Annotated in this window: 106 protein-coding genes, 1 tRNA gene and 1 riboswitch (2 of these 108 cut by a window edge); of the genes, 45 read left to right on the top strand and 62 right to left on the bottom strand. The window is 48.6% G+C overall.

Features of this window, described 5'->3' with window-relative positions; all coding sequences use genetic code 11:
• The 31 genes from fliM to JYB87_RS13445 all read right to left on the bottom strand — a co-directional run.
• A protein-coding gene (gene fliM / locus JYB87_RS13295) for a flagellar motor switch protein FliM (RefSeq protein WP_207353957.1) crosses the window boundary here: on the bottom strand, positions 1-308 show its 5' end (the start). Its footprint begins 721 nt before the window's first position; the window shows 308 of its 1,029 coding nt (coding positions 1-308); the start codon lies at positions 306-308; the stop codon falls past the left edge of the window.
• Positions 309-343: 35 nt separating this feature from the next.
• Positions 344-859: a flagellar basal body-associated protein FliL gene (gene fliL / locus JYB87_RS13300; protein WP_207353958.1), complete on the bottom strand. Its 516-nt coding sequence runs from the start codon at positions 857-859 to the stop codon at positions 344-346.
• A gap of 52 nt (positions 860-911) precedes the next feature.
• Entirely contained in the window at positions 912-2,780 is a 1,869-nt protein-coding gene (locus tag JYB87_RS13305; protein WP_207353959.1) for a flagellar hook-length control protein FliK, read from the bottom strand.
• A 120-nt stretch (positions 2,781-2,900) separates the two neighbouring features.
• Positions 2,901-3,365: a flagellar export protein FliJ gene (gene fliJ, locus JYB87_RS13310; protein ID WP_207353960.1), complete on the bottom strand. Its 465-nt coding sequence runs from the start codon at positions 3,363-3,365 to the stop codon at positions 2,901-2,903.
• A gap of 10 nt (positions 3,366-3,375) precedes the next feature.
• Positions 3,376-4,719, bottom strand: a complete 1,344-nt coding sequence (gene fliI / locus JYB87_RS13315) for a flagellar protein export ATPase FliI (protein WP_207353961.1) — start codon at positions 4,717-4,719, stop codon at positions 3,376-3,378.
• On the bottom strand, positions 4,685-5,572 hold the full coding sequence (fliH, locus tag JYB87_RS13320; RefSeq protein ID WP_207353962.1) for a flagellar assembly protein FliH: 888 nt from the start codon (positions 5,570-5,572) through the stop codon (positions 4,685-4,687). The genes fliI and fliH overlap by 35 nt, the downstream gene beginning before the upstream one ends.
• Before the next feature lie 12 nt (positions 5,573-5,584).
• Complete coding sequence (gene fliG / locus JYB87_RS13325) at positions 5,585-6,622, bottom strand: flagellar motor switch protein FliG (protein WP_207353963.1); 1,038 nt, start codon at positions 6,620-6,622, stop codon at positions 5,585-5,587.
• The gene (gene fliF, locus JYB87_RS13330) at positions 6,612-8,246 is read right to left on the bottom strand and encodes a flagellar basal-body MS-ring/collar protein FliF (RefSeq protein ID WP_228730013.1); all 1,635 of its coding nucleotides are present in this window, start codon (positions 8,244-8,246) and stop codon (positions 6,612-6,614) included. The genes fliG and fliF overlap by 11 nt, the downstream gene beginning before the upstream one ends.
• A gap of 109 nt (positions 8,247-8,355) precedes the next feature.
• The gene (fliE, locus tag JYB87_RS13335) at positions 8,356-8,694 is read right to left on the bottom strand and encodes a flagellar hook-basal body complex protein FliE (protein ID WP_207353965.1); all 339 of its coding nucleotides are present in this window, start codon (positions 8,692-8,694) and stop codon (positions 8,356-8,358) included.
• Between the two features lie 152 nt (positions 8,695-8,846).
• Positions 8,847-10,187: a sigma-54-dependent transcriptional regulator gene (locus tag JYB87_RS13340; protein ID WP_207353966.1), complete on the bottom strand. Its 1,341-nt coding sequence runs from the start codon at positions 10,185-10,187 to the stop codon at positions 8,847-8,849.
• Positions 10,184-11,263, bottom strand: coding sequence for a sensor histidine kinase (locus tag JYB87_RS13345; RefSeq protein WP_207353967.1), 1,080 nt, complete (start codon positions 11,261-11,263; stop codon positions 10,184-10,186). The genes JYB87_RS13340 and JYB87_RS13345 overlap by 4 nt, the downstream gene beginning before the upstream one ends.
• A gap of 89 nt (positions 11,264-11,352) precedes the next feature.
• Complete coding sequence (locus JYB87_RS13350) at positions 11,353-12,783, bottom strand: sigma-54 dependent transcriptional regulator (RefSeq protein ID WP_324032239.1); 1,431 nt, start codon at positions 12,781-12,783, stop codon at positions 11,353-11,355.
• Positions 12,784-13,066: 283 nt separating this feature from the next.
• Positions 13,067-13,471: a flagellar export chaperone FliS gene (fliS, locus tag JYB87_RS13355; protein ID WP_207353968.1), complete on the bottom strand. Its 405-nt coding sequence runs from the start codon at positions 13,469-13,471 to the stop codon at positions 13,067-13,069.
• Positions 13,472-13,477: 6 nt separating this feature from the next.
• Positions 13,478-13,819 carry a hypothetical protein gene (locus JYB87_RS13360; protein WP_207353969.1) on the bottom strand — a complete coding sequence of 114 codons (342 nt, stop codon included), beginning with the start codon at positions 13,817-13,819 and terminating at the stop codon, positions 13,478-13,480.
• 49 nt (positions 13,820-13,868) lie between these two features.
• Positions 13,869-15,239 carry a flagellar filament capping protein FliD gene (fliD, locus tag JYB87_RS13365; RefSeq protein ID WP_207353970.1) on the bottom strand — a complete coding sequence of 457 codons (1,371 nt, stop codon included), beginning with the start codon at positions 15,237-15,239 and terminating at the stop codon, positions 13,869-13,871.
• Positions 15,240-15,329: 90 nt separating this feature from the next.
• Positions 15,330-15,761, bottom strand: coding sequence for a flagellar protein FlaG (locus tag JYB87_RS13370; RefSeq protein ID WP_228729870.1), 432 nt, complete (start codon positions 15,759-15,761; stop codon positions 15,330-15,332).
• A gap of 139 nt (positions 15,762-15,900) precedes the next feature.
• A complete protein-coding gene (locus JYB87_RS13375) occupies positions 15,901-17,349 on the bottom strand; it encodes a flagellin (protein WP_207353971.1) in 1,449 nt (482 codons plus the stop codon).
• 222 nt (positions 17,350-17,571) lie between these two features.
• A complete protein-coding gene (locus tag JYB87_RS13380; protein WP_207353972.1) occupies positions 17,572-19,017 on the bottom strand; it encodes a flagellin in 1,446 nt (481 codons plus the stop codon).
• Between the two features lie 163 nt (positions 19,018-19,180).
• Positions 19,181-20,392 (bottom strand): flagellar hook-associated protein FlgL, encoded by a 1,212-nt coding sequence (flgL, locus tag JYB87_RS13385; protein WP_207353973.1) that lies wholly within the window; start codon positions 20,390-20,392, stop codon positions 19,181-19,183.
• A 12-nt stretch (positions 20,393-20,404) separates the two neighbouring features.
• Positions 20,405-22,330, bottom strand: a complete 1,926-nt coding sequence (gene flgK / locus JYB87_RS13390) for a flagellar hook-associated protein FlgK (protein WP_207353974.1) — start codon at positions 22,328-22,330, stop codon at positions 20,405-20,407.
• Positions 22,320-23,465, bottom strand: coding sequence for a flagellar assembly peptidoglycan hydrolase FlgJ (gene flgJ / locus JYB87_RS13395; protein WP_207353975.1), 1,146 nt, complete (start codon positions 23,463-23,465; stop codon positions 22,320-22,322). Before flgJ ends, flgK begins: the two co-directional genes overlap by 11 nt.
• An 18-nt stretch (positions 23,466-23,483) precedes the next feature.
• Positions 23,484-24,572, bottom strand: a complete 1,089-nt coding sequence (locus tag JYB87_RS13400; protein WP_207353976.1) for a flagellar basal body P-ring protein FlgI — start codon at positions 24,570-24,572, stop codon at positions 23,484-23,486.
• Between the two features lie 11 nt (positions 24,573-24,583).
• A complete protein-coding gene (gene flgH / locus JYB87_RS13405) occupies positions 24,584-25,261 on the bottom strand; it encodes a flagellar basal body L-ring protein FlgH (RefSeq protein WP_207353977.1) in 678 nt (225 codons plus the stop codon).
• 12 nt (positions 25,262-25,273) lie between these two features.
• Positions 25,274-26,062, bottom strand: a complete 789-nt coding sequence (gene flgG / locus JYB87_RS13410) for a flagellar basal-body rod protein FlgG (protein WP_207353978.1) — start codon at positions 26,060-26,062, stop codon at positions 25,274-25,276.
• Between the two features lie 11 nt (positions 26,063-26,073).
• A complete protein-coding gene (gene flgF, locus JYB87_RS13415) occupies positions 26,074-26,820 on the bottom strand; it encodes a flagellar basal-body rod protein FlgF (RefSeq protein WP_207353979.1) in 747 nt (248 codons plus the stop codon).
• A 170-nt stretch (positions 26,821-26,990) separates the two neighbouring features.
• Positions 26,991-28,364, bottom strand: a complete 1,374-nt coding sequence (gene flgE / locus JYB87_RS13420) for a flagellar hook protein FlgE (protein ID WP_207353980.1) — start codon at positions 28,362-28,364, stop codon at positions 26,991-26,993.
• Between the two features lie 51 nt (positions 28,365-28,415).
• Entirely contained in the window at positions 28,416-29,093 is a 678-nt protein-coding gene (locus JYB87_RS13425) for a flagellar hook assembly protein FlgD (RefSeq protein WP_207356707.1), read from the bottom strand.
• Between the two features lie 19 nt (positions 29,094-29,112).
• A complete protein-coding gene (gene flgC / locus JYB87_RS13430; protein ID WP_207353981.1) occupies positions 29,113-29,535 on the bottom strand; it encodes a flagellar basal body rod protein FlgC in 423 nt (140 codons plus the stop codon).
• A gap of 2 nt (positions 29,536-29,537) precedes the next feature.
• Positions 29,538-29,936: a flagellar basal body rod protein FlgB gene (gene flgB / locus JYB87_RS13435; protein WP_207353982.1), complete on the bottom strand. Its 399-nt coding sequence runs from the start codon at positions 29,934-29,936 to the stop codon at positions 29,538-29,540.
• 190 nt (positions 29,937-30,126) lie between these two features.
• A complete protein-coding gene (locus tag JYB87_RS13440) occupies positions 30,127-30,960 on the bottom strand; it encodes a CheR family methyltransferase (RefSeq protein WP_207353983.1) in 834 nt (277 codons plus the stop codon).
• Positions 30,961-31,096: 136 nt separating this feature from the next.
• Positions 31,097-32,017, bottom strand: coding sequence for a chemotaxis protein CheV (locus JYB87_RS13445; protein WP_207356708.1), 921 nt, complete (start codon positions 32,015-32,017; stop codon positions 31,097-31,099).
• Positions 32,018-32,207: 190 nt separating this feature from the next.
• On the opposite strand from JYB87_RS13445, the gene flgA reads away from it, so the two are divergent.
• From flgA to JYB87_RS13460, 3 genes are all read left to right on the top strand, one after another.
• A complete protein-coding gene (flgA, locus tag JYB87_RS13450; protein WP_207353984.1) occupies positions 32,208-32,915 on the top strand; it encodes a flagellar basal body P-ring formation chaperone FlgA in 708 nt (235 codons plus the stop codon).
• A gap of 76 nt (positions 32,916-32,991) precedes the next feature.
• Positions 32,992-33,309: a flagellar biosynthesis anti-sigma factor FlgM gene (gene flgM / locus JYB87_RS13455; protein WP_207353985.1), complete on the top strand. Its 318-nt coding sequence runs from the start codon at positions 32,992-32,994 to the stop codon at positions 33,307-33,309.
• On the top strand, positions 33,309-33,737 hold the full coding sequence (locus tag JYB87_RS13460) for a flagella synthesis protein FlgN (RefSeq protein ID WP_228729871.1): 429 nt from the start codon (positions 33,309-33,311) through the stop codon (positions 33,735-33,737). Before flgM ends, JYB87_RS13460 begins: the two co-directional genes overlap by 1 nt.
• A gap of 124 nt (positions 33,738-33,861) precedes the next feature.
• Here JYB87_RS13460 and JYB87_RS13465 read toward each other — a convergent pair whose 3' ends face one another.
• Positions 33,862-34,314 (bottom strand): LPP20 family lipoprotein, encoded by a 453-nt coding sequence (locus JYB87_RS13465; RefSeq protein ID WP_207353986.1) that lies wholly within the window; start codon positions 34,312-34,314, stop codon positions 33,862-33,864.
• Complete coding sequence (locus JYB87_RS13470) at positions 34,311-34,922, bottom strand: FlgO family outer membrane protein (RefSeq protein WP_207353987.1); 612 nt, start codon at positions 34,920-34,922, stop codon at positions 34,311-34,313. Before JYB87_RS13470 ends, JYB87_RS13465 begins: the two co-directional genes overlap by 4 nt.
• Before the next feature lie 305 nt (positions 34,923-35,227).
• On the opposite strand from JYB87_RS13470, the gene JYB87_RS13475 reads away from it, so the two are divergent.
• The 6 genes from JYB87_RS13475 (at position 35,228) to JYB87_RS13500 (ending at position 41,350) form a co-directional block, all read left to right on the top strand.
• The gene (locus JYB87_RS13475; protein WP_207353988.1) at positions 35,228-36,373 is read left to right on the top strand and encodes a flagella assembly protein FlgT; all 1,146 of its coding nucleotides are present in this window, start codon (positions 35,228-35,230) and stop codon (positions 36,371-36,373) included.
• Between the two features lie 54 nt (positions 36,374-36,427).
• Positions 36,428-36,503, top strand: a tRNA-Arg gene (locus tag JYB87_RS13480).
• A 344-nt stretch (positions 36,504-36,847) separates the two neighbouring features.
• Positions 36,848-37,717, top strand: coding sequence for an aldo/keto reductase (locus JYB87_RS13485; RefSeq protein WP_207353989.1), 870 nt, complete (start codon positions 36,848-36,850; stop codon positions 37,715-37,717).
• Positions 37,718-37,991: 274 nt separating this feature from the next.
• Entirely contained in the window at positions 37,992-38,471 is a 480-nt protein-coding gene (locus JYB87_RS13490) for a DUF2947 domain-containing protein (protein WP_207353990.1), read from the top strand.
• A 19-nt stretch (positions 38,472-38,490) separates the two neighbouring features.
• Positions 38,491-39,057 (top strand): chalcone isomerase family protein, encoded by a 567-nt coding sequence (locus tag JYB87_RS13495; protein WP_207353991.1) that lies wholly within the window; start codon positions 38,491-38,493, stop codon positions 39,055-39,057.
• 283 nt (positions 39,058-39,340) lie between these two features.
• Positions 39,341-41,350: a methyl-accepting chemotaxis protein gene (locus JYB87_RS13500; protein ID WP_207353992.1), complete on the top strand. Its 2,010-nt coding sequence runs from the start codon at positions 39,341-39,343 to the stop codon at positions 41,348-41,350.
• Between the two features lie 99 nt (positions 41,351-41,449).
• Here the strand turns inward: JYB87_RS13500 and JYB87_RS13505 are convergent, their stop codons facing one another.
• The 3 genes from JYB87_RS13505 to JYB87_RS13515 form a co-directional block, all read right to left on the bottom strand.
• A complete protein-coding gene (locus tag JYB87_RS13505; protein WP_207353993.1) occupies positions 41,450-41,854 on the bottom strand; it encodes a YbaY family lipoprotein in 405 nt (134 codons plus the stop codon).
• A gap of 2 nt (positions 41,855-41,856) precedes the next feature.
• Positions 41,857-42,735 carry an acyl-CoA thioesterase II gene (gene tesB / locus JYB87_RS13510; RefSeq protein WP_207353994.1) on the bottom strand — a complete coding sequence of 293 codons (879 nt, stop codon included), beginning with the start codon at positions 42,733-42,735 and terminating at the stop codon, positions 41,857-41,859.
• Between the two features lie 75 nt (positions 42,736-42,810).
• Complete coding sequence (locus JYB87_RS13515) at positions 42,811-43,695, bottom strand: SDR family oxidoreductase (protein WP_207353995.1); 885 nt, start codon at positions 43,693-43,695, stop codon at positions 42,811-42,813.
• Between the two features lie 221 nt (positions 43,696-43,916).
• Between JYB87_RS13515 and JYB87_RS13520 the strand changes: the two genes are divergently transcribed.
• Positions 43,917-44,792, top strand: a complete 876-nt coding sequence (locus tag JYB87_RS13520; protein WP_207353996.1) for a 1,4-dihydroxy-2-naphthoate polyprenyltransferase — start codon at positions 43,917-43,919, stop codon at positions 44,790-44,792.
• A gap of 73 nt (positions 44,793-44,865) precedes the next feature.
• Here JYB87_RS13520 and gndA read toward each other — a convergent pair whose 3' ends face one another.
• Together gndA and JYB87_RS13530 are read right to left on the bottom strand one after the other, a co-directional pair.
• A complete protein-coding gene (gene gndA / locus JYB87_RS13525; protein WP_207353997.1) occupies positions 44,866-46,395 on the bottom strand; it encodes an NADP-dependent phosphogluconate dehydrogenase in 1,530 nt (509 codons plus the stop codon).
• A 198-nt stretch (positions 46,396-46,593) separates the two neighbouring features.
• Positions 46,594-48,510, bottom strand: a complete 1,917-nt coding sequence (locus tag JYB87_RS13530; RefSeq protein WP_207353998.1) for a propionyl-CoA synthetase — start codon at positions 48,508-48,510, stop codon at positions 46,594-46,596.
• Positions 48,511-48,777: 267 nt separating this feature from the next.
• Between JYB87_RS13530 and JYB87_RS13535 the strand changes: the two genes are divergently transcribed.
• The 10 genes from JYB87_RS13535 (at position 48,778) to JYB87_RS13580 (ending at position 58,357) form a co-directional block, all read left to right on the top strand.
• Positions 48,778-49,179 carry a MerR family transcriptional regulator gene (locus JYB87_RS13535; protein WP_207353999.1) on the top strand — a complete coding sequence of 134 codons (402 nt, stop codon included), beginning with the start codon at positions 48,778-48,780 and terminating at the stop codon, positions 49,177-49,179.
• 64 nt (positions 49,180-49,243) lie between these two features.
• Positions 49,244-50,413 carry an isovaleryl-CoA dehydrogenase gene (locus tag JYB87_RS13540; protein ID WP_207354000.1) on the top strand — a complete coding sequence of 390 codons (1,170 nt, stop codon included), beginning with the start codon at positions 49,244-49,246 and terminating at the stop codon, positions 50,411-50,413.
• A 27-nt stretch (positions 50,414-50,440) separates the two neighbouring features.
• A complete protein-coding gene (locus tag JYB87_RS13545) occupies positions 50,441-52,042 on the top strand; it encodes a carboxyl transferase domain-containing protein (protein ID WP_207354001.1) in 1,602 nt (533 codons plus the stop codon).
• 8 nt (positions 52,043-52,050) lie between these two features.
• A complete protein-coding gene (locus tag JYB87_RS13550) occupies positions 52,051-52,869 on the top strand; it encodes an enoyl-CoA hydratase-related protein (RefSeq protein ID WP_207354002.1) in 819 nt (272 codons plus the stop codon).
• Positions 52,862-54,916 (top strand): acetyl/propionyl/methylcrotonyl-CoA carboxylase subunit alpha, encoded by a 2,055-nt coding sequence (locus JYB87_RS13555; protein WP_207354003.1) that lies wholly within the window; start codon positions 52,862-52,864, stop codon positions 54,914-54,916. Before JYB87_RS13550 ends, JYB87_RS13555 begins: the two co-directional genes overlap by 8 nt.
• Positions 54,916-55,806: a hydroxymethylglutaryl-CoA lyase gene (locus JYB87_RS13560; protein ID WP_207354004.1), complete on the top strand. Its 891-nt coding sequence runs from the start codon at positions 54,916-54,918 to the stop codon at positions 55,804-55,806. The genes JYB87_RS13555 and JYB87_RS13560 overlap by 1 nt, the downstream gene beginning before the upstream one ends.
• A 15-nt stretch (positions 55,807-55,821) precedes the next feature.
• The gene (locus JYB87_RS13565; RefSeq protein ID WP_207354005.1) at positions 55,822-56,538 is read left to right on the top strand and encodes a CoA transferase subunit A; all 717 of its coding nucleotides are present in this window, start codon (positions 55,822-55,824) and stop codon (positions 56,536-56,538) included.
• Positions 56,539-56,563: 25 nt separating this feature from the next.
• Positions 56,564-57,223, top strand: a complete 660-nt coding sequence (locus tag JYB87_RS13570) for a CoA transferase subunit B (RefSeq protein ID WP_207354006.1) — start codon at positions 56,564-56,566, stop codon at positions 57,221-57,223.
• A 233-nt stretch (positions 57,224-57,456) separates the two neighbouring features.
• Positions 57,457-57,669, top strand: a complete 213-nt coding sequence (locus JYB87_RS13575; protein ID WP_207354007.1) for a hypothetical protein — start codon at positions 57,457-57,459, stop codon at positions 57,667-57,669.
• Between the two features lie 136 nt (positions 57,670-57,805).
• A complete protein-coding gene (locus JYB87_RS13580) occupies positions 57,806-58,357 on the top strand; it encodes a GNAT family N-acetyltransferase (RefSeq protein ID WP_207354008.1) in 552 nt (183 codons plus the stop codon).
• A gap of 37 nt (positions 58,358-58,394) precedes the next feature.
• On the opposite strand, the gene JYB87_RS13585 is transcribed toward JYB87_RS13580, so the two are convergent.
• Positions 58,395-59,108: a DUF554 domain-containing protein gene (locus tag JYB87_RS13585; RefSeq protein ID WP_207354009.1), complete on the bottom strand. Its 714-nt coding sequence runs from the start codon at positions 59,106-59,108 to the stop codon at positions 58,395-58,397.
• Positions 59,109-59,507: 399 nt separating this feature from the next.
• On the opposite strand from JYB87_RS13585, the gene JYB87_RS13590 reads away from it, so the two are divergent.
• Positions 59,508-60,239 carry a hypothetical protein gene (locus tag JYB87_RS13590; RefSeq protein ID WP_207354010.1) on the top strand — a complete coding sequence of 244 codons (732 nt, stop codon included), beginning with the start codon at positions 59,508-59,510 and terminating at the stop codon, positions 60,237-60,239.
• Positions 60,240-60,393: 154 nt separating this feature from the next.
• Positions 60,394-60,780, top strand: coding sequence for a hypothetical protein (locus tag JYB87_RS13595; protein WP_207354011.1), 387 nt, complete (start codon positions 60,394-60,396; stop codon positions 60,778-60,780).
• Between the two features lie 89 nt (positions 60,781-60,869).
• Here JYB87_RS13595 and yaaA read toward each other — a convergent pair whose 3' ends face one another.
• Positions 60,870-61,646 (bottom strand): peroxide stress protein YaaA, encoded by a 777-nt coding sequence (gene yaaA, locus JYB87_RS13600; protein ID WP_207354012.1) that lies wholly within the window; start codon positions 61,644-61,646, stop codon positions 60,870-60,872.
• 105 nt (positions 61,647-61,751) lie between these two features.
• Positions 61,752-63,197 carry an alanine/glycine:cation symporter family protein gene (locus JYB87_RS13605; RefSeq protein ID WP_207354013.1) on the bottom strand — a complete coding sequence of 482 codons (1,446 nt, stop codon included), beginning with the start codon at positions 63,195-63,197 and terminating at the stop codon, positions 61,752-61,754.
• A gap of 383 nt (positions 63,198-63,580) precedes the next feature.
• Here JYB87_RS13605 and JYB87_RS13610 point away from each other — a divergent pair, with 383 nt between their 5' ends.
• From JYB87_RS13610 to JYB87_RS13630, 5 genes are all read left to right on the top strand, one after another.
• Positions 63,581-65,947, top strand: a complete 2,367-nt coding sequence (locus JYB87_RS13610; protein ID WP_207354014.1) for a phosphoketolase family protein — start codon at positions 63,581-63,583, stop codon at positions 65,945-65,947.
• Positions 65,948-66,200: 253 nt separating this feature from the next.
• On the top strand, positions 66,201-67,322 hold the full coding sequence (locus JYB87_RS13615) for an OmpA family protein (RefSeq protein ID WP_207354015.1): 1,122 nt from the start codon (positions 66,201-66,203) through the stop codon (positions 67,320-67,322).
• A gap of 251 nt (positions 67,323-67,573) precedes the next feature.
• Positions 67,574-68,527, top strand: a complete 954-nt coding sequence (tal, locus tag JYB87_RS13620) for a transaldolase (RefSeq protein ID WP_207354016.1) — start codon at positions 67,574-67,576, stop codon at positions 68,525-68,527.
• Positions 68,528-68,544: 17 nt separating this feature from the next.
• Positions 68,545-70,182 (top strand): glucose-6-phosphate isomerase, encoded by a 1,638-nt coding sequence (gene pgi, locus JYB87_RS13625; RefSeq protein WP_207354017.1) that lies wholly within the window; start codon positions 68,545-68,547, stop codon positions 70,180-70,182.
• A gap of 187 nt (positions 70,183-70,369) precedes the next feature.
• Positions 70,370-70,555: a DUF3545 family protein gene (locus tag JYB87_RS13630; RefSeq protein WP_207354018.1), complete on the top strand. Its 186-nt coding sequence runs from the start codon at positions 70,370-70,372 to the stop codon at positions 70,553-70,555.
• 67 nt (positions 70,556-70,622) lie between these two features.
• On the opposite strand, the gene ispH is transcribed toward JYB87_RS13630, so the two are convergent.
• Genes ispH through murJ form a run of 6 tightly spaced genes read right to left on the bottom strand, consistent with a single transcriptional unit; the run spans position 70,623 to position 77,928 of the window.
• Entirely contained in the window at positions 70,623-71,582 is a 960-nt protein-coding gene (ispH, locus tag JYB87_RS13635) for a 4-hydroxy-3-methylbut-2-enyl diphosphate reductase (protein WP_207354019.1), read from the bottom strand.
• Between the two features lies 1 nt (position 71,583).
• On the bottom strand, positions 71,584-72,009 hold the full coding sequence (gene fkpB, locus JYB87_RS13640) for an FKBP-type peptidyl-prolyl cis-trans isomerase (protein WP_207354020.1): 426 nt from the start codon (positions 72,007-72,009) through the stop codon (positions 71,584-71,586).
• Positions 72,002-72,508 carry a signal peptidase II gene (lspA, locus tag JYB87_RS13645; protein WP_207354021.1) on the bottom strand — a complete coding sequence of 169 codons (507 nt, stop codon included), beginning with the start codon at positions 72,506-72,508 and terminating at the stop codon, positions 72,002-72,004. Before lspA ends, fkpB begins: the two co-directional genes overlap by 8 nt.
• Before the next feature lie 10 nt (positions 72,509-72,518).
• Positions 72,519-75,338, bottom strand: coding sequence for an isoleucine--tRNA ligase (ileS, locus tag JYB87_RS13650; protein WP_207354022.1), 2,820 nt, complete (start codon positions 75,336-75,338; stop codon positions 72,519-72,521).
• 30 nt (positions 75,339-75,368) lie between these two features.
• On the bottom strand, positions 75,369-76,304 hold the full coding sequence (gene ribF, locus JYB87_RS13655) for a bifunctional riboflavin kinase/FAD synthetase (protein ID WP_207354023.1): 936 nt from the start codon (positions 76,302-76,304) through the stop codon (positions 75,369-75,371).
• Positions 76,305-76,362: 58 nt separating this feature from the next.
• Entirely contained in the window at positions 76,363-77,928 is a 1,566-nt protein-coding gene (gene murJ, locus JYB87_RS13660) for a murein biosynthesis integral membrane protein MurJ (protein WP_207354024.1), read from the bottom strand.
• 254 nt (positions 77,929-78,182) lie between these two features.
• On the opposite strand from murJ, the gene rpsT reads away from it, so the two are divergent.
• On the top strand, positions 78,183-78,449 hold the full coding sequence (rpsT, locus tag JYB87_RS13665) for a 30S ribosomal protein S20 (protein ID WP_207354025.1): 267 nt from the start codon (positions 78,183-78,185) through the stop codon (positions 78,447-78,449).
• Positions 78,450-78,520: 71 nt separating this feature from the next.
• Here the strand turns inward: rpsT and JYB87_RS13670 are convergent, their stop codons facing one another.
• On the bottom strand, positions 78,521-78,817 hold the full coding sequence (locus JYB87_RS13670) for an ArsR/SmtB family transcription factor (protein WP_207354026.1): 297 nt from the start codon (positions 78,815-78,817) through the stop codon (positions 78,521-78,523).
• A gap of 133 nt (positions 78,818-78,950) precedes the next feature.
• Between JYB87_RS13670 and JYB87_RS13675 the strand changes: the two genes are divergently transcribed.
• Together JYB87_RS13675 and JYB87_RS13680 are read left to right on the top strand one after the other, a co-directional pair.
• Positions 78,951-80,345, top strand: a complete 1,395-nt coding sequence (locus tag JYB87_RS13675) for a M20/M25/M40 family metallo-hydrolase (RefSeq protein WP_207354027.1) — start codon at positions 78,951-78,953, stop codon at positions 80,343-80,345.
• A gap of 191 nt (positions 80,346-80,536) precedes the next feature.
• Entirely contained in the window at positions 80,537-81,724 is a 1,188-nt protein-coding gene (locus JYB87_RS13680) for an FUSC family protein (RefSeq protein ID WP_207356710.1), read from the top strand.
• 89 nt (positions 81,725-81,813) lie between these two features.
• Here the strand turns inward: JYB87_RS13680 and JYB87_RS13685 are convergent, their stop codons facing one another.
• A complete protein-coding gene (locus JYB87_RS13685) occupies positions 81,814-82,389 on the bottom strand; it encodes a thymidine kinase (protein WP_207354028.1) in 576 nt (191 codons plus the stop codon).
• Positions 82,390-82,624: 235 nt separating this feature from the next.
• On the opposite strand from JYB87_RS13685, the gene JYB87_RS13690 reads away from it, so the two are divergent.
• The gene (locus tag JYB87_RS13690) at positions 82,625-84,790 is read left to right on the top strand and encodes a M3 family metallopeptidase (protein ID WP_207354029.1); all 2,166 of its coding nucleotides are present in this window, start codon (positions 82,625-82,627) and stop codon (positions 84,788-84,790) included.
• A gap of 131 nt (positions 84,791-84,921) precedes the next feature.
• Here JYB87_RS13690 and JYB87_RS13695 read toward each other — a convergent pair whose 3' ends face one another.
• The 3 genes from JYB87_RS13695 to JYB87_RS13705 all read right to left on the bottom strand — a co-directional run bounded on the left by JYB87_RS13695 (position 84,922) and on the right by JYB87_RS13705 (position 88,503).
• Positions 84,922-86,481 carry a Na+/H+ antiporter NhaC family protein gene (locus JYB87_RS13695; protein ID WP_207354030.1) on the bottom strand — a complete coding sequence of 520 codons (1,560 nt, stop codon included), beginning with the start codon at positions 86,479-86,481 and terminating at the stop codon, positions 84,922-84,924.
• A 75-nt stretch (positions 86,482-86,556) separates the two neighbouring features.
• Positions 86,557-86,748, bottom strand: a riboswitch (Lysine riboswitch).
• 77 nt (positions 86,749-86,825) lie between these two features.
• On the bottom strand, positions 86,826-87,749 hold the full coding sequence (locus JYB87_RS13700; RefSeq protein WP_207354031.1) for an electron transfer flavoprotein subunit alpha/FixB family protein: 924 nt from the start codon (positions 87,747-87,749) through the stop codon (positions 86,826-86,828).
• Between the two features lies 1 nt (position 87,750).
• On the bottom strand, positions 87,751-88,503 hold the full coding sequence (locus tag JYB87_RS13705; protein ID WP_207354032.1) for an electron transfer flavoprotein subunit beta/FixA family protein: 753 nt from the start codon (positions 88,501-88,503) through the stop codon (positions 87,751-87,753).
• 299 nt (positions 88,504-88,802) lie between these two features.
• On the opposite strand from JYB87_RS13705, the gene JYB87_RS13710 reads away from it, so the two are divergent.
• The 7 genes from JYB87_RS13710 (at position 88,803) to JYB87_RS13740 (ending at position 97,428) form a co-directional block, all read left to right on the top strand.
• Entirely contained in the window at positions 88,803-89,192 is a 390-nt protein-coding gene (locus JYB87_RS13710) for an H-NS histone family protein (RefSeq protein WP_207354033.1), read from the top strand.
• 168 nt (positions 89,193-89,360) lie between these two features.
• On the top strand, positions 89,361-92,411 hold the full coding sequence (locus JYB87_RS13715) for an amidohydrolase family protein (RefSeq protein WP_207354034.1): 3,051 nt from the start codon (positions 89,361-89,363) through the stop codon (positions 92,409-92,411).
• Positions 92,411-93,688 carry an amidohydrolase family protein gene (locus JYB87_RS13720; protein WP_207354035.1) on the top strand — a complete coding sequence of 426 codons (1,278 nt, stop codon included), beginning with the start codon at positions 92,411-92,413 and terminating at the stop codon, positions 93,686-93,688. The genes JYB87_RS13715 and JYB87_RS13720 overlap by 1 nt, the downstream gene beginning before the upstream one ends.
• 77 nt (positions 93,689-93,765) lie before the next feature.
• On the top strand, positions 93,766-94,140 hold the full coding sequence (rcsF, locus tag JYB87_RS13725; RefSeq protein WP_207354036.1) for an Rcs stress response system protein RcsF: 375 nt from the start codon (positions 93,766-93,768) through the stop codon (positions 94,138-94,140).
• Between the two features lie 17 nt (positions 94,141-94,157).
• Positions 94,158-94,961, top strand: a complete 804-nt coding sequence (gene tsaA, locus JYB87_RS13730; protein ID WP_207354037.1) for a tRNA (N6-threonylcarbamoyladenosine(37)-N6)-methyltransferase TrmO — start codon at positions 94,158-94,160, stop codon at positions 94,959-94,961.
• Entirely contained in the window at positions 94,930-95,595 is a 666-nt protein-coding gene (locus tag JYB87_RS13735) for an acyltransferase (RefSeq protein WP_228729873.1), read from the top strand. Before tsaA ends, JYB87_RS13735 begins: the two co-directional genes overlap by 32 nt.
• A gap of 120 nt (positions 95,596-95,715) precedes the next feature.
• Positions 95,716-97,428 (top strand): proline--tRNA ligase, encoded by a 1,713-nt coding sequence (locus tag JYB87_RS13740; RefSeq protein ID WP_207354038.1) that lies wholly within the window; start codon positions 95,716-95,718, stop codon positions 97,426-97,428.
• A gap of 139 nt (positions 97,429-97,567) precedes the next feature.
• Here the strand turns inward: JYB87_RS13740 and grpE are convergent, their stop codons facing one another.
• Positions 97,568-98,203 carry a nucleotide exchange factor GrpE gene (gene grpE, locus JYB87_RS13745; RefSeq protein WP_207354039.1) on the bottom strand — a complete coding sequence of 212 codons (636 nt, stop codon included), beginning with the start codon at positions 98,201-98,203 and terminating at the stop codon, positions 97,568-97,570.
• 92 nt (positions 98,204-98,295) lie between these two features.
• On the opposite strand from grpE, the gene nadK reads away from it, so the two are divergent.
• The 6 genes from nadK (at position 98,296) to JYB87_RS13775 (ending at position 107,276) form a co-directional block, all read left to right on the top strand.
• On the top strand, positions 98,296-99,174 hold the full coding sequence (gene nadK, locus JYB87_RS13750; RefSeq protein WP_207354040.1) for an NAD(+) kinase: 879 nt from the start codon (positions 98,296-98,298) through the stop codon (positions 99,172-99,174).
• Between the two features lie 578 nt (positions 99,175-99,752).
• Positions 99,753-101,396: an L-lactate permease gene (locus tag JYB87_RS13755; protein ID WP_207354041.1), complete on the top strand. Its 1,644-nt coding sequence runs from the start codon at positions 99,753-99,755 to the stop codon at positions 101,394-101,396.
• 83 nt (positions 101,397-101,479) lie between these two features.
• Entirely contained in the window at positions 101,480-104,284 is a 2,805-nt protein-coding gene (locus JYB87_RS13760; protein WP_207354042.1) for an FAD-binding and (Fe-S)-binding domain-containing protein, read from the top strand.
• Between the two features lie 290 nt (positions 104,285-104,574).
• Positions 104,575-105,318 carry a (Fe-S)-binding protein gene (locus tag JYB87_RS13765; protein WP_207354043.1) on the top strand — a complete coding sequence of 248 codons (744 nt, stop codon included), beginning with the start codon at positions 104,575-104,577 and terminating at the stop codon, positions 105,316-105,318.
• Between the two features lie 10 nt (positions 105,319-105,328).
• The gene (locus JYB87_RS13770) at positions 105,329-106,705 is read left to right on the top strand and encodes a lactate utilization protein B (RefSeq protein WP_207354044.1); all 1,377 of its coding nucleotides are present in this window, start codon (positions 105,329-105,331) and stop codon (positions 106,703-106,705) included.
• 1 nt (position 106,706) lies between these two features.
• The gene (locus JYB87_RS13775; protein WP_207354045.1) at positions 106,707-107,276 is read left to right on the top strand and encodes a LutC/YkgG family protein; all 570 of its coding nucleotides are present in this window, start codon (positions 106,707-106,709) and stop codon (positions 107,274-107,276) included.
• Positions 107,277-107,348: 72 nt separating this feature from the next.
• On the opposite strand, the gene JYB87_RS13780 is transcribed toward JYB87_RS13775, so the two are convergent.
• The 9 genes from JYB87_RS13780 to glyA all read right to left on the bottom strand — a co-directional run bounded on the left by JYB87_RS13780 (position 107,349) and on the right by glyA (position 114,690).
• Positions 107,349-107,846, bottom strand: a complete 498-nt coding sequence (locus JYB87_RS13780) for a phosphatidylglycerophosphatase A family protein (RefSeq protein WP_207354046.1) — start codon at positions 107,844-107,846, stop codon at positions 107,349-107,351.
• Complete coding sequence (gene thiL, locus JYB87_RS13785) at positions 107,847-108,803, bottom strand: thiamine-phosphate kinase (protein WP_207354047.1); 957 nt, start codon at positions 108,801-108,803, stop codon at positions 107,847-107,849.
• Positions 108,804-108,877: 74 nt separating this feature from the next.
• Positions 108,878-109,279 carry a transcription antitermination factor NusB gene (gene nusB, locus JYB87_RS13790; protein ID WP_207354048.1) on the bottom strand — a complete coding sequence of 134 codons (402 nt, stop codon included), beginning with the start codon at positions 109,277-109,279 and terminating at the stop codon, positions 108,878-108,880.
• 12 nt (positions 109,280-109,291) lie between these two features.
• Positions 109,292-109,768 (bottom strand): 6,7-dimethyl-8-ribityllumazine synthase, encoded by a 477-nt coding sequence (gene ribH / locus JYB87_RS13795; RefSeq protein ID WP_207354049.1) that lies wholly within the window; start codon positions 109,766-109,768, stop codon positions 109,292-109,294.
• Between the two features lie 118 nt (positions 109,769-109,886).
• Complete coding sequence (gene ribBA, locus JYB87_RS13800) at positions 109,887-110,993, bottom strand: bifunctional 3,4-dihydroxy-2-butanone-4-phosphate synthase/GTP cyclohydrolase II (protein WP_207354050.1); 1,107 nt, start codon at positions 110,991-110,993, stop codon at positions 109,887-109,889.
• A 94-nt stretch (positions 110,994-111,087) separates the two neighbouring features.
• On the bottom strand, positions 111,088-111,744 hold the full coding sequence (locus JYB87_RS13805) for a riboflavin synthase (RefSeq protein WP_207354051.1): 657 nt from the start codon (positions 111,742-111,744) through the stop codon (positions 111,088-111,090).
• Between the two features lie 3 nt (positions 111,745-111,747).
• Positions 111,748-112,872 carry a bifunctional diaminohydroxyphosphoribosylaminopyrimidine deaminase/5-amino-6-(5-phosphoribosylamino)uracil reductase RibD gene (gene ribD / locus JYB87_RS13810; RefSeq protein ID WP_207354052.1) on the bottom strand — a complete coding sequence of 375 codons (1,125 nt, stop codon included), beginning with the start codon at positions 112,870-112,872 and terminating at the stop codon, positions 111,748-111,750.
• Between the two features lies 1 nt (position 112,873).
• Complete coding sequence (gene nrdR / locus JYB87_RS13815) at positions 112,874-113,326, bottom strand: transcriptional regulator NrdR (protein ID WP_207354053.1); 453 nt, start codon at positions 113,324-113,326, stop codon at positions 112,874-112,876.
• Positions 113,327-113,436: 110 nt separating this feature from the next.
• Positions 113,437-114,690, bottom strand: coding sequence for a serine hydroxymethyltransferase (glyA, locus tag JYB87_RS13820; protein ID WP_207354054.1), 1,254 nt, complete (start codon positions 114,688-114,690; stop codon positions 113,437-113,439).
• A 220-nt stretch (positions 114,691-114,910) separates the two neighbouring features.
• Between glyA and JYB87_RS13825 the strand changes: the two genes are divergently transcribed.
• Positions 114,911-115,343: the 5' end (the start) of an alpha/beta hydrolase gene (locus tag JYB87_RS13825; protein ID WP_207354055.1), read on the top strand. Its footprint extends 527 nt past the window's final position; 433 of the gene's 960 nt are visible here — the first part of the coding sequence; the start codon lies at positions 114,911-114,913; its stop codon lies off the right edge, out of view.

A 115,343-nucleotide genomic window follows, 5' to 3' on the forward strand; every position in this document is an offset into this window, starting at 1 on the left:
CGCACCATGTTCAAACTGGTGGGTACAAACAGGGTATGGACATATTCACCAAATTTCAGCATCTGTACGCCGTTAACTGACACTTCAGCGGTACGACGCATCATATTAAACATGCTAATCCGTAAGTGACGCGCAAAACGTTCGTTAACGATTTCCAGCGTCGGCATGCGCCCACGGACGATACGATCTTGAGAAGAAAAATCGTAAGATATCGCTGTCTGTCCACCAGCATCAATCTCTTCTTCTTCAACGTCATCTACGCCATGAAGTAGCGCATCAATTTCGTCTTGGCTTAATATATCGCTCACAATTTCGCCCTAGCGTTTCGCGTCATTCAGCAGCATTACTGCATGACGAATCCAGTAAACAACACTTTCTCTACCACTTTACGACCGGTGATAGGTTGCAGCGTATTTTGTACGTTTAATAATGCCACTTGTCTTAATTCATCTTTGCCCGCAAGCGTACTGAGTTTCTCTTCACTGGCACCACTAAAGGTGGTCAGCAGTGCATCTTCAACCAGTGGAATATGCTTTTGCAGCGTGATTTCGTTTTCTTCACCACGCACCATTAGCTGCACTTTGATCTCTACTAAACGCGAGCGACCAGCACCGGCAACGTTAAACAGGAATGGGCGGGGCATCGGCACATAAGCAGCATTGCCCATCGCAGGCGCAGCAGGATCTGTAGCAGCGGGCGCAGCAGTCTCTGCCGCAGCAGGCGCTTCTTCGCTACTACCGAGTAAGAAAAATGCAGCAGCACCACCACCGGCTAAAATCACCACCACGGCGATGATAATAAACAGCATCTTTTTACTCTTTCCGCCTTTTTCTGCCAGTTCTAGCTGTTGCTCTGCCATTTGTATACCCTTGCCTGACGCATTAAACCTGAGGTGCTAATAGGTTACCTTCTCATGCGTAATAATCTATACCAGAAGCGTAACTCTCTGAAATATTTAGCGCCTGATTTGCTACTTCGGTGGAACTTTCATCAGAATCTGCGCCAAATTCCCCAACGGCAGCAGAACTCCCCCCTCCTGCCATGCCACTTTGGGATTGTTGTCCAGAGCCGCCATAGGATACTTGGCTGTCAGCCAAGTTCATTCCTTGCTGTTGCAACATATCTCTTAACCGAGGCATTGCCTGATCGATTAAATCCTTCGCCTGCGTTTGTGTTACATGGAATTGCACTTGCGTATGGTCACCGCGCACTTGCACTTTTACAGTCATAGAACCCAACTCGGGAGGATCTAAACGGATCTCTGCGTGTTGAATTCCATCTTTGACCATAGTCAATAATTGCTGACGCATTACCGGCGCAAACCGTTGCACCAGCTCTTGCTGATTAACTTGCGCCTCGTTTGCCTGTCTTAATGATAGATGAACTGAAGCAGGCGACTGTGTTTGCTGTTGTTGCAGGTTATGCATTTGCGTCGCTTGCAGATCTTTCACGGCAGCCATCGAATCAACCTCGATTTGTGCAGTGAATTTCATTTGCGGCGACATCGTTGCGGCATGGGTGTTAGTCGCATCTGCATTGGTTACAAGCTGCATCACCTTGTCAACAAAGCTAGAATCAACATCCCCTTGAGCAGCACTGACAGCAGTTGCCGGCCCTTGCGGAGCATCATTTGTGGCATTGCTAGTTGTCGCCAGTCGTTGCGACAACATCTGTAGCAATGCCTGTTGGCCCTTATTAATGGTGTCAGCCATCGAATTAGTCACAACCGCAGGTTCTACATTTACTGCAGATGATGGCTGCGCCGCATGTTCACTAACGTTTTGTTCTGCGGCCTGCGCCAAAAAACTCAACACAGCAATGGCTAACTGTTCGATTTTGTGTTCGTCTTGATCTTTAACGACATTATTACTTGCGAGGTTTGACTCTGCTGGGGTTGCGATTAGATCATCCGCCACAAGCGCACTGGCAGTAGCTGCTGTTTCCAGGCTAGAAGCTGAGCCATCTTCAGCTGATATGTCCTCATCAGTAGACTCTGACTTATCAGCAGTCGATGAAGCATCAGTAACCGTAATCGGCTGTTCCAGATTGACTAATAATTGCTCAAGGCTAATGTCTGCGGCGTCATCGTTTACATTAGCACCGACCTTATCAACGGCTTCGTTAGCCAAAGGTTTAGCTTGAGGGTGCATCAATGCGGCGACAAGTGCATTAAGTTGCGCCAATAACGTTGCATCATCCTTTGCTGAACTCTCGGCAGACTCATTATTGGCGACAACTCTATCGGCATCTTGCGCAGAATCACCCTTTTCTGCGGCGTCACCACCGCTCAACTGAGCCAATAATTTGGCTATCATTGCTTGCAGTTGGTCTTGTTCTGCTGGGGATAATCCGGCCAACTGCTGGACTAACTCGGTCGCGGCAACTTCAGTCTCAGGGTCAATATTAGTAAAAGTATCAATATTGGTAACAGTGTCATTATCAGCAGTGGCGACTTGCTGTTGCGCCGCAGACGGCAACATTTTTCCTAGGGCAATCTGTTGCAGCGTCGTAGTTACCGCATCGCTGTCGTCCGCATCTGCCACAGCATTAGCCGCTTGCGATTTGGTCGATGCCTTAGGTTGATAAGGGGCGAGAAATTCTTTGGACTTGCGAGGGGATTCTATGCTGCCTTGAGCTTGTTGATAAATTTCATTAAAGCTTGGATTTTCTTGAAGATTATCAAAATCAATGCTTTTACCCGTGGACAACAGGCCATCCGCGGCCCCCAGCTTCGGTGCATTATTACTGCTCGATGAAATTTGGCTCGCTAACTGCTGCATGTGATCCTCCAAGGCTTCCCAACGCGTTTTGACTCTGCGCTAGGCAGCTGATATTTGGCGTTCACACGCATTAAAGCAAGTTCCGAGCCAACCAACGTGAAGCTCAGTCGTAACGCGCAATTAATACTCGTTGAGATCATTGGTATTGCGCTTACGGCAATAAAACTGCTGCGAAGCAAACTCGTCGGTCATCTTCTGCTCCTGTTTAAGCTGTTTAGCTTCGGCAGCAGCGGCTTTCTTAGCTAACAACAATTCCACCGCTTTACGTTTTTGTTGCTTTTCCAACCAATATTTTTGTCGATGTAATTTTTGCTGTTCCGCATCGTGAACCACGGCATTTTGCTGTTTAATTGCGCTATCAATTTGCTGAATAAAACGATGAAACTGCTGGTAAGCCTCAGCACGGATCTGCTGTCCTTGTTTGTCCGACAACTGTTTCATGTAATCGAGGCGATAGCCATTGAGCGCCTGCAACTGTGCATTGCGGCGTTGATGTTCCAACTGCGCAGCTTTCAGTTTCAATGCGGCTTGTTCTTCCGCTTCTTGCGCCAATTTGAGCACAGTCAGTAATGGATCTTTTGCCATAGGCTACTCGCTAAACTCGACATTGGGCCGCCAGCTGTCCCAACATTAGGGTACTGTCGGCAAAGCTAACCGCTTCATGCATTCGCTGACGCAGGAACGCGTTCATTGCGGGTTGCAACCGAATAGCATTATCAATACGTGGATCGCTGCCCTGAGAATAGGCACCGATAGAGATAAGATCGCGATTTTGCTGGTACACCGAATACGTTTGCTTCACTCGCCGCATCGCTTCTAAATGCTCGGTTGAAATCACCATCGGCGCAACACGGCTGATCGAGGCTTCAATATCAATCGCCGGATAATGGCCAGAATCCGCCAAACTACGTGATAACACGATGTGACCATCAAGAATCGCACGCGAGGCATCGGCAATCGGGTCTTGTTGATCGTCGCCTTCAGTAAGTACCGTATAAAACGCCGTAATGGAGCCTTGGCCGTCACCGCCGTTACCGGCGCGTTCAACCAATCGCGGCAATCTGGCAAACACTGATGGTGGGTAACCCTTAGTTGCCGGTGGTTCACCAATGGCGAGGGCAATCTCCCGCTGCGCTTGAGCATAACGGGTCAAGCTATCCATCAGCAGCAACACGTCCAACCCTTGATCGCGAAAATACTCCGCGATACGGGTTGATGTTTCGCAGGCGCGCAAGCGCATTAAGGGCGAGGTATCGGCTGGTGCTGCAATCACTACCGAGCGTTTTCGACCTTCAACGCCGAGGATCTCTTCAATAAATTCTTTTACTTCGCGGCCACGTTCACCCACTAAGCCCACCACAATCACATCGGCGGAGGTACCGCGAGTCATCATTCCGAGCAGCACACTTTTACCCACGCCGGAACCGGCAAACAAGCCCATACGCTGGCCTTTGCCGATGGTGAGCATGGAGTTAATTGCACGCACGCCTACATCCAGCGGTTCTGAGATCGCACGGCGAGCCAATGGATTTATCGGTTGTGCATGAGTAGAAGTTCGTTGATCTGCTGTGACAGGACCGAGGCCATCCAGCGGCAACCCGCTACCATCGAGCACCCGACCTAATAGCTGCATACCGACTTTCAAACCTGCTTGTTGGCCTTTGGGGGTAACGCGAGCACCGGGCACCACGCCCCGCAGTTCTTCGACAGGCATCAGATAAAGCAATTGGTCATCAAAGCCAACCACTTCGGCATCCAAGACGCCTTCACTGGTTTCAATTTCGCATAGACTACCAACAGGCGCTCGGCACCCGCTGGCTTCGAGGGTCAAGCCGACAACACGCACTAACTGGCCACTGGACACTGGCCGATAAGGCGGGATTTTTTGCTGTAACGAATTGAGGCTATTCAGCAGTTGGGTCTGACGCGGATTGGTCATCACTCACCTCAGCATCAGTGTCTACTTGGCTATGTTGTTCAATGTGTTGCGCAATCGCAGTTTTTAGTTGTCGCTCAGTTTGTTGCAACTGTTGTTGTTGCTGTTCTAAGGGCAATAATGCTGCGGCTAAGCGCGGTTCAAGCTGCATATCCACTTGCGAGCGACGACATTCAATAATGCAGCCACCAGCGGTTAACGCAGGGTCTTTCTGCAGTTGCCAATTGTTTTTCTGCAGTTGCTCTGCCCCATAAAGCTGCTCAACCATCTGCAAATCGTCGGGATTTAAGCGGATATCCACTCGTTGTTCACGCATAGGTAAGGCTTCAACGCCAATACGTAATGCCGCAAGCAACTGTTCTGGGTGAGTGGTTAGTTCGTGATGTACCGTGGTTTTAACCAAGGTTTGCACTAACGCGAGCAAACTCTGTTCAACTTGGTTGTCCACCAATGCTAATGGCGCTTCAAACTGGGATAAAAAACTATCGAAGCGTTCAATTAATGCATGGGCTTGAGCTAACCCTTCAGCGAACCCTTGAGCTTGCCCTTGTTCAAAGCCTTCGGCGTGACCTTGTTCGAAGCCTTGTAAGCGCCCTTCTTCACGTCCTTTCTCCAACCCTTCACTATGGCCTTGAGCAAAACCCTCTTGTTCCGCTTCTTGACGGATTTGCTCAATTTCAGCCATGGTCGGCGGCGTAATAGGTTTGGTTGGCGCGGCTGGTTTTGCGCTAGGTGATTTACGGCCAAACACATCAGTGTCAGGTAAAACTAATGAAGCGCCAACGTCAGGGAGTTCCCAGCGGTCGACGTTTTCTGCCTCATCAGCCAAATTGTGCATCTGTTTATGTTCGACCATATCAGCTTATTCCTAGAGGAACTCGTCGCCACCGCCGCCACCGAGCATAATTTCACCGGCATCAGCAAGACGACGAGCAATCGACAGAATTTCTTTCTGCGCCACTTCCACTTCGCTGACACGAATTGGGCCCATCGCTTCCAAATCATCACGCAGCAATTCAGCAGCACGTTTCGACATGTTACCTAGAATTTTATCTTTCAAGGCATCGTCAGTGCCTTTCAGCGCCTTCATCAGCACATCTTGTTGTACTTCACGCAGCAAGGCTTGAATACCGCGGTCATCGACATCGATCAGGTTGTCGAATACAAACATCAAATCTTGGATTTGTTGCGCCATCTCTTCGTCGGATTCGCGCATGGTTTCCATCAACTGACTTTCGATACCGGTATCGAGGTAGTTCATGATGTTGGCTGCCGCCTTCAAACCACCCATCTTGGCGGCTTGTGCCCCACCTTGACCGGCAAATTGTTTCTCCATGATGTCGTTCAACTCTTGCAACGCCGCGGGCTGCACTTCTTCCAAGTTGGCGATACGCATCATCAAATCAACCCGGGTATTTTCAGGGAATTGCGAGAAAATTTCCGCTGCTTGATCCGGCTCTAAGTAAGACAACACAATTGTTTGAATTTGCGGGTGTTCGTTTTGAATAATGCTGGCCACTTGGCGGGCATCCATCCATTTCAATGAATCCAAACCTTTGGCACCCGAGCCCATGACAATCTGCTCAATCAGATTGCCCGCTTTGTCTTCACCCAAAGCCGCCGTCAGCGCTTTCTTAATAAATTCATGACTGTTAAAGCCAATTGATGAGTATTTTTGGATCTCATCCAGAAACTGCTTATGCACGCCCTGTACTTTTTCTTGGCCAAAATCAGCCATGCTGGCCATGGTCATACCCACTTTCTGCACTTGCTTAGGCTCAAGATGCTTTAAAATTGACGCTGCATCCGACTCGCTAAGACTGAGCAATAAAATAGCGGTTTTTTCTACGCCAGTTAGCGAGCTAACATCAAAATTTGATGTTTTTTCATTAGTATCATTTGGCATCGTCTTGTAACCAGTTTTTCACTACTTGAACAGAAAGCTCAGGTTCATTGGCCACCAGAGCACGAATCGCTTTAATCATGTCATCATCTTTATGCAGATCAGGGATCAAAATTGAGCCATCTTCTGCATAAGAGTATTCCGCATCTTGTTTGCCTAGCATACCCAAAGTATCTGCCGCAAACTGATCTTCAATGTCTGCCAATTCATGGCCGAATCCTGGCTCATCTGGCATATGTTTATCATCTGACAGAATCAGCTTCTTCATGATGGGGCGTACGATAAACAGGAACAGCACTAGGATCAAGATAGCACCAATACCCAATTTCACCGCGCGCCAGAACCAAGGTTGTTCCCACATTGGCACTTCAGGGGCTTCATCAACCAAGTGATCCATAAATGGCACTGTGACCACTTCAATCACATCGCCACGCTGATCACTAAAACCAATGGCACCTTCTAACAGACGACGAATATTGGTCATCTCTTCAGCAGTACGAGGTACCCGAGATACTTGGCCATCGTCTGCCGCAGCACCGGCTTTAAAATCTACCGCCACCGACACGCTAACACGACGGATAACACCCACTTGCTGGCGGGTATGACTAATGGTGGTATCCAACTCAAAGTTGCGGGTCGCTTCATTGTGGCTGCTTTGAGCACTCGGCTTATTATTGCCGTTACCAGTCGCTGTTTCAGGAATATTAGATTCCATAGGCGGTTGATTGGTTAACGCACCTGGAATGCCACCATTGGTGCCATTGACGGATTTGTTTTCTACGGTCATTTCGCTGCGCAGTGCAGGCAGATCTGGGTTGTATCGTTTGGCGGTTTGCTCAACCGCCGTGAAATCCATGTTCACATCCACTTGTGAGGTGAAATTTTCAGGCCCCAGAATAGGGATCAGAATCGACTCAATTTTGCTGCGATATTCATTTTCTTTTTGCTGCACGATTTCCAATTCGCGGCGTGCACGTGCAGAAATGGCATTTTGGCTACCCGAATTCAATAAACGGCCACTGGCATCAGTCACTGTGACTTTGGTTGGGTCCATGCCGTGTACGGCAGACGCCACGATATCAACAATCGCATCCACTTCGCCTTGGCCTAAACCGCCACGGCGGGTGTTGACCACCACGGTGGCGCTTGGTTGTGCTTGAGTGCGAGCAAACACGTTCTCTTTCGGTAGCGCTAAAATCACTTTGGCGCGGCTCACACTGCTTAGCTCTTCAATCGCTTTGGCTAAGTTAACCTCTTGGCTGTGTTTCAGCCGCGCTTGTTCTAAGCGTTGGCTAACACCAAAACCTGAATCTTTATTGAGGAAATCATCTTTATCGGCATTACCGCTGTCGATCCCTTCACGGCTCAACATCATTTTCACTTGTTGATACTGATCTTCGGGCACTTTGACCACATCAACATCAAGCTTGTACGGAATGCGGTTTTTATCCAGCGCATCCAGCACCTGTACCATCCGCTCAGTGTCCATCTTCCCGATTGGACGATATTCTGGCTCTTGCGCCCAAATCACGATAAACACAGCAACCGCTAACAGGATTGCCAGCGTGAGGATCATGGTGATCTGCTTTAGCGTGTCAGCACTGCCAAAGGAGGACATCATCCCCATTTTGTGTTCTTGCTGAGCCCCTGCGTCTACAACTGATCCGGCGCCATTTGGGTCTACGACTAAGTCTGTGGCCACGATAATTACCTGCTAACTAAATTGACGATACAGCCTATACAGGCATGCTCATGACTTCTTTATAAGCTTCAACCAGCTTATTGCGCACTTGTACGGTTGCTTCAAAGGCGACGCTGGACTTTTCACGCGCAATCACAGTGTCAGACAAGGTGACAGTGGTGTCGCCCATATCCAAGCGGCGAGATAGGTCGCCTGCAGTAGTCTGTAAGCCACTAACATGGCCAACCGCTTGGGCGAGTAAGTCAGCAAACTCAGCGCCAGATGAATTCGCAACGTTACGAAGAGGAGACGGCGAAATGGACCCAGAGGCGGGTGCGATTTCACCTTGAAGTGATTGCATTTCCTGCAGTAATGAATTGCCACCGATTTGCATACTTAACTCCTTCGTCAGAGATTTGACGAGTGCTGTTCAATTATGACCAGTTAATGCAAATAAGTTGCCAACAAAGATATCTATCTAAAAATAAACAGAAAAAACGGTGAAAGCGATTAAGCTGTCACCGTTGTGGCGGGATAAATCAAAGGTTAAGCGGGAATATCAATCCCCATGTCACGCATGCGCGCCATTTTATAACGCAAGGTACGCGCACTGATGCCCAGCTTCTCGGCCACAAGCTTGCGTGAGCCTTGGCATTGGGTCAGAGTTTCCAAAATAATCTGGTGTTCCTGCGCCTTTAATTCGTCACCGAGCGCATCGCTACTTGGTTCGGCGTAACGACTATCCAGCGGCTGAGTCACATCATACAGGTCAATGATGATGTCACCAGCTTCAATAATGCTATTGCGCTGTAGAATCATCGCTCGCTGAATCACGTTGTCGAGTTCACGCACGTTACCCGGCCAGCGATGACCAAGCAACTTACGAATCGCACCATCATCCAGCTGCGGCACCGGTGTCACATGGCTGGCTTTGGCATGTTTGCTGATTAGATGTTTCGCCAATGGAATAATATCCGCAGGCCGTTGGCTCAGTGCAGGCCATACTAACGGGAATACGTTGATGCGGTAGTAAAGGTCTTCACGGAACTCCCCTTTCGCAATCGACTCTTTTAAATCGCGGTTAGAGGTTGCCAGTACCCGCACGTCGAGCTTGATGGTTTTACGGCCACCTAAACGCTCCACCTCGCGCTCTTGCAATACTCGCAGCAGTTTGGCTTGTAAACCCAAATCCATCTCGGAGATTTCATCGAGCAGCAAGGTGCCACCTTGAGCTTGTTCAAACTTACCTGGGCAAGCCTGATAGGCGCCAGTAAAAGCGCCCTTTTCATAACCGAACAGGGTCGCTTCTAGCATGTTCTCTGGAATCGCAGCACAGTTGATGGCCACAAAGGGTTCATCAACCCGGGCACTTTTCTGATGAATATAACGCGCTAACACCTCTTTACCTGAACCACTCGGGCCAAGGATCATCACCGAGGCATCCGATTGCGCCACGCGTTTAGCTAACTCCAGCAGTGCGATACTTTTTTCATCGGCCACGACGGGATCACCACTGGCTTTCTTTGGTGTCAAATAGCGGCTCACTTGGTTCAGTAACACCTCTGGCGCAAAAGGTTTGGCCAGATAATCGACCGCACCCAATTTAATCGCACTGACAGCATTGTCGATGGTGGCGTAAGCCGTCATCAACAACACCGGAATTTGCGGGTAATACTGCTTGAGATGGTCGAGCAAGCCCATACCGCCAATGCCATCCATCTGCACATCACTGATCACCATATCGAAGCTGCATTTCTTCAACGCTACGATCGCTTCTTCACCACTGGCGACATCAACGCATTGATAGTCCGCCAGCATCAGAGTATCAATCAGTGCTTCTCGCAAGCCGTGGTCATCTTCAACCAACAGCAGTTTGATATCGTTCATGAGCAGACTCCTACAGGGGCGACGTTTGAGCGGCTGATCAAAGGTAAACTCAAGCTAATCGCACAACCGTTACGCGGTACACAATGGATCGACAACTCACCACCATGACTTTTGACCACCGAATGCACTACCGCTAATCCCAACCCTGTGCCGTGCGCTTTGGTGGTAAAGAATGGCTCCAGCACTTTGGCCTGCAGTTCTGCGTCCATCCCTTTACCGTTATCGGTAACGGTTATGATCACTTGTTGTTGCTCACAACGGCTAGTAACGCAAATTTCATTCGCACCAGCTTCGAGGCTGTTTAACACCAGATTATTAATCGCCGAGCTTAAGCCATGAATATTGGCCAAAATCGCCGCATCGACGCTATCACCGAGGGTTAAGGTCGCTTTTTGCTTGCTACAAATAGGCTCGCAGTTAGCAAACACTAACTGAAGCAGATCACTCACCGCGACCTCTTCACCTTGCTGATCTTGTTTGCCCTTGGCGATCAGCAGCATGTCGTTCACTTGACGTTCTAGCTCGCCCAAACGGTCAATCAACTTATCTTGAAACTTACCGCGCGCGTCGGCTTTGAGGCGCGGATTCCCCAAGTTTGAGGCATACAGCAGTGCGGCGGATAATGGGGTGCGGATTTGGTGCGCCAGATTTGCCACCATCCGCCCGAGCGCACTCAAGCGTTGCAGATGGGCTAAGTTTTGTTGCAGCAAACGGGTTTCAGTCAGATCAGTAATCACAATCAACTGACCATTGCCTTGCCCCAGCGGGGTGATTTGCAATTTAACTCGACGACCATTACGCAACGACACTTCATGGCCGTCGTCTTTTTGTGGCGCAAAGGAGCGATTGATAATGGTGAGCCAGCGCTGACCGACTAACGGCAGCCCTAACAGCGATTCGGCGACAGGATTGGCCTCAGACACTAAGCCATCTTCATTAAGGATCACGATCCCAGAAGGCATGGCCTGCAGAATATGCTCCATACGGTTGGACATATTCGCTGCTTCACTCATCTGGACCCACTGATGTCCACGATGGGAGATAGTTTCAAGTTTGGCCAGTGATTGAGTTGCCATGAGCACTCCGTCAAAAAAATACGTTTGACGGAGTGAATGCAGATATTATGCCATAAAATTTATTATTATTTTCAGAAGGATAAGGCAGATTATTCTTTACTCATGCCATACTTGCGCATTTTTTCCACCAGCGTAGTACGACGAATACCGAGCATTTCAGCGGCTCTGGCCACCACGTTATCTTGTTGATCCAAAGCTTGACGGATCATGTCGATCTCCAGCTCTGCCAACAAATCTTTCAGGTTAACCCCTTCTGGTGGCAACTCGCTTGGGAAGCGGGTTTCCGGGATCTCAACCGGTTCGTCATCACTGAAGATTGAAGCCAATGCATCACGCTCCAACACCTCTTCACTGACTTCAACCGAATACTCCGGCACATCGATATGACGATATTTATGCGGCAAATCGTTTACATCCACCAAACCACCCGGATAGAGAATTGTCAGACGCTCAACCAGATTGGATAACTCGCGCACGTTGCCAGACCATACATGTTCTTTCAACGAATCAATCGCGCGTTGAGTAAAGCGCACACGGCCACGGCCTTCATTAAATACCCGGCTGACCAACTCTTGCAGCAACAGCGGAATATCTTCTTTGCGCTCGCACAACGGCGGCATTTCAATCGGGAATACATTTAAGCGATAGAACAGATCTTCACGAAATTCACCCTGCTCAATCATATTCTCCAGGTTGCGGTGCGTTGCAGCAACTACCCGCACATCAGCGTGAATCGGCTTATTGCCACCGACCCGCTCAAACACACGCTCCTGCAACACACGCAGTAACTTAACCTGCATCTGCAGTGGCATATCGCCAATTTCATCGAGAAACAGCGTACCACCTTCAGCCAATTCAAAACGGCCTTTACGCGCACTGATCGCACCGGTAAAGGAGCCCTTTTCATGACCAAACAGTTCACTTTCAAGCAGTTCTGGCGGAATCGCACCACAGTTTACCGGAATAAACGGCCCATCACGGCGCTCAGACATATAGTGGATATTACGCGCTACCACCTCTTTACCCGTCCCTGATGGCCCAAGCACCAACACAGTCGCATCAGAAGACGCTACTTGGCTGATCAGGTGACGCACATGCGCAACGCCATCGCTGCGCCCCACCAAACTGCGGAACAGCTTAGTTTGGTTAGCACTGGTAGGCACTTGCGGACGTTTAACTTGACCAAAAACTTGGCAATAGTGCAGCAACTCGGTGACTTGGTTGTAGTTAAGTGGCGTTTCAATCACACCTAACAGATTAGAAGAGGTCAGCTCAACTGCGCCTAAGGTCAGCATTGGCTGCCACGGTAAACGCGTCACCAGCAATTGCACTTCAAAATCAGCTAATGAGTCGGCCAGCAGGATTAACGCACGGCAGCGCTTTTCAGGGGTAAGTTTTTCGGCAACATCAGCAGCAACAATTTCGACCTGCTCGCCAATAAATTCCAATACATTACAAAGACGATTGGCACTCTCTGAAGGGGTTCCGACAAGTAAAATCCGTTGTTCTATCTGCATCATTCAGTAGGCCGCTAAGCTTTGGTAAATTATTGATTCTGAGAATATCTATTTTGAAATCCGATTGACACCGTAACAACCATGTTACATTTTCGGCTTCAAACTCGTATTGCTGAATATTGTCTTAAAGGCTCAATTTAAGCAAGTCTACCATCGCTTTTATGCGCCTATCTATCCGATTTTAGACCAAATTTTGGTTAATCGCTCACTGCAGTGTCAATATTATGACATACAACGAAAAACAGGCACTTAAGCGTGCCTGTTTTATTCACTCTGCTCAACAACCTTAATGGTTTTCTGAGGTGACGTTATGCATTTCAGGGGGGATTGCATCCCAGGCTTCTTTAATCTCGCGTAGCAAACCTGATACATCATCCAACGCCGCAGGGTCGTTGTTGATGTTAGCCTCGGTCAAACGTTGCACCATAAAATCGTAAAGGTTCGCTAAATTTGCCGCGATATCGCCGCCGGCATCCATCACCAACGTGCCCTTTAACCCTTGAATAATGCCAATGGCTTTACCGATCAATAAGCCCTTAGTGGCGATATCGCGCTGCTCCATCGCACTTTTTGATTGAGCGATACGATCCAATGCACCGCTAAATAACATCTGCGTAATTTTGTGCGGAGAAGCATCGGCGATCTGGCTCTCAAGGGAAACTTTGCGATAAGACTGGATTGAGCCTCTCATAACTACCTACCTTTCTGCGTCCAAGGTTTTATACAAATTCAATTTTTGCGTGTTACTTTTTCTGGTTGCTAACTCATCGGCATAACGCTGTTTAAAGGTGGTAACACCTTGTTCTAGCTCATGGGTTAACTGTTGCTGCGCCTGCAGTTGCGCTAAATCAGCTGCGCTGGTTGTTGATAACCACTGCTGTAACATCTGTTGACGCTTGCTCACCAGTCCCTGCAAAACCTTAGCCAAACTTTCAGATTCTTCTAAATCTTTTTCAAACACAGTATCTAATTGCGATAATGCTTCTTCAAGCAACTGATTTACCAGCTGTAACTCTTGGTATTGTGTTGATTCCGTCACCCGACCGTCCTGTTACTTGCTTAGTTACTGTTCGTGTTCAATAGCGTGTTTAGTCGTTATTTCGCACTAGACCTGGCAGTGAATCAATGCGCGCTTGAATGGTGCTGCTTTGAGTGTTCAACTGCCCGACTAACAAATCCATTGCATTGTACTGCGCGGTTAAGCGAGATTCATAGGCTGCCATTTTGCGATCGAGGCGCTCACGCTCGTCAGCGATTCGGTCAAGCTTGCGCTCATAGGATTCATTACGAGAATCCAATATTCCGCCAGTTTGGGTATAGGATTCACCGATAGCGGATAAACGCGCTGCAAAGCCCGTGTCTTCGGCGGTAAAAAACTGGGTTAAGCCAACAGCGTTATTCTTTAACGCATCATCCAGTTTGTCGCTGTCAACCTCTAATGTTCCTTCCCGAGTGGTGCTGATGCCAAAATTGGTCAGTGCCATGGTGCCGTCACCGGTGTCAAACATGGATGAAATGGCGGTACGGAACTGCGACTGAATACTGCGTATGGTGGAGTCACCTTGCAGCACAGAGCCTGTCTCGGTATCTGCATTAAAGCTAGAGAGGTTTTTAACCGTGGTCATCATCTCATTATAGGCCTCAACAAACGCATCAATCGCTTCTTTCGGCTTACTGGTATTGGCAGATACAGTCAAGGTAGTAGTTTCATTGGGATCGGCGTCAGTTAAGTCAAGCGTAACACCGGTAATTGCGTTATCTAATGTATTAGAGTTAGAGGTAACCAATAAACCATCAATGTAAACTGTGGCCTGTTTTGCAGGCTGAATCTCGGTCATATTGTTGAACAGCGTATCCAACTTCGAACCTACTAAATCAGCCGTGGCAGCGACAGTAATATTATTCGCGGTGCCAGTTTCATTAGAGGTCAACACCAATTGTGCCCCTGCATCACCGTTGATAATGGTCGCAGTAACACCTACGTTGTCCTCAGCCTCATTGATTTTGCTGACAATATCTTGCAATGAATCATCACCATCAATGTCGACTGAAAAGCTGTCACCATCCACTGTGAAACCTAAGGAACCACTGCCTAATGCTTCGGTCACATCGGTTACTATACCCGTTGCCAGCTTTTGGCTCTCCGCCAGTTGGTCTACTTGAATTTTATAGCTACCCGCTGCGGCAGCTTCAGATGCAGTTGCTGTGAAATAATCAAAGTTTGATCGTTTAGTTGAATAACCACCAAAGGTTTCAGCTTTACCAAGGTTAGTCAATGAATCGACAAACGATGAAATGGCACTTTTTAATGAGCCAATAGCTGATATTTTTGAGGTTGCTTCCGCTTGATCAGCATTGAGCGCCGCGGTTTTAGGTGATTTTTCAGCATTCACCAGCGCAGACACAATACTGCCGATGTCTAACCCTGAGCCTAAGCCTGTAGCTGATACGCCAGCCATAAATGCCTCCTAAAACCTTAATACGTTCACAACAATTTATTGATATCAGCAAATTACATCGTAGAATTGCATTCAGATGAAGGCGTAAGTTTAAGCTTCCGTCTTCATCAACAACCCTGCGACTTCTGACATCTTTTCCGCCAGTTTCAAGGCTTCTTCTGACGGGATTTGGCGAATAACATCACCTGAATCCACGTCCACCACGCTAACCACCGGCTGACCATCTTGTTCGGCTACTTTAAACTCTAGCCCTTTTTTCATCATGGACATGGTTTCGGTCAAATCCAAGGCAACTTGGCTCAACTCTGCCTGCGCATCCTGCGAGTTAGCGGATTCGGCATTATTGACAGCCTGAGTTATCTCAGGGTTTGCTGCAATATTCGCACCAGCGTTAATAGGCTGAACGGATTTAGCGGCAACGCCGTTCGGTGCCACATCAGCGGCTACCGGTTTATTGGCTGCGGCCGCAGATGACACCATTGGCTGCATCGCAGTATCTGCATGTAATGATACGCCACTCATTTGCTTGCTTCCTCTAGTTTGCATCAGGTCAAACTGCTGTGACCCAGTTTACCTACGACAGACGCTTTTGCGTTAAAGCAATAAGGGGAGGAACACATTGTGCCCTCCCCTGACAACTCACTTAAGTTTTACTAATCGCTTACAGCAGTGACAGGGCAACCTGTGGCAACTGGTTCGCTTGCGCCAGCATCGCAGACGAGGTTTGCGACAGAATCTGCTGCTTAGTCATAGTGGCAGTTTCTTTGGCAAAGTCGACATCTTGTACACGGCTACGTGCATCAGATACGTTGGTTGCAATGTTGCTCAAGTTATTGATGGTAAAGCTCATACGGTTTTGCACCGCACCGAGGTCAGCACGTTGACCGTCGATACTCGCAATCGCGCCATCGATGATAGCCAGTGCATTCTGAGAGCCAGCCGCAGTGCTCACATCGATGGTATTAACACCTGCAAACACACCTGATGTTTCTGTAGAAAGTTCTGCTGTAATACCACCACTGATAGAGAAGCTTTCTGGAGATGTCAACGATATTGCACCAACTGCTACAACTTCTGTTGCTGTAGTAGTCAAGCTAGTAGTAGCACTTTTTGTACCATCTGCTGCAACATTTTTAAGAGCGATTGCCCCTGCAGTATTGGTACCGGTGACAGCAAACCCTATATCTGCACCGTTATCACTAGTGATAGTCAGTACACCATCTTCCAATTTAGCGCTAACACCGGTTTCACCTGATACATTGTTAATAGCCTTTGCTAAATCTTCGTTATTGGCGATACCAGTAAGATCTAGAGAAGAAGTGCTGCTGCCGTCATCAACTTTCATTGTCAGAGCGCCACCAACATAAGCAGCAGTCAAATCCGCTTCTACCGAAGTCCGAGCAGTCGCTGTTACTCCTGAACCAGACTTATTGATTTTTGCAGCAACCTCGGTTGCAGTGTCATGTAGTGCAGTCACTACTGTTGTAGTGTTGGTACCTTTAGTGATAGTTGTACTACCACCAACTGATGTATTGGCACCAGCAGCACCTGTGACCAATGGCCCACCAAATTTTGTACCTGGAGCATCAGATTTGTAGGTACCAATATCTGCAGCACCCACAGCTTTGAGAGACACGTTAATGGTCTCGTTGGCATTTGACCCCACTTGGAAGGCCTGAGTACCATACGAGCCATCAAGCAGTTTTTGACCACCGAATGCTGTGGTATCAGAAATACGAGTCAACTCGCTTTGCAGGGCGGTGATTTCTTTTTGCATCGCAGCACGGTCTTCTGATGAGTTAGAACCGTTAGCAGATTGCAATGACAAGTCACGCATACGTTGCAGAATATCAGTTGATTGCTGCATCGCGCCTTCAGCGGTTTGTGCAATTGAGATACCGTCGTTGGCGTTACGTTGCGCTACGTCCAAACCGTTAATCTGGCTGGTCAAACGGTTAGAGATTTGCAGACCAGCGGCATCATCTTTGGCACTGTTAATACGCAGGCCTGATGACAAACGATTCATAGAAGTTTGCAACGCGCTGTTAGCGTTGTTCAAGTTCTTTTGTGAGCTCAGCGAGGTCACGTTGGTATTAACGGTAATGGCCATGATGTTGGTTCCTCATTTTACCTGGTTGACAGCTGCCTGAGCGATTCAGCCAGGCGGGCTTAACTTGTTACAGTTACTGTAACGGCACCCAAGGAACAAACTTTAGCCGCTTTTTTTAAAATTTTTACGTTTGAAAAATTTAAATAAAATCATGCAGATAAAAACGCCAGCTATCGCTGGCATTTTTAACATCAACCCAAAAAACAATATTAACTATTGTTATTAACCACCAAGTAACGACAACGCCACTTGCGGAATCTGGTTAGCTTGCGCCAACATCGCAGATGAGGTTTGCGACAGAATCTGCTGTTTGGTCATGGTGGCCGTCTCTTTGGCAAAGTCGACATCTTGAATACGGCTACGGGCATCAGCCACGTTAGTCGAGATGTTATTTAAGTTATTGATGGTAAAACTCATACGGTTTTGAATCGCACCTAAATCAGAGCGAGAGCCATCAATCATCGAAATAGCGCCATCAATAATGGCGATTGCGTTTTGAGAACCCGCTGCAGTGCTGATATCAATAGTATTTGCACCAGCAAACACACCTGTTGTTTCACTGGTCAGTTCTGAAGCGTTTGAAGATAGAGTGAAACTTTGTGCTGAAGTAAATGCGACAGTGCCAACCGCTGTTTGTGATGAAGCACCACTAACTGTTGCGGTAGTGGCGTTAGCTAGACCGTCAGCACCAATGTTAGTCAAGACTAAAGAGGCACCTGCGTTAGCACCTGTAGAAGTAAAGTTAATATCTGCACCACTCGCACTGACAATTGACAATACACCATTATCAAGAGTGGCAGTGACACCGGTTTCACCCGATGCATTGTTAATCGCCTTAGCCAGATCTTCTTCGGTTGAATAGCCAGTCAAAGAAACTTGCGCAGAAACGCTGCCATCATCAACATTCATGGTTAAGCCATTGGCAAAACTCCCTGTTAGAGCCGCCTGAACCTCAGTCCTCGCCGTCGCTGTTACAGCCGAGCCCGACCTATTGATCTTGTCTGCCAATTCTGCGGCAGTATCGTTGTCGGCGGTTGTTACATTGGTAGTTTTAGTACCTGCAGTGATACCCAAGCTGATCGACGTATGCCCGTTGCTGCCTGCGGCAGTGGTCACAAAGGACCCATATCGAGTCCCTGTATCATCACTTTTATAAGCGCCAATATCAGAAGCAGCTACAGATATTAACGAAACAGAGATAGTTTCGTTTGCATTAGAACCGACCTGAAACGCTTGCGTACCGTAGCTTCCGTCAATCAGCTTTTGTCCACCAAAAGAAGTGGTATCGGAAATCCGCGTTAACTCTTGTTGTAATGCTGATAGTTCCTTTTGCATCGCATCACGGTCAGCCTGTGAGTTGGAACCGTTAGCAGATTGCAAAGACAAATCACGCATACGTTGCAAAATATTGGTTGATTCCTGCATTGCACCTTCGGCGGTTTGCGCAATCGAAATACCGTCGTTAGCGTTACGTTGCGCCACATCCAAACCATTAATCTGACTGGTCAAACGGTTAGAGATTTGCAGACCTGCGGCGTCATCTTTGGCGCTATTGATACGCAATCCAGATGACAGACGCTCCATTGAGGTTTGCAGCGCACTATTGGCGCCGTTTAGGTTTTTTTGTGACTTCAGTGAGGTCACATTGGTATTAACAGTAATAGCCATGTTAAATTCCTCTTCTCAGTTTTTACGCCAAGACTTGGAGCTTGGCTAAACATGTTAATAAACGATTGATTTACTCAATAATTGGGTTAAATCAGTTGCCTCGCTGTCGAAACCTCATGCTTGAGTGCATGACTTCAACAGCCTTATTTCACGCTTCAGCCTGCTAGATATAGTCAAACAGGTTGAATGAACTCAGTCTGCCGAACAGCTGCGATGAGGCGTTGAGCGCCACCTGCTGTTTTTCAAACTCAGAAATGGCTTCAGCGAAGTCCAAATCTTCTAGTGTGGATAACGCAGAACTGTTGGCGAGCTTTAAGTTCTGATGGTTATCGGTAATGCGGTCTAAACTATTGAGCGCATTACCTGCCACACTGCGCGCATCGCGCATTTGTTCGACACTGCTATCGAAGTTATTCAACAATTGTGCCAACTCGGATTGCCCTGCCGGTGTTTGCAGATCATTGCCGCTGGTAAACAGGTTAATTGCCTGCTGAATGGTGTCAAAAATATTGGTGTTGGCTTGTTCGGTGATTGTCAGGCTATCGCCATTTGCGGGTTCACCATCAAATGACATACTTATCCCATTGAATATAATAGAATTTGTAGGATCAAATGCTGCAGGTGCGGCTAATGGTGCGCCACCTTGAGAGACTTGATAATTTAACCCACCAGCACCGTCATCAGTGAAGCTAATGGTGTAATCCCCGACTGGCGCGGCGGCATATGCAGCGCTATCGCTAATTTCAGCCGCGCTAACCACAAAATCACCAGTTTGGTTTGCCGAATAATTGACGCTAAAGTCGCCCATGGCATTAGGTGCCGCCATAAATGCGGTGTCACCCGGCAAATTAGTGGCAATGGCTACGCCGGCGGCAACCAAGGCTTGCCGAGTATCATCATTGCCGGAATAGACTATGTTGCCGCTGTTATCGAAAGCAAACGGTTGTTGTTCGGTTAAGGTGCCAGAAAACAGATAATGACCATCACCATCGCGATAGTTGGCCAATGCCAACAGGGCATCGAGGCCATGTTGCATCTCATCGGCAAGACTTTGCCGCTCACTTTCACTGTAACTGCCGTTTAATGCAGCTAACATGTTGTCGCGAATCGACATCGTCAGAGTGTCGGCATCACCCAATTGGCTTTCAGCTAACGCGAGATGATTAGTGGCATAGTCAATGTTCTTCAAATACTGGTCGATCAGGGTGTTTTGCTGACTCAGGTTATCGATACCGATTGACGCAACAGGATCATCACCGGCGGTATTAACCCGCTTGCCGCTGGAGATTTGATCCATCAATGCATTTGAGCTGCTTTGATGCTTATTAATGCTGCTGATGCTTTGATTGTAGAGTTGTGCTGTGGAGATCCTCATGAGTTATGCCTCCTAACGCACAGCGTTAAATAACGTGTCAAAAATAGTGTTGGCGGTGGTCATCACCCGCGCCGACGCCTGATAAGCCTGCTGGAAGCGCAATAGATTGGCGGCTTCTTCATCCAAGTTGACCCCAGATTCGGTTTGTACTCGGTTGTAGGCTTGGTCATAGATGCTTTGCGCAGAACTCACCCGCACTTCGGCTGCTTTGGTATCGCTGCCAACACTGAGTTTGGTCTGCTCATAGACATCTGTCAGCGTGGCTTTGCCGCCATTCATAATTTGGCTGTCGCTGAGTTTTGCCATGGCAATGGCATTGGCGTTATCACCCGAAGCACCACTGAAATCAAACGTATAGGTGGCAGATTCACCTGTCGCGGGCAAACTATCGATTTGAAATACAAAACCATTGCTGTTGATTTGCATTGGTGTCCCCGCAGCAACGCCTGAACCAATAATTGAGCCAGTATCATTGCTGAAGCTATAGTTACCTGCAGAATCGATGGTGTAGCTCAATTCGCTGCCGTTTGAAGGCAGCGCTGCATTGCTGCGGTCAATACTGATCAACCGAATTTGGGCATCAGCAGAATTGGCGGCATCAGCACTATAAGCACCCGCGGCAGCGATGCCAGCGGGATCAGTCATTTCGACCTTAATCTGTTGTGCGGCGTTACCCGTTGGACGGATCTCAAAACGGTCACCGCTTACCATTGAACCAACCAGAATATTGATCACAAAGCCATTGCCGCCTTCAAGCGCACTGCCATTCAGCGTCAAGGTTGAAACTTCTGCGGTTTGCAGGTTGGTTAACTGATAGTCAGTGCCATCGAATTTCAATTCATAGCTATTACCGGTTAACTCGCTGACATCAGTGAGTGATACCCCGAGACTAGCCGGTGTTGGATTGGTGGCATCATTGCTTTTGAACGCGGCTACCCGCGAAGAGGCAAAGGTAGCATCATTGATATCGGTAAAGATGTTTTGCCCGACATTACCGTTTAAATCTAACCCCTGTGCTTGCTGAGTATTAAATGCATCAGCAACACCGAGCGCCAACAAACCTAACTGCTGATTGGCGGGCTGCAGAATATTTTCACGGTAATCAAACAAGGCGCCGAGCTGACCACCAATTTTGCTCGCATCCACTTTTAGGGTGGTGTTGCCCAAGGTGTAAGTTAAATCTGGCTCGGTTGGATATGATACACCTGGCTGAGTACCGAGCGTCATCGCCACTTGGCCGGAAACCAACATGAAGCTGCTGCCAAACATCACGCTGCGGCCGCCACCTTCAATCGGCACAACATTGACCTCGGCATACTTGCTGAGCTCTTGAATTAACGTGTCTTGTTTATCCAGTAATTGTGGATCTGTGCCCTGATTCTTTTGTAATTCAAGATTGATTTGGGCGATTTCTTTACTGATCTCATTAATACGAGTGGCAATAGAGCTAATTTCGTCATTGGTTTGACTCATTTCACTGCTCAAATAGCCATCAATCTGATTAAAGCTAACAGCCAATTGATTTGCGCTCGTCAGCAGGTTTTGCCGAATTCCGCTGTCACTCGGTTGATCCGCAAGACTATTTAAGCTGGCATAGAAATCGTTCAGCGATGAGGGAACGGCAATACCCACTTTGGAAAACAGCTCGTCTAATTGGCTGAGTTTGGTATGCGTGGTTTCAGCGCCGCTCAATGCCGTTTGAGAACTGCGCATTTCTCTGGCAGCAAAATCGTTATAAATGCGTTTTACTTCATTAACATAACTACCGGTACCAAAATAGTTACCGCCGAGTAGATAAGAATTATCAGTGACTTGGGTGGCGACTTGGCGATTGTATCCCTCAGTATTGACGTTACTGATGTTGTTACTGGTGACCCCAAGTTGCGCTTGTGCTGAATAAACGCCAGTACGAGCAATATTCAATAAATCAATTGCCATAGCTTATTGCTCCTGTCGTTGACGCACCCACTGACTGCGCTTCACTGCCCAACCATTGGCCGACATCTTGTTTAATACTTTGCAGCACGCGCATAACTTTTTGTGCATATTGCGGATCGGTTGCGTAGCCGGCATCGGCTAAGCCTTTGATGAACGCAGCCGGATTTGCGGCACTGTCACGCGCCGTTTGATAACGTTCGTTGCCGTTAATCAGTTGCACATAGTCATCAAAGCTGGCTTTGATTGAGTCATACACACGGAAATCTTCTTTCTTGGTCACGGCGTGGCCTTGTTCATATTCCAGCGTATCCACAACTGTGGTGTTACCCGCCCAACGGTTACCCGCTTTGATGTTGAATAAGTTATTACTCGACTGACCATTACCCGCTTTGGTCATCTTTTGTCCCCAACCGGTTTCCAATGCTGATTGGGCTAACAGCACTTCAGGTGTGGTGCCCAGTTTTTCTGCAGCATCTTTGGCATAGGGGTACAAGGTTTTAACAAACTGCGCAGGGCTCGCTAAATCTTCCACTGCCGCTTGTGTCGGCAATTTTTGGCCACGTAATACCGCCGCTAACTGCGCTTGCTGCGGCAAAGCGGTTGGCTGTTTTTGTTCAATTGCCGCAATATCCTTGGCTGATAATTGCTGTAATGCCATTAGCTCAGGGTTAATTGCTGATGAAGTAGCTGCGGTATTCGCTACAGCATTTTCCGACGAATTAAGGTTAGTATCATTGGCTGCAGCAGTTGCCTGTGGTGACGTGTTGAAATCTTTCGCCAACGCTCCGTGCTGGCCATGTAAGGCTGACGCTGGCGTCATGTTGCTACCTTCAGGCGATAACTGCTGTACCATCAAATCAGCCAAGCCCAACATGCCTTTGCTGGAGAGATTCACTGACATCTGCTGATCGTGCATGCCTTCATAAAACTTGGTGTACTGGCTGTTCAGCGGGCTGTCAGACTCAAATGCGGCATTGGCTTCACGCATGCTTTTCATCAACATTTGCACGAAGATACCCTCAAACTGCTGCGCCACTTCTTTGAGCGCAGCTTTTTGATCTGTCAGGGCTTTTGAACGCAGGTTATCAAGACCTGCTAAGTCCATAAATTGAGTGGTATCTGCCAGCCGATTCATTCGCTAAACCGCCAAAAATCAAATCACGATAAGCTCACCATGCAAAGCTCCGGCCACTTTTAATGCTTCTAAAATTGCCAGAACATCTGATGGTGCTGCACCGACCATGTTTACTGCTCTTACTAACTCATCGAGCGTTGTGCCAGGGTCAAACATAAACATGCGGCGATTGGCTTGTTCAACATTGAGCGTACTGTTGGGCACCACAACGGTGTTGCCGTTCGCAAGAGCATTGGGTTGACTCGCTTGTGGCGATTCCGAGATGGTGACGGTCAAACCACCGTGGGTAATCGCCGCAGGCAACAGGCGTACATCTTTGCCGACGACAATGGTACCTGTGCGCGAGTTCACGATAACTTTGGCGCTTTCCTCGGCAGGAGTGACTTCAATATTTTCCAGCATGGAAAGATAGGTTACCCGCTGTGAGGCATCACGCGGGGCACTGACTTGAATGGAGGTCGCATCCAGCGCGCGCGCCATACCTGGGCCGAGTAAATTATTGATGGCATCCGCGGTACGTTTTGCGGTGGTAAAATCGGAACTGTGCAGGTTAAATGTCAAATAATCGCCAGTGGCAAACGCACTGGGCACTTCACGTTCAACAATGGCGCCATTAGGAATGCGACCAACGGTCGGGGTATTTTGGATCACTTTCGAGCCGTCTAAGCCGTCAGCACTGAAACCGCTGACCACTAAACTGCCTTGGGCGATAGCGTAGACATTGCCATCCACCCCTTTCAAAAAGGTTTGCAACAAACTACCACCACGCAAACTTTTAGCTTCGCCAAGACTAGAGACGGTCACGTCAATGGTCTGCCCAGGCTTGATAAAGGCTGGCATATCCGCATTAACCGCCACCACCGCGGAGTTTTTGATTTTGGGTCGAACCCCCGCCGGCAAATTGATGCCGAAGTTTTTCAGCATAGTCATAAAGGTTTGTTCGGTATAACGGGTCTTTTCCCCGGTGCCCGGCAAACCAACCACTAAGCCATAGCCAATCAACTGGTTATTACGCACGCCTTGAATATCGGCAATGTCTTTTATCCGCTCGGCATGGGCGAAAGGAATGACGCACAAGGAGAGCAACAACAGTTTAAGTAACTTCATATCATCGCTCCTTAGAATGGCCACCAATCAGACATAAAGAACTTGCTCAGCCAGCCCACTTTTTGTGAGTCAGCAAAGGTACCGGTTCCGCTGTATTGGATGCGCGCGTTAGCAACACGAGGTGACTGCACTGTGTTGTCGGTGTCGATATCTTGCGGACGAATAATGCCGGTGACCCGAATAAATTCATCGCCGTTGTTGATGGTGATCCATTTCTCGCCACGCACCACCAAGTTGCCATTACTCAGCACTTGCATGACGTTGGCTGAAATCTGGCCGAAGATACTGTTGCTTTGATCGGAACCCGCCGCGCGTGAGGTATCCATCGAATCGGAATAGCCCACGTCCAAAGTGTTACCGTTGATAGTGACCGGTGCGCCAGCCGCTGTCAGCGGATTGACATTAAGGTTTGAGCCTTTGGCAATTTGGTTGTTGGCACTCTTAGATGCGGTGGTGGTTTCTCGCAGCATAATGGTAACGATATCGCCAACACGATGGGCTTTAAGGTCAGAAAACAGGGAGTTAGCCTTTCCTTCACTGTAAATAGACCCCGTAGGCGGCTGATTGATACTGGTATCATCGGGATAGACAGGCGCGTAGAAAGGATCATCAGGGATCGGCTTGCCACCGCTAGTCGAGGCGCAACCAGCCAGTAGCGCCAATGTGCTCAGAACAAATAGCGTTCTCATCTCATCACCTCATTAGAGATTCTGATTCACGTAAGCCAGCATCTGATCCACAGCTGAGATCACTTTCGAGTTCATCTCATACACCCGCTGACTTTCAATCAGATTCACCAGTTCCTCGGTGACGTTTACGTTGGAGGTTTCCAGTGCGCCTTGGCGAATAGTGCCCATACCATCCACTGAGGCGGTACCTTGCACGGGGGCGCCACTAGCGCCAGTTTCCAAATACAGGTTTTGACCAATAGGATTCAAACCTGCTGGGTTAATAAAATCTGACACGGTGAGCTGACCAACGACTTCGCTTTGGGCATTGCCTGGGGTTTGTACCGACACTTCACCTTCAGCAGACACCGTAATGCTAATCGCGTTATCCGGGATCGTAATCGCTGGTTGCAGCACAAAGCCTTCTCCTGACGTTACGATCTGCCCGGTATCATCCATGGTGAATTGGCCGTTACGGGTATAAGCGGTGGTGCCATCTGGCATTTGGATTTCAAAAAACCCAGAGCCTTCAATCATCAAATCCAGCGAATTATCGGTGGTCAGCATGTTGCCTTGAGAGAAGTTTTTCTGGGTGGAGACTACCTTGGTACCCGCCCCCAACTCTAAACCGTTGGGCAATCGGGTGTTAGCCGCACTCACGCCACCGGCTTGGTTAACAGTTTGATAAAGCAAGTCTTCAAATACTGCGCGGCCTTTTTTAAAACCAACAGTACTCGCGTTCGCCACGTTGTTAGAAATGACGGCAATATCGGTTTGCTGGGCATCAAGGCCAGTTTTACTGATCCATAAAGCGGGTTGCATATCGGTTACTCCTAACTAATGCGCAGCAGCGAGGCTGACGCTTTATCGTTTTCTTCAGCTGACTTCATCATTTTTACTTGCAGTTCAAATTGACGTTGCAAGTTGATAAGTGCCGTCATCTCTTCGATTGGGTTGACGTTACTGCCTTCAATGGCACCATTGACGATGCTGACATCCCCATTTGCATCAGCAGTTGTACCGTCCATTAAGCGATACAAACCATCGTCGCCACGCATCATGTTTTCATTGCCGGGATTGACCAATTTGATCCGTGCCACCTCAAAGTTCACTTCGGGTGTCGCACCCAGTGGCTGTACTGAGATCATGCCGTCAGAACCAATATCCAGTTTACGAATCGGCAACGGCAGAATAATGGGCGCGCCGTTCTCACCCAGTACGGGGTCACCGTGACTATTCTTCACCATGCCAAATGAATCGAACGTCAAACTACCGGCACGGCTATATGCTTCGCCGCCATCGGCGTCTTCAACGGCAATCCAGCCATCACCTTTGATGGCAATATCCATATCTCGACCCGTGGTTTGAATTGGGCCATTTTTAAAACTTGATGCGGGTTTTTCAGACAAAGCAAAAACACGTGTTGGCAAACCTTCACCAAAGGCTTGCATAGCACGCGCTTGGTTAAGATCAGCCTTAAAACCATCGGTGCTGGCGTTGGCCAAATTGTTGGCACGAACAGATAAGGCATTCATGTTCTGCTTAGCGCCCGTCATTGAGATATAAAGAAATTTGTCCACGGCTTGCTCCGTCAAAAATTGAGCTTAACCGGATAAAAGCAAGCTTCGTGCCATAAAAAGGCGCTGAAATTAGACTCGTACGGACAACGCGTTAGCAGAAATGCAGAAGATAAAAACAATGAAGCGGCAAGAGATTGCCGCTTCGAATGACTTAGCCGCTAGAGGAGCGATTAGCGGATCTGCAGAATAGTCTGCTGCAGGGTGTTGTTAACTTCTAAGGTGCGCGAGTTGGCTTGGAAGTTACGCTGTGCAGAAATCAAATCCACCAACTCAGTCGTCAGATCGACGTTTGACTGCTCGAGTGATGATGAACGAATCGTACCGAACACGCCGCTGTTTGCTTCACCCGCTATTGCTTCACCGGAATCAAGACTTGCCTTCCAAGAAGTATTCCCAACCTGTGTCAAACCTTGTTCATTGGCAAAGCGCACTAAGGCAACTTGCCCTAAAGGCACTGTTGATCCATTGCTGTAATTAGCAGATACAAGCCCGTCAGCACCAACTTCGACGTTGGTTAGTCGGCCCACGGTAATACCATCTTGATCTAATTCTGTCGTATTAAACGCTTCGGAATACTGGGTTGGACGATTGAACCCAATGGTCAACGTCTGCGAACCATCAGCCGCTGCAGACAAGACATTTGCCCCCGAAATCCCAAGCGCCTCAGTAGTCATGGTCGCTGGATCAGTACCAACAAAGTTACCAGAAGCATCAAAGCTGAGCACTGCACCGTTCCAAGGAGTCACACCATCTGGCTGTGTAGCTAACGCTGACGCAGTTGAATCCGCAGCGCCATCACCATCGGTGTCTGTTGAATATGAACCTGCAGAACCCAAGTTCACCGCTTGACCATCAAGTGAATAGAACGCCACCCAATTACTTTGCCCAGTGTATGCGCCGTTTTGTGGACGCACAAAATAGGTTGTCAACGTATGAGACTCACCAAGCGAGTCAAAAATGGTAACCGCGGTCGAATTATTAAACGTGGTTGAATCAGTAGGATCAAATGCGGCAGGGTTCATCGTTTCTGCATTGGAATTCAAGTTCATACTAATACGTACGTTTTCAGTTGCTTGAGGGCTACCTGCAGTATCAGGAATCTGAATTGGGGTTGTGGTACTCAAACTCACAGAAGAGGCATTGCCATCGCCATCGACGGGGAATGTCTGCAAGAAGTTACCATCAGAATCTACTAAGAAACCGTCTTCATCACGTTTAAATGCACCGGCACGGGTGAAAGAATAATCACTCGAACCAATACCAGAGGCAGTTACAAAAAAGCCATTACCGTTAATCGACATATCCAACGCATTGTTGGTCGATAGTAAATTACCTTGGTGAAATTGCTGTGCTACTTGAGTCGTGGTGACACCGCCACCCACGGTAGTTTTGCTGCTTGAAAACAACGACGTGGCATAAACATCGGCAAATTCTGCACGAGACTCTTTAAAGCCTGTGGTATTCACGTTGGCGATGTTATTGGCCGTTGTATTGAGATCCTTCTGCGCCGCATTGATCCCACTAAGAGCAATGTTAAAAGACATAAACCACCTCTTAATCTATTGAATATCGCCCGGAAAACTCCGGCGCAAAAATTAACCTTCAGAAACCGCCAATACATCAGACAGCAATACGCCGCCGATACCGCGAACGTTAAGCACGGCTCCGCTAGTTGCGTTCAGCGACACGCTGCTCACATGGCCGTACGTACTTACCGCCAGTTCTTGTGCAGTACCATCCACTGTGCCGTTTGCGGTAAAGGTGTAGGTTCCCGGAGCCATTGGATTGCCCGCACTATCAGTGCCATCCCAAGCAACATCGATATTGCCGCCTGCACTGCCATCCACATTGAATGTTTTGACCACCTGCCCCGATGTATCTTTGACCGATACACGAATAATGTTGATAGGTTCAGTGGTGCTAATAACCGCTTTCAAGCTTGGATCCTCTGCCGACATGTAGGCTGTACCAGAGGGAACCAACACTTTTTGGCCAACCAATCCTGATGCCTGTAATGCTTGGCTTGAGGTCATCACGGTATTGAGATTGACGATTTGATCGTTCAAGCGGCCAATACCATCTACCGTAGAAAACGATGCCATCTGCGCAATCATCTGGTCGTTATCCACCGGATCAGAAGGATCCTGCATCGATAACTGGGTACTGAGTAACGAGAAGAAGTCCGCTTGAGTCAGACTTTGGTTATTGGTATTCACCTGCGACGTAGCAGCGCTGGCGCTTGACGTATCTAGCAGAGAATTAAGTGAGTTAATTGCCACGGTTCAATTCTCCTTATTGGCCTAAACGCAATGTTTGTTGCAGCATCGACTTGGTCGCATCAGCCACTTGCACGTTCATTTGATAAGATTGCGACGCTGAAATCATGTCGGCCATCTCTTCAACGACGTTGACGTTAGGCTTATAAATAAAACCATCGGCATCGGCCAATGGATGATCTGGTGCGTATTCTTTCTGCAACGGCTTATCACTTTCGACAATCCCCTGCACTTTCACCGAATATGATTCTTGTTGCTGTTGACCTTGGGTCGCCTTGGCTAACTCCGCCTGAAACACCGGATGGCGCGCTTTGTAGGTTTGGTCAAGACTACTGGAAACGGAATCAGCGTTGGCGATGTTACTGGCCGTGGTATTGAGGCGAACAGTCTGTGCCGACATCCCCGAACCCGCGATATTAAAGATGTTATACAGTCCCATGATTAATCTCCTCTAATCGCTTTTTTCATGCCGGAGAAACGCGCACCGAGAAACTGTAGCGACATCTGGTATTCAAGAGAGTTTTGCATAAACGCTTGCTGTTCCTTCTGCATATCAACCGTGTTGCCATCCCCAGTATCGGGTTGATCAGGCACACGAAATTTGACGTTTTGCTGCGTTAGCGTTTGTAAATCAAAATGCTTTTCAGAGGTGGCCGCCATCTTCAAGCCTTTTTGTTGGCTCATGGCGCCCTGCAATGCCGTAGAAAAATCCACATCACGCGCTTTGTAATGAGGTGTATCGGCATTGGCAATGTTGCTGGAGAGCACTTCAGCACGCTCAGCACGGATCCCCAACGTATATTGGTGAATGCCAAGTGCATTATCGAAACTGATCGCCATAAAATTTTCCTCCAACACTGAGTAGCAGAATCAAAGCAATTTATATGCCACAAAACAGCCTTGGTGATGCTAAGGACGGTCAGATTCATTGCCAGTTAAGTGACGCTGATAGAAAAGTTAGGCAATAAAAATGCCAGCCGTTTCGCAACAGGCTGGCATTCGTCATCAATAGCGCTGATAACGCGTGTGCTTAGGTTTTCTTCTGATAATAAATCCCTGGATTACAGCGGATCATGTCAAATTCATCGGTTAACCCAGCAATAGACTCAGAGGCGCCCAAAAACAAGATGCCTTTGGGATTCAAAGCGGCAGCAAATTGCCGCAAGATTTTGGCTTTGGCTTCCGGGGCAAAATAGATAAGCACATTACGGCAAAAGATGATGTCAAACTTGCCAAGTAACGAGTAACTTTCCAATAAGTTATGCGCGCGGAAATTAACTAAACGCCGCACATTATCCTTTAAGCGCATGTTGCCATTTGGCAAAGCATCAAAAAACTGACGCTTATGCTCCTCAGATAAACCCCGCGCCAATGCCAGCCCATCATATTCGGCATTTTTACATCGCTCCAGCATTGAGGGCGATAGGTCAGTCGCTTGGATTGATACTCCACCGGGTAATCCGCCCGGTTTACGTTGCTGATATTGCAGCGCTGTCATGGCTAATGAGTAAGGCTCTTGCCCTGAAGAACAAGCAGCTGACCAGATTTTTAGTGGACGGCCTAATTTGGCATATTGTGGCAACAGTTGGTTAGCCATCAAATCGAACGGGTATTTGTCACGAAACCACAGGGTTTCGTTGGTGGTCATGGCATCAATCACTTCCGCACGTAATTGACGCTCGGTAGGACGCATCGACTGCTTAACGACTTCAGACAACGAAGGTAAGCCATATTTGCCCATCAAAGGCGCTAATCGGCTTCTGACGAGATACTGCTTATTTTCACCGAGCACAATACCGCTATGCTGCTCTAAAAACAGTCTGAATTGATTATACTCGGTTTCTGCGAGCGACTTATCTTGCACCTTGGCTTCCCGTCATTAATGAACACCGCCGTTATAGAAGTGTACGCTGTCCTGCTATTGTATCGGGCTGCGTTATACCGCAGCTGAACCAGCATGACAAGCGCCACTACTATTTTAATTCAGCACCAGCGAAAACTTATAAACTGAGATGCTTGTTAACAGCTGCCGCCAATTCATCAGGGTTAAACTTTGCGATAAAGTCATTGGCGCCCACTTTCTGCACCATCGCGTGGTTAAATACGCCACTGAGTGAGGTATGCAACACCACTTTAATATGCTTAAGTTTAGGGTCATCACGAATTTCGGCTGTTAAAGTGTAACCGTCCATTTCTGGCATTTCGATATCTGAGATGATCAATGGAATTTCAGTTGAAACATTGTCCATCTCAGTGGCAATCGCCTTGAGCTTTTCCAACGCTTCGCGACCATCTTTTGCCGTATCGATCTGCAGGTTCAGCGCTTCCAGAGCACGAAGGATCTGCTTTCTAGCAACTGCGGAATCGTCAACCACCATGATGTGATACTGCTGTTCTCTATCGATGGTAAGCGCCTCATCAACTTCTTTACTGATAGCAGTCTTCACTGGTGAAATTTCATCAAGAATTTTCTCAACGTCAATAATTTCAACCAATTCACCATCTATCTCGGTGACTGCAGTCAAGTAAGAGGTGCGACCGGCCCCTTGCGGTGGTGGCATAATTGCCGACCAGTTCATATTAATGATGCGTTCGACCGATTTGACCAAAAAACCCTGCACACTACGGTTATACTCGGAAATGATAATAAAACTATTGGTCACATCTTCGATTGGACGTCCGCCAGTCGCCGCGCTCAAATCGATCACAGAAATCGTGGTGCCACGAATATGCGCTACCCCTCTGATAAAGGGATTCAATTTAGGCAATGAAGTCAAAGGTGGGCACTGTAGGACTTCTTTCACTTTAAACACGTTAATACCAAAACGCTGTCTGCCGTTTAATTTAAATAGCAGCAGTTCCAGCCTGTTTTGCCCTACAAGTTGAGTTCTTTTATTGACCGATTCAAGAATGCCTGACATAAGTCTGCCTTGTATTAATTTTACAATTCCCACCTAACTGAATCACCAGTAAGGCATGCATATTGCTTTTACACCGATAATCCGAGCTTCAGTCAAAGTTCTGACGCGGCGGCATCGAATGCGCTATCAGCGGTTGTGGAACTACCTGAAGTATAAGTGTAAACCTGTTTTTCTATCTAGCCTGTTCATTATGAAAGTAAATTTAGCACATATTTTTTTCGCTGCAGTGATAAACGCCGTAATATCAACAGGCGTGCAGGCTGACATACCAAGTATATCGGCTATACAAAAGTTAGCTAAAGAAACAGTGTCAAAAAACTTAGCTGCACCTGCGACAGCTAAAATTGAAATCACGCCTCAGGCAATCGACCCAAGATTGCCGCTACCAAACTGTATTTCGCCGGTGACGGTAGAGCTTGCCGTCGATCGTCCGATTAGCCGTAATAACACGCTAAAAGTCAGTTGCGACATCGAAAACCAAACATACCCGTGGCAAGTATTCATGTCAGTGCGAGTCGATATCAGTTTTCCCGTGATCGTGCCCAATGAAACCTTGGCGCAAGGCACTGTGTTAACAAGAAGTAACCTCAGCTTGCGCTATATCGATCAATACAGCTTAAACGGTCAACAATTTGATAGCCTAGAACCACTCATCGGTGCAAAACTCAAACGACGTATCACCAAGGACTACCCTATTTTTTCAGCCAACGTATGCTTTGTTTGTAAAGGTGATCAGGTCTCTATTTTGGCAGCTACCGAAAATTTTCAGATAAAGACGGTTGGCGTCGCTATGGAAGATGGCAATGCCGGCGAGCAGATTAGCGTAAAAAATGCGAGGTCAAACAAGCTGATAGAGGCTATAGTGGCAAAAGTTGGCGAAGTTCGCATAAAAATGTAAAAATTGCTCAAGCAATAAACTGATCTGCCGATAAAGAGTCTGAGAACTTAGATTCAACGCTGGAGCCCAAACGGCTATGGACATTAAACAACTGCAAAATCAACCGCGAGTGACTACGGTCAACTCACCTAAAACCGGTTCAGCGACCACAGCTGAAAGCACGCAATCGGCTATAGTGGCGAATAGCAAAGACTCAGTTGTTGTCTCAAGTCAGGCACAGCAGCTTCAAAGTCTACAGGGTAAGATTTCGTCTCTGCCAGACGTTGACGTTAAAAAAGTAGCGGAAATAAAAGCAGCTATTGCTGAAGGCCGTTACAAAGTTGACCCTGAAAAGCTGGCAGGCAATATTGCGCAATTTGAAGCCGATATGAACGATATCAATCTGGAGGCTTAATGCAGCTGACAGACTTGGAACAGCTTCTGAATAAGCAGACGCTCAACTTAGAGCGGCTGCTTTTTTTGATCGACCAAGAACGACAAGCACTAATTAATAGAGATGCTGACAAACTGCTCTCATTAGCCAGCGACAAATCTAGCCTTCTCGATAGCGTTAAATCACTCGATGGCGAACTTGCCAAGCATCCAGACAAAAGCGATTTCAGCAAAGAGCCTATCGCGAGCAAAGTTAATGATGCCAAAGCGTTAATGGCTGAGTGCCAAGTGAAAAATCAAGAAAATGGCAAACTGATTGAACTGTGCAGCGCCAGCATCAATCGCTTAGCCCAAGCACTGCAGATGAGCCGTAATGCCAACAGCCTGACCTACGATGGCAAAGGTAAAACCTCCACCATCGCCACCCTAGGTAACGATTTGAAAGCCTAAACTTCTCAATTGAAATCAGCTAGATTTATAAAAATGCCACGACAAACAATCGTGGCATTTTTGTGTTTGCAGGCATTTCAAGACCGAGCCGTCGCGAATCCTCTGTCACTGGAATCCTCAGACACTAAAAGTAAGTCACCGAACGAATCTCTTGTGGCCGGTTCTGCTGTTGGTATAACTGCCAAACTGTCGCAAAATCCAATTCAAGTTCTGTCACATAATGCTCGCCCGCCGGATAACTGGCTATCACCTTTGCACCACGAATAACGCCTGAAACAGACGCTTTTACCGTATCAGATTTCATCGCCCAATCGCCGACGCTACTCGAACCTTGTAAATGCTGTCCGTAAACTTGTTCAGCAAGCTCACGGTAAGCGGCAATCTTGGACGCCTGCATTGCCATCAGAACCCGCTCTGCCTGAGTTTTACCCGGCTGAGATGCTAACGGCGCATAACCGGTGGCGGTCAATGTAGGAAATTGCTCTGGCGCTACGGTTTCATACTGAACATATTTTTCCCGCATGCTGCTACATCCTGCCAGTAACACTATGGCTGCCACTAGGATCACTCTCATCATTGTTTAGCTCCCACATAGTGTGCAGTTTCAGCGCCTTGGCTTGGATGACGATACAGCAAGCCGTCTTTGGAGACGCTCGACTTGGCTTCCACGATATACCCCGGTAATTGCTGTGCTGATACAAAGGTATTAGCTGACGATGAAACATGGTTATCTGTGGTATCAATAATGCGCGCATTAATCGCCACACCAGACTTTGTCAGTTCCATCGTTGATACCAACACATGGGTGGCTGCCACATTAGCGGCAATTTTTTGCCAATCACGCGTCAGCAGATAAGTACCGTCTGCCGCCGCCTTAACAGTATCGCTCATATTGATATCAATCACTTTAAAGCCTTGCTGCTGAAATGCAGTCATCAGATCTTGTTGCAACTGCACCGCCAACGGATTCGTTTTCTCTAAGCTACTGGCGTCCACAGGTGTCGAAATCAGTAACGTCTGCGCCCCCGTAAAATCGTCGCTGTAACGGGCGAGATCGAACGTCAATTGCTCGGCAACCTGAAATAAAGGCGTTTCTTGCACAGGAGCCTCAACATAGCTCACAGCAGGTTGTGTCGATGAACACCCTGCCAGCAATGCGATTAGAGGAATTAGTTTTTTAAACATGGCTCTCTCAGCTCCTTAAAGACCAACAGCAACGCGCATTCATTTTTAATTTATCGATGAAAGATTCAGTTCGTGTTGCCACACAACAAATTTATGCGGTGAAATATCTTCACTTATATCGGCAAAATCTTGGCAAACTTAACGAGCGATTGCATCGACATAGAACGTCGATTGTTCGACATCCTGAGAATTTGTTAGCAACTGTCATGCCGATTCATGGCATAAAACTTGAATCTTGCAAAATAACCTAGATGGGCGCCTGAAAATTGGCTCCTAATCAGATCTCTTTACAGGATTTACTCAGCATGGTTCGCATAATTTCATTGTTGCTATTGATGCTAATATTGCCATCTGCCGAAGCAGCATGGGTAACCATTACCGGAGAAGCCAACATCGTCAAAGGCGATGTAAACGCCGCGCGCCAGCAAGCCATCAAACAGGCGCTAAATATGGCCGTCATCACCAATGGTGGCAGCATTAGCGCCCAACAAACCGTCACCAATGGTGTACTCAACCAAACTGCAGAGCTAACTAACAACGCGGCTTACACCAGTCTTGAAATTGTCAAAGAACAACACAAAGGCAATCGCATTGAAGTCACTATTCGAGTTGATCTGCTCACAACGCTTAACGAAAGCTGTTTGAGTAATGCTCTAAAAGCCCCACTTTATTTACCACGCGCCATCGTGTTTGACAGGCAACAACTACGCTATGGCAAGATGGAGCAATTTCCACAAGCGCTGTCGCAAAAGCTCGCCGCCATTCTCAATCAAAATTCTACCAAGGTTTACCCCAAACTGGATCTGAGCAACAGCGTTCCAAGCCATAACTTCAGCAATGAACATCGTGGCGACAGTGCCAGTTGGTTAAATCAACAAACAAACACTCTCTATATTTTATTAGCCGAAGTGGAAGACATGGCGCTGTCTGAATCACCATCCGGCGTCAGCGCTATGTGGAGCAAGCAGCAACGTGATTTTCGCTTAAAAATATCACTGGTCCACAGCATTAGCGGTGAAATGATTTGGCAAAAAGAGTATCAATTCACTACCGACTGGGACTATGACGCCAATGCCAGCGTAAAACCGATTAGCGATGCCTTTTGGCAATCAAACTATGGTGGTGCCATAGGTAACGTGTTAAATCAAGTCAGTCTCGATCTCGATGACACCCTCGGTTGCCGCCCCGCGATGGCCCAAGTTATCGCGAAACAAGGTCAACGTGTCATTTTTAACCTAGGTAGAAAGAGCGGCGTAAGAACCGGCGATAAGTTTACTATCGTCTTGCAGCACAACTTCCCTGATCGGGTTGGTCAAACCCGCACCATCGCCAAAGCAACCGCGGTACAAGTGACCATCGACCAGATCACCGATGACACATCTACTGCGTTGTTGGCGGCCATAGACGATGGAACCAACATCCAAATTAACGACATTGCGCTTAAGAATTAAGCAGTTAGACGAATAGACTTTTATTGAATTTGAAAAACAGTATAATCGGTGCGTCTCCCTATAGCTCAACAGGATAGAGCAGTTGCCTCCTAAGCGACCGATCGGGGTTCGAGTCCCTGTGGGGAGACCAACAACTTGAGTTGTGAGAACGTCAAAGCTCAGCTGAACGGTTTTTCCCTTAATCGTATTTTCACTTTTCCCCTTAAAGTTCTAATCTACATCAGCGCGCCTAAAAGAAGCACTCAGCCTTTCATTTGTGAATATTTTTCATTAATACATTAAAATAAAATTAATTATTGTTTGATCCCAATTGAGTTAATCTAGTTAGCAACAGGCGTGGAAAGCTGCAGCCATAACGACTCACACTGCTCTCGCCTTTCAATTTCACCATCCTCACGTTCCTGCTGTTCGTGGTTTATGCTGATGGTATCTACAGAATTCCAGTTTCAATCCAATATACGGAGGTATTCCGCCATGGAATACGCAGTACTAAGTAACAACCTCAAAATGCCGATGGAAGGCTTTGGTGTCTTCCAAGTGACTGATAAAGAAGAATGTAAACAGTCAGTATTGACCGCGATTCGTACCGGTTATCGTCTGATCGATACCGCAGCGGTATATGGCAATGAAGATGCTGTGGGTGAAGCCGTTCGCGAAGCGATTGCTGAAGGTTTGTGTACTCGTGAAGAACTGTTCATCACCTCCAAATTGTGGGTACAAGACATGGCCAACTACGACATGGCTGCCGCTGCAATCGATGCTTCACTGAAAAAATCAGGCCTAGAATACTTTGACCTGTACTTGCTACACCAAGCCATGAAAGATTACTTTAGTGCATGGCGTGCACTGGAAGATGCTTATGAAGCAGGGAAGTTGAAAGCGATTGGGGTATCTAACTTTTACGCCCACGTGCTGACTAACTTCTGCGAAACTGTCCGCATCAAACCAATGGTTAACCAAGTTGAGTTGCATCCATACTTTGCGCAACCTACTGCACTTGAAACCATGAAACATTACAACGTGCAGCCTGAGGCATGGGCACCATTAGGTGGCGGTCGTTATCAACCATTTGAGAGTGAGATGCTGCAAGACATCGCTGCCGCGCATAACAAATCAATTGCGCAAGTGATTCTGCGTTGGAACGTACAACGTGGCGTTACAGTTATCCCTAAATCCACCAAGCAAGCGCGTATCGAAGAAAACTTTGATATTTGGGATTTCACCCTGAGCGATGCTGAAATGGCGCAAATCAACACGCTAGATCTTGGTTATGTTGGTCCTGCTATCAAGCACTTTGATCCTCAGTTCGTTCGTGGCTGCAACAACGTTAAAATCCACGAATAATCCTGATTGTTGGGCGTTACAGCATCTGTCTGTTAACGCCTTTGCTCAAACCTCTTTGGCTAAATCGTAATGCTCGAATGAGGTTTGCGCTTTATTCCTACCTTTTTAGCAAAACTTCACCCAAGCCGTCATAGATTGTTGACCATCACAGCTTATGCCAAGCATCAAGCGCACTCTTTAGCGGTTTAATTTTCACGCCTGCGGCGTAAAAGTTGGTGGTAGTGCGTTGACTCTATATAATTGCCCCAAAATAGCTTATTTTGGGAGTGTCAGCTTGTCGCTTAGTTACCAGCCATTAGACCAGTATCGCCGCCGTTGGATGTTCAACCATCACGAATTACCTGTACCAGTACAGGATCAACCTCTCATTAAACCTTTGTCGCAAAAGTCGGCAATGGAGGTTTGGAATCGTTGGGTGAGCAACAAAAACGTCGCGCCGGACGAATTTGCTAAAGGCGATTGGGCGACACGCAGCAGTACTTGGCATCAAACTGATGACTGGCAGGCCGCGTGGGACAGCGAAGAAAATGAACTTCCCCGCATAGTGGCTGAGTTTATCGAGTGGTCTGAAGATACCCCGGTGTTTTTCTGCTATGAAAAATATGATGTTATTGAAACAACGTGGGGCTGTTTCAAACGTCATTGGAAGTGTTTTTTATTTAACGATAACGAACCTTTACTCATCAGTGGCCAGCAGCGTCAAGCTGTTTGGTTTCATCAAACTGGCCAATGCGATATTGGCTTACGCGGTTAATCACTCACGGAATATAACTATGAAAAAACTCGTTGTTTTTGCCGTTTTTTGCTTATCGATGTTCAGTTTTACCAGCAGTGCGCGCGAGCTGGCAGATACTCAGGTCGTCGAAAATCTAACTCTCGAAGGTCTGCCCAATTTAGTGCTGAACGGTGCGGGCGTCCGCAGCAAATTTTTTATGGATTTGTACGTTGGCGGCCTTTATCTACCGGGCAAAACAAAATCGCTCACCGAAGTTTTTGAAGCCGATTACGCTGCAATTAATCTGACGATTATCTCCGGCATGATCACCTCTGAAAAAATGGAAAGTGCCATTCGTGAAGGATTCGAAGATGCCACTCACGGCAATGAGGCGCCCATCCATGATGAAATTGAACAGTTTATTGGCTTATTTAAAGCTGAAATCAAAGTGGGCGATCAGTTTCTTCTGGTGTTTGCCAAAGATAAAGGCGTGACCGCTTATAAAAATGGTGAGCCTCAAGCAACAGTGGGGAATGAACAATTTAGAACCGCACTGCTCAACATCTGGCTAGGTGATAAACCTGCGCAAAAAAGCCTCAAAAAAGCGATGCTGTCAGCAGAATAACCGTGATTTGGCGATTTGGCGATTTGGCGATTTGGCGATTTGGCGATTTAATATTCTATTAGGTCGCCATAATTCATCCATTTGCAGCATTCCACTCTATAAATCTGTACTTAATTAGCCAAATTTTGTGCAAGCTCAATGATTTACTCTCACTTATCCTTATTCTCAGCCGATACAGTCTATACTTTTCCAACATACCACCTAAGTAATCATATTTCCTTGGGTATTAGCATTAGTTGTCTAGGTGGTTGTTCATTCATGTATCAATAATAAGAGAAAATATATGAACTACCGTAATTGGCCTATCGCCAAACAGATAGGAACGCTCTCGTTTATATTAACCATCATAGTATTCGGAGTTATTGGCACCATATCTTATGTTTCAGCCTCTCATGCGCTTAGGGACAAAGCGCTGTCAGCGGTTGAGGCGCAAATGCACTCGGTAGAGGATCTACTAGAGCTGCAGTACGACACGCTACTAACACTTGCTCGCCGCAACTCTGAAGTATTTCGTGGCATGTATCCTGGCCAATTTTACAAGCCTGCCAACAAGACTGTGCAGGTGTTGGGCAAAGATACCCCAGCGCTGATGCAGGACAATGAGCAGATTAACTCATCTATCAGCAAAGTAGACCGCTATGCAAAGTTAACAGGGGGCAATGCAACGGTATTTGTGCGTGATGGTGATGATTTCCTGCGGATCTCAACCTCACTAAAAAAGGCCGATGGTAGCCGCGCTGTGGGGACTTATCTAGGGCAAAAACACCCTGGTTATGCAACGTTAATGCGTGGTGAAACTTATGAAGGCTATGCCAAATTATTTGGTAAAGACTACATGACGGTTTACCGCCCAATGAAAGACCCGCAAGGCAATGTGGTGGCCATTCTCTACATCGGCTTCGATATTACTGACTCGTTAGCCCAGCTACAGAATTCGGTAAAACAGCTCAGGATTGAAGAGTCCGGTTACTACATGGTGGTACGCAAAGCAGACAATGTGCTAATTGCCCATCCAACACTGACGATTGGCGAACCACTCCAAGCTGGCCAGCTCAATGGTTTACCACTGGACAACTTGCTTGAAAACTATCGTGAAATTAATGAATTTACTACCGATAGTGGCGAACGGATGGCAACCCTGAGTGGTTTAATTCCTGGCTGGAACTGGGTCATTATCGGCCAAGTCAAAGACTCCGAACTCAATGAAGAAAGTTGGTCTCTGTTGGTGATTAGCTTGCTCATTTCAGTCGTAGGTATTGTGGCGATTACAGCCTTGCTGTCGATTGTTTTGGTGAAAACCGTTAAACCACTACGTCACCTGCAGATGCATATGGAAGGCCTCGGCAAAGGCGATCTTAGTATTGAATTGCCGCATGTGAACCAACAAAGCGACAACGAAGTCGACCGTATTAGCTACAGCGCCAGCATGATGACGCAGAATTTGCGTAAGCTGATCCGCTCACTGTTGGACTCAGTTCAGACCATCGAATCCCAGGCCAGCCAATCACAGGAGATCGCGCGCCTTAATGGTGAAGAAGCGAATGCCTTGATGGCACAAACTGACCAAATTGCCACCGCAATTGAAGAGATGTCGACTTCTATTCGTGATGTAGCAACCCACGCCAACGAAAGTGCCACTCAGAGTCATCAGGTAGATTTAGCATCACAAGAAGGCCATATGGCATTGATGCAAGTGGTAAAAGATCTTGAAACGCTGTCAAAACAACTCACCAAGAGCCATGAAGCCGTTGAAGGCGTCGCCAAGGAAAGTGAGTCTATTAACAAAATCACCGAAGTCATTAATGGCATTGCTGAGCAAACGAACCTGTTGGCGCTTAACGCTGCAATCGAAGCCGCGCGCGCCGGTGAACAGGGGCGCGGTTTTGCTGTGGTTGCAGATGAAGTGCGTACGCTGGCAAGTCGAACACAGGCGTCAATTTCGGAAATCAGTCAAACAATTTTGCAGCTGCAGTCCAAGGTGAAAGATACCGCCACCCGAATGGATGAAAGCTATCAGTTAGGGATGAAATCGACCGAACAAGGCATTTCAGCCAATGCCCAGCTGACCGCCATCACCGAACGAATTGCCGACCTTGCAGTATCTGTCAGCAGTATCGCAAGTGCGACCGAGCAACAAAGTTCTGTGGCGGAAGATGTGACCCGTAATCTTCACGAGATCAGTGAATTAGCCCGAGAAGGGGAAGAGCGAGCCAGCAGTACAGTGACATCGGCTGATGAGTTAGCCTCGCTGGCATCAACCCTTAAACGCCAAATTAGTGTGTTCAAGGTATAAGCTGATTTAGCGCAGTCAAGCACGACGAAAAAGGGCTATTACGGTTAAATCCTAATAGCCCTTTTAGTTTATGCGGCGTGATTAAACGACGAAAACCGCTTACTTCAAACTCTCAATTGGTACTGCCTTCATCATCACTTCAACGGTGTTCTTACCATTATTCACTACAGGGTATTTATCGTAAGTCTGAAAAATCACCTTGTGTTGATACTCAATCAGCGCCACAACGCCATAGTTAATTTTTGGGCTAATGGTGTCAGCGGGCAAAATGAATTTGAAGGGGACTGGCGCACGCGCCACGTTAAAGGTTTTCTGCGCAATAATCGCGCCCGGCGTATCGAGGTCGATCACGGCAATAGTAATTGAACAGCCCGGCGGCAATGCCAATTTTTCACGATAACCAGCCGCACCGTTAATCACTACAGGCGCGGAGGGTTCCACAGTGACGCAACCCGCGATGGTACTGAACAACAAGGCGGCAAAAACACCTTTAACCCAATTCATATTCAATCCTTTTTGCCATGAGGGTCAGTTAAACGCATCAAGCCTTCTTGCGTTGCGGAGGCAATTAATCGGCCTTGCAGGTCAAAGAACTGACCGCGCACATAGCCTCGGCCACCACAAGCGTTTGGACTTTCAATCGCGTACAAAATCCATTCATTGAGGTTAACTGGGCGATGGAACCAGATGGAATGGTCAATGGTTGCCATGCGCATACCCGGCGTTAAAAATGACACGCCATGAGGCTGAGCGGCAGTAACTAAGAAATTGAAGTCGGATGCATAGGCGAGCATATAGTCATGCATATCGTGATCGAGCGGCAATTTACCGTTGGCACGCATCCATACATAGCGATGCGGTTCCGTGTCGTTAGGCGCAACCGGCGTTAATGGGTTAACCAAGCGCATCTCGATCGGTGCATCTGCCATAAATTTCTCAAGCATCTTTGGCGGCACTTTATCACGCAAAGTCATCGCCAGCTCTTGCTGATTTAGCAGCCCTTCTGGGCCACGAACATCCGGCATAGTGGATTGATGCTCAAAACCTTTTTCTTCGGTTTGAAAGGAGCAGGTCATGTAGAAAATCGGCCGGCCTTTTTGTACGGCTTTGACGCGTCGAGCGCTAAAACTGCCACCATCGCGCACATTTTCAACGTCGTAAATAATCGGTAATTTTTCATCACCGGCACGCAGAAAATAGGAATGCAATGAGTGCACTTTACGTTCGGCTGGCACAGTTTGACGCGCGGCACTTAATGCTTGACCCATCACTTGACCGCCAAACACATGGCCAAAACCTAAGTCCTGACTCTGCCCACGATACCAACCCGTTTCAATCCGTTCTAATGCCAATAATGACATTAACTCATCTAACACATGACTCATGAATCACCCTGTACTGAAATCCTTCTGGCACAAAGATTACCGCAGACAGATGATTAAATACCAGCCCCACGCTCGTTACTCGAGCAAGACACCGTGTTCTTTTGAAGCGGATCTAGCCCACCTAACAATCTGATCTTCGCCACTTTTACTTTCGTGTACCACGCTTGTTTCTTGAATTCGCGGCCAAGCTCGCAACACCGCTTCCGCAGTGCAATCGGCGGCAGGGAAATAGAAAGGTTTTGATTGAGTGATCACTGCGCGACTCACACTGCCAGCAGCGGCCAGAAGATGCTGCCCGGTCGGAGCTTCATCGCTTAACAAATAGGTCGCCACCGCGATAGGTGCTTCCATAGAGAACATTGGCGCGACATCAGAGGCAAGATGTTGACTGGTCATTGGCGTTAACGCATGGGCACACAAGGTATTTACGTGAATATTGTAGCCTTCGCCTTCTTGGCTCATACAACTGGCTAATCCCACCAGCCCCATTTTGGCCGTGGCATAAGCACACTCAAACTGGTCGCCAAATAAGCCGCTGGCGCCGGTTAACAACACAACGCGGCCATAGTTTTGTGCTTTCATCAGCGGCCAAAATGCACGACTCAGTAAAAATGCACCATCGAGATCAACATCAATCTGCCGCCGCCAATCGTGAGTGGCGACTTTTTCTAACTCGTTGGGCAGATGAATCCCAGCCGATAACACCAAACCATCCACCCGGCTATGCTTTGCCAGAATGTCTTTCGTCACTTGGTCAACTTGTGCCTCATCTGAGACATCGCATTGCCAGCAACTCACCAAACCGCCCATGGCTTCAATGGCGGTTTTGATGTTGTGCGTCGAATGGTGATCTACAAGAATCAACCTAGTGCCGCGCTGAGCCAATGCAATCGCAAACGCTCTTCCTAGCCCTGAGGCTGCGCCGGTGATTAATATTGTTCGTTTATTAAAGCGTATCATAACCGCTCCTATCGGTTAGTTATCGCCTCAATCTGTAGGTAAAACCTCAGACCATCCGTGAACACCTCATCAGTATGGAAGTATTTTGGGAGCTTCACCCAGCCGCAAATGTGCGCTAATTCAAACTCTTTTACATGCATTAATCCTGTTGTACTAACTTTCGCAACAGAAATTGTTATCCTATAACGATATGTATGTTGTGATGAGTTGGCTTATTTAGAATGAATCCTTGGATCCTCGCCATTAGACCTCGTACCCTTCCCGCCGCCGCAGGACCGTTACTCGTAGGTAATTTTTTAGCGCTACCGCTGGAGAAGTTCAGCATTTGGGTGGCCATTGCCTCTATGGCATGCGCCTTGTTACTGCAAATTGCGGTGAATTTGGCCAATGATTATTTTGACCACAAAAACGGGATTGATACCGAAGAGCGCGTTGGCCCCGTGCGAGTCACCCAAAGTGGCTTACTGCCGGCACACGCTGTACGCAATGCGATGACCCTCTGCTTACTGCTATCGCTGGCGGTCGGTTCTTATCTGATTTGGCACGGTGGTTGGCCAATCGCCATTCTTGCTGCAGCCTCGATGTTAGGCGCTTTAGGTTACAGCGGCGGCCCTTACCCATTAGCCTCTCACGGCTTAGGTGAACTGGCAGCCTTTGTCTTCTTCGGCTTAGTTGCGGTTGTTGGCAGTTACTATCTGCAAGCTGGGGAAACCACCGCTGCGTCTTGGTTACTCGGCAGCGCCGTTGGGCTACTCAATGCCGCCATTATGTTGGTGAATAACACCCGCGATATCTTCACTGATACCAAAGCCGGGAAGAAAACCTTAGCGGTGCGAATTGGCGAAGCCCAAGCAAAAGTGATGTATCAGGCGTTGGTCTATCTGCCGTTTGGCTTAATTATCGCAGGTTTCTTGTTAGGGCAACTGCCAGGGTTACCTGTCTTGTTGACTGGCCTATCCTTGATTATGGCACGCAAGTTATCATCTGATTTTTATCAGTATTCTGGCGCATCATTGAACCCATTGTTGGGTAAAACCGCCAAATTAACCATGATGTTTAGCGCGCTGTTCAGCTTTGGCTTAGTGTTTGGCGTGTAACGCAAACCGCAAATTTCACCCATTAAAAAGGCTTCCAATTGGAAGCCTTTTTGCTGCAATCACTACGGATGCCTTAGTTGATTTTCACCAACTTACGTGGCGATTCACTCCACGTGATGTGGTAGAACTCGCCTTTAGGTGCATCAACCCGTTCAAAGGTGTGTGAACCAAAGAAATCACGTTGACCTTGCAGCAGGTTGGCAGGTAACACTTCACAACGCAGCGAATCAAAATACGCCAACGCTGAGCTGATGCAAGGAACCGGAATACCCTTGATCACCGCTTGGGCAACCACTTGGCGCCATTGACCTTGCAGTTCGTTCAACTTAGAAGCAAAACCCTCGGCCAACAACAAGTTGCTCAGGTTATCGTTCGCTTCAAACGCATCACTGATGGTACTGAGGAAGCCAGCACGAATGATACAACCTGCGCGCCAGATGCGGGCAATGGCCGCGTAATCCAACTCCCAGTGTTGCTCTTTGGCTTGCATAGCAATCATTTGGAAGCCTTGCGCGTAAGCGGTCACTTTCGCACAGTACAAGGCCGCTTCTAAGGCATCGATGGTTTGCTGTTGTTCTTCCGCTGATACCGGCGCAATCGCAGGGCCTTTCAATGAAGAGGCCAATTGCAAACGCAGATCTTTTTGAGTGCTCATTGAACGCGCATACACAGCTTCAGCAATCGTTGACGCTGGGCAACCCAGTTGCAAACTGCTCACCGCAGTCCACAGGCCAGTACCTTTTTGACCGGCTTTATCGAGAATAATCTCAACCAGTGGTTTTTCGGTTTGAGGGTCAACTTGGCGCAACACTTCAGCACTGATCTCAATCAGATAGCTGTTCAGCACGCCTTTATTCCAGCGTTCAAACACTTCGGCAATCTGCACTGTGCTCATGCCCAGACCGGTTTGCATAAAGTGGAAGGTTTCGCAGATCAGCTGCATATCGGCGTATTCAATACCGTTGTGCACCATTTTTACGTAGTGACCTGAGCCTGCTGGGCCGATGTAAGCGGTACAAGGTTCACCTTGTTCAATTACATCACCTGGCTGATGGCGCTCTAATGGCTTACCAGTTTCGTTGTCAACTTTGGCAGCAATGGCAGTAAAGATTGGTGCGATACGATCCCACGCGGCTTTATCGCCACTCGGCATCAATGAAGGTCCAAAACGTGCGCCGACTTCACCACCGGATACTGCTGAGCTAAAGAAGGTCAACTTGCCTTGGTAATGTTTTTCGCGCGCGACGGTGTCCGTCCACAAGCTGTTACCGGTATCGATCACGATATCTTCAGCAATCGCGCCGGCTTCAATCAAAGCATCACAAATGCTGTCGACCGCTCGACCCGCTGGCACTGATAACAAGAAGACGCGCGGCGCTTTAACGCTGGCAAGGATTTCCGCCAAAGATTCAACGCCGAATAGACGTTGCTCACGGCCGGCAACTTCAGTTGCAGCTTGATGTTCGGCTGCTTCAACTTTGGCCTTATCAAGGTCAAACGCAGCAACAGAAAAACCATTATCAACGATATTAAGCGCGAGATTTTTACCCATAACGCCCAGACCGATCACACCGATATCTGCTGCTTCAAACTTGGATTTCATAGTGTTTTCCACCAACTACTGCGACCACATGTACAAAAAATGTGCTACACATCCGATAATTACAAGCATTTTACTTAATCAGTCATTGCCGATGCAAACAGATAGTTGCGATGTTTGTTAAAGAGAAAAACGATTGGGATCTTTAACGCTAATAAAAAGACCCGCAAAAGCGGGTCTTTCTCACCAATAAATATGCAATTAGGCGTGCTGTTTCAGCAACGCATCGGCATATCCCATTCGCGTTAATGCGCTACGAACAAGGTCAAGCGTTTGTGGATCTTCAATGGTGGCTGGCGGCGTAAACTCTTTGTTGTCAGCAATTTTACGCATGGTGCCACGCAGAATCTTCCCAGAACGGGTTTTTGGCAGTTTCTGCACTGCACTCACCAGTTTAAACGCAGCCACAGGACCAATTTCCTGCCTGACCAAAGCAACTAACTCTTTGTGGAGTTGGTCTTCACCGATGTCGACCCCATTTTTAAGTACCACCAAGCCAAGTGGCACCTGCCCTTTCAAGGTGTCATCCACGCCAATCACCGCGGCTTCAGCAACTGCCGGATGCTGGCACAACACCTCTTCAAAGCGGCCGGTAGACAAGCGGTGGCCAGCGACGTTAATAATGTCGTCAATACGGCTCATAATGTAGAGGTATCCCTCTTCATCCATATAGCCCGCATCACCGGTGAGGTAATAGCCGGGATACATGCTGAGATAACTGTCGACGTAACGTTTATCGTTTTGCCAAAGGGTTGTCAGCGTGCCTGGCGGTAACGGCAATTTAATCGAGACGTTGCCAGACTTCCCCGCTGGCACTTGCTCACCAAATTCATCAAGTACTTCAACTTGATAACCCGGTACTGCACGTGCAGGCGAACCCGGCTTAATGGTGATCTGCTCAACCCCCATCAAGTTCGCTGCAACCGGCCAACCGGTTTCGGTTTGCCACCAATGGTCGATGACCGGTTTGCCTAACTTCGCTGATGACCAGTTTAAGGTGTCAGGGTCGCAACGCTCACCCGCCAAGAACAGCGCGCTCAAGCAGCTGAGATCGGCCTTTTTGACATACTCGCCATTTGGGTCTTCGCGTTTGATGGCACGAATCGCCGTAGGCGCTGTAAAAAAGACTTTAACTTGATAGCGCTCAATGGTTTTCCAAAACACGCCCGGATCGGGCGTACCGACTGGCTTACCCTCGTATAACACTGTGGTGGCACCTACTAACAGCGGTGCATACACAATATAAGAGTGACCAACCACCCAACCTACGTCAGATGCAGCCCAGAAGGTATCACCCGCTTCAATGTCATAGATATGTTTCATTGACCAAGCGAGAGCGACCGCATGACCGCCATTATCACGTACCACCCCTTTTGGCTGCCCTGTGGTGCCCGAGGTGTACAAAATATACAGCGGGTCAGTCGCCTCTACCGCCACGCAGTCAACGGCTTGAGCTTTGCAAACGGATTGTTGCCAGTCTTGATCGCGAGGTGCGGTTAACTCAGCCTGATATTGGCTGCGTTGCAAAATAAGACAGTTGGCTGGTTTATGTTCAGATTGATCCAATGCTTTATCGAGCAACGGCTTATATGGCACAACACCTGACGGCTCAACCCCACATGACGCGCTTAACACCAATTTGGGTTTCGCGTCATTGATACGGGTTGCCAGTTCGTTGGCGGCAAAACCACCGAACACCACCGAGTGAATCGCACCTAAACGCGCACAAGCCAGCATGGCGTAAACGGTTTCAGGGATCATCGGCATGTAGATCACCACGCGATCGCCTTTGGTCACCCCTATCGACTGCATGTAGCCCGCTAAGCGACTGACTTGCGCCAATAACTCGTTATAGGTCACCGCGTATTCAGTATCCGTCACCGGACTGAAATAACGGATAGCGTATTGCTCACCTCGGCCGTTGTTGACGTGGCGGTCAACAGCATTGAAGCATGTGTTAAGTTGTCCTTGACTGAACCAGCGATAAAACGGCTTATTACTCTCGTCTAGTACAGTTTCCCAGGGCTGGTACCAGTCAATTAACTTGGCACTCTCGCCCCAAAATGCGTTTTTGTCTTCGAGCGACATTTTATACAGGGCTAAACCTGGATCTGTCATTCAACTGTCCTCCCACGGACTGCCTTTCGGCAAAAACACCCCTTCCTTCCCCACGCTCATTATGAGTTGCTTTTTTAAGCACTCCCTATTAGACGTTAGCCTAAAACCCTGAAATAATCGGGGGAATCGCTAAATCACATCTCATCTACCGCTGTTGGCGCAATTTTTAAAAACTTGTCTAAAATTAGACAAGGTCTTCTTTACCTTTACGTAAACTTCGGATATCGTGACAGCGTTGTTGTAAATTTTTGCAGGAAGCCGTAGCACATGAGTATTAAGCCGAGTCCATCTACTTCTTTTTCAATCAGTGACTTATCAAAAGAATTTGATATCACCACAAGAAGTATTCGTTTTTACGAGGATCAAGGACTGCTTAAGCCAAAACGCCGTGGCCAAACCCGCATTTACAGCATGAAGGATCGCGTCCGTCTGAAGTTGATTTTACGAGGAAAAAGACTGGGGTTTTCTCTATCAGAGACACGCACGTTGTTTGAGTTGTACGATGCCGAAAAAGGCAGCACTTCACAATTGAACACTATGCTGAAGCTGATAGAGGATAAGAAAACCGCCTTGCAACAGCAGATGGACGACATCAAAATTGTGTTGATGGAATTATCTTCCGCAGAAAACCAATGTCGTCAGGCACTTGCAGATATTTCTGATAAGTAATATCACAAGTTAAGCGTGCCATCTCTGCGCTGATGTAAGGCAATATCAGTGATGGAGAATGCCCATGGCGACACGTTACACGCCGCTAGATTTTGGTTTTGCCGCAGAGCTCGATATGTTACGCGATGCGGTGTCCGAGTTCAGTCAAGACGTTATCGCACCAATCGCTGCTGAGATTGATCAGCAAAATCGCTTCCCCGCAGAACTCTGGCCTAGGTTAGGCGAATTGGGTTTGCTCGGCATTACCGTCAGCGAAGAATACGGCGGCGCAGGCATGGGCTATCTTGCACATGTGATTGCAATGGAAGAAATCTCCAGAGCATCAGCCTCTGTCGGGTTATCTTACGGCGCCCACTCCAACCTGTGTGTTAACCAAATCTTTCGCAACGGTAATCACCGCCAGAAACAGCACTACCTGCCTAAATTAATCAGTGGCGAACATATTGGTGCCTTAGCCATGAGTGAGCCCAATGCTGGCTCAGACGTGGTGTCAATGACGCTAAACGCCACGGATGATGGTGATGTGTTTTGTCTAAACGGCAGCAAGATGTGGATTACCAATGGCCCCGATGCTGACGTGTTCATCGTATATGCCAAAACGGCGCCGGAGCTTGGTGCCCACGGGATCAGCGCTTTTATTGTTGAACGAAGTTTTGCCGGATTCGCCACCGCGCAAAAGCTCGATAAGCTGGGCATGCGCGGTTCCAGTACTTGTGAGTTAGTGTTCAACAACTGCTGCGTGCCTAAAGCCAACTTGCTCGGGGAACTGAACCAAGGCGTCAAAGTGCTAATGAGCGGGCTCGATTACGAGCGGCTGGTACTTGCTGGCGGCCCGCTTGGGATCATCTCCGCCTGTCTCGATCTTGCCCATCCCTACACCGCCGAACGCAAGCAGTTTGGTAAAGCCATCGGCGAATTTCAGCTAGTACAAGCCAAACTGGCAGATATGTATACCGCAATGAACACGGCTAAGGCTTACGTTTACAGCGTGGCGCGGGCGTGTGATAACGGCAAAGTCAGCCGCAAAGATACCGCGGGCGCCATTCTCTACAGCGCAGAAGTCGCCACCAAAGCAGCGCTCGATACCATCCAACTGCTTGGCGGCAATGGCTACATCAATGACTACCCAGCAGGCAGGCTGTTACGAGATGCAAAACTGTATGAGATTGGTGCTGGGACTTCAGAAATACGCCGCATGCTGATTGGCCGCGAGCTGTTTCAAGAAAGTCAGTAACCACGCAGCAGAGGGAGCACGAAACCAATGAGTGTGATTGCAAATCAAGTCAATCCCAATCTTGAGGAGTTCCAGCAACGCGCTGCCGCAATGCAGCAGTTAGTCAACACGCTGCAACGGCAGGCTGCGATCATTGTCGAAGGCGGTGGCGCTGAGGCATTGGCACGCCATTGCAGCAAAGGCAAATTGGCACCACGCGAACGGGTAGCAAAACTACTCGATGCAGGTTCCCCGTTTTTAGAAATCGGCCAATTTGCCGCGCATCAGGTCTATGACGAAGCCGTGCCAGCGGCTGGAGTCATCGCCGGAATTGGCCGCGTCAGTGGTGTGGACTGCATGATTATCGCCAACGACCCCACTGTGAAAGGCGGCAGTTATTACCCGCTGACAGTAAAAAAGCATCTGCGTGCACAAGCCATTGCCGAACGCTGCCAGCTGCCCTGCATCTATCTGGTCGATTCTGGTGGTGCTTACCTTCCTCTGCAAGCAGATGTGTTCCCCGACCGCGATCATTTTGGCCGCATTTTCTTTAATCAAGCACGCATGTCCGCCAAAGGCATCGCCCAAATCGCGGTGGTTATGGGACTGTGCACGGCGGGTGGCGCATACGTACCTGCGATGGCCGATGAGTCGATCATTGTCGCCAATCAGGGGACAATTTTTCTTGCCGGACCACCACTTGTGAAGGCCGCAACCGGAGAAGAAGTCTCGGCTGAAGAACTCGGCGGCGGTGATGTACACACCCGTTTATCGGGTGTAGCCGACCATCTTGCGCAAGATGATGCCCATGCGTTGCAGTTAGCACGAAATGCCGTGAGCCGACTTAATCACGCTGCCGTTGAACGACCTCGAGCAGCCTTGCCACCTCGCTATAGCGCCGATGAACTCTATGGCATTGTCGGTACCGATCTTAAAAAGCCAGTTGATGTATTACAGGTCATCGCCCGTTTGCTGGACGACTCAGATTTTGATGAATTCAAAGCCAATTTTGGCACCAGCTTGGTGTGCGGTTTTGGCAAATTGCATGGCCATGCTGTCGGCATTATCGCCAATAACGGCATTCTGTTTTCAGAGTCAGCCCAAAAAGGCACCCACTTTATTGAGCTTTGTTGCCAACGCAATATTCCATTGATTTTCCTTCAAAACATTACCGGCTTTATGGTCGGAAAAAAATATGAGCAACAAGGCATTGCGAAACACGGTGCCAAAATGGTGATGGCGGTGGCCTGCGCCAACGTGCCGAAATTTACCGTGATCATCGGCGGCAGTTATGGCGCAGGAAACTACGGTATGTGTGGTCGCGCCTATGACCCAACCATGATGTGGAGTTGGCCGAACGCCCGTATCTCGGTGATGGGCGGCGAGCAAGCCGCCAATGTGTTGGCGACAGTGAAGCGCGATGGTTTACAGCGCAAAGGTGTTGCTTGGTCAGCTGCTGATGAAAGCACATTTAAACAGCCCATCATCGATAAATATGAGCAAGAAGGCGATCCGTATTACGCCAGTGCGCGACTTTGGGACGATGGCATTATCGACCCAGCACAAACCCGCGATGTACTGGGGTTAGCATTAACGGCTGTGGCTAATGCCCCAATTGAACCGACCCAGTTTGGCGTATTCAGAATTTAGGAGGGAACATGCAAGCCTTACTGATGGAAACCGACACCCGCGGGATCTGCCGTCTAACCCTCAATCGCTCGCAAAGTGCTAATGCGCTTGATGAACAGCTGATTAGCGATCTTATCGATGCGCTGGAGCACTTAGCCACCTTACGTGATTGCCGCGTCTTGTTGCTGCAAGGTGCAGGCAAACACTTTAGTGCCGGTGCAGATCTCGGTTGGATGCAGCGCCAAGCTCAAATGGACTACGACGCTAATGTGGAAGATGCGGCACGACTGGCCAAACTGATGCAGGTGCTGGATGAATTTCCCAAGCCGACCATCGCATTGGTACAAGGTGCAGCTTATGGCGGCGCGCTGGGACTGATTTGTTGCTGCGACATAGTCTTAGCCGCTGAGTCTGCGCGTTTTTGTTTAAGTGAAGTCAAACTTGGACTCATCCCCGCTGTCATATCCCCTTATGTCAATCGCAGCATCGGCATGCGCCAACTCCGACGTTATGCGCTGAGCGCTGAAGTCATCGATGCTTTTACCGCCTTGCAGCTCGGTTTAGTGCATCAATTAGCCTCCGAACTCGACCACAGCGCCGCTAAGCTCATCGATGCCATTTTACAAGGCAGCCCAGAAGCACAGCGACAATGTAAATCGTTACTCGCCAAAGTGAATGACAAAAGTTTTGATGACTCGCTACGCATCCTTACCGCCCGCGCCATTGCCGATGCCCGCAGCAGCAGCGAAGCTCATGAGGGCATGAGTGCCTTTTTTGAAAAACGCGCTGCCAGTTGGCAAGTGTCAGCCAACACTCACGCACCACTCTCGGGAGGCAAGCATGACTGAGCGTCGCATCAACAGCCTGTTGATTGCTAATCGGGGCGAAATTGCCTGCCGAATTATTCAAACCTGCCACAAACTGGGAATTCGTGCCGTCGCAATTTTTTCAGAAGTGGATAGCCACGCCCGCCATGTCACGCTGGCCGATAGTGCTTTTCTGGTGGAAGGCGCCACGCCTGTGGCCGCCTATCTCAATGTCGAGCGGATTATCGAAATCGCTCAGCAATGCGGTGCTGATGCGATTCATCCTGGCTATGGATTTCTGTCAGAAAATGCAGCCTTCGCCAATGCATGCAACGCGGTAGGCATTATCTTTGTTGGCCCACCGGCCAGTGCCATTGCAGCCATGGGCAGTAAAAGTGCCGCCAAAACTATTATGCAGCAAGCGGGTGTGCCGCTGATACCCGGCTATCACGGAAGTGAGCAAACACCAACCGCGTTGATGGCGCAGGCCAGCACTATCGGCTTTCCACTGTTGATCAAAGCGGCATTTGGCGGTGGCGGCAAAGGGATGCGTATTGTTGAGCAAGAAGCGCAATTTATGGCGCAACTGGAAGCGGCCAAACGTGAAGCCAAAGCCGCCTTTGGCGATGACAGTATGCTGCTGGAAAAATATATTCAGCAACCGCGGCATATTGAAGTGCAGGTTTTTGCCGACCAGCATGGCCAGTGCATTTACCTTGGCGATCGCGACTGTTCATTACAGCGACGTCACCAAAAAGTGATTGAAGAAGCGCCCGCCCCCAACCTAACCGATGCCACCCGCCAAGCGATGGGGCAAGCGGCAGTCGCAGCCGCGCAAGCGATTGATTATGTCGGCGCAGGTACCATTGAGTTTCTGCTCGATGCGCAACAACAATTTTATTTTATGGAGATGAACACCCGATTGCAGGTGGAGCATCCCGTCACCGAGATGGTGACCGGCGTTGATTTGGTAGCGTGGCAACTGCAGATTGCCATGGGGCAACCGTTACCGCTAACACAAACTGAAGTGACTATTACCGGTCATGCATTTGAAGCGCGGATCTACGCCGAAGATCCACTGCATCAGTTTTTACCTGCATCAGGCAAGCTGTATGAGCTGCAACCACCTCAGCCATCAGCAACCATCCGCATCGATTCTGGCGTGCAAGCGGGCGATATAATCACCCCGTATTACGATCCTATGATTGCCAAATTGATCGTCCACCAGCCCGATCGTCAACAAGCGCTTAGCAGCTTAGTGCTGGCATTGCAGCAATATGTCATCGCGGGTGTTAAACACAATATCGATTTTTTGCGGCGGCTGGCGGCACATAGCGAGTTTGCGGGTACTCACTTTAGCACCCATTTCATTGAGCAACATCAAGCCGAACTGCTTGCCCCTGCGGTAGATGACAAGATTGTCGCACTGGCGGCTATTGGCTGTCTGCTACGCAATCAACAGCAACAAACATTGCCGCAAACACTGGCGGGGTTCAGGTTAAACGCTGCAGCCACATGGCAACAATATTTAGCGGCAGAAGAGTGGGAACCAGCTGGCGATCAAACAGCGCCAAGCTGGATAACGCTTCAGCAAGCTACTGCTGACGCTTACCAGCTTGAGCTCGGCAATAAACGCTTTCTGGTTAGTGGTGAATTCAACGCAGCAACGGGTCAACTGTATGCGATGCTCAACGGCGAGGTATTAAGTTGTCATCTGTTTTGGCAGCAAACACGGCTCTATCTTTGCCATCAAGGCCAAACCGTTGAATTCCAAACCGCCGCACCAACGATTCAACAAGACAACAGCGCACAACACAGTTTTTGCGCGCCGATGAATGGCACCATTGTGACTCAGCTAGTCGCCCCCGGTGAAGCCGTAAAAGCAGGCCAAGGGCTGCTGGTGATGGAAGCGATGAAGATGGAATATCAGCTCAACGCACCAACCGCAGGCTCGGTTAGCGCCTTTTGTTTTACAGCTGGCGCGTTAGTTAGCGAGGGCGATTTACTGCTGCATTTTTCGGCTGAAGATGCTGATGCTGATACTTATTCTGATACTGACGCCGACACGAATATTACGGAGGCTGACTAATGTACCCCTCCAGCATCAGTATCTATGAAGTTGGCCCACGTGATGGCTTACAAAATGAAGCCTTACTGCCAACAGCGGCTAAGGTACAACTGATCAACGGCCTCGCTAATTGTGGCTTAAACCGCATTGAGGTCGGCAGTTTTGTGTCTCACAAATGGGTGCCGCAGATGGCCGATTCCGCCGCCGTTTGCCAACAGATTGAGCAGCGAGCCGACGTTCGTTATTCAGCACTAGTGCCCAACATCAAAGGGCTGGAACAAGCTCTCGCCGCCCACATCAGAGAAATTGCGCTGTTCACTGCTGCGTCCGAAAGTTTCTGCCAACGTAATATCAACTGCTCGATCAATGAATCATTACAACGGTTTGAACCTGTGTTTACTGCAGCCAAAGCGGCCAAGCTGCGCGTTAGAGCCTATGTGTCTTGCGTGTTAGGTTGCCCTTACGAAGGCACCATAAATACCGCCCAAGTCGCGGCCGTTACTCATGCCTTGATTGAGATGGGCGCATATGAGGTTTCCCTTGGCGACACCATTGGCGTTGGCACGCCACGGGCAGCACGCAGCATGGTTGATGCGGTGAGTCAACGCGTTAGCCCATCTCAACTCGCGCTGCATTTTCACGATACCTACGGCCAAGCGTTGGCCAATATTGTGGCCTGTCTCGACAGTGGTATTCACACCATCGACGCCTCTGTGGCAGGGCTGGGCGGCTGCCCTTACGCCAAAGGCGCGTCAGGCAACCTAGCCACCGAAGATCTGGTGTACATGCTTGAAGGCATGGGGATTGAAACCGGCGTAGATCTGCCACAGTTAGCGAAGTTCGGTCAGCAAATCTGTCAGCAGTTGGGCAAAGTTACCAGCAGCAAAGTCGGCCAAGCGCTGCAATCTTGATTCTGAGGAGACGATATGGGCGGGTTAAACAAAGTCGTTAATAGCTATCAAGAGGCGCTCCTGGGGCTCACCGACGGGATGACCATTATGGTCGGCGGTTTTGGTCTGTGTGGTATTCCAGAAGGCTTAATCGCGGAAATGGTGCGGATGAAAGTGAGCGGCTTAACGGCTATTTCCAACAACGCTGGCGTCGATGATTTCGGGCTGGGGCTGTTACTGCAGCACAAACAGATCCGCACCATGATCGCTTCCTATGTCGGTGAAAACGCCTTGTTTGAGCAGCAGATGCTGAGCGGTGAACTTGAGGTAATTCTGACACCGCAAGGCTCACTGGCGGAAAAAATTCGTGCTGGCGGCGCTGGAATTCCGGCGTTTTACACCGCGACTGGCTACGGCACCCCCATCGCTGATGGTAAAGAAACTCGCGAATTTAATGGTCGCCATTATGTGTTAGAGCCAGCGCTGCATGCGGACTTCGCCCTGATTAAAGCGTGGAAAGCCGATACCATGGGCAATCTTATCTACCGCAATACCACGGCCAATTTTAATCCGGTGATGGCCACCGCAGGCAGAATCACCGTGGCGGAAGTGGAGCAAATCGTCGCCCCGGGTGAGCTCGATCCAAATCAGATCCATACGCCGGGAATTTATGTCGACCGGGTAATTGTGGGTCAGTTTGAAAAGCGCATCGAAAAACGCACCGTTAAGCAGGTCAACGCTAACCCAAATTGAACTGAAAAAGAGTGAGGAGTTTGTCATGGCATTAACTCGCGAACAGATGGCGATGCGTGTGGCGCAAGAGCTACGCGACGGCGACTATGTGAATCTCGGTATCGGCATTCCAACCTTGGTGGCCAACTATATTCCTGCGGGAATGGAAGTGATGCTGCAATCGGAAAATGGCCTGCTCGGCATGGGCGAGTTTCCCACTGAAGCCGAATTGGATCCCGATCTCATCAACGCCGGTAAACAAACAGTGACTGCGGTGGACGGTGCCGCGTTTTTTTCCAGCGCTGAAAGCTTTGCGATGATCCGCGGCGGCCATGTAGATCTCACAGTCTTGGGCGCATTTGAAGTGGACGTTGAAGGTTCAATTGCCTCTTGGATGATCCCCGGCAAATTGGTCAAAGGCATGGGCGGCGCGATGGATCTCGTTGCCGGTGCGCATAATATCATCGTCACCATGATGCATGCCGATAAAGCGGGTAACTCCAAATTACTGCCAAAATGCCAACTACCGCTGACCGGATTTCGTTGTATTCAGCGGGTGCTGACTGATTTGGCCTTGCTGGAAATCAAAGACGGCGCGTTTCACCTGCTAGAGCGAGCACCCGGGGTGAGCGTTGAAGAAATCCAACAGAAAACAGCAGGTAAATTGTACTGCCCCCAAGTGGTTCCTGAGATAAAAACACATTAGCAATATAAATCAATATATTATCAATTTATTAGCGCTCAATGTTTTATTAAACACATCACAAATTAAGATGTTTTTGCTTGGTCATCCGCGGCAATTCACCTAAGGTGTGCGCTTCTTTTTTCAGACCGCTGAATATTTAGGCGATGGCAGTGGTCCATCAACAACCCATAAAAACAATTTTCAGTATGGATAGTTACTTTATCTCGCTGCTTTGTCTCCTTGCTGGAGGCTATTTGCTGAGCAGAAATATCGGCCATTTAACCGATACCCAGCAACTGCATTGTTACTTACAACGTAGCCCGAAAGCTCGCCTGTGGGTCAATGTGTTTGGTTTTGATCGCACCTTCATTATCGCTAAAAAACTGCTGTTGCCACTGGGCTGCGTACTCAGTTTTAGTTTGGCCGTGGTTGGCGGTTGGAACCTCGTCAATCTGACACTGATTTAATTGCATCTTGTCGTGCTTCATCTCCGTTGAAAACAGCGGCTAACTTGGCTACAGAATCCACTTTGCCAATTATCCGCAATCGCGTATAACCATCCTGCAAGCACCGTAAAACAATGGCACAACTCAGGATAAGAAAATGGCATTAGCAACAGGTTTGATGATTGGTCCGCTAACACTAAAGCCGTTAGCAATGGCAGATAGCGCAGCTTTTTGGCAGCATATCGAGCAAAATCGCGCTATCTACCAAGATACCATTCCGTTCGTTAGCGGCACCCATACGCTGGGACAATTAGAGCAATTGCTTACGGCAAATCTCGCCAAGCAAGCGCAAAATGAAGCGCAGTTTTATGGCTTATGGCATGGAACGGAAATGGCGGGCTATCTGCTGGTACGTGAAATCAATCCGCAAGCGCGCTGGGCAGAAATCGGCTATATGCTCGGGCAACAATGGCATGGCCAAGGAATTATCACCAAAGCTTGCCAACTATTGATAGACGATCTGTTTGACGTTTCTGCAATGGATAAAATTGCCCTGTGCTGCAACGATAATAACCACGCCAGTATTGCTGTCGCCAAACGACTCGGGTTCACCCTCGAAGGCACACTCAGACAATACTTTGTGGTCAATCAGGTGCGGCGCAATATGTGCTGCTTTGGTTTGCTACGAGAAGAGTGGCAACAAAGCTAAGCCCATTGCCACACGTAAGTGTTGCCTTTATAACCGCTTAGCCAAAGAAATGGCGCCAGAGATAGGTCAGCGGTAACACTAAAAATAGCGCGGGAAGAAAGTTAACCACGGCAAAATTCATAATCTGCGCGATACGTAACCCCACCGCCACCATGATGATGCCACCAACGGCTGAGAAATCACCAAAGGCCGCGGCATCCATATACGGCATAATGGGCTTGGCCAGGTAAAATAGCGCCACTTGCACCACCAACTGGGCGATTACGGTAAAACTAATCCCCGCGCCAAGGCCAATCGCAAAGATACACGCGGTAAGAAAATCCATGATGGCTTTGACCAGCAGTAGCTGATAGTCACCGTTCATGCCTTCAGTCATCGAACCGATAACACCTAAGCCACTGGCACCAAATACCACCAGCAATGAAGCGAATTGTTTAGAGAACTCCTCTTGAGTGAGCCCTCGGGGCAGCGGGATAAAACGGTCAAGTTTGCTTTGCAGCAGGGTGGCACCTCTGGAGATCGAACGTTCTAAATAAAACAGCTCACCGATTGCGGTGCCGAATATCAGAGACAAGATCACCACCGGCAGGTGCTGGCCTTTGACGATCATATTCACCCCAATCAAAATAGACGCCAAGGCAAAGGTGGGCGGTAATCCGGTCTGCAACCGCTTGGGAATATATTTGGCAAGCGCCGCACCAATAATTGAACCAGCAATAATCCCTACACTATTCAGTATCGGACCTATCATGGGAAAACTCTCCTTCATCGACTAACGCTGCCTCCATGCCAATGCAGTGCGTTAGAGCGGTGCAAAACCAGCAACAATTTGATTCTAAAAGCGATGAAATATTGGGTGTAAGCAAGCGAAATGCTTGAGAAAGGCAACTCATCTGTAACTGCCTATCAGACTAACACTATCAACTGCAGGATGTTCAACACGATTTTTCGATTAGTATCATCGATTGCAGTGAACTACTGATTTTGACCGGATTTAACAAAAAAGCTTTGATCACGAACAGCTAAATTATGTGTTGCAGTTCTATAAAACGATGAACAACACTGGTAGAACCACTGCCATAGCGCTACTTTCTAGCTGTTTGTTTACCTCTCCTTTTCATGAACGATACCATAGGCGGTGGGAGGCATTATGACCAAGCTAACGCTGTCATTCGCACTACTCTTTTTAGCAGGCTGCAGCTGTACGGAACATTTTTTGCCGCAAGCAAATATCTCCCTCAGTAGCGATGCCACCACACTTAGCTATTCAGGTGAAACCTCGGTACGCAACGCCAAACATGCGTTAGCGCTCGCGCGACAATACCCCGAAATCAAGCGACTGGTTATCGATAGCGATGGCGGCGATGCCGTCGGCGGCATGTTGTTGGGCGATTGGGTCTATCGCCAGCATCTCGAAGTCGAAGTTAAGCAACGCTGCTTGGGAGCCTGTGCCAATTATATTGTGACAGCCGCAGCCAAAACCCGTGTAGGCGCCAACGCCCAATTAGGCTGGTACGGCGGCGCTTGGCAACCGGATACTGACCGCCATTGGTATAACTTTCTCATCCCCGGTTATGATGACAATCACCACCTAACACTGGCGGAGTGGCGTGTGGCTGAGCATCAATTTTTCAGCCGCATCGGCGTGCGAGAAGAGATCACCATCCTCGGAGAGATCAGTAAATTTAAACAGCAACGGCTGCAGCATGGGGTGTGGAGTTACTGCGCGCAAGACTTGCATAAGTTGGGTATACGCAACATTCAGTTTGCCGAAAGCACTACCGCTAACGCTGTTGAAGTGTTGCAATTTGCGCCCGGCGAGCTGGAATCGTTTCTGGCAAATAGTCCGTTGAAAGAGCAGCAAACGTTTGCTGGCTTATAGTCTTTTTTGCTTAATTTGCTGAGAGTTATGCATCGCTCACCTTTTTGGAACGCCGTACCATAAAGCGCTAGACGAATGATGAAAAAACTGCCAAAAATGACAGTTACCATAATTCGAAAGTGCTTCATGTACCCGCCCACAGAAAGGAATTTGTATGTCAGCTCAAATTGCGATTGCCGTGATGTTTCTGCTCAGTTGTTGTATCGATGCCAAAGCTTGGCAACGACTCACCAGCCGTCAAGCCAGTCAGCACCCAGGAGAAGCCAATCTTGAGGTGATGATGACAGTCAAAAACAGCCAATATGCGATGCAAACTGAAGGTGCGCTGCATCTCGACAGTGAAGCAGATGCCAGCCACGCTGATAATCTGCGTATTAGTTTAACTGCAAGCGCACTGGCACAATTAACAGAGCGCGGCATTGTGAACCCTGCACGTTACTTTATGGGTAAGCAATTAGAAATCCACGGTGCAGTTATGCAGATTAATGGCCGAGCAGTGCTGCCAATTACGCAAGCAGATCAAATTGTTGAACTGCGATAAACTGCTGAACTGCGGTAAACAGAAAGGTCAGGCATTGCCTGACCTTTTTATGTATCAATGAAACTGCTCGCGAGCGATGACCAAAAGCGTTAAAGCTGCTCTTCTCGTAAAAAGACCGGCGCTTTATCGGTCGACTGCTCAGGCGAATAATAATAACCCGCCACATCAAACCCCTTTAGCTGCGCTGCGTCGGTGATATCGTTTTCTAAAATCCACCTTGCCATCATGCCGCGGGCTTTTTTGGCGTAAAAACTGATGATTTTATATTGACCGTTTTTGCAATCTTTAAACACTGGCGACATCAAATTAGCTTGCAGCTGTTTGGTTTTGACCGCTTTGAAATATTCGTTTGAGGCCAAATTCACAATCAACGGCGGCTCATCCATTGGCAGGGCATTATTCACGGCTTCGGTAATTTCATCGCCCCAAAACTCGTATAAATTCTTGCCCTTAGGCGTTTCTAACGCAGTGCCCATCTCAAGCCGGTAAGGCTGCATTAAATCGAGTGGTTTAAGTAAGCCATACAACCCTGACAACATCCGCAACCGCTTTTGCGCCCGTAAAATCACCTCGCTAGGCAGCGATTCCGCATCGAGTCCGGTATAGACATCGCCCTTGAAGGCGAACAGTGCTTGCTTGGCATTTGCCAGTGTGAACGGTTGCTGCCATGAAGCAAAGCGCGCAGCATTCAACCCAGCAATCTTATCGCTGACGCTCATCAAGGACGCAATCTGTGCTGGCGACAAATCACGGCACACTTCAATCAATGCTTGGCTATGGTCTAAAAACATCGGCAGGCTGTATTCAGCCACTGGTGCGGGGGATTCAAAATCCAATGTTTTTGCAGGCGAAATAAGAATTAACATGAGCAAACCTTTAACCATTAACTTGCAGTTATGATACGGCATCAACAGTAAAAAACCACGCTGGCTAGGCGTGGTTTTTTCGATAAAGCTAACCGAAAAGCTGAATCAACTGCGTGGCTCCGCAACCTCTGCAGTCGCAGGATTCCACACTTCGTTATCAATCTGTTGGTTCAACTCGGGGAAACGGCTTTTATCAAACGTTGGCGTGACGCCTGCTGAAAGTTGATCACGATAGTCAGCTATCACTTTAAAGGCGACGCCTGACAACAACACCAGGGCGATGATATTCACTAACGCCATAAAGCCCATCGAGAGATCCGCTAAGTCCCACACCAATGAGATTTTGGCAAGCGAGCCAAACATCACCATTGCCAATACCACCAATCGGAACAGCAAAATCACTTTTTTGCGGTTGCCTAGCAGGAACACGACGTTGGTTTCTGCGTAAGAATAGTTGGCAATAATCGAGGTAAAACAAAACAGTAAAATAGCACCAGCAACAAACCAGCCACCCCAGCCACCAACGTGAAACTCTAACGCCGAAATGGTCATGGCAATGCCATCACTGCTGCTGCCCCAATCATCAGACAACAGAATAATGGCGGCAGTCGCGGTACAGATCACCAAGGTATCAACAAACACACCGGCCATCTGTACAAAACCTTGTGACGCAGGATGCGGTGGATTGGGCGCAGCACTTGCGGCGACGTTGGCAGCACTGCCCATGCCGGCTTCATTAGAAAACAAGCCGCGCGCAATCCCCGACTGCATCGCTTGGGCAATGGTATAAGCCACACCACCCGCAGCCGCTTCTTGCCATCCGAAGGCACTTTTGATCACCAAGCTAAACACCTGAGGTAACCGCTCTAGGTTCATCAGCACGATAACGAGCGCCATGCCGATATAGACAATCGCCATCACCGGCACAACATATTCAGAGACTTTCGCTACTTTGCGCAAGCCGCCGCTAATCACCAGCGCACTGAATACCACCAGCAAAATACCTACCACATTAGGCGAAATATCAAAGACTTTGTTTACCGCACCAGCAATGGTGTTGGCTTGCACAGCGTTGAATACCAGTCCAAATGAGATGATCAAAAAAATCGAGAACAACACACCCATCCAGCGTTGCCCGAGTCCTTTTTCCATGTAATAGGCGGGACCGCCACGATATTGCCCTTCGCTATCTTTAACTTTATAGACTTGCGCCAATGTAGATTCGACCATGGCGGTGGCCATGCCGAGCATTGCAATCAACCACATCCAGAACACTGCACCCGGTCCTGCAGCGCCAATCGCGACAGCAACACCAGCCATATTGCCGGCGCCGACACGCGCCGCCAAACTGGTACAAAACACTTGAAACGATGACAAGCCCGCATCATCCGCCTGACGACTGCTAATCATCACTTTGGCCGAATGTTTTAAGTGGGTAAATTGAATAAAAAGCAGACTAATCGTGAAGTAAATGCCGACACCCACAAGGGCGTAGACCAATAATTTTCCCCATAACAGGGAGTTAAGAAAAGTGACAACCGTTTCAATCATAAAAGACCTTATCTAACCCCGCTAACTCACTTTTAGCGACATTAGCTCCTACTTCATTTGTTAAAATCTGCAGCGATATTTTTGAAAGTATCTTACCATTTCGAGCGCCACAGACTGTTTTTGCGATTAGCGGTTATTTTTTTGCAGTTTTTAACAAGTGACCAAGATCACAATATAGTTATTTATACTACAAATGGAATTTTACCAAACACAGAAACATCATTTTGTTTTATAAGTATATTTTTTAATTTTATTACCAAAATCGGCCCTTTTCACACCAAAATAACTTTCAGAAACCTGATTTCGACCACATTTTTGTAATTTAACTACAAATATAGTTATGTCATACAAATTAACTGGTATTTGCTCAAGTGAGGCATCTTATGACCCAACAGCAAGAAATCGCTGCGCTGAAAAAGTATGTACGGGCCACAAACTTTTTGGCGACTTCACAAATCTACCTGAAAAACAATGTGCTTTTCAAACGTCCACTGCAGCATGGCGATATCAAGCCGCGTTTGCTGGGTCACTGGGGTACTTGTCCAGGTATTAACTTCGTTTATGCCAACGTTAACCGCCTGATTACCAAACATAACCGTCCGTTCCTGTATTTGGTAGGTCCTGGCCACGGTTTCCCGGCAGTTCAAGCGAACTTGTTTGTGGAAGGTTCTCTGAGTCACTACTACCCAGAAACCATTCCATATAACGAAGATGGTATTTCTGATATCTGCCGCAAGTTCTCAGCAGCTTACGGTTACCCATCACACGCTAACCCAGAAGCGCCAGGACAAATCCTCGAAGGTGGTGAATTAGGTTATTCACTGTCTGTTGCATGGGGTGCAGTACTGGATAACCCAGATCTGATCGCTACTGTACTGGTGGGTGACGGTGAATCTGAAACAGGTCCTCTGGCTGCCTCTTGGTATGCTAACCGTTTGGTTTCTCCACAGAACAACGGTGCGATTCTGCCAATCGTGCATATCAACGGTTATAAAATCTCTGGCCCAACTCGTATGGGTCGTATGGACCGTGAAGAGCTGGAAGCTGAGTTTACTGGTCTGGGTTACTACCCAATCTATGTGGATAGCACTTACCCTGAAGACGTTTACGTTCAGATGGCCAATGCAATGGATAAAGCCTATGCAATGATCACTGACATTCAACGCCTTGCTCGCAGCGGTGAAGACGTATGTAAGCCTCGTTGGCCGGTTATTCTGATGAAAACCGCCAAAGGTTGGACTGGCGTACCAGAATTTGATGGCAAGAAACTGGAAGGTAACTGCGATTCTCACCAAGTTATCGTCAACAAGTGTGCCACTGACGAACGTCACCTGACTGCACTAAACGATTGGTTAGACAGCTACAAGTTCCACGAACTGTATGTAATGAATGACAAGGGCGAGCTGATCTTCGACGAAGAGATTCAAACCCTGATCCCACCAGCAGAGCTGACTTGTGGTCAACAACGTATGAGCTACGGTGGTGAAGTTGTTAAAGCAGTTAAGAACCCAGATCTGAACGAATTAGCCTACGGTCCAAGCGTAAAACGCGGTACTCGCGGCTACTCAATGAACAAGATGGGTGAATGGATGCGTGAAGCGTTCAAACTGAACCAAGCAGAACGCAACATCCGAATCTTCAGCCCTGACGAAACTTACTCTAACCAGCTGCAAGCTGTGTTCGAAGCCACTGACCGCGCATGGCAATGGCCTATCGAAAGCTGGGATGAAGACATGAGCCGTGACGGTCGCGTACTGGAACTGCTGTCTGAAAACCTGCTGTTCGGTATGATGCATGGCTACACTGTGACGGGTCGTCACGGTATGTTCCCAACTTATGAGTCATTCTCACAAGTTATCGCGTCAATGGCTGACCAATACTGTAAATATGTGCACGCCAGCCAAGGCATCCACTTCCGTAAGCCAGTGCCAGCCTGCAACGTGGTATTGTCTTCACTGTTGGAACGCCAAGATCACAACGGTTACTCACACCAAAACCCATCATTCTTGGGTGCGATGCTCGAGAAACACGCTGAAATCGTATCGGCTTACCTGCCTGCAGACGCCAACTCTACGTTGGTATACACCGAGAAAGCCTTTGCTGGCCGCGACAAGCTGAACATTTTGGTGGCTGGTAAGAAAGAACTGCCACAATGGTTGAGCCTAGAAGAAGCCCGCAAACAAGCTGAAGACGGCGTGATGATTTGGGACTTCGCCTCTGACGAAAATCCAGATGTAGTTCTGGCAGGTTGTGGTGACTACGCCACCCAAGAAGCCATGGCAGCATTAGTACTGGTTCGTGAGCAACTGCCACGTGTGAAAGTCCGCTTCGTCAGTGTTACTGAGCTGAACGCTAACGGCTTAGGTAGCTTAGAATTTGCCGCTAAACCTTGGTTGCTGGACGATATCTTCACCCCAGATAAAGGTGTGGTATTCAACTATCACGGCTATCCAAACACTATCAAGAAACTGGTGTTTGACTATAAAGGTGCGAGCCGTTTCCGCATCAAGGGTTACGAAGAGGAAGGTTCAACCACAACGCCATTTGATATGGGCGTACGTAACGGTACTTCTCGTTACCACTTGGTTATCGACATGGCCTACAAACTGTTCCAACAAGGTGTGATTGATGAAACCACTCACTCACGCATTACCACCGATATGTTGCAACGTTTGGTAGACCACAAAAATTACATCAAAGCTAACGGTGTAGACCCAGAATATATCGAAAACTGGGAATGGAAACGCTAAGCGATTCTAGCTAGTCGAAATCTCTGCCAATGGGGCGCTATTTACAATAGCGCCCCATTTTATTTGCATAACCGACGATCTTTAACCATACCTAGTTAACAATAAGAAAGATAAATGTGATTCAAGTAGAATTCAGCTTGCACGTGCTAATAATATAGCGCGCTAGCAACTGAACCTAGGATATCCCATGGGGGCGATAACTAGATAACTCGCTGTCAGTCGAGCACCCTCTTTTCAAGGATTTGGAGAATTGATGATGAAACTTAAACTTTCTTACCTGCTGCTGATGGCAGCACTTCCTGCCGCAGCCTATGCCGATGACCAAGCACTTTCTCCTTGGTACGTAGGGATTGGTGCAGGTCAAACTAACTATGGTCCTAACTGCGAAGCCAGCAAAATGGCCACTTGTGGTAAAGACGATCCATTTGCTTGGGAATTCTTCTCAGGCTACTCATTTAACGAATATCTTGCCGTTGAAATTGGTTACCGTAATTTAGGTCATGCTGACTGGGTAGATTACGCTAACAACCACAACGATATCAGCGTCAAAGGCGGCACCTTGGGTGTTGTCGGTACTTGGCCACTGAAATACAACTGGAGCCTGAACGCTGAGTTGGGTGGCTATGTATTCAATAACAGCAACCGCGTAAATCACGGTGCGGCTGAGTACAATCACCAAAGCGTTGCGCCATACTATGGTGTAGGTGTCGGTTACGATGTGAATGAAAACGTTCGCATTTCAGCAAAATATCGTCGCTATGAAGATATCGACGAAACCCGTTTTGCCAACCTTGATATGGATGCTAACTACTGGGGCTTAACTGTGAGCTATCGTTTTGGCGATGCACCTAAAGCAGCACCAGTAAATGAAACCGTGGCAGTGGTACCCGTTGTTGTCGCTCCGGTTGACTCTGATAACGACGGCGTTGTCGATAGCCAAGACCAATGCGCAAATACCCCAGCAACGCATAAAGTCGATGCAAACGGTTGCAGCATCTATGTTGATAAGCTGGAAAAACTGACCATTGCGGCGCAGTTTGATAACAACTCATCAGTCGTGAAAGCAGATTCTTACGGCGAAATTGAGAAAGCCGCCAACTTCCTCAATAAATACCCACAAGCGGATATCGAGATTGCTGGCCATGCATCACTGCCAGGTAAAGCCTCATACAACCTGTGGTTATCACAAAAACGTGCCGATGCCGTTGCTAAAATTCTGGTTGATAAATATGGCATTGCTGCCAGCCGCGTCACCGCTAAAGGTTATGGCGAAAACCAACCTATCATGCAAGGCGATAGCGCCGAAGCCAACGCAGCTAACCGCCGCATTGAAGGCAACATGAGCTTCAAAGAAAAACAACCTTTGTTGAAATAAGCGAGAACTTGCCAAAAGCCGCAGTCATCTGCGGCTTTTTTATTTTTTGTCACACGCGATTAGTATTCATTGTGCAAAATCAGTACACTGATTTTCAGCATATCAACAGATAAAAATGCAGATTTCTGGTCGAAATACGCCACAATTGAAACTTTTTTTCATCGACGAATTGAAAAAGTAATACAAATTGGCGTCTAATAGCCAGTCTGAAAAACTGCATTAATGACAGCCTACTTGAAAGGAAGTTATCCATGGCCAACACCCTAGCGCAATTAAAATCTGTAACTACTATCGTTGCCGATACCGGTGATATCGAAGCGATCAAACGCTATCAACCAGAAGACGCAACCACCAACCCGTCATTGATTTTAAAGGCGGCGCAGATCCCTGAATACGCGGGTTTGATTGATGACGCTGTGGCTTGGGCAAAGTCACAAAGTAAAGACAGTGCACAACAACTGGAAGATGCAGGCGACAAACTGGCGGTAAACATCGGTTTGGAAATTCTGAAAATCGTTCCTGGCCGCATCTCTACTGAAGTAGATGCACGTTTGTCATTCGACAAAGAAGCCTCAATTGCTAAAGCGAAAAAGCTGATCAAACTGTATGCGGATGCCGGCATTGATAAATCACGCATTCTGATCAAACTGGCATCAACTTGGGAAGGTATCTGCGCCGCGAAAGAGCTGGAAGCAGAAGGTATCAACTGTAACCTGACCCTGCTGTTTAGTTTCGCCCAAGCACGCGCCTGTGCTGAAGCTGGCGTTTACCTGATTTCACCGTTTGTGGGCCGTATTTTGGACTGGTACAAAAAGAGCACTGGCCAAGATTACACTGCAAGTGAAGATCCAGGTGTCGTGTCAGTCACCAGCATCTACAACTACTACAAAAAACACGGTTATCACACTGTAGTAATGGGCGCGAGCTTCCGTAACACTGGCGAAATCATCGAATTGGCAGGCTGTGACCGTTTAACAATTGGCCCTAACCTGCTGGAAGAACTGGCAAACGCCGATACCGTAATTGAAGCCAAACTGACCCCAACAACTGAAGTCGTTGCGGCGCCAGCACCATTGACTGAAGCTGAGTTCCGTTGGGAGTTCAACGAAGATGCGATGGCGGTAGAAAAACTGGCTGAAGGCATTCGTAACTTTGCGATCGACCAAGGCAAACTTGAAGCCATGCTGACCGCAAAACTGGCTTAATTTTATAGGACAGAATGATGACTAAGCTGACACAATTTCCTGCATGGCAGGCGTTGTCACAGTTAAGTGGCAATCTGCCGCATATGCGTACCCTGTTCGCTGATAATCCAAAGCGTTTTGAACGGATGTCGTTAAAGCAATGCGGCCTGTTTTTAGACTATTCCAAAAACCGACTAACCGAAGAGGTTCAGCAACAGCTGTTGGCGTTGGCACAGGAAGCTGGATTAAAACAAAAAATCACTGCGATGTTTAGCGGTGACATAATCAACACCACCGAGAAGCGCGCGGTACTGCATACAGCATTGCGTGCAGCGGCCGATGCCGATATTCGAGTGGATGGCGTCAATGTGGTGCCTGAAGTACAAGCCACCCTCGCCAAGATGGAGCAATTTGTTGCTGATATCCATCAAGGCCGTTGGTTAGGTTATACAGGTAAAGCGATCACTGATGTCGTGTCCATCGGGATTGGCGGCTCATTCTTGGGACCAAAAATCGCCTCTGAAGCACTGCGCCCCTATTGGAACGGTGCGGTGAAATGCCATTACGTAGCCAACGTAGATGCCACTTCTATTGCCGAAAAGCTGAAGAAAGTAAATCCTGAAACCACCCTATTCCTGACTTCATCAAAATCCTTTGGTACTCAGGAAACCCTGACCAACACCTTAAGCGCTAAAGCGTGGTTCTTGGCCAATGGTGGGACTCAGCAAGATGTGGCGAAGCACTTTGCCGCCATCACCTCGAACGTGGCCAAAGCGACCGATTTCGGTATCGACGAAACCAACATCTTCCCAATGTGGGATTGGGTTGGTGGCCGTTACTCACTCTGGTCTGCGATTGGGTTGCCTATTGCGCTGCTGGTTGGCATGGATAACTTCCGCGAATTGCTGGCCGGTGCCCGTGAAATGGATCAGCATTTTGCTAGTGCGCCGTTTAAAGAAAACATGCCAGTGATCATGGGCATGCTGTCACTGTGGTACAACAACTTCTTCAACGCGCAATCTCATGTGGTGCTGACCTATGACCACTACTTGCGTGGTCTGCCCGCCTACTTCCAACAGCTTGATATGGAAAGTAACGGCAAGTCAGCCAAGATGGATGGCTCAGCGGTCGATTACAGCACCGGACCTGTGATTTGGGGTGGTGAAGGTACTAACGGGCAGCACGCTTATCATCAGTTGTTACACCAAGGTACTGCACTGATCCCTGCTGACTTCATCATGCCGCTGCAAAGCCATAATCCATTGGGTGAGCACCACATTCAGTTAGCTTCTAACTGCTTTGGTCAAACGCAGGCGCTAATGCAAGGTCGCACCTTTGATGAAGCTTTGGCAGAGCTGAAAGATAGCAAGCTGTCTGACGCGGAAAAAGTGGTGATTGCTAAGCACAAAGAGATGGTGGGCAATAAGCCAAGTAACACCATCTTGATGGACAAGCTGACACCTAAAACCTTGGGCGCGCTGATTGCATTGTATGAGCACCGTACCTTGGTACAAGGCACTATCTGGGATATCAACTCCTTCGACCAATGGGGTGTTGAGCTCGGTAAAACCTTGGGCAATGACGTGTTGGCTCGCTTAGCCGCCGAAGCTGATTGTGAAGCGCTGGATGCCTCCAGCAATGGTCTGATTAATACCTTTAGAAAGGGTCATATTTGATCGATTTCACAGAGTTGCGATAGTCAAAAGCCGACAGAAATGTCGGCTTTTTTGTATCTCTTTAGTGGTAAAGAAGATTTTCATTAAAACGAAATATGTCGTTAACAACAGCGAAACATTTATCTTGCACCCTGTTTAATATCTATGCTATTTAAAGCTAGAAAACATACAACAACAGGAGGTTGCCATGGATCGTTTAGGTTATGGTAGTGCGCTGGAAGAAAACACCGAAAGTGCTGGACGCTCTCGAGGCTCAAATAAAAAACGTAAATGGCGTGAAATTGAAGCTTTAAAAGAGAAACATCGTCTACTGAAAGAGTTGAGGGAAATCGACAGTAATTTTGACTTAGACTTGGATAGTCTGCTGATTTAACCTCCTGTAGAAAAGCCCCGAATTCCGGGGCTTTTTGTTATTAAATTCTACTGCGAAGAAACGGTGCTTAACGCAACTCAGCAGGCACAGCAAACACGGTATCTTCTTCTCTACCGGCCACTTCCGTCACCACGCCAGGCGCAATCCTCACAAGCGCATCAATCACCTGTTGCACTAACACTTCAGGCGCCGATGCCCCTGCAGTAACAGCCACCTTACTCACGCCTTCGAACCACTGACAATCGAGATCTTCAGCTGTATCAAGCAGATAAGCGCGAGTACCTGACTTTTCAGCCAACTCACGCAAACGATTGGAGTTAGAGCTATTCTTTGAACCCACCACAATCAGCATATCGACGTCAGACGCCAGCTTTCTCACCGCGTCTTGGCGGTTTTGAGTGGCGTAACAGATATCATCTTTACGCGGCCCTTCAACGCTTGGAAAACGGGCTTGCAACGCAGCAATGATATCTTGAGTGTCATCCACTGACAGCGTCGTTTGGGTAACGAAGCATAGATTGTCAGGGTTTTTCACCTGCATCTTAGCCACGTCTTCCACTGACTCCACCAAGTAAACACCACCTTCAGGGTTGTCGTACTGCCCCATAGTGCCTTCTACTTCTGGGTGACCTTCGTGACCAATCAAAATACATTCAATACCTTTGCGGCTGGCACGAGTTACCTGCAGGTGGACTTTAGTGACCAACGGGCAAGTCGCATCAAACACTTTCAAACCACGCGCTTTCGCTTGTTGGCGAACGGCCTGTGACACGCCATGGGCACTAAAGATGACGATGCTGTCGTCCGGTACTTCGTCTAGCTCATCTACAAACACCGCTCCGCGGTCTTTGAGGTTTTGCACCACATAGCGGTTATGCACCACTTCATGACGGACATAAATCGGCGGTTGGAACAGCTCCAGCGCACGCTCAACAATGCTAATCGCACGATCAACACCGGCACAAAAGCCACGTGGATTGGCCAATAAAATATTGAGTCCGCCTGCAGCAGGTTTCAATGCGGTCATTCTAGCGCTCCTCAATCACTTCGATTTGGAATGTCAGCGTCTGCCCTGCTAGTGGATGGTTCATATCCACGGTAACAGAATCACCAGCCACATCGCGCACAATACCAGGAATTTCGCTGCCACCAGGGCCAGCAAAGCCAACAATCACACCAGCTTCTAGCTTCATATCGGCAGGGAACTTACTACGGTCAAGGTAATAAATCGCATCGGGATTAGGTTCACCAAACGCATCGGCCGGGGCCAGCGTAAACTCGGTTTTATCACCCACAACCAAGCCCACCAGCGCACGTTCAAATGCAGGGCTTAAGCTGTTATCACCGATGTTCAAAATGGTCGGTTTGTTGCTACTGCGGGTATTTTCCGCCGTAGAGCCATCTGATAGCAAAATGACCATATGGCAAAGTAATGAACGAGTTTGCTCAGCCATTGGCTTTACCCTCTTGCTGCTTTTTGGTGAAAAAACCTTCAAAGATAATCAGCACCGCACCGACACAAATCGCCGAATCGGCAATATTAAACGCGGGATAGTGATAGCTTTGATAGTAGAAATGTAAAAAGTCCACCACGAAGCCATGCAACATACGATCGACCAAATTGCCGATAGCGCCGCCTATGACCAAGGTAAACGCCACAGCACTGAGCTTTTCAGTCCACGATTGACGGCGTAACCACACAGTTAAGACCACACTAAAACCGACGGCAACCAGTGCAAACAACCAACGCTGCCAGCCTCCTGCATCATGCAGGAAGCTAAACGCCGCACCGGTGTTTTGACGATAAGTCAGCGAGAAAAACGGCAGCAACTCGACTGATTCATTAAGTTTGAAATTAGCCAAAATCCATAGCTTAGACAGTTGGTCGGCCAACAACACCAAACCAACTATCCAATACCAACGCAGGCCACTTTGTTTCCAATCTGCGGGCATGTTGGTCACCTTATGCGAAACTGCGTTGTTCGCCATCACCTTCAATGTTGGTCACACAGCGACCACACAGATGAGGATGTTCGCTATTCACACCCACGTCTTCACGGTGATGCCAGCAGCGTTCACATTTCTCGGCTTCGGTTTTGACTAACTGCAATTTCAAGCCTTTGAGCTCAGTTTCACTGGCGGTTGCCGGTGCATCAGCCAGTGGCAACACAGTGGCTTTTGAGGTCAGCAAGACAAAACGCAATTCATCGCTCAGTTTGGCCAGTGATGCCGCTAATGCGTCATCGGCAAACAGGGTGATTTCAGCTTCTAATGCACCGCCAATCACTTTGTCACGACGACCTTGTTCCAGCACCTTGTTGACTTCGTCACGTACTGTCAGCAGTTGTTCCCAGTAGGCATCGCTTAAGTCATCGTCCAGCGTTACGCTGCGCAGACCGTCATACCACTCTTGCGTAAACACGTACTGAGCACGTTCGCCTGGCAGCAATTGCCAAATTTCATCCGCAGTAAAGCTGAGGATTGGCGCGATCCAACGTACCAACGCTTCAGAGATCAGATACAGCGCAGATTGGCAGCTACGACGTGCATGGCTATCGCCTTTAGCTGTGTATTGACGATCCTTGATGATATCCAGATAGAAACTACCCAATTCCACTGAGCAGAACTGCATCAGTTTTTGAGTCACTACGTGGAAGTTGTAATCGTTATAGGCTTGCAGCAAGTCTTGCTGTACTGCGTATGCACGACGCACCACCCAACGATCCAGCGCTACCATATCTTCGATAGCCACGGTGTCATTCGCTGGGTCAAATCCGCTTAAGTTCGCCAGCAGGAAGCGTGACGTATTACGGATACGACGATAGGCGTCGGCACTGCGTTTCAGAATTTCGTCAGAAACCGTCATCTCGCCGCTGTAGTCGGTTGATGCTACCCACAGACGCAAAATATCAGCACCCAGTTTGTTGGTCACTTGCTGTGGTGCAATCACGTTACCGAGTGACTTAGACATCTTGCGACCTTTAGCGTCAACGGTAAAACCGTGCGTCAGTACTTGACGGTAAGGTGCTTGATTGTGCATTGCGGTAGACAACATCAGTGACGACATAAACCAGCCACGGTGTTGGTCAGAGCCTTCCAAATACAGATCCGCACGCTTGCCTTGGAATTCAGGACGCGTTGCCACAACGGTAGAGAAGGTTGAACCTGAGTCATACCATACGTCCAATGTATCAGTGACTTTGCGATAGTTATCAGCATCATCGCCTAATACTTCTGACGGTTCGATATCCCACCACGCTTGAATACCTTCTTGCTCGATGCGATGCGCGATACGCTCCATCAACGCCACGCTGTCTGGGTGCAGTTCTTCAGTTTCCTTGTTCACAAACAAGGTGATAGGCACGCCCCAAGTACGTTGACGCGAAATACACCAATCAGGACGGTTCGCCACCATCTTTTCAATACGCGCTTCACCCCATTCAGGGATCCACTGGGTTTGTTCAATTTCTTTCAACGCTTGGCTACGCAGGCCTTTGTTATCCATCGAGATAAACCACTGCGGCGTTGCACGGAAAATGATCGGTGTTTTATGGCGCCAGCAATGTGGATAGCTGTGACGATACTGTTCAAAGTGCATCAGCGCGCCGTGCTGTTTCAGCACTTCAACGATTTCTGCGTTGGCTTTAAATACAAACTGACCCGCAAACAATGGCGTATCAGCTTTATAGACGCCGTTATCCCCCACAGGGTTAGCCACTTCGAGGCCATATTTGTTACCCACAACAAAGTCGTCTTGACCGTGACCAGGCGCAGTGTGCACCACACCAGTACCTGAATCGGTAGTCACGTGGTCACCGAGGATAACTGGCACAGAGAAATCGTAGAATGGGTGTTGGAATTGCATCAGCTCGAGGGTATCGCCTTTCGCGCGGCCCAGCACTTTAGCGTCAGTTGCGCCATAGCGCTTAACGCAGTCTTCCCACAAGGCTTCAGCCAATACCAAGTGTTTAACACCCGCTTCTAGTTGCAGCTCAACCAGTACGTAATCTAAGTCGCCACTCACGCACAGTGCGCGGTTTGCTGGTAAGGTCCATGGCGTGGTGGTCCAGATCACCATGGCGATATCACTCACATCCGCAATCCCAAACGCCGCCGCTACTTTGGCGCTATCGACTGCAACAAAGGCAACATCGATGGCTGGTGATGTTTTATCTTCATATTCCACTTCAGCTTCAGCCAAGGCAGAACCACAATCGGTACACCAGTGCACTGGCTTAACGCCTTTTTGCAGGTGGCCATTTTCAATCACTTTCGCCAATGAACGGATGATGTTCGCTTCGGTGGCAAAATTCATGGTCAGGTATGGATTGCTCCAATCACCTAACACACCTAAGCGGATAAAGTCGCTACGCTGACCATCAACTTGTTTAGCCGCGTATTTACGGCACTCTTCACGGAATTCTGCAGCAGAAATCTTCTGCCCCGGCTTACCCACTTTTTGCTCAACTTTGAGTTCGATAGGCAGACCGTGACAATCCCAACCCGGCACATAAGGCGCATCAAAACCTGACAAGGTTTTTGACTTAATAATAATGTCTTTAAGGATCTTGTTTACTGAGTGACCAATATGAATATCGCCGTTCGCATAAGGAGGGCCGTCATGCAGAATAAATAAGTCGCGGCCAGCACGGCTGTTGCGGATCTGCTGATACAGATTGTCGTTGTTCCAGCGATCTAGCATTTGTGGTTCCCGGTTTGCCAGGTCACCACGCATCGGAAACTCAGTTTCCGGCAAATTCAGAGTTGATTTATAGTCGCTCATCGATCCTTTACCATTTCGTTGACTGAAAAATCAGCCTGCATCTTTGCTGAGCAAGGCCTTTGCCTCGTCAACATCTTTGTTAATCTGTTGCTTTAACGCATCCAGAGACTGGAACGGCTTTTCATCGCGAATTTTCGCTACCAGTTCTACTGCTACTTTTTTACCGTACAGGTCGCCCTGAAAATCAAATAAGTTGACTTCAAGTTGGCAAATCTGCCCCTGCACTGTAGGGCGGTAGCCAATATTGGCCACCCCGTCATACACATCGCTATCGTCCCACCAAAGCCTCACGGCGAACACGCCTTTAATCGGCACAACTTTACGTTTTAACGCAATATTGGCGGTAGGAAAACCGATTGTGCGGCCAATTTTTTGGCCATGAGCAACGCGACCAGACATCACGTATGGATGCCCTAACAAACGTCTCGCTTGCTCCAAATTACCTGTTACCAGCGCCTGACGGATCATCGTGGAACTGACTCGCTGATCACCGACCAAAAAGCTTTGGGTGCTAACGACTGCAAAGCCATACTTTTCCCCGGCGGCACACAGCATCTCAAAGTTGCCGCGGCGCTTTTGCCCAAAGCAAAAGTCATCACCCACTACGAGATACTTCACCCCGAGCTTGTTCACCAGTAACTCTTCAATAAAAGCTTCTGGCTCCATGCTGGCAAAGTGACGGTTGAAATTGACACAAAGCAAGCGCTCTATGCCCAGTTCCTCTAACAGATGTAATTTATCTGCTAACAAGCTCAATCGAGCTGGCGCACTGTCACCACAAAACAACTCTTGAGGTTGCGGTTCAAAGGTCATCGCCACCGCGGGAAGCCCTAAATGCTTCGCGCGTTTAACGAGATTGCCCACCACTTCTGCGTGGCCGCGATGAACCCCATCAAAGTTGCCAATAGTCAGCACACAACCGTGATGTTTGGGCAGAATATTATGAATTCCGCGAATCAATTCCATACAACAAATGACCGCATCGGCGTAAATTGGCGGATTATATACCAGCTCATGATGATAATCAGCCCTTGACGACAGGTTTTGCCTGCCATGGTCGAATCCCAATCAATAGCAGCACTGCCAAATAAAGTGCAGCGCCTTCCGCGATCAGTAACAGCAGCTGTAACGCCCGTTGTGAAAATGTCCATGCAGTCCACTGTTGGATCTCGGGTGTTAGGTATAGCAGTAGCGCTACCATCAGCAGCGCCGCCAATATCACTTTAGCAATGAACACTAAGGTCGCGGCTCCCAATTGGTAAACCCGCTGCAGATGTAAACCCCGATACAGTAATGTCGCATTGAGGGCAGCCGACATCGAGGTGGCAATCGCCAAGCCGACATAACCAAACGGAAACGCCAGAATGATGTTGAACACCATATTACTCACCATGGCAATAATGCCGTACTTCACTGGGGTTTTGGTATCTTGGCGAGCGTAGTATCCGGGGGCGAGTACTTTAATCAGCATAAAGCTCAACAGCCCTGTGCCATAGGCGACGAGCGAAGCAGCCGCATTGGTAACATCGTCTACACCAAATTCACCGCGCATAAACAGCACTAATAACATTGGCTTGGCCAATACAATGAGTCCGGCCATCGCGGGTAACCCTAAAAGAATCACCGCCCGCAAGCCCCAGTCCATCGTCTGGCTAAACTCTTGGCTATCGGCGCTGACAAACCGTTTAGACAACGCTGGCAAAATCACGGTGGCAATCGCAATGCCAAACAGCCCCAGTGGAAATTCCAATAACCGATCTGAGTAATACAACCAGCTGATCGAGCCTGTTACCAAAAAACTGGCAATAAAGGTATCGAGCAACAGGTTGATTTGTGACACGCTAACACCAAACAAGGCAGGCAGCATTAGCTTACGAATCTTGGTGACACCCGCATCGTGCCATCCCCACTGCGGTCGCACCAACGCTTTTTCGCGCAGCAAGAATGGGATCTGAAATAGAAACTGAATCACCCCCCCCGCGAATACACCCCACGCTAAGCCAATTTCAGGTCGTTCGAGCTGCGGACTGAGGAAAATCGCCGCCGCAATAATGGCCACGTTCAGAAAGACCGGCGTAAAAGCAGATACGGCAAAGCGGCCGCGGGTATTAAGGATGGAACCGCTCAGGGCGGTAAAGGTGATAAACCATAAATAAGGAAAGGTAATCTTCAACATTAATGACGCCAGTTCAAACTTAGCGCCATCTGCTTCGCCATTCCACCACGCCACAAACCAGCCAGCACCAAATAAGGCGGTTAATACCGGCGACGCGACAATCCCAATTGCGGTAACGAGTGTAACCAGTAATCCAAGCGTCCCGGACACCTTCGCAATCAGGGTTCTAATTTCATCGTCGCTCTTGGTTTCTTGGTATTCGGTCAACACCGGCACAAAAGCTTGAGCAAATGCGCCTTCGGCAAACAGGCGGCGTAAAAAGTTAGGAATTTTGTTGGCAAAGAAAAACACATCGGCACTTACCCCTGCGCCCATCAGGTTCGCCACGACCACATCACGCACCAACCCAAGCACTCTTGACACCAACGTCATCGCACTGACGATGAGTCCTGAGCGAACCAATTTTCTACTCAATCCCTTCACCTTGAAAATGAACATCAATAAGGACAGCGTAAAATCTCAAAATTTCCTTTTTAGACTGTCACACGGATATTTTTGCTGTTAGAATGCGCCCCATCTTACACGAGTTGGGTTGAGGAACACCAAATCGCCTCGGAATTATTTGCCTTTATGGCGGATTTTCCACCGCTGTCGTTGACAACGCGGCGAAAAACGTGCATATTCCTCGGCCTTTAAAAGTTATCATTCCAGTTTTTAGGAGTTGCACCTTGGCTAACAGCAAGACTGCAAAGAAACGCGCACTTCAATCTGAAAAGCGCCGTCAACACAATGCGAGCCGTCGCTCAATGATGCGTACTTACGTTAAGAAAGTTATCGCTGCTATCAGAGCTGGTAACCACGCTGCTGCCGTTGAAGCTTTCAACGCTGCACAACCAATTCTTGACCGTATGGCAACCAAAGGCCTGATCCACAAGAACAAGGCTGCTCGTCATAAGGCTCGCTTGAACACTCGTATCAAAGCACTGGCTGCTTAATCTGATTCGAATGTCATTAAAAAAACCGGCTTAAGCCGGTTTTTTTATTGCTGCGATTTAATATTGCTCAATTAATGACAATACATGTTATCCAGCAAACGAATGATCTCGCGCACTTCATCACTTTTCAGTGAGTAATACACGGTTTGCGCTTCTTTACGGGTCGTCACTAAATTATCTTTGCGTAACCATGCCAAATGTTGTGACAACGCTGATTGGCTTAATCCCAGTTTTTTGTTCATTTCGCCAACGCACATCTCGCCTTCGTTCAGCAGATAGCACAAAATAAACAACCGTCTTTCATTGGCCAGCGCCTTCAGCAAAACCACTGCATGGTCTGCGCGCTGCTGCATTAACTCTATATTCATACGAGCCTACTCTCCTAAAATAAATTCCAACTCTAATATAGCGTCGGCTTACACATATAGACGCGACCTAAAGCACATTTTTTGGTACATTCTTTTCAAAAATGGGACACACGTATAAAAAACAAGGAATTCTATGAGAAAATCACTCCCTATTTTCATCACAAGCCTGTCATTAACGCTGTTTTCTAGTCTTACTACGGCAACAAGTTACGATTCAAATCAAAAGGTTGCGCTAGATCTCACCCAAAATGCTTTAAAATCAGACCTAGCCTACAAAATTACCGAATCTTTGACAGTTGAAGTAGGCCCGCGCCTTGCTGGCAGCCCACAAAATGCCGTTGCTGTTGATTGGGCGGAAGCCAAATTAAACGCACTTGGATTTGATAAAGTATATAAAGAACAGGTAGTTGTACCCGTGTGGCAGCGCGGTAGTGCCGCAGCAAAAGTCATTTCGCCCTATCCACAGAACCTGGTTGTCAGCGCCTTAGGTGGCAGTGTTGCCACCCCAAAAAATGGCCTAACTGGCAAGATTATACGATTTGAGTCGCTAGATGCCTTAAAACATGCATCTCATAAGGATGTTGAAGGCAAAATCGTTTTTATCGATAAAAAGACCGAACGTTTTAAAACTGGCGCAGGTTACGGCCAAAGTGTCGGTGGCCGTGTTAATGGCGCCATTGAAGCGGCTAAGCTTGGCGCTATTGCGATTGTGATTCGCTCAGTCGGTACCGATCATGACCGTATGGCGCACACCGGCATGATGCGTTATGACGATAGCATTAACAAAATTCCAGCGGCAGCGCTGAGTGCACCAGACGCTGACATGCTCGATGCCATGCTAACCCGCACCAATGAGGTCGAGCTGCAACTGACGATGACGCCACAGTCACTCGGCACCACCACCACTTACAATGTCATCGGTGAAGTTACAGGTGCAACTAAGCCCGATGAGATTGTGCTGCTCGGCGCACACTTAGACTCGTGGGACGAAGGCACAGGCGCAATTGATGATGCCTCTGGTGTTGCCATTGTGACCGCAGCAGCCAAGTTGATTAGCGAATTACCGCAACGCCCAGCGCGTACCATTCGCGTAGTTTTGTTTGCCGCGGAAGAGATCGGCATGCTCGGTGGTAAAGCCTATGTTGAACAACACAAAGACGAAATGGCACAGCATTATATTGCGGCAGAATCAGATTTTGGCGCTGACCGCATCTATCGTGCGGATTTGAAAGTAGCCGCAGGCGTCTTTAACGAGGCTCAGGCGTTGCTCGCTAGCCTGACAGCTTTTGGTGTTGAGCTAGGTGATAACAACGCCCGTGGTGGCTCTGAAGTATCGCTATTACCGGCTCAAGGAGTACCTGTTGCATCACTGCGACAAAATGGCCAAGACTATTTTGACTATCACCACACCCCGAACGACACTTTAGATAAAGTTGACCCAGAAGCCTTGGCACAGAACGTGGCCGTGTACGCACAGTTTGCTTATCTAATGGCGCAGTCAGAACTGCTGTTACGTCCACTCGAGTAATTGCGGTACTTCAGCTCACTGCCGATGCCTTTTTGACGCAGCGGCAGTGAGTTTCAGTGACCTCGTTCACAGTCCCTGCCGACAAGTTTAGTTCGCGTGTTTTAAGCCTCGGATTTGCCCTAATCGCACTACGCACCCCAGAATTTATCTGCGATAATTTACTTATCTTTCAAAAGTTTTTATTCGCGGGAATTTTAACCGTGTTCGAACAAGCCACTTGGCTATCTGCCTTTATTTATCGTTACGCTCGAATTGTCCACACCTTTAAAATTGCACTGGCGCTCGGTTTGATTGCCTTGGTCAACGGCTTTTGGCCAGTACCACACTTTATCTGGAGTATGGTCACCATAGTAATCATTATGATGGGGCTGCCACAGGTGGGCGGTGCCATCGAGAAATCGTTACAGCGTGCTGTCGGCACTATGCTTGGCGCCAGTTATGGCGTGCTACTGGTCATATTTATCGACCAATATTGGCAGCTAATGGGGTTGCTGATTTTCGGTGTTGCCGTAGTCTGCTACCTCAACGCTGGGCGCTACAGCTACGCCTACTTAGTGACAGGCTTCACCATGATTATCGTTATCGGTGATGCCAACCACGACACCTCTGAAGCACTTTGGCATACGGCTAACATTTTGATCGGCTGTGTGGTTGCGGTGTTAGTGTCCCTCTTCGTATTACCTATCAAGGCCAAGCAAGACTGGCGGGCGCAGATGGCCAAATCCTTTGAGATGATGGCTAAAGTGCTGGATGTTCACCTCAATCACACCGAAGACAGTAAAAAAGCGCGCAGCTACCTTGAAGCGGCAATGAAAGCTGTGCTGGCACAAAAAAAGTTGATGTTCTCACTCGAATGGGAAAGTCAGACGCTAAAAAAACATGCGCCGACTGTGACCGAATTAGCCGATGAACAGGTACGCGTTATCACCCTGCTTGAGTTATTACTGCAAAGTAACTTAACCGCAGATAAGCACAAAACACTGCCGCAAATTGAGCAGATAGCCAAAACCATGCAGCAGCATTTGCTGCAATTGGCCAGCTATCTTTCAGGTAAACATAGCGAACAACCACAACTCCCCACCGGCTTTAGCTATCAATTAGCCCAGCAATTGATAGCACTGCAACAGCATGATGTTGAAGGCGATAATGAAGCCGCGCAACAGGCATTTGCCTTAAACGGCTACAGCTGGCTGATCTACCAACTGGCATTGGCGCTCACGGGCGTTAACACTCAGTTAGATAAAATCGTCGCCGCTTATCGCCACAAGGCGCGTTTGCTGGAAACCTTAAAAGAGAACGTTGCCTTCGCACCAAAAAAGAAAACCGGCGCTAAACGCAACCACGAAAATCTCAGCAAAGAAAAGCGCAATAACGATTAACTCACCAAAAAATAATGGCTGTGTCGGCAGCCATTATCATTGGTTTATCACACTTAATTAGCGCGCGAGTTTGAGTGTAACACCGCTTATTACCACACCAATTCGCGAAAATGCTTGCGGCACACAGATTCATAACTCTCGTTGCCGCCAATCGCCACTTGTGCCCCTTCTTTCACCGGCCGGCCTTCGCTATCGCGACGAATGACCATATTGGCTTTGCGGCCACAGAAGCAGATGGTTTTCAATTCGACGAGCTTGTCGGCCCACGCCAACAGATACTGGCTGCCGGAAAACAACTCACCTTGAAAGTCAGTCCGCAGCCCATAACACAGCACTGGAATATCCAAGCAATCGACCACATAAGCCAGCTGCTTGACTTGGATTTGACTCAGAAACTGCGATTCGTCAACTAGTACACAGTGAATATGTTGGCGCTGATGTTCACTCGCAATCAGTTGCGATAAATCATCATCAGCGGCGAAGATGCTCGCATCGCATTCAATCCCGATGCGTGACGCCACCTTACCCTCACCGAAGCGATCATCAATGGCTGGGGTTAACACCAGCGTATGCATCCCACGCTCACGATAGTTATAGGAAGACTGCAACAGAGAAGTCGATTTACCGGCATTCATCGCCGAATAATAAAAATAAAGCTGAGCCAAACCCGGCGCTCCAGTTATTCGCAATGGCGGCAATATTACCCTGTTTTGGATGAAAAATCAGGGAATAAAATCGTGCTACAACCATCACCAATACTGAGTTTTTCGCAATTTGTTACATTTTCCTGACGTGCCAGTTCACAAATCTCCCCTGCTTAACCCTGTCATTCAGATTCGATTAACAAGCGCTTGTTAGCGTGCCCGCTTTATTCGCTGCTACACGAAGGAAAACAATAAAATGCGTAAAACGCTAATCGCTGTTGTATTAGGGCAAATTTTGCTTACTACCGGTTGTTCAAAATCTGAAGAAGCCACAAAAACTGACACCGCTGCGCCGACGGTGCAAACCCAAGCAGCGGCTGCTGTCACCCAACAAAATCCGCTGTTCAGCGCCAGCGCTCTACAGTATGAAGCACCCGATTTCAACGCCATTAAAATTGAGCATTTCCAACCTGCATTAGAAGCAGGCATCGCGGAGCAGATGCAAGAAGTGTTGGCCATTGCAGAACAGGCTGACGCCCCAACCTTCGCCAACACGATTGAAGCGCTTGAGCGCTCAGGTGCGCTGTTAAGCCGCGCATCATCTGTGTTCTATAACCTCAGCAGTTCAAACAGCAACGAAGAGATCCGAACAATTCAACGCGAAATGGCGCCTAAAATGGCTGCGCATACCGATAACATTAACCTGAACGCCAAGCTGTTTAGCCGCATCGACACGCTGTATCAACAGCGCGAGCAGTTAGGATTAGCCACCGAGCAGATCCGCCTGATTGAGGTGTATCATCAGCGCTTCGTGTTGGCTGGCGCGCGCTTAAGCGATGAGCAAAAAGTGCAAATTCGCGCATTGAACGAAGAAGAGTCAACCCTGACCAATGACTTCCAGCAGCGCTTGATGAAGCTGAGCAAAAGTGCCGCAGTACTAGTTGCAGATGTGGCCAAGCTTGACGGCTTGTCAGATACCGCTATCCGCAACGCGGCCAAAGATGCGGCAGATGCCGGTCATGAAGGCCAATACCTGCTTAATATTACCAATACCACCCGCCAGCCAGTGTTGGCTCAGTTGACTGACCGCGACTTACGTCAACAAGTGTGGCAAGCCTCATCAAGCCGCGGTTTAACTGGCGACAACGAGACCGCCTCGTTGGTAGCACGTTTAGCACAACTGCGCGCTCAAAAAGCACAACTGCTTGGCTTTGAAAACTGGGCGACCTATCGCTTAGCACCACAAATGGCCAAAACCCCAACCGCTGTGTTCGACATGTTTGGCTCTATGGTGCCAGCTGTAGTGAAAAACACTGAAAAAGAAGCTGCGGCCATTCAAGCCATGATCAAACAAACTGGCGCTGATTTTGAGCTGCAGCCTTGGGATTGGGCCTTCTATGCTGAAAAGGTGCGCAAAGCCCAATACGACCTCGATGAAAGCAGCCTCAAGCCGTATTTTGAATTTAACCGCGTATTACAAGATGGCGTATTCTTCACCCTTAACCAACTGTACGGAGTCACCTTCAAACCACGCCCAGATCTGCCGGTGTATCACCCAGACGTGAAAGCGTGGGAAGTGTTTGATGCCGATGGCAGCAGCATGGCGATCTTCTATGGCGACTACTACGCCCGTGAAGGCAAACGTGGTGGCGCTTGGATGAGTTCATTCGTGCGTCAAAGCGAGCTGCTCAACCAAAAGCCGGTGGTGGTGAATGTGATGAACATTCAAAAGGCGCCTGACGGCGAGCCGACGTTTGTGAGCTATGACCAAGTGACCACCATGTTCCATGAACTGGGCCATGGCACTCACGGTATGTTCTCAAAAGTGAAATACCCAAGCCTGTCAGGCACAGCGGTATCACGTGACTTTGTTGAATTTCCATCAACCTTTGAAGAAGATTGGGCCGGTCATCCTGATGTACTGGCAAACTATGCCAAGCACTATAAAACTGGCGAACCGCTGCCAGCAGACATGCTCGACAAACTGCTTCGCTCTCGCAGTTTCAACATGGGCTTTGACACCCTTGAATATATGTCAGCCGCGTTGCTGGATTTGGAATGGCATAGCTTAAGTGCCGATGCACCGTTGCAAGATGTTGCCAAATTTGAAGCTGCAGCCTTGGCGAAGCACGGAGTTAACCTGAGCGCCGTGCCACCACGTTATCGCTCAACTTACTTTTCTCATGCCTTCCCTGGTGGTTATAGCGCTAGCTACTACGCCTACATGTGGAGTGAAATCTTGGCAGCCGATGCCTTTGCCTACGTGCAAACGCAAGGCGGCTTGAAGCGCGAAATCGGCATGAAGTTCCGCCAAGCAATTCGTGAAGTGGGCAACAGTGTGCCACCAATGGAAGCGTATGAAAACTTCCGTGGCCAACAGCCAACCACAGATGGCTTACTAAAACGTCGCGGTTTGCTGTAAGTTTTCCGAGTGACACAAAGCAAAAAGCGCAGCCGTTGAGCTGCGCTTTTTCATTGTTTAATTTTTACCGCTCAGTTTTTACAGCATAATTTTCATAGCGTAGTTTGCATAGCGTAAGCTGAATGGCTCAATTAGTTATTGGCGCGCGCTTTTAACCACATCAGCGCGACCACAAATAACACGCTGCAAGTGGCTAATCCCGCTAACACCGAACCGCTAAAGCCCATCACCAAATAACCCGCCATTGATAACAGCGCCACAATCAGCGAATACGGCAGCTGGGTTGTCACATGGTCGATATGATGGCAACTCGCTCCCGTTGACGACAAAATCGTGGTATCCGAAATTGGCGAGCAGTGGTCGCCAAAAACCGAGCCCGACAGCACAGCCGCCATCATCGGCAACATCATACTTTGATGACTGCCCATCGCCATATCCGCCGCGATTGGCAGCATAATGCCAAACGTGCCCCAGCTGGTACCGGTCGAAAACGCCGTAAACCCAGCCAAGACAAAAAGCACCGCAGGCAGCAGCGCGAATGGAATATTGCCGCTGGCGAGGCTCGCCATATATTTGCCAGTTTCAAGCGCGCCAATCACGCCTGAGATGGTCCAAGCAAACAACAGGATGTAGATTGCCGGTAACATCGATTTGGCACCAATCCAAAGCGCATTCGCTATCATCTTGAGCGATAATTTTTGCAACAGCGCCAACACTAAGGTGATTGCCAAGCCGCATAATGCGCCGTAAAACAGCGAGGATGCCACGTCAGTTAATTCAAACGCGCCAATCAAACTAAACTCGAGTTGTTTTTCAGCCAACGCCGCGCCACCAGACGCCAGCATAAAATAGAGTGTGGCGAGCACAAGTACGCCAATTGGCAAGAACAAGCCCAGCACATTACCGCTATCAGCCTCTGTCAGTTCAACTGACGCGCCGGGCGGAACACCTTTTGTTTCATCGTATAACTCACCACGCCGCGCAGCCTGTTCATGTTGGCGCATTGGGCCAATATCTAACTCAAAGTAGGCCACAAAAAACAGCAACAACAGCGCAAAAATCGCGTAGTAGTTCATTGGGATCATCTCAATAAATGCGGTGAGATGGCCAATATCACTCATGCCGTGAGTGGCAAGAATGCCTCCAATGAGCGCGATAATATACGCCCCCCAACTGGACACAGGTGAAATCACACACACAGGTGCCGCGGTGGAATCAAGCAAATAAGCTAACTTCGCACGCGAGATATAGTAGCGGTCTGTCAGTGGCCGCGAGATACTGCCCACCACCAAACTATTAAAGTAATCATCAATAAACACCACGATACCCAACACCATAGTGAGCATTTTGGCATCGCGACGCTTACGAATATGTTGTTTGCCCCAATCGGCAAATGCGCGGGCGGCGCCACTGGTGGTAATCAAAGCGGTGATCATGCCGAGCAAGACTAAAAAGCCCAGTACGAATAGGTTCCAGCTATTCACTGCGCCTTCATCCCAGACTAATGCGGTAACGCGCTGCGCCAGATACACACCCGCATTACTGATATTCCACTGGGTTAGCAGTAAAACCCCCACGAGGATACCGACACCAAGCGACACTAATACCTTGCGAGTGATAATAGCCAATACGATGGCAATAACTGGGGGCAGTAAAGACAATGCCGAATCGGCATAACTGATAATGGTCATACGTCGTTATTCTTTTTGTTAAGTTCAAAAGCATTTGCAGAGCAACGGCGTACACGGCATAAAGCCAAACACCTGAATTTAAGTAGCGCTCCACAGGGCTGAGTCATTGCTCAACCATCTTTCTGTGACAGTGCTGCACCTATTCGGCTACAGCCCCAGCAGTCGACTTGATACTTCTAACTGCTTCGGCACTCAGTCCTTTTATGGCAGGTCAACGGAATCACCCTCGTTGCCATTACTCTTACTGCGTGCACCTCTACTGTCGATTTCCAGGTTAAAGAAACCGACCTAATAAAAAAGCGGCCGAGGGACAAACCTCAGCCGCCTTCTCAATAGTGGCAAGATTAAATCATTTCTATGAATTTCGGCAAGGCTTCAAACAGATCTGCCTCTAAACCGTAATCCGCAATTTGGAAGATAGGCGCCTGTGGATCTTTGTTGATTGCCACGATCACTTTGGAGTCTTTCATCCCTGCCAGATGCTGGATAGCGCCAGAAATCCCCACCGCGATATAAAGTGCTGGCGCCACAATTTTACCGGTCTGCCCAACTTGCAGATCATTCGCCACAAAGCCTGCATCGACCGCAGCGCGACTAGCACCGACAGCACCACCGAGCCTATCTGCCAGTTGCTCTATCAGGCCGAAATTCTCCGCACTGCCAAGCGCGCGACCACCGGCGACCACCACATTGGCGCTGCCAAGTTCAGGCCGCTCGGACTGCAATTCGGTTTTACTGACAAACTCGCTCAACGGCGCAAACACTTGTTCAACCGCAGTTATAGTCGCGCTGCCATCAGCGCTCGCAGCATCAAACGCAGTACTGCGAATTGAGACAACTTTCACTGCATCCAAACTTTTGACTGTCGCCAATGCATTGCCTGCATAAATTGGCCGTACAAAGGTGTCACTATCTTGAATGGCAACGATCTCGGAAATCATAGCCACATCGAGTAACGCGGCCACTCTAGGTAACAAATCCTTACCAAATGCACTGGCGACGGTGACAATGTGGCTATATTCGGCCGCATTAGCGACCACCAACTCACTGATATTTTCTGCTAATTGATGTTGATAAACCGTGTGATTGGCCAGCAACACTTGCGTGACACCACTCAATTTGGCGGCAGCATCGGCGACCGCTTGGCAATCAGCCCCAGCAACTAACACATGCACCGCTTGGCCGAGCTGAGTGGCTGCGGTAACCGCTTTGGCGACATCCGCTTTTAGCTGGGCATTATCATGTTCTGCAATTACTAACACCGCCATATCAGATCACCTTCGCTTCGTTTTTAAGTTTATCAATCAGGGCTTCAACCGAGTCCACCATCACACCGGCACAACGCTGCGCTGGCGGCGTCACGCTGATAATCTGTTGATGCGCTTTTAGAGTGACACCTAAACCGGCGGCATCCGTCGTTTCTAGCGGCTTACGCTTCGCCTTCATAATGTTGGGTAATGTGGCGTAGCGTGGTTCATTGAGGCGCAGATCTGCAGTCAATACCGCTGGCAGCGGCAATTTCAATACCTGAACACCACCATCAACTTCGCGGGTCACAGCGATGCTCTGCTCATCTAACAACTCAACGTCAGAGACAAAGGTCGCTTGAGGCAACTTAGCTAACGCGGATAACATCTGCCCGGTTTGGTTGTTATCCCCGTCGATTGACTGTTTACCAAGCAGCAACAGCTGTGCTTGCTCCTTTTGTTGCACTGCATGCAGCAGTTTGGCAATAGATAAAGGTTCAAGCGCTTGGTCATGCACCACGTGCAGCGCGCGATCAGCACCGAGTGCTAATGCCGTACGCAGCTGCTCTTGCGCTGCAGCAGGGCCGACCGTGACCACCACCACTTCGGTTGCCTTACCCGCTTCTTTCAAGCGTATCGCTTGCTCTACTGCGATTTCACAAAACGGATTTAGCGCCATTTTGACATTGGCGGTGTCGACATCGGTCTGCTCAGCATTGACTCTGACCTTGACGTTGGCATCGACAACGCGTTTTACCGCTACCAATACTTTCATTACTCATTCCTTCACTACTGTCGTATTAGCCACGACCTGTTGCTCTCAATGGCAGACTCTAATTTAAGCTTACGTTTACGTCAACATCAAATTCAAACAGATGTTTTAACATAAAAATCCTTCTTATATGTAGGGTATTTTGGCTGTCATTATAATTTTGAAATAGCTTGTGCCAGAAAATAAACTAATTAAATAAAAAAATGACATTATGAAGATAATTTTATTTGATTATATGGTTTCTTATTTCTATTATTTACCCATTAAAAATTTCGCATTGTATTAAAGGAAGAAAATTCAACATGAACGAATTTCTCGAAATATTGACTCATGGTCGTCGCTTTAAGGCTGCAGTTAAAGAACTGAGTGTAGAAGAGCTGAAATCTCTGGCTGAAAAACTGGAAAAGATTATCGTTGAACGTGATGCAGAAGCTAAAGAAGAAGAAGCACTGCAAGCTGCACGTATTGCGAAAATCGAAGAGATTCGTCAGCAAATGGAATCAGTTGGCCTGTCTGTTGAAGATTTGGGCGTTGTGGTTGCTAAACCAACCAAAAAACGCGCACCACGTCCAGCTAAGTACCAAATTGAAGTTGATGGTGAAATGGTAACTTGGACTGGCCAAGGTCGTATGCCAACCGTATTTAAGAATGAAGTTGATAACGGTCGTTCAATGGACGACTTCCTTATCTAAGAAATGCTATTTCATAAATTAAAAAGCCCCGATATTCGGGGCTTTTTTGTGCAATTAATTTGAAACAACCACTTTCAATTTAATTACATTAGTTGCATAGATTTTACATTTTCGCTCATGTACCTTGTAAACTGCGGCAAACTAAAACTAACAAGGGTCTGAGCATCAATGAAAATACTCCTCCCCATCGGCTTACTGCCCCTAGTAAGCATGGGTGCCTTTGCTGGCGATGGCCAGCAAAGCGATAACACCCCGAGCCTCACTGCGCTCACACATGCCACCTTAGTGCTGTCTCCAGGCCAGCAACTAAACGATGCAACACTGGTGATTGAAAAAAATCGCATCAAAGCGATATTGCCAAATAACGATGTGCCTGCCGGCGCTTACGTTATTAATCTTAAAGGTTATACCGTATACCCAGGTTTTATTGACCCTTATAGCGACTACGCCATTGAATATAAGCCAACAACTGAAAAATATGAGCCGCCCGTCTATGAAATAAAACGGATCGGCGGTAATGCCGCTAATGGTGCTATTCATGCTGAAAAAGATTGGTTCAGTTATGTGTATCCCGATAACAAAGCGGCAGCAAAATGGTTAAATAATGGTTTCACTAGCGTACAAAGTGCCTATATGGACGGCATATTTCGCGGCACAGGAGTGAGCTTATCTTTAGCAGATAAAACCGCTAACCAAGTGATCTATAAAGCACGCACGCAACAATTTATCTCGTTTGATAAAGGTAGCTCGCCACAAGATTATCCCAGCTCATTGATGGGTAGTATCGCGCTAATACGTCAGACATTTAGTGATGCTCGTTGGTATAACGAAAATATGGCAAAAGCCAAAGAGTATCCAGAAATGCAAGCGCCCGAGTTTAATATCGCATTAGAAAAACTTGGGTCATTAAAAAACACTGGCGCAATATTTGAAACTACCGACCTTAATAATCAATTACGTGCTGCGAAACTGTTAAAAACAGAAAAATTACCTATTCACTTATTAGGTAATGGTCAAGAGTATGCGCGGGTTGATGAATTGCGACAATACAACCCACAAATCATTCTGCCGTTAAATTATCCAGCAGCACCTGATGTCACCGATGAAGAAAAAGCCAATAACACAACCCTTTCCGAATTACGCCATTGGGAACGCGCACCAAGCAATGCGGCAGTTTTGGCAAAAAATAAAATCCCGTTTGCATTTACCCAACACGGGATTGATGCCAGCGCCTTTTGGCCGCGGCTGAAATCAGCGGTCAGCGCTGGCTTATCAGAGCAACAAGCATTAGCCGCACTAACCACGGAAGCCGCCAACGTGGCAGGCATCGACGATATTGCCGGTAAGATTGCCCCCGGCTATATGGCAGATTTGGTCGTCGCTAAAGGTAATTTATTTACCGATGGCAGCATCGTCAGCGTTTGGACCCAAGGTGAGCAGCACAAACTGGTGCCAGATAGCGCCCAATGGGCCGGCGAATATGTGCTGAATCTTGGCACACTGGAATTAACGCTCAATCTCGACGTACCGCAATCAGCAACAGGCAAAGCATCAGGTACCTTGTCTGCCGGTGATGCCGAATTAAAGGTCTCTCATTTAACCATTACTGAAGATAAAGTGACTTTCAGTGCTGAATTAACGGCAGCAGGCATCAGCGGGATTAGCCGTTTCAGCCTATGGCGCGATCAGCAAGGCCTGCAAGGGCGCCACATTGGTGCCGATGGCAGTATTGAGCCGATTAACGGCAAGCCGTTGCTGACTGAAGCTGCTGAAACAACCGCTGCCAAGAAAACAGAGTCTGCAGCACCAACTTACCTGTCAAAACAGGTATATCCGGTGCAAGCCTTTGGCGTTGCGTCTTTGCCCCAAGCAGAAAACCTGCTAATTAAAAATGCCACAGTGTGGACGTCAACCGATGCAGGCGTGTTGGCCAATACCGATGTACTGGTCAGTGACGGCAAAATCAAGCAGATTGGCCAGAACCTCTCGGCGCCAGCGAACTATCAGACTATCGATGCCAGCGGCTTACACCTCAGCGCCGGTATTATTGATGAGCATTCACATATCGCCATTAATGGCGGTGTCAACGAAGGTACCGATGCAGTTACCGCAGAAGTGCGCATCGGCGACGTACTTGACCCAGATGCGGTGGCGATCTATCGCTCGCTCGCCGGTGGCGTAACCACGGCAAACTTACTCCATGGCAGTGCCAACCCCATCGGTGGTCAAGCGCAAGTCATCCAACTGCGTTGGGGCGAAACCGCTGAAGGACTGAAATTCAAGCAAGCCAAGCCAGGGATCAAGTTTGCTCTGGGCGAAAACGTAAAACAAAGTAACTGGGGCGAACGTTTTAGCAAACGGTTTCCACAAACCCGCATGGGCGTAAAAGCGCTGTTTACTGATGCGTTTAATGCTGCCAAAGAGTATCAAGAACAACGCGAAGACTATGCCGAACTGCGTTCACGCGAAAAACGTCGAACCCTCGAGCCACGCCCCAATCTACGGCTCGACACAGTAGCTGAAGTGTTAGATAGCGCACGTGACGTGCATATTCACTCGTATGTACAGTCTGAAATTTTAATGTTCTTACGCCTTGCAGAGCAGTTTGATTTCCGCGTCAAAACCTTCACCCACGTACTCGAAGGCTATAAAGTCGCGCCTGAGTTGGCGGCACACGGAGCTGGCGGTTCAACCTTTGCGGATTGGTGGGCATACAAGTTCGAGGTTTACGATGCTATACCGCAAAACGCCTGTTTGATGGCGCGCAAAGGCGTGGTGACCTCCATCAACTCAGATGACTATGAAATGCAACGTCGTCTTAACCAAGAAGCGGCTAAGTCAGTGATGTATTGCGATATGCAACCCGAAGAAGCATGGAAAATGGTCACCATTAACCCCGCGAAACAACTGGGCGTAGATAACATCACCGGCTCAGTTGAAACAGGTAAACAAGCGGACCTAGTGCTGTGGGATCACAACCCATTGTCAGCCTATGCCAAAACCAAGGCGGTTTGGATTGCCGGCAAGCGCTACTTTGACCGTGAGCAAAATACGCAATTAACACAAGATATTGCAGTTGAGAAAGCCGCGCTAATCCAAAAAGTACTCAGCAGTGATGCCCAGCGCAAACAGGGGGAGAAAGCGACCAAGCTCCCTGAACCTATTTGGGAATGCGACACCGAATATCATGCCTGGGACAGTCATAAGGAGGCCTTATAATGCGCAACTCACTGTTAACCGCCGCATTACTGCTCGGAGCAAGCAGTTGGGCAGCCACTGCCCATGACATGATCCCAGCTGCGCAGCAAACTCAGTCTATTTTATTGAAGAATGGCACTCTGCATACCGTGGCTAACGGGGTGCAAGCCAATACCGATCTGTTACTGCAAGCCGGCAAGATCACCGCCATTGGCAAAAATCTCCGCGCCGAAGGTGCTGAAGTGATCGATGTCAGCGGCAAACACCTGTATCCAGGGTTATTAGCGCTCGACACCACGCTAGGTTTGGTCGAGATATCTGCGGTGCGCTCCACCAATGATGATGAGGATGTCGGCACAGATAACCCGCAATTGCAGGCTGCTGCGGCATATAATCCCGATTCTGAGCTAATCCCCACAGTGCGCGCCAACGGCATCGCTTACGCACAAATTGTGCCGCGCGGCGATGGCTTAGCCGGGCAATCGGCGCTGGTGAATCTCGACAGCTGGACGATTGAAGACGCTGAACATCAGGCAGCGGTGCAAATTCATCTCAACTGGCCAACGATGCGCCGTTGGGGCGTAGACTCCGATGAGCAAAAAGCGAAGGCCAAAGCCGCTTACGAGCAAAAGATTGCCGACATCGACCAACACTTTGAATCCGCTTATCGTTATGCCCTCGCCGCGAAAGCGCAGCAGATCAAAACGCCGGATGAGCGTTGGCAAGCCATGCTGCCACTGTTTGATGGTAGCGGTAAGTTATTTGTTCATGCCGATAAGCAGCAAACCATCGAAGATGCAGCGGCACTGTGCAAAAAGTACGGTTTCAAGCTGGTGATTGTGGGTGGCTATGATGCGTGGCGCTCGGCGGATATTCTCAACGAAATGCAAGCCAGTGTGGTGTACACCCACATGTTGGATCTGCCTGAACGGGCCGATGAACCGATCGGCCAAGCGTTTAAAATCCCTGCGCTACTGAAAGCAGCGGGCATTCCATTTGCTATCGGCTTTAGTGATAACTGGGACAGCCGCAACTTGCCATTAGCCGCGGCACAAACTGTAGCCTGGGGGCTTAATCAAGACGAAGCCTTGCGAGCCATCACCCTAGATGCAGCTCAGATCGCCGGTGCCAACAACATTGGCGCATTAGCTGTTGGCTATGACGCAACGATTGCGGTCAGTAGCGGCGACATTCTTGACCCCGCATTTGGCAAAGTCGAAGCACTTTATATCGATGGACGCAAAGTTGATTTGAACAATCGCCACCGTCAGCTTTATCATAAATACCTTACTCGTTAGAGTACCAAGGCTTATTCGCTCCCCACTTTAGGTGGGGAGCATTTCATCGGTACTCATTGTTATAGAGGCCGGAAGCCATGAAAATTCTATTTCCTATCGCATCGCTGTTGCTGCTGAGTGCCTGTGGCAGTAACTATGTGTTCAAATCAAACCTCGATCCTGCGGCAATTAACGACTACTTCAAACCCTCGCAAGTACAGCTGTTTGAAAACAGTGTACCCAGCAGCCCCTACGTGGTGCTCGGCATGGTTGAAGGTAATGATTGCCAAATTGAGCAGAATGCTGCCCCTGCCAGTTTTGCCAATGCCCGTACGGATGCACGTCGTAAAGCGGCCGATATGAACGCTAACGGCATTCTTATCAAAAACTGTGCAGAGATCCCTGAGCCGGCCGAAGGCTGTTTCAGCCGCACACTATGTGTTGGCCAAGCCATTAAAATCAAAACAGAATAGTTAGATCGGTGATTTGATTGACCTTAGAACATTTTGAAAATCGCATTGAAGCGGTGGCATTTTGCCGCACCCCTTATAAACAAAAGTTTGGCATTCCGCGCCAACCGGGCTTGGTCGATTTTATTCGCGGCTATGTGGAGTTAGTGCCGCCGTACAACCACATAGATGCCGTGCGTGGCTTAGAGCAGTACAGTCATTTGTGGTTGCTGTTTTCGTTCCATGAAAATCTGGCTCAAGGCTGGAAAACCACCGTGCGACCTCCCCGTTTGGGCGGTAATGAAAAGCTCGGCGTGTTTGCCACCCGCTCCACCTTTCGCCCCAACGGCATTGGTCAATCTGTGGTGAAACTGCACGGCATTCGGCAGCACAAAGGCAAAGTACAGCTGGAAATTTCCGGGATGGATCTGCTTGATGGCACGCCGATTGTGGATATCAAACCCTATATTCCATTTTCTGATTCAATTACAGGTGCGCACGCCGGTATTGCCCAAGAGCCACCGGTGGAAGTAGCGGTCAGCTTTGCTGCCCTTGCCCAGCAAAAGCTGACCATACTGGACAATCAATATCCCCATCTGGCCGAGTTAATCAGTGCAGTGTTAGCGCAAGACCCGCGCCCGGCATACAAAAAAGCCAAAGATGACCCGAAGCGCTACCAAGTGGCGCTGTATGATTTAGATATCTTCTGGTATGCCCGCGAACATGGCATTGAAGTGGTTGATATTGTTGATGCGCCAAAGCTGAGAAAAGTGGCCTCCAGTAATAGTGCCGAAGCTACTGATGAGCAAAGCGATGACCCAAGCAAAGCCCCCCAAATTGACTGAATTCAGCCCAACGCCTGACGACTACATTGCCCAACATAAAAAGCGCCTCAGCTGGATGCCGTGGCTATGGTATCGGCTAAAGCCGAAACATCTCGTCTGGGCGGAGCCGTGGCAGCAGCAAATTCAGGCGCAGTTACAACAGTTAGAAACCATCAGCATCGGTAACAACTGCTTTATCGCGCCGGAAGCGCAGCTGTTTGGCGAGCCTAATCGCGGCATCAGCATCGGAAATAAATGTATAATTGCCGCCGATTGTTTTTTGCATGGGCCTATCAGCATAGGCAACGAAGTCAGCATCAATCATGGCTGCTCGCTCGATGGCGGTGGCAAAGGCTTAATCATTGGCGATCAAACCCGTATTGCCAATAACGTGACCATCTATGCCTTTAACCATGGCATGGCGCCGGATATGCCGATTTATCAGCAAAGTAGCCAATCAAAAGGCGTGGTGATTGGCCGTGATGTGTGGATTGGTGCGCAGGTGGGCATTGTCGATGGCGTGACCATTGGCGATTACGCTGTGATTGGTATGGGGGCTGTGGTCACCAAAGATGTGCCCGCCTACGCAATTGTGGCCGGTAACCCTGCCAAAGTGATTGGCGATCGGCGCGATAAACCCGCTACCAAAGCCTGAACCCTGCCGTTAACTAAAATCTTCGCGAAAAATAGCACAACTTGGCGCGCTTGCTGGGGTGACAAGCTCGAAGCAGGTGATAAAATGTCGCCCATCAAAATTACATGGGACCTTAGGTAAATGCGAATTAGCCAATACCTGCTATCAACACAGAAAGAAACCCCTGCCAACGCAGAAGTTATCAGTCATCAACTTATGCTGCGCGCCGGTATGATCCGTCGTAACGCTGCTGGTCTTTACAGCTGGTTGCCGACCGGCTTGCGTGTACTGCGCAAAGTAGAAGCCATTGTCCGCGACGAAATGGAAAAAGCGGGCGCGATTGAAATTCTTATGCCGATGGTACAACCGGGTGATTTGTGGGTTGAATCAGGCCGTTGGGATAAATTTGGTCCAGAACTGCTGCGTTTTGTTGACCGCAACAACCGTGACTTTGTACTTGGCCCAACCCATGAAGAAGTGATCACTGACTTAGTCCGTAAAGAGATCAGCTCTTACAAGCAGTTACCATTGACCCTGTACCAAATCCAAACCAAATTCCGTGATGAAGTACGCCCACGTTTTGGTGTTATGCGCGCCCGTGAATTCCTGATGAAAGATGGCTACTCATTCCATCTGGACAAGGAAACACTAGATGCCACTTATCAAGCGATGTACCAAGCGTATTCCAATATTCTGAGCCGTCTTGGTTTGGAATTCCGCCCAGTATTGGCCGATACCGGCTCAATCGGCGGTAGCATGTCACACGAATTCCACGTATTAGCACAAAGCGGTGAAGACTTGCTGGCTTACTCAACTGGCAGCGATTATGCCGCTAACATCGAGAAAGCTGAAGCGCCACTGCCAACTACTGAACGTGCAACGCCAACCCAAGAGATGAGCTTAGTGGACACGCCAAACGCAAAAACCATCGAAGAGTTGGTTGAACAGTTCGGTCTGGCGATTGAAAAAACCGTTAAAACTCTGATTGTACTTGGCGATACTGAAGAAGCGCCATTAGTGGCACTGTTGGTACGTGGCGATCACGAACTGAACGAAACTAAAGCAGACAAAATTCCAGGTGTGTTATCACCGCTGGAATTTGCTACTGAAGAAGAAATCCGCGCAGCCATCGGCGCTGGCCCTGGTTCATTAGGCCCAGTGGGCTTGAACATGCCGGTGTATATCGACCATGCAGTTGCCGTAATGAGCGACTTCGGCGCGGGTGCTAACCAAGATGGTAAACACTATTTCGGCATCAACTGGGATCGCGATGTTGCCGCGCCACAAGCATACGATATCCGTAACGTGATTGAAGGCGAACCAACGCCAGATGGTAAAGGCACTTACGCTTTCGCTCGCGGTATTGAAGTCGGCCATATCTTCCAACTGGGCACCCGCTATTCACAAGCGATGAACGCCACAGTATTGGATGAAAACGGTAAAGCGCAAACTCTGCAAATGGGTTGTTATGGCGTGGGCGTCAGCCGTATCGTGGCAGCGGCTATCGAACAGAACCACGATGATCGCGGCATCATTTGGCCGGACGCGATTGCGCCGTTCAAAGTGGGCATTTTGCCAATGAACATGCACAAATCACATCGCGTGACCGATATTGCTGAAAAGCTTTATAAAGACTTGAACGACGCCGGCATCGAAGTAATGTTTGATGATCGTAAAGAGCGCCCAGGCGTGATGTTCGCCGATATGGAACTGGTCGGCATTCCACACACTATCGTGATTGGTGACCGCAACATCGACAGCGGCGTATTTGAATACAAAAATCGTCGCACCGGTGAAAAACAAGATATCCCAATGGATCAAATCGTTGAGTTCATTAAAAACGCAGTGTGCTAATACTGCGCTTTAATTGAACAATATCAGTGAAAACGCTCCGCAAGTCGGAGCGTTTTTATTTGCACTGATTCACAAAATCAGCATAAAAAAATGCAGCCATTCGAGAGCCGAAATGGCTGCATTTTTATCAAAGCTGCGCTTATGCTTGGGTATCTACACTCGCGCCGCCTTGCGATACCATCACCATGGCAGGACGCAACAAACGGTCGTTCAACAGATAACCTTTTTGCATCACCAGCATCACAGTATTAGCTGGGAATTCAGCACTTGGCTGCATACCAATCGCTTGATGCTGTTCTGGATTAAAGGCTTCACCCACTGGGTCAACCGCTTTCACACCGAACTTCTCTACCGCACTGATAAAGGTCTTCAGCGTCAGCTCAACACCTTCAAGTACGGGCTTAATCGCATCGTCTGCATTCTCAGCGCCCACCAGTGCTCGCTCCATGTTGTCGATAACCGGCAACAGCTCGTTGGCGAATTTTTCCAAGGCAAACTTATGTGCCTTTTCAACATCTAACGCTGCACGACGACGTACGTTTTCTGATTCCGCAGCCGCACGCAAAACAGAATCTTTCTGCTCTGCTACCTTAGCTTCGGCTTCAGCCAAAGCTTGTTCCAGTTCCTCAATGCGGAAGTTGGCTTGGGTCAGCTCGTCAATCACGTCAGCGACGTTTTCAGCGGTAGTTTCTGTGGCACCAGTTTCATTTTCCTGAACAGTTTCTACCACTTCTTCAACCTGCTCCTGCCCTGCTTTTGATGACTCGTTGCTCATTGTTACTCCAGCTAAAAATGCTTTGTTTCTGCATACTCTGCGCATATTATGGGGATCAATTCCGCTGTTTCAACCCTGAGCCGGTTAATTTTATGACCTCAGAATTTCATACCATAGGTCTGATTGGTAAACCTCACCATAAGGGCACTAATCAAACACTCAACCGCTTACTGCATTGGTTACACGCAAAAGGTTATGAAGTGCTCGTGGAAGAACGGGTGGCAAGCGAGCTGGAAGCAAAAGTTGAAGCGGTTGATCTGCTCGAAATCGGCGAACGTTGCCAAATGGCTATAGTGGTCGGTGGTGACGGCAATATGTTGGGCGCAGCACGAGTGCTGGCACGCTTTGGCATTGCCGTGATCGGGGTTAACCGAGGCAATTTAGGCTTTCTTACCGATTTATCACCCGATGCCTTTGAAGAGCCGCTCGCCGAAGTGTTGGCGGGCAATTATGAGATTGAACATCGCTTTCTGCTGGAAACCAAAGTCTATCGTCATGGTGAAGTAAAAGCCTGTAATACCGCGGTAAACGAAGCCGTGCTTCACCCAGGTAAAATCGCCCACATGATTGAATTTGAAGTCTATATTGACGACAGATTTATGTACAGCCAACGCGCCGACGGCATGATTGTGTCTACACCAACTGGGTCAACAGCCTATTCGCTGTCCGCCGGTGGCTCGATTTTGACCCCAAATCTGCAAGCATTGATTTTGGTGCCGATGTTTCCGCACACCCTGTCTTGTCGGCCGATTGTGGTGGATGCCGCCAGCATCATTAAATTGGTGGTTTCACCACACAATGGTGAACCGTTAGAAGTTGGTTGTGACGGTCATGTCACTTTGGCCGTATTGCCCGGTGATGAAATTATTATTCAGCGCTGCAGTGAGCAGCTAAAGCTGATTCATCCGAAGGGATATAACTACTTTCACGTGTTAAGAAACAAATTAGGCTGGGGCAGCAAACTGTTCTGAACCGGCAAATTCTTACAAGTTACCGCCGACTTTAGACACTTTATTACATTTGGTAACTTTTATTTAAACTTATATTCAAAACTAACGTCTCTTTCCTCATTGGAAAGAGACGTTTTTTTATGCTTGCAACTCATTGTTTTTACTTAATTATATTACTTATTCAGTATTTACAAATTTAACATTTGCCAAATCATGGTGATCTATATCACATTAGCGGTTTGTGATAGATGGCAAACTTTGCATCACGAATGAAAAAAACAGATCACTTTATTGCTAAAACAAGCTTAATAATGCCAATAAATAGATTTGCAGCATGAGCATTCATCTAACTATTCAATAACAGAATTATTCGCCAAGATTTTATGAGACTTATGTCACATTCGCTGTTTTTCAGTTTTCGCTTAAGTTCTCATTGGTTAAAACTACCTTAATTCCCCCCTAGCAAGATGATCCAGATCATGATGATGTGAGCGGAATTGATAAAGATTATGCTGAATTAAAAAAATGACCGGCAGTTGTATGTGGGGAAGCCGGCAAACATCACAACTAAAAAGCAACATGAACAAAAAGAGGCAAAAATGACCTTTCTGCAACTAATAGCAAGTCTCAGCCCAGTAATTAGCGTCATGCTGTTCCTGGTTTTATTGCGCTTACCAGCATCTAAAGCTATGCCGATTTCTGCAGTGATTACCGCACTTGCAGCAGTCTTTGTTTGGCACATGGACACTAACATGCTTGCCGCATCTGTGGTCGAAGGTTTGTTGTCAGCGATTACTCCGCTGACCATCATCTTTGGCGCAGTATTCCTGCTCAACACGCTTAAATATTCAGGTGCGATGGACACCATTCGCGCCGGTTTCACTAACATCAGTGCTGACGCTCGGGTGCAAGTGATTATCATCTGTTGGCTGTTTGGTGCCTTTATTGAAGGTTCTGCTGGCTTCGGTACACCTGCCGCAATCGGCGCACCGTTGTTGGTGTTACTGGGCATTCCACCCGTTGCTGCCGCAGTTGTTGCCCTGATTGCTGACTCTGTCTGTGTATCGTTCGGTGCGATTGGTCTGCCAGTTACCTTTGGTATGAAACAAGGTCTGATCCAAAACGGTACCAGCATGGCCAGCAGCTACTTTGACGCTCACGGCGGTAGCTTCGACGGTTATGCGCAGTTCATCGCTCACCATATGATCACTATGGACTTGATTACAGGTTCATTGATCCCATTAGTTATGGTTGCAGTGTTGACTGGCTTTTTTGGTCGCAACAAATCGTTTAAAGAAGGTTTGGCGGTGTGGAAATTTGCCCTGTTCGCCGGTTTAGCCTTCACTGTACCAGCCTGGACCATCAACTACTTCGCCGGTCCTGAATTCCCATCGGTTATCGGTTCATTGATCGGTATGGCGATTGTGATCCCAGTGGCGAAAAAAGGGCTGCTGTTGCCTAAAACACCATGGAACGACTTTGCTGAGAATGACAATAATGCCGATGCAGGTCTGCATACCGAAGTGCGTTTTTCTCAGTTAGCAGCGTGGTCTCCTTATTTGATCATGGCGGCACTGTTGGTATTGTCACGCGTGGTAACCCCATTAAAAGCGTGGTTGAGCAGCTTTAACATCAACATCACGGGTATTATGGGCACCAGCCTTAAAGCAAGTTTTGCCACCTTCTACGCACCGGGTATTTTCTTCGTCGCCGTGTGTATCCTTGGCTTCTTCCTATTCAGAATGAACGCTCAAGCGATTAAAACGTCTGTTGGCGTATCATGTAAGTCAATGATCCCAACTATTATTTCACTAGGCGCATCAGTGCCTATGGTTAAAATCTTCCTTAACTCAGGGACTAACGATGCGGATCTGTCTTCAATGCCAGTCGCATTGGCACAAATGTTAGGCTCATCACTGGGCTCAGTATGGGAATGGGTATCACCTATCGTAGGTATCTTCGGTGCCTTCCTGTCAGGTAGTGCCACCTTCTCTAACATGATGTTCTCTGGGTTACAGTACAGTGTTGCCGAAAATATCGGCGGCAATCACACCATCTTCCTTGCACTTCAGGGCATGGGCGCTAACGCCGGTAACATGTTGTGCGTGATGAACGTTGTGGCAGCGGCTACCGTGGTAGGTATGGCTGGTCGCGAGTCTGAAATCATCCGTAAAACTATGCCGGTAGCAATCTGCTATGCACTTCTGGCTGGTACTATCGCCTTCGTTTGGGGCGGTTACTAACAGCTGACTGAACAATAATGCGTGAGCGGAAACCAATGTAGTTTCCGCCAATTCAGTGAGTTCAATGTATAAAGAGATGCATTATGTCTATTAATTATCAAGCCGTAGTACAGGACTTGCGTCATTCTCTGGGGGAAAGCGCAGTTAGTGATGATCCAGTTCGTCGTTTTGCCTGGTCTACCGACGCCAGTTATTTTCGTATAGTGCCAGAAGTGGTGGTGCACGCTGAGAATCTGGATCAAGTCAAACAAACCTTAGCTGTAGCAAGAAAACACAAAGCTCCTGTTACCTTCCGTGCCGCCGGTACCAGCTTGTCAGGACAAGCCATTGGTGAAGGCATTTTATTGATGTTGGGCTTTGATGGTTTCCGCACCTTGAATATCAACGAGGATGCTTCAGCCATTACCTTAGGCGCAGCGATTATTGGTAGTGATGCCAACGCCGCACTTAAAAAATTCAACAAGAAAATCGGCCCAGACCCCGCCACGCTGACCTCTGCTATGGTCGGTGGTATCTATTCTAACAACGCCTCAGGCATGTGCTGTGGTACTGCACAAAACAGCTATCAAACCGTTAAGTCGGTGAAGTTAGTGTTAGCCGACGGCACTGAGTTAGATACCGGCAATGAAGCCTCTAAAGCAGTGTTCCGTGAAACTCACGCTAACCTGCTCGAGCAAGTGAAACAACTGGGTGAAATGGCGCGTGGCAACGAAGCGTTAGCTGCTCGTATCCGTAAAAAATACGCCATTAAAAACACCACAGGTTACAGCCTCAATGCGCTGGTCGATTTTGAAGATCCATTCGATATCATCGAGCACTTGATGGTGGGTGCTGAAGGCACCTTGGCCTTTGTGAACGAAGTGACCTATCACACCGTTATTGAAGCCAAGTACAAAGCCTCTGCCATGGCGGTATTCTTCAACATGGAAGACGCTGCGCGCGCGATTCCACCGATTATCGGTGAAAGCGTGGCTGCGGCTGAACTGCTCGACTGGGCATCGATTAAAGCGGTAACCGGTAAGCCAGGCATGCCTGATTGGATCGGTTCACTGCCAGAAGGCTCAGCGATTCTGCTGATTGAATCCCGCTCAGATGATGAAGCTACGTTAGAAAGCTACACCAAAGATGTGATTGAAAAATTAGCATTTTTGGAAACTGAACGTCCTATCACCTTCAGTAAAGACCCTGCGGTTTACGGTAAATACTGGGCGATGCGTTCTGGCTTATTCCCGATCATTGGTGGCGCACGTCCAAAAGGCACGTCAGTGATCATTGAAGACGTGGCCTTTGAAGTTGAACACTTGGCTAACGCCGCCCATGATCTGACCGAACTGTTCCACAAACATGGTTATCATGAAGGGGTAATTTACGGCCACGCGTTGGCAGGTAACTTCCACTTTATCATTACCCCAACCTTTGCGACCCAAGACGATATCACCCGTTTCCATAACTTTATGGATGACGTGGCGGATATGGTGATCAACAAGTACGACGGCTCAATGAAAGCTGAGCACGGTACTGGTCGCGCTGTAGCACCGTTTGTGGAAGCTGAATGGGGCACTGATGCCTACACCCTGATGAAGAGCATCAAGCAAGTATTCGACCCAGAAGGCTTGCTCAACCCCGGGGTTATCCTCAACGACGATAAAAACGTCCACATTAAAAACATTAAACCATGTCCAGTGGTTGATGATTTTGTTGACCGTTGTATCGAATGTGGTTTCTGCGAAAAAACTTGCCCTACCTCAGCATTGAACCTGACGCCACGTCAACGTATTGCGACCTTGCGTGAAATCTCACGTTTGGAAAGCAGCGGTGACAAAGAAGGCGCAGAGAAGATGCGTGCTGCGGCTAAATACGATGTAGTGGATACCTGTGCCGCCTGTCAGCTGTGTACCATTGCCTGTCCAGTGGATAACAGCATGGGCAATCTGGTGCGTAAACTGCGTACACCGTATATCACCAGTACCCAACAAAAAGTGCTCGATTTCCAAGCCAATAACTGGGGCGCGGTTAACCAAGCACTGGCAACTGGATTTAATATCCTCAACGTACTGCACAAAGTGACGGGCGATAGCATCACCGGTGGCTTGATGAAAGCTGGCCGCATGATCTCAAGTGAAGTGCCTTACTGGAACCCAGATTTTCCAAAAGGCGGTAACTTGCCACAACCTTCTGCGCCTGTGGCAGGTCAACCAAGCGTGATTTACTTTGCAGCTTGCGGCGGCCGTACCTTTGGTAAGACCCCACAAGACCCAGATGATCGTACCCTGCCAGATGTGACCGTTGCATTATTAGAACGTGCTGGCTTTAACGTGATCACTCCACCGAAGACTCGTAGCCTGTGCTGCGGTCAGATGTGGGAATCTAAAGGCGACTTCAAAAACGCCGATGGCAAACGTGATGAGCTGATTGGGGTACTGCGTGACATCTCTAATAACGGTCAAATCCCGATTGTGATTGATGCGTTGTCATGTACTTATCGCACTCTGACAGGCAACCCTGAGTTCAAGATCCTCGACTTAGTGGATTTCATTCACGATGAAGTGATGCCAAAGCTCACCATCAAGAAGAAATCTACCGTAGCGCTGCACTTAGGCTGTTCAGCTCGTAAGATGCACATTGAGCCGAAGATGGAAGCTATTGCGGCAGCCTGCTCAAGCAATATCGTGCGTCCTGAAGGCATTGTCTGTTGTGGTTACGCCGGTGAAAAAGGTTTGTACAAGCCTGAAATCAACGAAACTGCGCTGCGTAACATCAAGAAACTGCTGCCTGCAGAAGCCAAAGAAGGCTACTACGCTAACCGCATGTGTGAAGTTGGCTTAAGCCATCACAGCGGCATTTCGTATCGCCATCTAGCTTACCTGCTGGAAGAGTGCACTCGCTAAAATCCGCATAAAAAGAGGAGCTTCGGCTCCTCTTTTCATTTATGCAAATTGCAATTTTACAGCACGCAATATTATTTATTTAAATCATTATATTTCAATATGTTACAACCTTACCAAAAATGCAAAAATCAGCTTAATCATTTACTGATTAAGCACTTTAGCAAACGGACTTAAAGGGTTATATTCAACAGCGTATTGCGCTAAAACCGTTCAAAAAATCGAGCAGTGAACACACTGCCATCAGCAATACAGACGCTTCTTGTCGTGTAAAAGCACTTAAGGAAATAACCATGAAAATTGCATTATTCATTCCCTGCTTGGTGAATCAATTAATGCCTCAAGTGGCAATTGCTACCTTAGAATTGTTGGAAAAATTGGGGCATCAAGTGATTCTACCTAAGGGACAAACCTGTTGCGGTCAGCCGATGACTAACTCAGGTTGTTTCAATGAAGCTCGCAGCACTGTGCTGAAACTATTAAACGCTTTTAAAGGCGTTGAGTGTGACGCCATTGTTTGCCCAGCAGCCTCTTGCTTGGTGGCTGCGAAAGAAAACTTTCACGAGTTTGATGATTCGCCCGAAGCACAAGCGGTAATCAATAAGCTCTATGAACTGACTGAGTTCCTCCACGATGTGGCACCTGTCGAGCAGTTTACTCGACCATTTCCACATAAAGTCAGCATGCAGATGTCCTGCCACGGCCTGCGGATGTTAACCCTCGCCAAAGCCAGCGAACTGATGTCACCGGGCTACAACAAGCTCGAAGCCTTGCTGAATAAAGTACCGAATATTGAAGTGGTTTACCCAGAGCCGCATGATGAATGCTGTGGTTTTGGTGGTACCTTCGCCATGGACGAGGGCGCAGTCTCAGCCAAAATGGGCAAAGACAAAGCCAGCGCGCACGCCAACACCGGTGCCCAATATGTTGTCGGCTATGATCCTTCTTGCTTGATGCACTTAGACGGCATGATCCGCCGTCTACAGCTGCCGATTGAAACGCGTCATCTGGCGCAAATTCTCAACGAAGCAATCTAAGGAGCGCATCATGGCAACCACAACAACCGCTAACCATGCGGAAAAGGCCGAGATCTTCTGCCGCGATGAAGCGCGGGTAGATTGGCATTCCAAAGCCCTTTGGCTGCTGCGGCAAAAACGCGATCGCGCCGCCAGCTCGCTGCCAGAATGGGAAGAACTGCGAGAGCTAGGCTCAGAGTACAAGCTACACACCCTGTCACACCTTGGCGAGTATTTAGAGCAGTTTGAAGCCAACTGTATTAAGCAAGGTATTCAGGTGCATTGGGCCAAAGATGGCGCCGAGCACAACCGTATCGTGCATGAGATTTTGGCCAAGCACCAAGTCAAAAAGCTGGTGAAATCTAAGTCGATGCTCACTGAAGAGTGCCACCTCAACCCGTACTTAGAACAGCACGGCATTGAAGTGATTGATACCGACTTGGGCGAGCGCATTATTCAGCTCAACAAGCAGCCACCGTCACATATCGTCGTACCGGCGATTCACCTCAAAAAAGAGGAAGTGGGTGAACTGTTCCATGAAAAAATTGGCACCGAAAAAGGCGCCAGTGACCCGACCTATCTAACCCGTGCTGCTCGCCAGCATTTGCGCGAACACTTCCTCAGCGCCGATGCCGCCATGACAGGTGTCAATATGGCGATTGCCGACCAAGGCGCTATCGTCGTGTGTACCAACGAAGGTAACGCTGACATGGGCGGCAACCTGCCCAGCCTGACGCTGCACTCGATGGGTATCGATAAGATGGTGCCCAACATGGAAGCGGCTTCCGTGCTGCTGCGTACCCTCGCCCGTAACGCCATTGGCCAACCGATTACCACGTACAGCAGCTTCTATCATGGCCCGAAACCGGGTGGCGAAATGCACGTTATCATCGTTGATAATGGCCGCACCAAGGCGCTGAAAGATAAGCTATTGGCGGAATCGCTGAAGTGTATTCGCTGCGGTGGCTGCATCAACACCTGCCCTGTGTATCGTCGCAGCGGCGGTTACAGTTACAACTACTTTATTCCTGGTCCTATCGGCATTGCCGTGGGCGCGCAGGAAGATAACACCAACACCACCGCGTGGGCCTGTACTCTCTGTGGTTCATGCACCTACGTGTGCCCAACCAAAGTACCACTCGACAAAATCATCGCCTACCAACGTCGCCTCAAAGCAGAGCAAGGCACGCTGCCATATGGAAAAGATCGCTACATGCCAATCGTTGGCAAAGTGATGGGCAGCGCCACCCTATTTAACTGCGCCATGAGCGTGGCTCGCTTTAGTTTACGTAACTTACCCAACGCCATGCTGAAACCGTTTTCAGGTGCTTGGGGCAAATATCGTGAATTGCCAAAAGCCCCAAAAACCAGCTTTGAAGCTTGGTATAACAAGAACAGGAGCGAATAAGATGTCGAGTAAATCTGCAATTTTGGCCGCGCTCGACAGCGTAGCCATCGCCAAACATGAGATGCCTAAAGTGGCTATTGCACCCCGCTTAGACGATTTGGTTGGCCAGTTTGATGCCAGCCTTAAAGCCGTAGGTGGTAGCTTAGTCAAAGACAACGCCATTGAAGCGTTACAGCAGCAAGTGGCTGCGTTAGTTGCGGAAGGCAATCAAGTGATTTCACAAGTGGCTGAAGTCAGCGGCAATCGTGAAACACCCGAAGATCCGCACGCGCTGCGCGACATCAACTATGCGGTGATCCAAGGTGAGCTGGCCGTCGCAGAAAACGGTTCAGTATGGGTAACAGAACAAGGTGCAGGCATTCGCATTGCGCCATTTATCTGTGAAAACCTCTACTTGGTTGTTAAAGCCGACACCATCGTGGCCAACATGCATGAAGCGTTGAAGCTGATCAACCTGCAAGACACTGGCTATGGCGTGTTCATTTCTGGCCCATCAAAAACGGCCGATATTGAACAAGCCTTGGTGATTGGTGCTCACGGTGCCTGTACCCTCACCGTCTACTTGGTATAGCGCTTCATCCGTTCGTAGTAGATAGCAAAACACCGGCATGCGCCGGTGTTTTTGATTTTAAATTTTAATCTTTTACAAATGGAAGTAGAGCATCGCCGCCTGCATACACACGAAGGAAAATACCCCGGCGAGAATATCATCCGCCATCACCCCAAATCCGCCATCAACATTACGATCTAACCAGCGGATTGGCCACGGCTTAATGATGTCGAAGAAGCGAAACAGTACAAAGCCCGCTAACAACCATTGCCAACTGATTGGGGCGGCAAACATGGTGATCATATAACCGGCCACTTCGTCCCACACAATCGCTTTATGGTCATGAACGCCTAAATCACGCGAAGTCTTGCTGCAGATGTAAATTCCCGCCACGCAACTTAACAAGGTCACCACAAAGTAACCAAGCGATGGCAGTAGCGACATCAACACCACCACTGGAATAGCTGCCGCGGTACCAAAGGTGCCGGGCGCAATTTTTGCTAAACCACTGCCAAAACCCAACGCCAAGAAATGGACGGGATTACGTAAACTCAGTGGCGCTAACGCCGGACTTTTTGCAAAAAACTTCATTTAGAAATGTTGAAACCCTGTTGCTGTTGGTGTGTATTCCGCACCCGCCAACTGTAATTTAAGCTTTTGATTCGACTGAATTTGACCAATTTGAGTAAATTTAACGCCCGCATGACTCAAGGCCACATCCAACGCTCCACGCTGCGCTTCGGGTACGGTAAACAGTAGCTCATAGTCTTCACCGCCGCACAGCGCGTAATTCAGTGCCGTGTGGTGATCAACGCTGTCACGAAGCGCCTGTGACAACGGCAATTTCTCTACATCAATCATTGCGCCCACATCGGAGGCTTTTAATACGTGCTTGATATCAGAGAACAAACCATCAGACAGATCAATCGCACTTGAGGCAATACCACGCAGCGACTGTCCCGCTAGCACTCGCGGTGTCGGATGATAATGGCGGCCGACAAGATATTCACGATGTTCAGCGCGCGCTTGATGATTGCCGAGCAGAATATCGAGCCCCAAGGCGGAATCACCTAAGGTGCCGGTGACATAGATCCAATCGCCGGGCCGTGCACCACCACGCGTGAGCGCTTTCCCTTCAGGGATTTGACCATTCACTGTGATAGTGATGGAGCGTGGGCCGCGGGTTGTATCGCCACCCACCAAGGAAATCATGTAGTAATCTGCGGCTTCAAACAGGCCGTTACTGAACTGCTCTAACCAAACATCATTAGCCTCAGGCAAGGTTAACGCTAAGGTCATCCACGCTGGTTCAGCGCCCATCGCGGCCAAATCGGATAAGTTCACCGCAAGGGCTTTGTAACCTAGGGCTTGAGCGGGCATTGAGGGCAGAAAGTGCACGTTTTCCACCAACGTGTCACAAGAGATCGCAATAGACTTATGCTCTGCGGGTTGCACTAACGCGCAATCATCACCAATGCCGAGCTTAACATCCTTACGCTGATGTCCTCGTCCATTGAAGAAGTGGTCAATCAGTTGGAATTCTTTCATGCTAATCCTGACCGTTTACGGTCTGCTGCAATGAAAAACGGTATCCGCAGATACCGTTTTGTTGGCTTTGTTTGTTACTTAATCAGTTTGTCGAGAATACCGTTAACAAACTTGTGGCTGTCATCAGCGCCGAACGCTTTTGCCAGCTCAATGGCTTCGTTGACCACCACTTTGCAAGGGGTATCCTTGCGATAAGTCAGCTCAAACGCAGCCAAACGCAAAATCGCTTTTTCAATGGGATCGACGTCTTCAAAAGGACGCAATGCCAAGTGTGGAATGACCAACTGGTCAAGTTCAGCATGTTTAGTCGCTGCACCCACAAAGATTTCACGGAAGTATGGAATATCAACACCGTCGACAGTTTGCTCTGTCAGAAACTCGTGCTCAACGTCAGCAATATTGTTCCCGCTCATTTGCCAAGAGTAAATGGCTTGTACCGCTAAGCGGCGGGCTCTGCGGCGTTCAGATGGCTTCATTAAATACCTGTCTTACAGTTGCTCTTCAAGTGCTTTCAGCACGTTAATCATTTCTAGCAAACCAAGTGCGGCTTCGCCACCTTTGTTGCCTACTTTAACACCAGCGCGGTCGATGGCTTGTTCGATGGTATCAGTGGTCAAAACACCGAATGATACTGGCGTATCGAATTCCAACGCCACTTGCGCCAGACCTTTGTTACATTCACCAGCAACAAAGTCAAAATGCGGCGTACCGCCACGGATCACTGCGCCGAGCGCGATGATACCGTCAAATTTACCGCTTGCCGCTACGCGACGTGCAGTTAACGGCAGTTCGTATGCACCTGGCACACGCACTACTGTGATATTTTCATCGCTTACTTGACCGAAACGCTTCAGCGTGTCGATGGCACCGTCCAGCAGACTGTCAACGATAAAGCTATTGAAACGGGAAACGACGATGGCTACTTTGGCGTTTTTCGCTTCGATATTACCTTCAACAACGTTCATTTTATTACCCAATTAAGCTAATGCACCCAGCCCGGGCACAAAATTGTGCGCTATGATAGCACGCAAAATGCGCCTAAGCCCCCTAAATGATCGACGAAATCGTCAATTAATTTTGTATCTACTCGTCGGCAATATATTCGCTAACTTCTAGGCCAAAACCGCCCAGTGAGTGGTAACGCTTTGGCGAACTCAGCAACCGCATCCGCTTAACGCCCAGTGACGCTAGAATTTGCGAACCCACGCCCACGCGTTGAGAAGTCTTCACTTTCTTCTGTACTGGCACTAACTCGCCGTTGTCTTCAGCTTCAAACGCTTTCACTTTGGCGATGATATCTTCGTTCGGCTCGTCGTTACCCAGCAGCAACATTACGCCGCCTTCTGCGCTAATCTTGGCCATCGCTTTATCTAATGGCCAGCTACGTGACTCATCACGCTCAGAAAACAGCAAATCGTTGAAGGTGTTTTTCAGATGCACCCTCACCAACACGTTATCCTTCACCTCACCACTGACCATGGCGTAGTGCAGTTGGTTATCGACGGTATCGCGGAAGGTATGCAGTTCAAACTCACCGAAACGGGTTGGCAGCTTACACTTGCCTTCCAGCACCACGGTGGTTTCGTTGTTATTGCGGTATTCAATCAAATCGGCAATGGTGCCAATTTTCAGGCCATGCTCGGCAGCAAAAACTTCTAGCTCTGGACGGCGCGCCATGGTGCCATCTTCGTTGAGGATTTCAACGATAACTGAAGCTGGCTCAAAGCCCGCCAAACGCGCGAGGTCACAACCCGCTTCAGTGTGGCCAGCACGCACCAATACCCCACCTGGCTGGGCTTCCAACGGGAAGATATGCCCCGGTTGCACAATGTCAGTTGGCTTGGCATCTTTCATCACCGCCGCTTGTACGGTACGAGAGCGGTCTGCGGCACTGATGCCGGTGGTGACGCCTTCAGCCGCTTCAATTGACACAGTAAAGTTGGTGGCAAACGGAGAACCGTTATCACGCACCATCAGCGGCAAACTTAGCTGGCGGCAACGCTCTTTGGTGAGCGTGAGGCAGATAAGGCCACGGCCATATCGCGCCATAAAGTTAATCGCTTCAGGGGTGATTTTATCGGCAGCGATAATGATATCGCCTTCATTCTCACGGTCTTCATCATCCATCAGAATGACCATTTTGCCCTGACGGATATCTTCTACAATCTCTTCAATGCTATGAATCGCCATAATACGACCTTGGTTTTCCACTCATTTGAGTAGTTAAAATTTTAACGGTTTCTCAATTAGCGATCAGCGCGGATGCTTCAAAGCATGAGTCTGATCAACGGATAAATCCTGATTTTGCGAGCAACTCCATAGTCACTCCGCCCGATGTCGGCGCAGCCGCTGGTGCTTGCATCAAACGCTCCAGATAACGGGCAATTTGATCGACTTCCAAATTGACACAGTCACCCGCATGCAGCAGTGGCAAGGTGGTTTCGCCAGAGGTGTGCGGCACAATGGTCAAGCGGAAACGATGCCCTTGTACTTCGTTCACCGTCAAGCTCACACCATCAATCGCAATCGAGCCTTTGTGGGCAATATAGCGTGACAGCTCGGCTGGCGCTTCCAACCAATATTCGGTGGCTTTACCACGTGGATGCACTTCCACCACTTTGGCTTGACCATCAATGTGGCCACTCACCAAATGGCCGCCTAAACGGGTAGATGGCGTGACCGCTTTTTCCAGATTGACCGCGCAGCCCACTTGGTAAGTGTCAAAGCCGGTTAGCGTAACGGTTTCGGCTGATACATCAGCAGTGTAGCTGTCAGCCGTTTGTGCAACTACGGTCAAACATACGCCGTTGGTGGCGATACTGTCACCGAGTTTAACGTCGGTCATATCCAGCTTACCTACCGCCACGGTGAGGCGAATATCATCACCACGACGCTCAATCGCGCGAATGTGGCCTACAGATTCAATAATGCCGGTAAACATGGGTTACTCACCTATTTTAAAAATCATGCGCGTATCGGCGCCAAGTTGGCGGCGGTCGCTAAGGGTTAACTGCGGAATGTCGCTCATCTGCTGATAATCCGGCAGATTAAGCAGATTGCGGCCGTGAGCACCGAGAATTTTTGGCGCTTGATACAGCACTAACTCATCGGCCAAGCCTGCCTCAATAAAGGCGCCGCACAGGGTTGCGCCTGCTTCCACCAGCACTTGGTTGTGCTGCGCGCCCAGATGGTCAAGCAACGCGGTTAAATCCACCCGGCCATTGACGGCGGGCAACTGCAAACAGGCAACATGGGCGGGCAATTGCGCTTTAAAGTCTTCAGCATAATCTTGGCAACTCACCAATAGCACTGGCGATTCGATGCCCAGCAATTTGGCATTGAGCGGCATGCGGCAGTTGGAATCCACCACTACGCGCAAGGGTTGAATCAGTGCGTTTTCGCTCAAGCTCTCCGCTAAGCCTCCGAGTTCACTATGTCGCACATTCATCGATGGGTCATCCGCCAATACTGAGCCGATTCCGGTAATCACCGCACAGCTGATTGTGCGTAAGCGCTGAACATCACGGCGGGCAGCGGGGCCGGTAATCCACTTGGATTCACCGTTAGAAAGTGCGGTTTTGCCATCAAGGCTGGCGGCTAATTTCACCCGCACATAAGGGCGTTGCCGCTCCATACGGCTTAAAAAGCCAGGGTTCAGCGCACGCGCTTCCGCTTCGAGTAAACCACTCGCCACCTCAATCCCCGCGTCTTGAAGCATATTCAAACCACGGCCAGCCACTTGTGGATTGGGGTCGGTCATCGCTGCGACGACCCGCTTTAAGCCGTTATCAATCAGCGCCTTGGCACATGGTGGAGTGCGACCATAATGGCTGCAAGGTTCAAGCGTAACGTAAGCGGTGGCACCATAGGCTTTATCACCGGCCATGCGCAGTGCATGCACTTCGGCATGCGGGCCACCGGCGCGTTGATGCCAACCTTCGCCGACAATCTCGCCGGCGTCATTGACAATCACGCAGCCCACATTAGGATTCGGCCGCGTCGTGTAACGGCCATTGGCCGCTAATTGAATTGCGCGCGCCATCATGGCGCGATCAAGCATTGACCACATATTATTTCTTCTGCAATTTGGCGATCGCTTCACCAAATTCTGACACATCTTCAAAGGCACGATACACCGAGGCAAAACGGATGTAGGCCACTTTGTCGAGTTCGATCAGCTGATCCATCATCAGGTTGCCGATCATCTCTGAGGTCACTTCGCGCTCACCAGTGGCGCGCAATGACGATTTAATCTTGTTGATTGCTTCTTCGATACTGTCGATAGACACTGGGCGCTTTTCTGCCGCCCGCAGCATACCACCGCGCAGTTTTTCTTCATCAAACGGCTGACGCGAACCATCGCGTTTAATCACCCGTGGCATCACCAACTCGGCACCTTCAAAGGTGGTAAAGCGCTCATGGCATTGCGTACATTCACGACGGCGGCGTACTTGATGGCCTTCGGCGACCAGACGAGAGTCGATCACTTTGGTATCGGTCGCACTGCAAAATGGGCAATACATGAAATGTCTCCTGCGAGATTGAAGAATGGCGCTCGTTTGCAGTCCAATACAAACGAAAATGGCCGCTAACTATAGCGGCCATGGGAGTTTATCGCATTCACCTATAAAGGTTAACCATAAACAGGGAAGCGAGCGCACAGTTCCAGCACTTTTGCTTTCACGTCAGCGATAACCGCTTGGTCTTGCGCGTTGTCCAATACGTCACAGATCCAGTGAGTCAATTGCTCGCTTTCTGCTTCTTTGAAGCCACGACGAGTAATTGAAGGGGTACCGATACGAATACCTGAAGTCACAAATGGTGAACGTGGGTCGTTAGGTACTGAGTTTTTGTTAACTGTGATGTTCGCTGCACCCAGTGCCGCATCGGCTTCTTTACCGGTCAGTTCACGGCCGATCAAGTCCACCAGCATCAGGTGGTTTTCAGTGCCGCCAGATACGATTTTGTAACCGCGTTCTAAGAACACTTTGACCATCGCTTTCGCGTTCACAACGACTTGTTGTTGGTAAGCTTTGAATTCTGGTTCCAGCGCTTCTTTAAAGGCTACCGCTTTACCCGCGATAACGTGCATCAATGGGCCACCTTGGCCACCTGGGAATACCGCAGAGTTCAGTTTCTTGTACAGGTCTTCATCATCAGCCGCAGAGATGATTAAACCGCCACGTGGGCCTGCCAGAGTTTTGTGGGTAGTGGTGGTCACTACGTGTGCATGTGGTACTGGGTTAGGATAAACACCCGCAGCCACCAAACCAGCAACGTGCGCCATATCCACGAACAGGTATGCGCCGATTTTGTCTGCAATTTCGCGCAGTTTAGCCCAGTCAACAATGCCTGAATACGCAGAGAAACCGCCGATGATCATCTTAGGTTTGTGTTCCAGCGCCAGAGATTCCAGCTCGACGTAGTCGATTTTGCCTTCGTCATCCACACCGTAAGGGATAATGTTGTACAGCTTGCCAGAGAAGTTTACTGGTGAACCGTGAGTCAAGTGACCGCCGTGAGCAAGGTTCATCCCCAGAACTGTGTCACCAGCTTGCAACAACGCCATGTAAACCGCGCTGTTTGCTTGTGAACCTGAGTGCGGTTGCACGTTAGCATATGTTGCGCCAAACAGCTCTTTAGCACGTTCAATTGCCAGCGTTTCTACTACGTCAACATACTCACAACCACCATAGTAACGTTTGCCTGGGTATCCTTCCGCGTACTTGTTGGTTAACTGTGAACCCTGCGCTTCCATGACGCGTGGGCTAGTGTAGTTTTCAGAAGCAATCAGCTCGATATGTTCTTCCTGACGGCGAGTTTCGTCTTCAATCGCCTTCTTCAATTCAGGATCATAATCAGCAATGTTCATACTTTTCTTCAGCATCGGATACTCCAGCTGGATAATATCTAGTAGGTAGGGTTGCGCGTATTCTACTCTGCTCTGCGTCACAATCCCAGCCTCGAATATGATGAAAATCCTTCGTGTTGCAGATGATACTGTTTCACCTTGCGAACAAAGCTTGATACGATTTTGCTGCTTGCATCGCGACTATCGCCGCTGGCAACATGGAGATTATTCCTGCTTTGGCTGTTAAGGTACTGCTGTGCAACGCCGTATTTCTCTGTCTATTTTGATCTTGCTATTGAGCATTAGCCTCGGCGGCTGCGCCCAATATGTGGCAAACCAGATTGTCCATCCTACTCGCGCCTCCAGCGAAATGGCGAACGCCGCAAGCTTTATGGACGCCATGTTGTTAACGCCCCATAACGACTGCGCCAATCCGTGTATTCATTATGTGGCGGGACAACCTTGGACAGACACAGACCCCGCGCGCAGCTTCGAACTGACGCTTGCACTCAACGCGCAATCGAAGCCAGACAGCATTGTGCAACAACAGCGTCAGATGCAAGGCACAGTGATTTTATTGCATGGTTACTCTGCCAATTGGACCTGGATGATGCCTTGGGGGCTATATTTTCAAAGTCGCGGATTTAACACGCTCATCCCCGACATGCCCGCCCACGGCAGCACCAGCG

Source organism: Shewanella avicenniae, from assembly GCF_017354945.1.
GTDB classification, from domain to species: domain Bacteria; phylum Pseudomonadota; class Gammaproteobacteria; order Enterobacterales; family Shewanellaceae; genus Shewanella; species Shewanella avicenniae.

Coding starts and splice junctions, on each gene's coding strand:
- fliL (WP_207353958.1), bottom strand. CDS start 859: ATGGCAGAGCAACAGCTAGAACTGGCAGAAAAAGGCGGAAAGAGTAAA.
- JYB87_RS13305 (WP_207353959.1), bottom strand. CDS start 2,780: ATGCAGCAGTTAGCGAGCCAAATTTCATCGAGCAGTAATAATGCACCG.
- fliJ (WP_207353960.1), bottom strand. CDS start 3,365: ATGGCAAAAGATCCATTACTGACTGTGCTCAAATTGGCGCAAGAAGCG.
- fliI (WP_207353961.1), bottom strand. CDS start 4,719: ATGACCAATCCGCGTCAGACCCAACTGCTGAATAGCCTCAATTCGTTA.
- fliH (WP_207353962.1), bottom strand. CDS start 5,572: ATGGTCGAACATAAACAGATGCACAATTTGGCTGATGAGGCAGAAAAC.
- fliG (WP_207353963.1), bottom strand. CDS start 6,622: ATGCCAAATGATACTAATGAAAAAACATCAAATTTTGATGTTAGCTCG.
- fliF (WP_228730013.1), bottom strand. CDS start 8,246: ATGGGGATGATGTCCTCCTTTGGCAGTGCTGACACGCTAAAGCAGATC.
- fliE (WP_207353965.1), bottom strand. CDS start 8,694: ATGCAAATCGGTGGCAATTCATTACTGCAGGAAATGCAATCACTTCAA.
- JYB87_RS13340 (WP_207353966.1), bottom strand. CDS start 10,187: ATGAACGATATCAAACTGCTGTTGGTTGAAGATGACCACGGCTTGCGA.
- JYB87_RS13345 (WP_207353967.1), bottom strand. CDS start 11,263: ATGGCAACTCAATCACTGGCCAAACTTGAAACTATCTCCCATCGTGGA.
- JYB87_RS13350 (WP_324032239.1), bottom strand. CDS start 12,783: ATGATGCAGATAGAACAACGGATTTTACTTGTCGGAACCCCTTCAGAG.
- fliS (WP_207353968.1), bottom strand. CDS start 13,471: ATGAGAGGCTCAATCCAGTCTTATCGCAAAGTTTCCCTTGAGAGCCAG.
- fliD (WP_207353970.1), bottom strand. CDS start 15,239: ATGGCTGGCGTATCAGCTACAGGCTTAGGCTCAGGGTTAGACATCGGC.
- JYB87_RS13370 (WP_228729870.1), bottom strand. CDS start 15,761: ATGAGTGGCGTATCATTACATGCAGATACTGCGATGCAGCCAATGGTG.
- JYB87_RS13375 (WP_207353971.1), bottom strand. CDS start 17,349: ATGGCCATTACCGTTAATACCAACGTGACCTCGCTGAGCTCACAAAAG.
- JYB87_RS13380 (WP_207353972.1), bottom strand. CDS start 19,017: ATGGCTATTACTGTTAATACCAATGTGACCTCACTGAAGTCACAAAAA.
- flgL (WP_207353973.1), bottom strand. CDS start 20,392: ATGAGGATCTCCACAGCACAACTCTACAATCAAAGCATCAGCAGCATT.
- flgK (WP_207353974.1), bottom strand. CDS start 22,330: ATGGCAATTGATTTATTGAATATTGCTCGTACTGGCGTTTATTCAGCA.
- flgJ (WP_207353975.1), bottom strand. CDS start 23,465: ATGAATCGGCTGGCAGATACCACTCAATTTATGGACTTAGCAGGTCTT.
- JYB87_RS13400 (WP_207353976.1), bottom strand. CDS start 24,572: ATGAAGTTACTTAAACTGTTGTTGCTCTCCTTGTGCGTCATTCCTTTC.
- flgH (WP_207353977.1), bottom strand. CDS start 25,261: ATGAGAACGCTATTTGTTCTGAGCACATTGGCGCTACTGGCTGGTTGC.
- flgG (WP_207353978.1), bottom strand. CDS start 26,062: ATGCAACCCGCTTTATGGATCAGTAAAACTGGCCTTGATGCCCAGCAA.
- flgE (WP_207353980.1), bottom strand. CDS start 28,364: ATGTCTTTTAACATTGCTCTTAGTGGGATCAATGCGGCGCAGAAGGAT.
- flgC (WP_207353981.1), bottom strand. CDS start 29,535: ATGGGACTGTATAACATCTTTAATATCGCGGGTTCGGGGATGTCGGCA.
- flgB (WP_207353982.1), bottom strand. CDS start 29,936: ATGGCGATCAGTTTCGATAATGCACTTGGCATTCACCAATATACGTTG.
- JYB87_RS13445 (WP_207356708.1), bottom strand. CDS start 32,017: ATGTCAGGCATTCTTGAATCGGTCAATAAAAGAACTCAACTTGTAGGG.
- flgA (WP_207353984.1), top strand. CDS start 32,208: ATGAAAGTAAATTTAGCACATATTTTTTTCGCTGCAGTGATAAACGCC.
- flgM (WP_207353985.1), top strand. CDS start 32,992: ATGGACATTAAACAACTGCAAAATCAACCGCGAGTGACTACGGTCAAC.
- JYB87_RS13460 (WP_228729871.1), top strand. CDS start 33,309: ATGCAGCTGACAGACTTGGAACAGCTTCTGAATAAGCAGACGCTCAAC.
- JYB87_RS13465 (WP_207353986.1), bottom strand. CDS start 34,314: ATGATGAGAGTGATCCTAGTGGCAGCCATAGTGTTACTGGCAGGATGT.
- JYB87_RS13470 (WP_207353987.1), bottom strand. CDS start 34,922: ATGTTTAAAAAACTAATTCCTCTAATCGCATTGCTGGCAGGGTGTTCA.
- JYB87_RS13475 (WP_207353988.1), top strand. CDS start 35,228: ATGGTTCGCATAATTTCATTGTTGCTATTGATGCTAATATTGCCATCT.
- JYB87_RS13485 (WP_207353989.1), top strand. CDS start 36,848: ATGGAATACGCAGTACTAAGTAACAACCTCAAAATGCCGATGGAAGGC.
- JYB87_RS13495 (WP_207353991.1), top strand. CDS start 38,491: ATGAAAAAACTCGTTGTTTTTGCCGTTTTTTGCTTATCGATGTTCAGT.
- JYB87_RS13500 (WP_207353992.1), top strand. CDS start 39,341: ATGAACTACCGTAATTGGCCTATCGCCAAACAGATAGGAACGCTCTCG.
- JYB87_RS13505 (WP_207353993.1), bottom strand. CDS start 41,854: ATGAATTGGGTTAAAGGTGTTTTTGCCGCCTTGTTGTTCAGTACCATC.
- tesB (WP_207353994.1), bottom strand. CDS start 42,735: ATGAGTCATGTGTTAGATGAGTTAATGTCATTATTGGCATTAGAACGG.
- JYB87_RS13515 (WP_207353995.1), bottom strand. CDS start 43,695: ATGATACGCTTTAATAAACGAACAATATTAATCACCGGCGCAGCCTCA.
- JYB87_RS13520 (WP_207353996.1), top strand. CDS start 43,917: ATGAATCCTTGGATCCTCGCCATTAGACCTCGTACCCTTCCCGCCGCC.
- gndA (WP_207353997.1), bottom strand. CDS start 46,395: ATGAAATCCAAGTTTGAAGCAGCAGATATCGGTGTGATCGGTCTGGGC.
- JYB87_RS13530 (WP_207353998.1), bottom strand. CDS start 48,510: ATGACAGATCCAGGTTTAGCCCTGTATAAAATGTCGCTCGAAGACAAA.
- JYB87_RS13535 (WP_207353999.1), top strand. CDS start 48,778: ATGAGTATTAAGCCGAGTCCATCTACTTCTTTTTCAATCAGTGACTTA.
- JYB87_RS13540 (WP_207354000.1), top strand. CDS start 49,244: ATGGCGACACGTTACACGCCGCTAGATTTTGGTTTTGCCGCAGAGCTC.
- JYB87_RS13545 (WP_207354001.1), top strand. CDS start 50,441: ATGAGTGTGATTGCAAATCAAGTCAATCCCAATCTTGAGGAGTTCCAG.
- JYB87_RS13550 (WP_207354002.1), top strand. CDS start 52,051: ATGCAAGCCTTACTGATGGAAACCGACACCCGCGGGATCTGCCGTCTA.
- JYB87_RS13555 (WP_207354003.1), top strand. CDS start 52,862: ATGACTGAGCGTCGCATCAACAGCCTGTTGATTGCTAATCGGGGCGAA.
- JYB87_RS13560 (WP_207354004.1), top strand. CDS start 54,916: ATGTACCCCTCCAGCATCAGTATCTATGAAGTTGGCCCACGTGATGGC.
- JYB87_RS13565 (WP_207354005.1), top strand. CDS start 55,822: ATGGGCGGGTTAAACAAAGTCGTTAATAGCTATCAAGAGGCGCTCCTG.
- JYB87_RS13570 (WP_207354006.1), top strand. CDS start 56,564: ATGGCATTAACTCGCGAACAGATGGCGATGCGTGTGGCGCAAGAGCTA.
- JYB87_RS13580 (WP_207354008.1), top strand. CDS start 57,806: ATGGCATTAGCAACAGGTTTGATGATTGGTCCGCTAACACTAAAGCCG.
- JYB87_RS13585 (WP_207354009.1), bottom strand. CDS start 59,108: ATGATAGGTCCGATACTGAATAGTGTAGGGATTATTGCTGGTTCAATT.
- JYB87_RS13590 (WP_207354010.1), top strand. CDS start 59,508: ATGACCAAGCTAACGCTGTCATTCGCACTACTCTTTTTAGCAGGCTGC.
- JYB87_RS13595 (WP_207354011.1), top strand. CDS start 60,394: ATGTCAGCTCAAATTGCGATTGCCGTGATGTTTCTGCTCAGTTGTTGT.
- yaaA (WP_207354012.1), bottom strand. CDS start 61,646: ATGTTAATTCTTATTTCGCCTGCAAAAACATTGGATTTTGAATCCCCC.
- JYB87_RS13605 (WP_207354013.1), bottom strand. CDS start 63,197: ATGATTGAAACGGTTGTCACTTTTCTTAACTCCCTGTTATGGGGAAAA.
- JYB87_RS13610 (WP_207354014.1), top strand. CDS start 63,581: ATGACCCAACAGCAAGAAATCGCTGCGCTGAAAAAGTATGTACGGGCC.
- JYB87_RS13615 (WP_207354015.1), top strand. CDS start 66,201: ATGATGAAACTTAAACTTTCTTACCTGCTGCTGATGGCAGCACTTCCT.
- tal (WP_207354016.1), top strand. CDS start 67,574: ATGGCCAACACCCTAGCGCAATTAAAATCTGTAACTACTATCGTTGCC.
- pgi (WP_207354017.1), top strand. CDS start 68,545: ATGACTAAGCTGACACAATTTCCTGCATGGCAGGCGTTGTCACAGTTA.
- JYB87_RS13630 (WP_207354018.1), top strand. CDS start 70,370: ATGGATCGTTTAGGTTATGGTAGTGCGCTGGAAGAAAACACCGAAAGT.
- ispH (WP_207354019.1), bottom strand. CDS start 71,582: ATGACCGCATTGAAACCTGCTGCAGGCGGACTCAATATTTTATTGGCC.
- fkpB (WP_207354020.1), bottom strand. CDS start 72,009: ATGGCTGAGCAAACTCGTTCATTACTTTGCCATATGGTCATTTTGCTA.
- lspA (WP_207354021.1), bottom strand. CDS start 72,508: ATGCCCGCAGATTGGAAACAAAGTGGCCTGCGTTGGTATTGGATAGTT.
- ileS (WP_207354022.1), bottom strand. CDS start 75,338: ATGAGCGACTATAAATCAACTCTGAATTTGCCGGAAACTGAGTTTCCG.
- ribF (WP_207354023.1), bottom strand. CDS start 76,304: ATGGAATTGATTCGCGGAATTCATAATATTCTGCCCAAACATCACGGT.
- JYB87_RS13670 (WP_207354026.1), bottom strand. CDS start 78,817: ATGAATATAGAGTTAATGCAGCAGCGCGCAGACCATGCAGTGGTTTTG.
- JYB87_RS13675 (WP_207354027.1), top strand. CDS start 78,951: ATGAGAAAATCACTCCCTATTTTCATCACAAGCCTGTCATTAACGCTG.
- JYB87_RS13690 (WP_207354029.1), top strand. CDS start 82,625: ATGCGTAAAACGCTAATCGCTGTTGTATTAGGGCAAATTTTGCTTACT.
- JYB87_RS13695 (WP_207354030.1), bottom strand. CDS start 86,481: ATGACCATTATCAGTTATGCCGATTCGGCATTGTCTTTACTGCCCCCA.
- JYB87_RS13700 (WP_207354031.1), bottom strand. CDS start 87,749: ATGGCGGTGTTAGTAATTGCAGAACATGATAATGCCCAGCTAAAAGCG.
- JYB87_RS13705 (WP_207354032.1), bottom strand. CDS start 88,503: ATGAAAGTATTGGTAGCGGTAAAACGCGTTGTCGATGCCAACGTCAAG.
- JYB87_RS13710 (WP_207354033.1), top strand. CDS start 88,803: ATGAACGAATTTCTCGAAATATTGACTCATGGTCGTCGCTTTAAGGCT.
- JYB87_RS13715 (WP_207354034.1), top strand. CDS start 89,361: ATGAAAATACTCCTCCCCATCGGCTTACTGCCCCTAGTAAGCATGGGT.
- JYB87_RS13720 (WP_207354035.1), top strand. CDS start 92,411: ATGCGCAACTCACTGTTAACCGCCGCATTACTGCTCGGAGCAAGCAGT.
- rcsF (WP_207354036.1), top strand. CDS start 93,766: ATGAAAATTCTATTTCCTATCGCATCGCTGTTGCTGCTGAGTGCCTGT.
- JYB87_RS13735 (WP_228729873.1), top strand. CDS start 94,930: ATGACCCAAGCAAAGCCCCCCAAATTGACTGAATTCAGCCCAACGCCT.
- JYB87_RS13740 (WP_207354038.1), top strand. CDS start 95,716: ATGCGAATTAGCCAATACCTGCTATCAACACAGAAAGAAACCCCTGCC.
- grpE (WP_207354039.1), bottom strand. CDS start 98,203: ATGAGCAACGAGTCATCAAAAGCAGGGCAGGAGCAGGTTGAAGAAGTG.
- nadK (WP_207354040.1), top strand. CDS start 98,296: ATGACCTCAGAATTTCATACCATAGGTCTGATTGGTAAACCTCACCAT.
- JYB87_RS13755 (WP_207354041.1), top strand. CDS start 99,753: ATGACCTTTCTGCAACTAATAGCAAGTCTCAGCCCAGTAATTAGCGTC.
- JYB87_RS13760 (WP_207354042.1), top strand. CDS start 101,480: ATGTCTATTAATTATCAAGCCGTAGTACAGGACTTGCGTCATTCTCTG.
- JYB87_RS13765 (WP_207354043.1), top strand. CDS start 104,575: ATGAAAATTGCATTATTCATTCCCTGCTTGGTGAATCAATTAATGCCT.
- JYB87_RS13770 (WP_207354044.1), top strand. CDS start 105,329: ATGGCAACCACAACAACCGCTAACCATGCGGAAAAGGCCGAGATCTTC.
- JYB87_RS13775 (WP_207354045.1), top strand. CDS start 106,707: ATGTCGAGTAAATCTGCAATTTTGGCCGCGCTCGACAGCGTAGCCATC.
- JYB87_RS13780 (WP_207354046.1), bottom strand. CDS start 107,846: ATGAAGTTTTTTGCAAAAAGTCCGGCGTTAGCGCCACTGAGTTTACGT.
- thiL (WP_207354047.1), bottom strand. CDS start 108,803: ATGAAAGAATTCCAACTGATTGACCACTTCTTCAATGGACGAGGACAT.
- nusB (WP_207354048.1), bottom strand. CDS start 109,279: ATGAAGCCATCTGAACGCCGCAGAGCCCGCCGCTTAGCGGTACAAGCC.
- ribH (WP_207354049.1), bottom strand. CDS start 109,768: ATGAACGTTGTTGAAGGTAATATCGAAGCGAAAAACGCCAAAGTAGCC.
- ribBA (WP_207354050.1), bottom strand. CDS start 110,993: ATGGCGATTCATAGCATTGAAGAGATTGTAGAAGATATCCGTCAGGGC.
- JYB87_RS13805 (WP_207354051.1), bottom strand. CDS start 111,744: ATGTTTACCGGCATTATTGAATCTGTAGGCCACATTCGCGCGATTGAG.
- ribD (WP_207354052.1), bottom strand. CDS start 112,872: ATGTGGTCAATGCTTGATCGCGCCATGATGGCGCGCGCAATTCAATTA.
- nrdR (WP_207354053.1), bottom strand. CDS start 113,326: ATGTATTGCCCATTTTGCAGTGCGACCGATACCAAAGTGATCGACTCT.
- glyA (WP_207354054.1), bottom strand. CDS start 114,690: ATGCTGAAGAAAAGTATGAACATTGCTGATTATGATCCTGAATTGAAG.